Here is a 111,224-nt window from a genome sequence, read left to right as displayed (position 1 = left end):
CCGGACAACGAGATCTACGTCGGCGACATCGGCGACAACGACGGCGTGGAGTGGTCCTTCGTGTGGGTCTACCGGCTGCCCGAGCCCAAGCAGCTCAAGGACCAGACGGTCCAGGCCACGCAGTACGTGGTGAAGTACTCCGACGGACCCCGCGACGCCGAGTCGCTCGTCGTGCACCCCAAGACCGGGCGCGTCTACATCATCGACAAGCAGGAGGACGGCGGGCACCTGTACGACGGCCCGGCCCAGCTCTCCTCCTCCGGCACGAACGTCTTCAAGCCCATCGCCCCCATCGACCTGTGGACCACCGACGCCGCCTTCTCTCCCGACGGCCAACAGCTCGCCGTACGCGGCTACTTCGGCGGCATCGCGTACGAGTGGAACAACGGGAAGCCGAAGCGCCAGGGCCGGCTGAGCGTGCCGCTCCAGGGGCAGGGCGAGTCTGTGACGTATACCCCGGACGGCTCCACGCTGCTGTACGGGACCGAGGGGGAGCAGAGTTCGGTCGAGGCAGGCAGCGTCCCCGGCGCGGAGGACGGCAAATCCCCCTCGGGGGACGGGAGTTCGTCCGCAGACGGGGACGGCGACGGTGACGGTGACGGGTCGAACGACAACCTTAGGAGGGCCGCCCTCGCCCTCGGCGCCGGGGTCGTCGTCCTCTACGGGCTCAAGAGGCTGTTCAGGCGCAGGTCTTGAGAGGCCTTGACGAAGCCCGGTGCCGTACGCGCTCCTTAAGGAGGCCGCAGGCCTCTTAGGGGCGCGGGGCTGTGACATTGGCGGCTCCGCCGCGATGGGGGTCCCCCCGCTCATGGGGGTCCCCCCGCTCGAGCGAAGCCGAGAGTGGGGGAGGAGCCGAGAGTGGGGGAGCGACCAGCCACGACGCACTCGCAGCCGTAAAACTCCGCAACCCACCGAGCTCTCCGACCTGCCCAACCGGCGGAGCCACCCGTCACTGTTCGCCGCGCGAAGCCCCGCCACCACGCCGCGCGACCAGCGCCTCCAGCCCATCCAGAATCCGCTGAAGACCGAACTCGAAGTGATCGAAGTCGGTCCCGAAAGCGTCTTCGCTGAGTGAGGCGAGGACGGGGTACCGGTCGCTGGTCATGGCCTTCTCCAGGACGGGGGCCTGCGCCTCCCAGAACTCCGCATCCGTAAGGCCCGACTTCCGCTCAGCCTCCTTCTGGTACAGCTGCGTACGGGCAGCCCCGATGACGTACCCGTCGATCATGATGATCGCCGAGATCAGCTCGGGGTCGGTCAGCCCCATGGGCTTGATACGGGCGAGCACCATCTCCATGCCGGCGAGAGCGCCCGGCCCGAGCACCGGACGCGTCTGGTTCACCTGCAGCAACCAGGGATGGCGCCGATAGAGGGCAAGGGTCTCGCGCCCCAGAGCCTCCAGAGCGGCGCGCCAGCCCTCGCCGAGCGCGCCCTCGTCCCCGGTCGGCCGCTGTACGCGGTCCAGCATCAGATCGAGCAGCTCGCCCTTGCCGGGGACGTACCGGTACAGGGACATCGTCCCGGTGCCGAGTTCCTTGGAGAGTCGGCGCATCGAGACGGCCTCCAGGCCCTCCGTGTCCGCGATCTGGATGGCCGCTTCCACGATCCGGTCGAGCGTCAGAGCCGGCTTGGGGCCGCGACTGGGGCGCTTACCCGTGTTCCACAACAGTTTGAGGGTGACGGAGATGTCTCCGCTGCCACTGGTCTCCGGACCCGACGTGCTCGTCATGTGCCTCAGGATAATCCCTGGACCGAAAACTGGGTACGGTGTACTCTCAAATGAGTACGGCGTACTCAGTTTATGGCTGAAGCGGGATCTCAGGACTCACGGGAGGGGTGCACATGACCGGTTACGCGGTCCGGGCCGAGGGGCTCGAGAAGAGGTACGGGGAGAAGCGCGCACTGGACGGCTTCGACCTGGCGGTGCGGGAGGGAACCGTTCACGGCCTGCTCGGTCCGAACGGCGCGGGCAAGACCACCGCCGTCCGCATCCTGTCGACGCTCATCAAGCTCAACGGCGGCCAGGCTCTGGTGGCCGGCCTGGACGTGGCACGGCAGCCGCGGGAGGTACGGGCCCGGATCGGCCTCACCGGCCAGTACGCGGCGGTGGACGAGGTGCTGACGGGACGGCAGAACCTGGAGATGTTCGGCCGGCTCTTCCACCTGGGCGGACGCAGGGCGCGCCTGCGGGCCGGTGAACTGCTGGAACAGTTCGACCTGGTGGACGCGGCCGACAAGGGAGTCGGCAAGTACAGCGGAGGCATGCGGCGGCGCCTGGACCTCGCCGCATCGATGATCCTCACCCCGGCCGTGCTGTTCCTCGACGAACCGACCACCGGGCTCGACCCCCGCGGCCGAGGCGAAGTCTGGGAATCCGTACGGGCATTGGTGGCAGGCGGCACGACCGTACTGCTGACCACCCAGTACTTGGACGAGGCCGACAAGCTCGCCTCGCACATCACCGTGATCGACCAGGGACGCGCCATCGCCGACGACACCCCGGACGGGCTGAAGAACACGGTCGGCGGCGACCGCCTCGAGGTCGTCCTCGCCGACCGCGCCGACATCCCGCGCACCGTGAAGGTCCTCGCCAAGGTCTCCGATGCCGAACCGGAGACGGACGAGACCGAGTTGAAGGTGCACGCACCGGTGACCGACCGGGTCTCGGCGCTCACCGAGGTCGCACGGACCCTCCAGGACGAGGGGGTCCAGGTGGAGGACATGGGGCTGCGCAGGCCGAGCCTCGACGACGTCTTCATGCGCCTGACGGGACACCGCACGGACGTTTCCGAGAACCCGCAGGACCCCCAGGACCCTCAGAACCCCCAGGACTCCAAGGAAGGGGCGGCGGCATGAGCGCACTCGACCTGACGACCGGACAGAGCAGCAGCCACGGCCGCGCCTACTGGGCCCTCGCCGACTGCTGGAACATCGTGCGCCGCGGCCTCACCCACTACCAGCGCCAACCGGTCAACATCGCCTGGATGCTGGGCTTCCCGATCCTCTCCGTCCTCCTCTACGGGTACGTCTTCGGCAGCGCGATGAAGGTGCCCGGCGGCGGGGACTACAAGGACTTCCTGATGCCCGGCATGTTCGTGATGACGATGGCCTTCGGCTTCATCAACACCGCGACGCTCGTCGTGTACGACTCCACGAACGGCGTCATCGACCGCTTCCGCTCCATGCCCATGGCGCCGTCGGCGGTCGTCGCCGGACGCGGTGCCACCGATCTGATCATGGCCTGCGCGGAATTGACGATCCTGATGCTCACCGCGGTCGCCATGGGCTGGCGGCCGAACGGCGGTTTGGACTTCCTGCTCGCCTTCGGCCTGCTGCTGTGGCTACGCCTCTCACTGATCTGGCTCGGCGTGTGGCTCGGCCTCCTGGTCCCCAACCCGGAGGCGGCGGGCGGTCTGTTCGCGGTCGCCTTCCCGCTGACCATGATCTCCAGCATCTTCGTCGCACCCCAACTGATGCCGGACTGGCTGGGCTTCGTCGCGGCCTGGAACCCGATCTCGTCGACGGCCGCTGCCACGCGCGAGCTGTTCGGCACCCCGGTCGGCAGCGGCGACTCGTGGGTCGAGCAGCACGCGCTGCTGATGTCGGGCGTGTGGCCGGTGATCCTGACGGCGATCTTCCTGCCGCTGGCGGTACGGCGCTTCCAGGAGCTCAGCAGGTGATTTCGGCGGTACGGAGATGGGGGCGCCCGGCACGGGAAAGTGCCGGGCGCTTCACGTGCGAGCGCCAGTACGTGGCGAGCCGCCCCGATCTGGATCTCCGGAACCTCCGCCGCAGCTCGGTTGATCCACCAGACTTGCTCCTGATTCCCAACGGAGAAGGGACGGCAAGCATGGCGAACAGTGCACTTCTGGTGATGGACGTCCAACGGGACATCGTGGCCATCGCCGACGACGGCTCCGGATATCTGCCGCGTTTGCGCAGGGCGATCGACGGTGCTCGGGCTGCCGGCATCCCAGTGATCTACGTGGTGTTCGCGTTACGGCCGGGTGATCCAGAAGTCAGCCCTCGCAACAAGGTGATCACCAACGCCGTGCGGGCCGGCCTGTTCCGCGAGGGGGCCCCTGGCACCGAGATCCATGACGACGTCGCGCCCCAGGAGGGCGAGGTCGTGGTTACCAAGAGGCGGGGGAGCGCGTTCTCGGGCAGCGACCTCGACTTGGTACTCAGGGCTCGCGATATCGACAGCCTCGTTCTGACCGGCATCGCCACCAGCGCTGTAGTGCTGTCCACCCTGTGGCACGCCATCGACCTGGACTTCGGCCTCACCGTCCTGGCGGATGCCTGCCTCGACACCGACCCCGAGGTGCACACGATGCTCACCGAAAAGCTGTTCCCGCAGTGGGCAGATGTCCTTGCCGTCGAGGACTGGCTCAAAGCCATCGCACATGGCTCAGTAGGAGCGGCGAGAGTGAGCGACGGATCGCGGTAGCCGTACGACGCCCGAAGGAGCGGCCCGGTGACGGTCGATGAGTCGTGGGAGAAGATCGAGCGGTGGCTGGTGCGGTATGCGCCTGAAGACAAGCTGCCGGGGCCGGCCAGTCCGGACGACATCGCGAGACTTTCCGATCAGATCGGCGTCCGGCTTCCTCCGGATGTCGAGCAGTCGCTGCTGCGGCACAACGGATCGGGGTTCGTCACGATCGTTCCGCCTGGCGTTGTCCTGTATGGCGTAGACGAGATCGCGCGCGAGATGGCGCGCGAGATGGCGCGCTCCCAGGGCCGCTTCACCAAGGGTGAAGAGAGCGTGTACGTGCCCATCGGCAACATTGGCTCGTGGGAGGAGATCGTCGACACCAGGACGGGGCGGATCGGGGGCTACGACCCCGAGCAGGGGTGTTTCTGGGAGGACGATCCGCTCTGGGAGTCATTCTCAACTGTGCTGGCGTTCGTAGCAGATGTCCTGGACTCCCCGCCGCCGTGGATCGCGATGCTGCCGGGTGAGGAAGAGTGGGAGGCGACGTATCAGGATGCTGTCTTCCCGGGCACCCTCTCGTGGACCGAGGAACTCGACGGACCCGTTGAGTGGGACATGGACAGTCTTGCCCGCCAGTTCGGGCCCCTCGGCGGCAACCACGGCAACGGCAACGGCTCCTGACGCGCGGCCCCGCATCACTCGAGCCCGCACGACAAGGGCGCCCGGTGGTGGTCACCGGGCGCCCTTCAGGGTCGTACATGCGTGGGTCGTACGTGCGTGATCAGAGACGCTCGATGACGTAGTCGATGCACTTCGTCAGGGCCTCGATGTCCGCCGGGTCGATCGCCGGGAACATCGCGACGCGGAGCTGGTTGCGGCCGAGCTTGCGGTACGGCTCGGTGTCGACGATGCCGTTGGCGCGGAGGGTCTTGGCTACGGCGGCGGCGTCGATCTCGTCCGAGAAGTCGATCGTGCCGATGACCTGGGAGCGCTTGGCGGGGTCGGTGACGAAGGGGTTCGCGTACTTGAGGTCCTCGGCCCAGCCGTAGAGGGTGCGGGCGGAGGAGGCGGTGCGGCGGACCGACCAGTCGAGGCCGCCCTGGCCGTTCAGCCACTCCAGCTGGTCGTTGAGGAGGAAGAGGGTGGCGAGGGCGGGGGTGTTGTACGTCTGGTTCTTGCGGGAGTTGTCGATCGCCGTCGGGAGCGAGAAGAACTCCGGGACGTGGCGGCCGCTCGCGTGGATGCGCTCGGCGCGCTCGATGGCGGCCGGGGAGAAGATGCCGATCCACAGGCCGCCGTCGGCGGCGAAGGACTTCTGCGGGGCGAAGTAGTAGACGTCCGTCTCGGCGATGTCGACGGGGAGGCCGCCGGCGCCGCTCGTCGCGTCCACGAGGACGAGGGAGCCCTCGTCCGCGCCCGCGACTCGCTTGAGGGGGGCCGCGACGCCGGTCGAGGTCTCGTTGTGAGTGAACGCGTACACGTCCACGCCCGCCTCGGCCTGCGGGTCCGGGTGCGTGCCCGGGTCGCTCGCGATGACCGTCGGCTCGGCCAGCCAGGGAGCGAGCTTCGCGGCCTTCGCGAACTTGGAGGAGAACTCGCCGAAGCTCAGGTGCTGCGACTTGGTCTCGATCAGTCCGTGGGTCGCGATGTCCCAGAACGCGGTGGAGCCGCCGTTGCCGAGGATGACCTCGTACCCCTCGGGGAGGGAGAAGAGGTCGCGTACGCCTTCGCGGACCTTGCCGACGAGGTTCTTGACCGGGGCCTGGCGGTGGGAGGTGCCCATGAGGGACGTACCGGTGGCGGCCAGCGCGTCCAGCGCCTCCGTCCGCACCTTGGAGGGGCCCGAGCCGAATCGTCCGTCGGCGGGCTTGATGTCAGCGGGAATCTGGATCTCAGCCACGCTGGGAGCCTATCCGCTCCCGGAAACCTGGGCGAAACGTCGTCCGTCGGATGAGACGGCGGTGGGTGGCGCAGGGTGAGTTCGCCCCCGCCGCCCCTACCCGTCCCATCCCGGGGCCAGCCCCCTGTGCCCCGCTGGGCGGCGCCCCGGAACCCCGCGGGGTGCGCACAGGGCTCCGTTCCCAGGGGCAGCCCCTGGAAACGGAGCCCACAGCCGGGCTTCGGCGACAGGCCCAGAGGGGCTCGTACAGGCCCAGACAGGCCCGTACAGACCAGACCGGCTCAGTAACGCGTGGGGAACAGCTGAAGCCTGGCCTTGCTGCCGGAGACCGACTTCACCCAGATCTTGAGGTTGTTGAACTGGACGACGCCGCCGGGGCTGGTGCTGCCGGTGAGTGCCCCGCCGGCGGCCGACATCCGTACGGACCGGGAGCTGATGGACGTGATCTTCAGCTTCCCGAACCCGAACTTGCTGCTGTTGACCTTGATGGTCTTGGGCGCCGACACGGTGCCCTGGCAACGCCCGTCGTAGCAGGGCCCGTTGGCAGCCGACGCGGACGGCGTCATCAGGCCGAAGCCCAGTGCGCCCGCCGTGGTCAGCGTCAGGGCAGTCTTCGCGGCTCGCCGGCTCATGCGCGTACTCATCAGTGGACCTCCTGCTTTCAAGTGGGGGAATCCGTACGGCATTTGTAGACCGCCGGCCCGGGGACCCCTCCCGAGGAGGCGACCGACAGACCGACGCGGGCAACACCGCTCGACGCGCACTCGACGCCTCACGCCGACGGCGCCGTATGTATGAGATCGGCTGGACAGGGCATGCGATCGCCCCGTCGACAGCGGCTCCCACGCGGTGAGTCGGCCGCCCATCAACGAGCCGCATCACCGGTGCGGAAGATCCGGTCCAGGCGGTGGTCCAGGACGGCGATGGCAGACTCCGGGCTGCGCTGGCCGACGAGGATGCTGGTGCCGAGTCCCGCAGACATGGCAAGCAGGCCGGCTGCCTCCAACTGTGCGTCCACACCGGGCTCAAGCAGAGCTGCCTCTTGTGCCTGCCGGAGGAGCTGGGTTACCGCCTCTTCTGCGGCATCCGGGTTCTTGATGAAGGGTTGGGCGGCGAGTGCCTGGTCGGTCACGGCCAGAACGGCGTAGGAGGTGTAGACAAAGTGGAAGGTGCGGCTGTCCTCGTCGGTCGGCAGCGCCGCCATCAGCAGCGCCTCGATCATTTCCCGCGGACCGGGACTGCCCCCGGCGGCCTGCACACGGGCGGAGGCCCGTTCCCCGAACCTCTCTGTCAGGTGCTCCAGTCCGAAAAGCAGCAGCTTCTCCTTGGTCTGGAAGTAGTACTGCACCAGCCGCAGTGATACGCCCGCCTCTGCTGCCACATCGCGCATCCCCACGGCATGCAGCCCGCGTCGCCCGGCGACGCGGACCAGTGCCTCGGCGATCTCGGTGCGCCGTTCTGCGTGGTCCACGCGCTTGGGCATTGGCCGTTTCTCCGCTCGTCGTTCCACTGTTGTGGCCCCAGTGGGACCTTGATGATACAGCCGTACCAACGTTGTGGTACGTTCGTATCACGAAAATGAGATCCGGAGGTGACCGTGTCCGAGACTGCTGTCCGTGCCCGAGCCGACATAGGCCGCTACGTGAGCGATGCCTGGCGCGACCGCTACTTCGCGGCCTGCGACGCGGTCTATGCACTGGGCGCACCCGCGCTCGCGGAAGAGGACGTGGAGACCTCCTTCGGCACCACGCACGTCTACCGCTACGGCCCCGCGAACGAGGCCGCTCGATCCCGCACCCCCGTCGTCCTGGTACACGGAGCGGGCTCCTGCTCCGCCATGTGGTACCCGAACACCCCCGCCCTCAGCGCCGACCGCCCGGTCTACGCGATCGACACCCCGGGTGATCCCGGCCGCAGCGTGCAGCGCGAATCGATCCACCAGCCCGAGCGCGCCGCACAGTGGCTGGACGAGACCCTCGCCGGACTCGGCCTTGACCGCGTGCACCTCGTCGGCACCTCCTACGGCGGATGGCTCGCCCTGAACCAGGCGCACCGCAGGCCCGGTCGCCTCGCCTCGGTCACGCTGCTCGACCCCGGCGGCCTTGAGAAAGTGGGGCTGCGCTTCTTCGTCTGGATCTTCGCCGGCCTCTTCGCGACCTTCGCGCCCAAGGCACTGCGCCCGCGGCTGGCGGCCTGGCTGGAACAGCCGGTCCTCGTCATGCCGGAACTGCGCACGATGATCAGAACGGCCGTTCGCGCCTACCGCATACGCCGCCCTGCCCCGCTTCCCCTGTCCGAGGAGGAGCTGTCCACCATCCGCACTCCGCTCTATCTGGTACTCGGCAAGCGAAGCCTCCTCGTGCACCCGCAGCGGCAGGCGGAGCGCGTGCCGCGCCTGGTCCCCGGCGCCCGAGCCGAGATCATCTCCAACACGGGCCACGGGCCGCAGATCGACCACGCGGAGGAGATCAACCACAGGATGCTGAACTTCATGGCATCCGTCGACTGACAACCGCCCACGCCGACGGCGCCAGGACAGCGCCGAGGGATGGCCGGGCCAGAGCCTGGGCCGGTAGCGCCCGGACTGCACAGAATCAAGACGATCAAACGGCAGATGTACGGCCGAGCCTCCTTCACCCTGCTCAGAGCCCGAACCCTCCTGCAGCCGTAGCCATAACGGAAGAGCGGTCACAGCCAACTAGCACGCTCGCGGACACCGCCGATATCCGCTTGCACGCCCTCGCCGCGCGGGCCAACGTCGCCTGACACCCCGACGAAGGCAGAGACAGACGATGACCACGCAGACCCACCCCGTAGACCACGAACTCATAGAAGCCGCAGCGCACATCGCTCGCACACGCTGCCGGGGCGACAACCACACCATGGCGGCCGCGGCCCGTGCCCGGGGCGGCCGGATCGTCACCGCCGTGAACGCCTACCACTTCACCGGAGGCCCCTGCGCCGAGCTGGTCCTCATCGGCACGGCGGCGGCCCAGGGCGCCTACGACCTGGACACGATCGTCGCCGTGGGCGACCGCGACCGAGGGGTCGTTCCTCCGTGCGGCCGGTGCCGTCAGGTCCTGCTCGATTACTTCCCCGACCTCAAGGTCATCGTCGGCGCGGGCGACCGCCTCCGAACCGTCCTCATCACCGACTTGCTGCCCGAAAGCTACGTCTGGGCAGACCACCAGCTCGACGCCGAGAACGCCGAGAACACCGAGCCACTCAGCACGGGCTGACACCACCAGCGGCGCTACGGGTCAGGCATTGATGGCCGACCGGATGGGCAGGTCGGCGAGTTCTTCGGCCCTGCGTGCCAGGAGGTAGGCGGGGTGTCCGTGGCGTTCGGTGGCGTGGACGAGTTCGAAGCCCTGAACGTCGCGGTAGTAGCGGACCAGGCCCGGGTGCCCGCAGCCGCGCCGTACCCACTCTTTGCCGTTGAGTGCCGCGTGTCCGAGTGCCCACGAGGCGATCAGGGCGCCGGGGCGTTCGGCCCGACGGGCCGGGTCGGTGAAGGTGGTTGCGAGGAAGAGCGCGGGTTCGGCACGTTCGGCGTCGGTCCAGCCCCAGTGCGGGGTCTCCTCGTACAGGCTGGTGCAGCCGATCAGGCGTCCCTCGACATCGGTCATGGCCCAGACCGGAGTGTCGTCGTCGGCGGCTTGGGCGGCGATCTGGTCGGCACGGTCCGGCAGTTCCTCGCCGCCCTCCAGGCCGCGCCGGACCATCCAGGCGGCACGGTCGCGGATCAGCGCGGCGTAGGCGGGAACGTCGGCTGCTGTGGCCGGTCGCATGACATACACGGTGTCTCTCCGGGGCGAGTCACGAGCGGGCGTTGCGGGCTGCGAGGTCGGCGGCGATGACGTCGGGAAGCCCTCAGCCCCCCAATCGCACCGGCAGCTCGAACAAATCGTTCTGCGTCACGACCGGCTTGTTGCGGAGCTTCCTCGCCGGGACCGCCAACTCCAGCTCAGGGAAGCGTTCGTACAGTGCGGGCAGTGCGACCGCTGCCTCCAGGCGGGACAGGGCCGCGCCGGGGCAGACGTGAGGGCCGTGGCCGAAGGAGATGTGGCGGTTCTCCGGGACGCGCGTGATGTCGAAGTCGCCGGCCGTCGGGCCGTGGGCCTTCTCGTCGCGGCCGATCGCGGCGTACGAGACGATCAGGGCGCCGCCCGCCGGGAGGACTTTGTCGCCGACCCGGACGTCCTCCGTCGCGAACCGGATCAGGACGTGAGACGTGGGCGTCGACCAGCGCAGGGTCTCCTCGATCACCGACGACCAGTCGGCCGCCCCGGCCAGCACCAGCTCGCGCTGCTCGGGATGCGTGGACAGGTTCACGACGGCGTTGACGATGAGGGAGATCGTCGTCTCGTGACCGGCCGCCACCATCAACTGGAGCGTCGAAACGATCTCCTCGTCGGTGAGATGGTCACCGTCCTCGGAGGCGAGGATCAGTGCGCTCGTGAGGTCGTCGCCGGGAGCGGAGCGTTTCGTCGCGACCGTCTCCGCCATGATTCCCGCCAGCTCGGTCAGCGTGGCGATGACTTCCTCGGGCGGCGTCTGGGTCGAGAAGAATTTCTCGAACAGCTCCTTCAGACGGGGGAGTTGGGCCTCGTCGATGCCCATGAGGTCCGCGATGACGTACATGGGCAGCGGATACGCGAACGCCGCCTTCAGGTCGACGACTTCGGGGGCGCCCGCACCCTGGGGCAGCGCGTCGAGGAGATCGGCCGTCAGCTTGGTGATCCGCTCCCGCATCTGCTCCACCCGCCGCTGCGTCAGCGCCTGCGCGACGAGCGTACGCATCCGGCGATGCTCCGCACCGTCCACAGTGAGCATCGAACGGCCAGGGTTCGCCAGCCCGATCAGCGGCCAGTCCGGCGGGATCTCGCCGCGCCGCCAGGCGCCCCAGACGTTGATGTCCTTCACCAGCCGGGGATCGATCAGCAGCTGCCTGGCCTCGGCGTGCTGCGTGACCGCCCACACCGGCACCCCACCCGGCAACTCCACGGCGGCGAGCGGCCCCGCGGCACGCAACCGGGCACTCTCGCCGTCGAGGTCGGCGACGAAGGGATCGAGGGCGATACGGGCCGGGGCGGCCGGGCTCGTCTCGGTGGTCATGGGCAGGGGCCTCCAAGGTCGGGTCGTACGGCGCTTGCGTGGCGGTCGGACGTAGTACACGTACGGCGCTTCTGTGACGGTCGGTCGTCATACGGCATACGGCGCTTGCGTGGCCATCAGGGGTACGGCGCGCTCGCCGCTGGACTGCGGTGGTCAGAGCGCGCCGCCGCCCAATGCCGGACTCGGCGTGAACCTCACCGGCAGCTCCATCAGCCCCCGCAGCCACGGCGACGGACGGCGCGTCAGCGAGTCGGCCGGTACGGCAAGGTCCAGGTCCGGCAGCCGGTCGAGGATCACCTCGATGCCCGTACGCGCGATGACCTCCGCGACTTCCCGGGCCGGGAACGGGCAGCGGTGCTCGCCGTGGCCGAAGGAGAAGTGGGCGCTGTTGCCGCCGGTGAGGACGGAGCCGTCGAGCCGTACCTGCGGATCGCTGTTGGCGGCCTGGAGGCCGAGCAGCAGCAGATCGCCCGCGCGGATACGGCGGCCGCCGAGCTGGGTGTCGCGGGAGGCCCAGCGACCGGCCACGTTCTGCGTGGGCGTGTCCTCCCACAGCACCTCGTTCATGGCCTCGGCGACACTATGCCGGCCGCCGAACAGCGAGGCCGCGAAACGCTCGTCCGTCAGCATCAGCCGCAACGAGTTGCCGATCCAGTCCGCCGTCGGCTGATGACCCGCGGCCATCATCACCATCAGGTCCTGGGTGATCTCCTCGTACGTGAAGCCGGAGGCTTCTTTTGCATGTCCCGTGGCGAGCATGCGGCTCACCACGTCGTCCGCGGGCCGCGCCGCCCGGTCCGCGACCAGTCGCGCCATGGACGTGGCGAGATGCCGCTGCCCCGCGAGGGCGTTCTCGCGCCCGTTGATCATGTCGTTGAGGGCGGTGACCAGAGCCGGCCCCTGCTCCTCGGCGAACCCGTACAGCGTCGCCAGTACGCGCACGGGCAGCAGCATCGCGTAGTCCGCGACGATGTCCGTCTCGCCCTTGGCGCAGATCGCGTCGATCAGCTCGTCGGCGAACTTCTCGGCGTGGCCCCGGAGTTCGAAGGCGTCGACGGCTTCGAGCGCGTCGCTGATCATCGCGGCGCGCTCGCGGTGCCGCTCGCCGACCGTGTAGAGGATCGACGGCTGCCCACGCCCGATCATCGGCAGCAGCGGCCAGTCATCGGGGATGCGCGGCCACTGGCTCCACAGGCCGGAGTCCCGGCTGAACAGCACGGGATCGCCGGTGACCTGATGCAGCTCGCGATAACCGAGGACGAGCCACGCCGGTACGTCCCCGTCGAGGACCACCGGCGCCACGGCACCGTGCTCGCGCCGCAACTCCCGGTACAGCGCGGCGGGTTCGGCCTGGAACCGCTCCCCGCCGAGGGCAACGGGTCGCGTCGTAGCCGTAGCCGTTGCCGTTTCAGTCGTCTCAGAGATTTCGGAGGCCAACGAGCACCTGCTCCAGTACGTCGGGATCGGGGGCGTCGCCCGTATCGCCCCGGCGCGGATGACGGGCCCGGACGCGGCCCGCGGCGAGGAGGTCGGAGAGCAGGATCCGGGTGATGCTCACCGGCAGCCGCAGCAGGGCGGCGAGCTCCACGACCGCCGTCGGCCGCTCGCACAGCCGCAGGATCGCCGCGTGCTCGGACTGCATACCCGGCACCGGATCGCACTCGGCGACGATCAGCGTGACCAGGTCGAAGGGGGTGTCGGGCGCGGACCGGCTGCGTCCACCGGTGAGCGTGTAGAGCCGGTCGGGCGCGTCGTCCCTGCCCGGGCGGCTCATGACGTACGCGGCAGCGCGTTCAGGTGTCCGCCGAGCTGTTCCACGAACTCGCTCATGTTGTGCCCGACGGCCCCGGCGTCCGCCTCCTCGTCGGTGACCACGGCGAGGTGTACGCCCGCGCCCGCCTCGACGATGAACAGGACCCCGCCGTAGAACTCGGCCATCGCCGACCGGATGCCCCCGCTGCCGTCCCCGAACTCCACGGACGCCCCATGGGTCAGCGACTGGATCCCGGCGGCGATCGCGGCGAGTTGATCGGCCTGGTCCGAGGTGAGCCCTCCCGTACGGCACAGCTTCAGCCCGTCACGGGAGAGCACGAGCGCGTGCCGGGCACCCGAAGTGCGTTCCAGCAGGCCCTCGATGAGCCAACTGAGCTTCTCGTCGCCGTTCACGGTCGCGGTGGTGCCGGTCATGGGGTGGGGTCGCCTTCCGGGTGGGGGGTCGCGCGGGCGGGGGGTTGCGGGGTGGCGGTCGGCTCGGTGTCGGGCGCGGTGTCCCGTACGACGCGATCGGCGCCGTCGGCTCGTACGGCCTCGCTCGCCGTCGCGCCCCGTACCGCCTGACGGAAGCTGCCGAAGCGGGCGGCGCGGATGCGGGCGTTTTCGGCGGGGGTGGGGCGGGGCGAGGAGGCTGCGGGGCGGGTGCGTTCGGTTTGGGCAGCGGCTGCGGCTTGGGCCTCGGCTTCGGCGAGGGTGCGACCCCGGCGGCGCTTGGGGAGCCCGCTGACGGTGTCGGGCTCGCTGTCGCTGATGCTCCCGGTCCCGGTCCCGGTCCCGGTCGTGCTCGCGCTCTCGCCGGTGCGGTCCGGGGATTCGTGGGTCGGGACGGGTTCCGGGTCCAGGTCGGGGAGGGCGCGGGCGGTGGCGTACGACTCCGGGGTGTGGGTCGGGATCGGGACCGGTAGCCGTGGTGTGGTCTGCCGCGAGCCGGGTGCGGATTCCGGCGCGGCCGGTCCGGTGAGGCCGTACGCCCCTGCGGTGCGCGCCTGGGACTGAGTTTGGCCCTCGGGCTTGGTCTGCGGCCAGGCGGGTGCGGGTTCCGGGGCAACCGGTCCGGTGAGGCCGTACGCCCCTGAGGTCCGGGCCTGGATCTCGACGCCGGGCTTGGCCCGCGGCGGGGTGGGTGCGGATTCCGACGCGGAGGGTCCGGTGAGACCGTACGCCCCTGAGGCTTGGGCCTGCACCTCGACGCCGGGCTTGGCCCGCGGCGCGGTGGGTGTGGATTCCGGTGCGGCGGGTCCGGTGGGGCCGTACGCCCCTGGGGTCCGGGCCTCGACCTCGACGCCCGGCTCGGTCCGCAGCGCGTCGGGCGCGGATTCCGACGCGGCCGGTCCGGTGAGGCCGTACGCCCCTGAGGCCCGGATCTGGACCTCGACGCCAGACCTGGCCCGCGGCAGCGCGGCAGGCGCCGGCTCCGTAGCCCCCGGCCCCGCGAGGATGTCCTGGGGGATCAGGACGAGGACGCCCGTGCCGCCGCGGGCGGAGGGGCGGAAGGAGACCTTCAGCCCGTACTTGCGGGCGAGGCGGCCCACGACGGCGAGGCCGAGGCGGGTGCCGGTGAGGCCGCCGATCTCGGTGGTTTCTCCAGCGACGGCGCGTTCGGCGCGGCGTAGCTGTACGTCGCCCATGACCAGGCCGGCGTCCTCGACGGAGACGATGACGCCGGCCGGTACTTCCTCTACGTAGACGTGCACTTCGGAGGTGGGCGGCGAGAAGTTCGCGGCGTTGTCGAGGAGTTCGGCGAGTGCGTGCATGACGCCTTCGGCGGCGTGCCCGGCGACCGCGGCCTCGCTGGCCGAGTGGAGGCGGACGCGCTGGTAGCCGCCGATCCGGCCCATCGCGCCGCGCAGGATCGACTCCATGACGATGGGCCGCGCCCAGCGGCGTCCCGAACGCGCGCCCGCGAGAACGGCGACGGAGTCGGCGAGCCGGCCCGCCTGCGCGGTGCGGTGGTCGAGGTGGAGGAGGTCGGCGAGTACGTCCTCGTCGGAGTGCTTCTCCTCCATGGCCCGCAGATCGGCGAGCATGCTGGTGGCCTGGGCCTGCATCCGCCCGGCGGCGTTGGCGGCGGCGGAGATGGCGGCGCCGCCCTCGGTCCTGGTCCGGCGCAACTCCTCGGCCAGGCGGGCGTTCTCCGCACCGAGCCGGGCGCGTTCCTGCGCGAGTTCGGCACTCAGGCGCGTCTTCTCCTGAGCGAACTGATCAGCCTCGTGTACGCGTACCCGCTCGAACTCCTTGGTGAGCCGGGCCTGTTCGCGGGCAGATACTTCGGCGATCCGCGCCCGCTCCTGAAGCAGCCGCCCCGCATCGTCGGTGACCGCTTCGAGCCGACGCCGTAACAGGCGCGCCTTCTGCGTGGCATGGCTCGCAAAGGCGACGACGGCGCATAACAGCAGAGCAGCGGCTCCAGCACCGAACCCGAGAGGCACGCGGAACGACTCCGGGGCCGCGACAACCGCCCCGACAACGGCCAACGCGGTCGGCACAGCGGCGATCAACGGCGCGGGCGCTACGGCACGCAGGCTGGGACGCTCGCCCCTGGAGTGCGCGAGGGACGGCCGATCAGTACTGGGGCGCGCTGGAGGGATGGGCGCGGTCATGAATCGTGTCCTCGGTCGTGTCCTGGGCGGGAAGCGACACCTGGTGCTCAACTGGCCGTCACTATATGGGAGTTCGTGATCGTAATGGGAAGGTTCGGGAGTGGCCTTCACAACTCGGGCACGAATGTCGTTGCCGCCGCGCTCAGTTCAAGTGGTTCAACCGTCGACCGCGACTTTCGGCGACGCGGAGCGCGTCGCGAAGGGCCTCGGTCAGCCGCTCGGCGAGGAAACGGAGGTCGCCTGGCGGGGTGCCCGGGAGCATGTCGTGGGCGTGGGCGAGGAGTTGTGTGCCCATATCGAGCTGGATGGACTCCGTGGCGTCGGCCAGGCGGGACACGGGTCCGCCGCAATCGTCGGTGAGCAGGTAGCAGGGCTTGCCCTCGGCCCCGGGCCAGGGCAGCAGGCGCCCCTCCCGTGGCGGCTGCGGTTGCGGCGATTCCGGTCTCATCAGGCGACCTCCGTCCCGTGGATCCAGTACGGGCCGGGCGCGTCCAACCCCAGGGTGGCCAGGGCCAGTTCGCGGCGCCGCGACCGTTGCTCGTGGGCGATCACGTACGGGCGTACGGGTCTTGTCGCGGTGGCGTCGAGCGGGGTGTCCAGCCCGTAGGGGCTGCGGTGGGCCGGGAGCCGCATCTCGAGCGGCTGCGGCGGGGCGGTGCTGGGCGCCAGGTGGGGTGGGCGTACGCGATGCGTGCCGCGAGGGGTAGGCAGGAGGCCCAGCCGGGCGGCGAGACGGCGGATCAGGTCGGTCATGGCCTCACCGTACTCCAAGCAATCTAGGCATGCTAGGTGTTCTACGTATTCCCTGTATCGCGTAGAAGCCTAAGCATGCGCATGCTGGAGCGGTGATCGAATTTGTTCCCGACATCCCCCGCTGGCGCCAAGTGGCCGAGGTGGTGCGCGGCCGGATCGCCGACGGCACCTATCCGCCGCGCACGCGTGTCCCGTCCGTTGTTCAGCTCACCTCGGAGTTCGGGATCGCCAACGCGACCGCGCACAAGGTTCTCAGTGCGCTGCGCGAGGAAGGGCTGACGTATACGGAGCCGGGCCTCGGCTCCTTCGTCGCCGAGCAGCCCGCGAAGCCCTCCGAAGAGGCCGGGGCGTAGGTGCGGGGTCGGCGGCCGAGGCTGCTTCCCTGGGTGATTGGAAGCTTTGGGACACGTACGGGCCCGAAAAACTGTCCCAAAGCCTCCAATCGCCGACTGCGGTGCCCTGGTGGGCGTCCCGCCAGCCCCTGTTTGAACTCGTTCGTAAGCCGCTAAGTGGCTTTACGCTCCTTGCGTAGACCACTATTCTGCACCTCGAAGTGCAGCATGCTGAACAGAGTCGAACCTCCTGGATGGCCCTCGTGAACCTCCCCCGCGCAGCCCGCTCCCCGTCGCCCGACGCGACCGCGGCCGTGGGCGCCGCCACGCAGCCGGAGGCTGTCGCGGCGCCCGGAGGCGGACCGGGCCCGAGGAGGCGACGGGGCTCCCTCGGCCCCGTCGGGCTGGTGCTCGCCGGATGCGTGTCCGTTCAGTTCGGTGGGGCGCTGGCCGTGAGTCTGATGTCGCGGGCGGGGGCGCTCGGGGTGGTGAGCCTGCGGCTTGTGGTCGCCGCCGTCGTGCTGGTCGTCGTCTGCCGGCCGCGGCTGCGGGGGCATTCGCGGGCCGACTGGGGAACCGTCATCCTCTTCGGCATCACCATGGCCGCCATGAACGGGCTCTTCTACCAGGCGGCCGCCCGCATCCCGCTCGGCCCCGCCGTCACCCTCGAAGTGCTCGGGCCCCTCGCGCTCTCCGTCCTGGCCTCCCGTCGCGCCATCAACTTCGTCTGGGCCGGCCTCGCCCTCGCGGGCGTCTTCCTGCTCGGTGGCGGAGGCTTCGGCTCGCTCGATCCGGTCGGCGTCGCGTTCGCCCTGTCCGCGGGGGCGATGTGGGCGGCGTACATCATCTTCAGTGCGCGTACGGGCCGCCGATTCCCCCAGGCCGACGGGCTCGCGCTGGCCATGGTGATCGGGGCGGTGCTGTTTCTCCCGCTGGGCATCGTCGAGTCGGGGGCGAAGCTCCTGAACCCGACCACGATCGCCCTGGGCGCCGCGGTCGCCGTTCTCTCCTCCGTCCTCCCGTACACCCTCGAACTCCTCGCCCTGCGCCACCTCCCCGCCTCCACCTTCGCGATCATGATGAGCCTCGAACCGGCCATCGCCGCCATCGCCGGTTTCCTCATCCTCAGCCAGACCCTCACACTGACGGAGTCCCTCGCGATCGGCCTGGTCATCGCGGCGAGCATGGGTGCGGTACGGACGCAGGTGGGGCGGGGAAAGGCCCGGAACGTCAGCTGAGTCGTCGCACGGCACCGGCGCCCCGAGGGGCCGCAGGCCCCTTAAGGGGCGCGGGGCTGTATCAATTTGCGGCTCCGCCGCGCGGGCGACCAGCCACGACGAACCCGCAGCTTCGAACCACCCCTCCCGCGGAGCGCCCCGCTGGGAAAATTTCCAAGCATGCTTGCTTGTTTTTCCGGCGGCTGCCATGCTCCAGGCACACCACGCCACACCCGCCGTCCCCGGAGGGCCCTGTGTCCGACCCCACGCCCGTACTCGACGACCTGCGCGACGAGAGCGACGAACTCGACCGGCTCGTAAGGGAGTTGACCGAGGGCGAGTGGGCGCGTGCGACGCCCGCGCCCGGCTGGAGCGTCGCCCACCAGATCGCGCACCTCGCCTGGACCGACCGGGCCGCGCTGCTCGCCGTGCACGACCCGGAGGCCTTCGCGAGGCAGGTGCAGAAGGCCTTCGGGTCCTCGGACACCTTCGTGGACGAGGGCGCCGAGGAAGGCGCCGGACTCCCGCCCGCCGAGCTCCTCGCGCGGTGGCGTAAGAGCCGGGCGCTCCTGCAGGTCGCGCTGCGAGCGGCACCGCCCTGCGCGCGCTTCGCCTGGTTCGGGCCGCCGATGTCCACCGCCTCCATGGCCACCGGCCGGATCATGGAAACCTGGGCCCACGGGCAGGACATCGCCGACGCGCTCGGCCTCGTGCGCACCCCCACCAACCGCCTCCGCCACGTCGTACGCATCGGCGTCCGCGCCCGCGACTTCGCCTTCTCCGTACGGGGGTTGAGCGCGCCGGAAGAGGAGTTCCGCGTCGAGCTCGTGGCGCCGTCGGGGGACGACGTGTGGGCGTACGGCCCTGAAGACGCACCCCAGCGCGTCACCGGACCCGCGCTCGACTTCTGCCTGCTGGTCACCCGGCGCGCCCACCGCGCCGACCTCGCAGTGCAGGCCGAAGGTCCGGACGCCGACCGGTGGCTGGACATCGCCCAGGCCTTCGCGGGACCTCCGGGCGCGGGACGCGAGCCTAAAGGGCCCAAGGGAGCCACCGGGTGAGCCCGGAAACGATCCCGGAGACGCGCCCGGAGACGCGCCCGGAACAGACCCCACCCCTCCGCATCGGCAACGCCTCCGGCTTCTACGGCGACCGCTTCGACGCGATGCGCGAAATGCTCACCGGCGGCCCCCTGGACGTCCTCACCGGCGACTACCTCGCCGAACTCACCATGCTCATCCTGGGACGGGATCGGCAAAAAGACCCCGCCGCCGGATACGCCCGCACCTTCCTGCGCCAGCTGGAGGAGTGCCTCGGGCTCGCGCACGAGCGAGGCGTACGCATCGTCGCCAACGCCGGTGGCCTCAGCCCGGCCGGACTCGCCGACGCCGTAAGGGAGTTGGCGGACCGCCTCGGCATCCCGGTCCGCGTCGCCCACGTCGAAGGCGACGACCTCACCGCCCGGTACTCCGGCAGCCTCGCCGCGCACGCCTACCTCGGCGGCTTCGGTATCGCCGCCTGTCTGCGCGCGGGCGCGGACATCGTCGTCACCGGCCGTGTCACCGATGCCGCGCTGGTCACCGGGCCCGCCGTCGCCCACTTCGGCTGGCGGCAGGACGACCACGACCGGCTTGCGGGCGCCGTCGTCGCCGGGCACATCCTGGAGTGCGGCACCCAGGCCACCGGCGGCAACTACGCCCGCTTCACCGACCACCCCCGGAGCACCTTCCTCCACCCCGGCTTCCCGCTCGCCGAAGTCCACGCGGATGGTTCGAGCGTCATCACCAAGCACGACGGCACCGGCGGCGTCGTGGACATCGGCACGGTCACCGCGCAGCTCCTGTACGAGACGGGCGCCGTCCGGTACGCGGGCCCCGATGTCACCGCCCGCCTCGACTCCGTACGGCTCACCCAGGAGGGCCCGGATCGCGTACGCATCGACGGCGTACGCGGCGAGCCCCCACCGCCCACCCTCAAAGTCGGCCTCAACCGGCTCGGCGGCTTCCGCAACCAAGTCGTCTTCGTTCTCACGGGACTTGAGGTCGAGCAGAAGGCGGCCCTCGTACGGGACCAGATGGAAGCCGCACTGGCGAATGCCAAGGCCCGCCCCAATGAGGTGAGTTGGGAGCTGGCCCGCACCGACCGGGCCGACGCCCCGACCGAGGAGACCGCGAGCGCGCTGCTGCGGCTCGTGGTGCGGGACGCCGATCCCGAGGTGGTGGGGCGCGCGCTGAGCGGGGCCGCGGTCGAGCTGGCGCTGGCCAGTTACCCGGGATTCCATGTCACGGCGCCACCCGGGAAGGGCAGCCCGTATGGAGTCTTCGAGGCCGCGTACGTCGAGCAGGGCGCCGTCCCGCACACGGCCGTGCTGCCCGACGGCAGCCGCGTACGCATCGATCCGCCGACCCGGACGCGCCCGCTCGCGAACATGGACGAAGAGCTGGTGCTGCCCGGGCCGTTGCCCGACGGCCGGGTGCGGCGGGCGCCGCTCGGGCGAGTCGCCGGCGCCCGCAGCGGCGACAAGGGCGGCGACGCGAACGTCGGCCTCTGGGCCCCCACGCACGATGCCTGGCGCTGGCTCGCGCACGCCCTCACCGTCGACCGCTTCCGCGAACTCCTCCCGGAGACCGCCGACTTGACGGTCGTACGACACGTGCTGCCCAATCTCCGCGCCCTGAACTTCGTCGTCGAGGGACTCCTCGGCGAGGGCGTCGCCTCGCAGGCCCGCTTCGACCCGCAGGCCAAGGCCCTCGGCGAATGGCTCCGCTCCCGTCACCTGGACATCCCGGAGGCGCTCCTATGACCGTCCTGGCGACCGCGCTCGACACCACAGGCCCCGACTACACGGCCCACCGCGAAGCCATGCTCGGCAAGCTCGCCGAACTCGACGCCGAGCACGCGAAGGCCCTCGCGGGCGGCGGCGAGAAGTACGTCACCCGGCACCGCGAACGCGGCAAGCTGCTCGCCCGCGAACGCATCGAGCTGTTGCTGGATCCCGACACGCCGTTCCTCGAACTCTCGCCGCTCGCCGCCTGGGGGAGCGAGTACTCCGTCGGCGCCTCGCTCGTCACCGGGATCGGCGTCGTCGAGGGCGTGGAGTGCCTGATCACCGCGAACGACCCGACCGTACGCGGCGGAGCCAGCAACCCCTGGAGCCTGAAAAAGGCGCTGCGGGCCAATGACATCGCCCTCGCCAACCGGCTGCCGTGCATCAGCCTGGTGGAGTCCGGTGGCGCCGATCTGCCCTCCCAGAAGGAAATCTTCATCCCTGGGGGCGCGATTTTCCGCGACCTCACCAGGCTGTCCGCCGCCGGGATCCCGACCGTGGCGGTCGTCTTCGGGAACTCGACCGCCGGAGGCGCGTACATCCCCGGGATGTCCGACCACGTGATCATGGTCAAGGAGAGGGCGAAAGTGTTCCTCGGCGGGCCGCCCTTGGTGAAGATGGCCACCGGCGAGGAGAGCGACGACGAGTCCCTGGGCGGCGCCGAGATGCACGCGCGCGTGTCGGGCCTCGCGGACCACTTCGCGGTCGACGAACCGGACGCCCTCCGCCAGGCCCGCCGGGTGATCGCCCGCCTCAACCACCGCAAGGCGTACGACGATCCGGGGCCGGCCGCGCCCCCCAAGTACGACGAGGACGAGCTCCTGGGCATCGTCCCCGGCGACCTGAAGGTGCCCTTCGACCCGCGCGAGGTCATCGCCCGTATCGTCGACGGCTCCGACTTCGACGAGTTCAAGTCGCTCTACGGGACGAGCCTCACCACCGGGTGGGCCACACTCCACGGCTATCCGGTGGGCGTGCTGGCCAACGCCCAAGGGGTGCTGTTCAGCGAGGAGTCCCAGAAGGCGGCCCAGTTCATCCAGCTCGCCAACCAGCGCGACATCCCGCTGCTGTTCCTGCACAACACCACCGGCTACATGGTCGGCAAGGAGTACGAGCAGGGCGGCATCATCAAGCACGGCGCGATGATGATCAACGCGGTGTCCAACTCGACGGTCCCGCACCTGTCCGTGCTCATGGGGGCCTCCTACGGGGCCGGTCACTACGGGATGTGCGGGCGGGCGTACGACCCGCGTTTCCTGTTCGCCTGGCCCAGCGCCAAGTCGGCCGTCATGGGGCCTCAACAGCTCGCCGGAGTCCTGTCGATCGTGGCCCGGCAGTCCGCGGCGGCCAAGGGGCAGCCGTACGACGAGGACGGCGACGCGGCGCTGCGCGCCATGGTGGAGCAGCAGATCGAAGCCGAGTCGCTGCCGATGTTCCTGTCCGGGCGGCTGTACGACGACGGGGTCATCGACCCGCGCGACACCCGCACCGTCCTCGGCCTGTGCCTGTCCGCGATCCACACGGCGCCCTATGAGGGCGTACGCGGTGGCTTCGGCGTCTTCCGGATGTGAGGAGAGGGAGCCCGTGATTTCCCGTGTGCTGGTCGCCAACCGGGGCGAGATCGCCTGCCGTGTCTTCCGCACCTGCGGTGAGTTGGGAATCCGAACGGTCGCCGTGTACTCGGACGCCGACGAAAACGCCCTCCACGCGCGCGTGACCGACGCGGCGGTACGGCTGCCGGGCGCGGCGCCATCGGATACGTACCTCCGCGGCGAACTGATTGTGAAGGCGGCCCTGAATGCGGGCGCGGACGCCGTGCACCCCGGCTACGGCTTCCTCTCCGAGAACGCCGACTTCGCGCGCGCCGTCCTCGACGCGGGCCTCGTCTGGATCGGCCCGCCGCCCGAGGCGATCGAGGCGATGGCCTCCAAGACACGCGCCAAGGAGCTGATGGGGCTCGCCTCGCTGACCGACGCCAAGGACGTCACCGAGGACGACCTGCCCGTCCTGGTGAAGGCCGCCGCGGGCGGAGGCGGGCGCGGTATGCGTGTCGTACGCCGACTCGGCGACCTGGAAGGCGAGTTGGCGGCAGCGCGGGCCGAGGCCCAGAGCGCCTTCGGAGACGGCCAAGTCTTCATCGAGCCCTACGTGGAGGGCGGTCGGCATGTCGAGGTGCAGATCCTGGCCGACACGCACGGCACGGTGTGGCCGCTCGGCACCCGCGACTGCTCCCTCCAGCGCCGCCACCAGAAGGTGATCGAGGAGGCCCCGGCACCGGGTTTGACATCCGAACTGACCGACTCCTTGTACGCGATGGCGGTACGAGCGGCCCGTACGGTCGGCTACGTGGGCGCGGGCACGGTCGAGTTCCTCGTAGCCGACGGCAAGGCGCACTTCCTGGAGATGAACACCCGGCTCCAGGTCGAACACCCCGTCACGGAGGCGGTGTTCGGCATCGACCTCGTGGCCCTCCAGATCCGGATCGCCGAGGGCGCCGCCCTGGACGGCAGCCCACCGCTCCCCTCCGGCCACGCGATCGAGGCCCGCCTCTACGCGGAAGACCCGGCGAACGGCTGGACCCCACAGACCGGCACCCTGCACCGCCTCACCGTCCCCGGAATCCGCCTCGACACGGGCTACGAGGACGGCGACACGATCGGCGTCCACTACGACCCGATGCTCGCCAAGGCCGTCGCCCACGCCCCCACACGCGCGGAGGCCCTGCGCAAGCTGGCAGGCGCCCTGGAGAGGGCGACGATCCACGGCCCGGTCACCAACCGAGACCTCCTCGTACGCTCGCTCCGGCACCCGGAGTTCACGTCGGGCCGCATGGACACGGGCTTCTACGACCGGCACCTGGGCGAGCTGACGACGCCTGCGCCGGACCCGTACGGACCCCTGGCCGCCGCCCTCGCCGATGCGCAAGGCCGCTCCCGCTTCGGCGGCTGGCGCAACCTGCCGTCACAGCCGCAGACCAAGCGCTACCTGATGGACGGCACCGAGCACGAGGTCCGCTACCACCACACCCGCCTCGGTCTGACCGCCGACGGGGTACGCGTCCTGCACACGGCCGCCGACCGGGTCGTACTCGAAGTGGACGGCGTACGAAGGAACTTCGACGTGGCCCGCTACGGCGACGAGGTGTACGTGAACACCACCGCCCTCAAGGCCCTCCCCCGCTTCCCCGACCCCACGGCCCAGCAAGAGCCCGGCTCCCTGCTGGCACCGATGCCGGGCACGGTCGTACGGGTCGCTGAGGGGCTGGCCGAGGGGTCCGTTGTGCGGGCAGGGGAGCCCCTCATCTGGCTGGAGGCAATGAAGATGGAACACAAGATCTCGGCGCCGGTCTCGGGCACGCTGAGCGCCCTGCACGCGACTCCAGGCCAGCAGGTAGAGCCCGGCACCTTGCTAGCGGTGGTCCAGGACAACGAACCCCCTTCCCCCTGAGGAGCCCCATGTCCCCCGTCGTGGAAACCGAAGAACACGCAGCCCTCCGATCAGCAGTCGCAGCCCTGGGCAAACGCCACGGCCGCAACCACACCCCCGAAGATCTCTGGTCCGAGACAGCCAAACTCGGCTACCTAGGAGTCAACCTCCCCGAGGAATACGGCGGCGGAGGCGGCGGCATATCCGAACTCTCCATAGTCCTGGAGGAGTTGGGAGCCGCAGGCTGCCCCCTCCTCATGATGATCGTGTCGCCGGCGATCTGCGGCACGGTAATCGCCCGCTTCGGCACAACAGAGCAGAAGCAGGAGTGGCTGCCCGGCCTCGCAGACGGCACCCGCCTCATGGCCTTCGGCATCACCGAACCGGACGCCGGCTCCAACAGCCACCGCCTCACCACCACAGCCCGCCGCGACGGCAATGGCACCGACTGGCTCCTCACCGGCCGTAAGGTCTTCATCTCCGGCGTGGACAAGGCCGACGCCACCCTCATCGTCGGCCGCACGGAAGACGCACGTACGGGCAGGCTCAAGCCCTGCCTGTTCATCGTCCCGCGCGACACGGCCGGCTTCGAGCACCGCCGCATCGACATGGAACTCCACACCACGGAGTACCAGTTCGAGCTCACCCTCGACGACGTACGACTGCCCGCCGACGCACTGGTCGGCGACGAAGACGCCGGCCTGCTCCAGCTCTTCGCCGGGCTCAATCCGGAGCGCATCATGACGGCCGCGTTCGCGATCGGCATGGGCCGCTACGCGCTCTCCAGGGCGGTCGAATACGCCCGCGAGCGCACCGTATGGAAGGAACCCATCGGCGCCCACCAGGCCATCGCGCACCCCCTCGCGCAGGCCCACATCGACCTCGAACTCGCCCGCCTGATGATGCAGAAGGCCGCCGCCCTGTACGACGCGGGCGACGACACCGCCGCAGGAGAGGCCGCCAACATGGCGAAGTACGCGGCGGGCGAGGCCTGCGTGAAAGCCGTCGACCAGGCCGTACACACCCTCGGCGGCAACGGCCTGACCAGCGAGTTCGGCCTCGCCTCGCTCATCACGGCGTCCCGTGTGGCCCGAATCGCCCCCGTCAGCCGGGAGATGATTCTCAACTACGTCTCCCACCAGACCCTGGGCCTGCCCAAGTCGTACTGACCGGCACCCGCTGTGACAGGCACGCGAGGAGGAACCATGTTCCGCAGCGAATACGCAGTCCCGCGACGGGAACAGAGGGAGCGCGCATGACCCTGGTCCGCCGGTCGCACGAGCGCGGCATCACCACCCTCACCCTCGACTCACCGGCCAACCGCAACGCCCTGTCCATCGCCCTCGTGGCCGAACTGGCGGACGCGCTGAAACAGAGCGGCAAGGACGGCGACGTACGCGCCGTCGTCCTCACCCACACCGGGAACACGTTCTGCGCGGGCGCCGACCTGCGCTACACCCCGCAGCCGACGGCGATCGTCCGGCTGCTGAGGCAGATCATCGAGCTGCGCAAACCCGTCGTGGCCCGGATCACCGGGCACGTACGGGCGGGCGGCCTCGGCCTGCTCGGCGCCTCCGACATCGCGGTCGCGGGCGCCGAGGCCACCTTCGCCTTCACGGAGGTACGCATCGGCGTCGCGCCCGCCGTCATCTCGTTGCCGCTCCTGCACCGCACCGACCCACGCGCCCTCAGCCGCTACTACCTCACCGGCGAGGACTTCGGATCGGCCGAAGCGGCACGCATCGGCCTGCTGACGGCGGCCGGCAGCGACGTAGACGAAGTGCTCGAACCCATCCTCGACGGCCTGCGCCGAGCCTCCCCCCAAGGCCTGCGGGAGACGAAGCGGCTGCTCACGGCTAAGGTGCTGGAATCCTTCCACCAGGACGCCGGCGAACTGGCCGGGCTCTCGGCCCGCCTGTTCGCCTCCGCCGACGCCCGCGAGGGCATAACGTCCCTCCTCGAACGACGGGATCCCGAATGGGTGCTGTGAACGCCGGGCTTGTGGACCCCAAGCAGGACCGCGCCCCCAAGCAGGACCGCGCCCCCAAGCAGGACCGCAGCCGCGCCACCCGCAAGCGACTCCTGGAGGCCGCCGTCGCCTGCCTCGCCGAACACGGCTGGGCGGGCTCCACGGTCTCCGTCGTCGCCGAACGCGCCGGGGTCTCCCGCGGCGCCGCCCAGCACCACTTCCCGACCCGCGAGGACCTCTTCACGGCAGCGGTCGAGTACGTCGCCGAACAGCGCTCCACCGCCCTGCGCGACCTCTTCCCCGACGGCCCCGCGGACCGCCGCGCCGTCGTACGCGCCCTGGTCGACCTCTACACGGGCCCACTGTTCCGCGCCGCCCTCCACCTCTGGGTCGCCGCCTCCAACGAGGACCAACTCCGCCCCCGCGTCACGGAGTTGGAGGCCCGAGTAGGCCGCGAAACCCACCACATAGCCGTGGACCTCCTCGGCGCGGACGAATCCCGCCCCGGCGTCCGCGAAACCGTCCAGGGCCTCCTGGACATGGCCCGAGGCCTCGGCCTCGCCAACCTCCTCACGGACGACGGCGCGAGGCGAGAGCGGGTCGTCGCGCAATGGGGAGAGATCTTGGACGGGGTGCTCGACTGACACCCCACGGACCCCGAATCGCGCACGGACTCCGGCCCAACACGGACCCCCGGCCGCTCAGGGACTGAGCCGCTCCACCCGCCACCCACCGCCCGGCGTCGCCACATACCGCAGCCGGTCGTGGAGCCGGTTCTCCCGCCCCTGCCAGAACTCGACCGTCTGCGGCTCGACACGGAAACCACCCCAGTTCGGCGGCACCGGAACCTGCTCGCCCTCCGGGTAACGCGCGGCCAACTCCGCGTACGCCGCGTCGAGTTCGGCCCGCGAGGACACGACAGCGGACTGCGTGCTGGCCCAGGCGCCGAGCTGGGAGCCATGCGGACGGGTCCGGAAGTACGCGGCCGTCTCATCACGCCCCGTACGCCGCGCGACACCGCTGACGACGACCTGGCGGGCCAGTGCGTGCCAGGGGAACAGCAGCGAGACGTACGCGTTCTCCGCCAGATCGCGCGCCTTACGGGACGCGTAGTTCGTGTAGAAGACGAAACCCCGCTCGTCGAACTGCTTCAGCAGCACCGTCCGCGAACTCGGCAGCCCCGCCGCGTCCACCGTGGACACCACCATGGCGTTCGGCTCGTACACCGCGCCCTGCGCCGCGGCCTTCGCCGCCTGCCGGAACCAGTGCGCGAACTGCTCCATCGGGTGGTCGGCCAGCTCGGTCTCGTCGAGTCCCTCGGCCCGGTACTGCTTACGCATCAGGGCCGGGTCGAGGACGGGGTCATGGTCGGTCACGCGGTCATCTTGCCGCATCCCGATCGCCCCACACCGAGGGGTCCCCGCCGGGCGTGTGCTTCCTCACACATGGCACTGAGTGCCGCGAACTCTCCCCAAAGGTGGCACCAAGGGATATCGTCCTGTGGCCGAAACGGGTGACCGCCCGCCGCAGCGGGCATCACCGGGGTACGCACGCACGTACGGACCGCGAGTCCAGCAACGACCGCGGAACCGCACGTCGGCAACCCGCCCATGACTGACGTACGCACAACCGGCAACCCCGAACGCAACCCCAAAAACCCAATCCCGAAAACGCAACCCCGCACCGCACCATCCGTCGCCCACATCATGAGGAGCCGCCTGATGTCCGACTTCGTACCCGGACTCGAGGGAGTCGTCGCTTTCGAGACGGAGATCGCCGAACCGGACAAGGAGGGCGGCGCCCTGCGATACCGGGGCGTCGACATCGAGGATCTGGTCGGCCATGTCTCCTTCGGCAACGTCTGGGGGCTCCTCGTCGACGGCGCCTTCAACCCCGGCCTGCCGCCCGCCGAGCCCTTCCCGATCCCCGTCCACTCCGGCGACATCCGCGTGGACGTCCAGTCGGCCCTCGCCATGCTGGCACCCGTCTGGGGCCTCAAACCCCTGCTGGACATCGACGAACAGCAAGCCCGCGAAGACCTCGCCCGCGCCGCCGTCATGGCCCTCTCCTACGTCGCCCAGTCCGCCCGCGGCCAGGGCCTGCCCATGGTCCCCCAGCGCGAGATCGACAAAGCCCAGTCCGTCGTCGAACGCTTCATGATCCGCTGGCGCGGCGAACCCGACCCCAAGCACGTAGCAGCAGTCGACGCCTACTGGACGTCCGCCGCCGAACACGGCATGAACGCCTCCACCTTCACGGCGCGCGTCATCGCGTCGACCGGCGCAGACGTGGCGGCGGCCCTCTCCGGCGCGGTCGGCGCCATGTCCGGCCCCCTCCACGGCGGCGCCCCCTCCCGCGTACTCGGCATGATCGAGGAGATCGAACGCACCGGGAACGCCGAAGCCTACGTACGCCAGGCCCTCGACAAGGGCGAACGCCTCATGGGCTTCGGCCACCGCGTCTACCGCGCCGAAGACCCCCGAGCCCGAGTCCTCCGCCGCACCGCCCGCGAACTCGGCGCCCCCCGCTTCGAAATCGCCGAAGCCCTCGAAAAAGCGGCCCTCGCGGAACTCCACGCCCGCCGCCCCGACCGAGTCCTGGCGACGAACGTCGAGTTCTGGGCCGCCATCATCCTCGACTTTGCCGAGGTCCCCGCCCACATGTTCACCTCGATGTTCACCTGCGCCCGCACAGCAGGCTGGTCAGCCCACATCCTGGAACAAAAGCGCACGGGCCGCCTCGTACGGCCGTCCGCGCGCTACGTGGGCCCCGGCACGCGCGACCCGCGCGAGATCGAGGGCTACGGGGACATCGCGCACTGAGCGCACCGAGTCCTCGCGTACCTGGAGCGCTGGAACGCAGACGACCCGCGAGCTCTGGTCCCCTCCGAGGAGGGAGCCGGCCGGACTTACCGGCGAGCTCGCGGGTCGGGTGACTGCTTGAGATTGGGCCGGCTGCGCGTGTCTAACCCGCGCTGGTCCGGCACCGCACTGGATGTGGTGACGGGCCGCTAGCCCGCAGCCACCTCGCTCGTCCGGGTTTCATACATGTACCGGATCACCTCCTTTCACAGCGTGGGTCCCACCCTAGGAACCGATCGCCCACCGCTCAACCGGTTTTTGTCCGTGAGCCGTTTCGTCCCTGCTCCCAGGGGTGTCTGCTCCCACGGATTCCAGAGCCCGGCGCTGAGGAAGCACGCTGGGGTGGGTCTGCTCGCCTGCAGAAAACGTAGTCATCGAGGGCACCTCGCTGATCTTGCGGATCGTGATGACTTGGGCTGGTCACTCGGCCTGTCCGTCACACGGCAAAGGCTGCGGCTTGCGGCCGAGGAGCGAGTGACCTCCCCTCTCGAGTGCATCCATCACGCTAGCGATCAAGCGGCCACAGGAAGCCAATCTCCCCCGAAGGCGCCCATATGTGCGAATCACTCCCATTCCCTGAACATGCAACGGATCTTGCTGCTAGAGCCGCATCAGACGCCGTTCGCTTCATGCCGCGGTTATCTGACGCGCTCGCTGAGGATCTTCCGTGCGCGTACCCCGCTGTCCAATGGACGCATCGGTGCTGATCAGACTCGGGCGACGCCGTGAGGCACCGCGAGGTGCGGCTGGATTCCGGCTGGCCTCGCTCCCGCTCCGGAGCCCGGCTCTCGGACAGTTCGACAGACGCCGGGTCAGGTCAGTCGGCGGCGGATCCACCAGGCGCAGAACCCGGTCAGGGCCAGGGCGAGGCCGAGGTAGAGCCCGGTCTCGGCCCATTGCAGGGTCCAGAAGTTGCCGGCGGGCTGGTAGGTCACCTGCTGCTGGTAGCCCTGGGCGCCGAGGTCGGCGAGGCAGCCGTCGAATTGCTGCGCGGTGGGCGGGCCCGATTCGGTGTGCAGGCAGTCGGCGAAGGACGACGGTACCGGGACCGGCTGACCGGCGGCGTTCAGCGTCTGCTGGGAGGTGAGCCAGGCGCCGGGCACTTCGGGGTGCGTGACGATCTGCTTGGCGCCCTCCTGGATGCTGATGGGGGCGCCGCCGGGCTCGATCGGCACGGTGGTCCGGTCCGTGGCGGCCAGGTGGGGCCGGATCCACATCGGCACGGTGATCTGGACGGTGGCGTAGACGACGAGCGTGGTGGCCATCGCGGGCAGGGTGCGGCGGATGACGAGGCCGAGGGCGACGCCCAGGACGAAGGCGAAGGCGGCATGGGCCATGGGGGCGACGCCTCGTGCGGCGAAGGCCACGGGGTCGAGCCGCGGGAAGTACGTGTCCGTCGCGCCGCCGCCGTTGATGGCCCGGTCGATGGGGCTGCTCCACCAGCTCACGGCGAGTGCGGCCAGTCCGGCGGCGGTCATGGCGGCCGCCGCGCCGAGGCCCAGCTTGGTTGCCAGCCAGCGGGTGCGGGTGACGCCCTGGTTCCATGCGAGGTAGTGGGTGCCGGTCTCCAGTTCACGGGAGATCAGCGGTGCGCCCCAGAACATCCCGATGACGGCCGGTACGGCGAGTACACCCAGCAGTCCGGCGTAGTAGAGGGTCTGGTCCGCGCTGGAGACCCGGTCCACCAGGCTGCTGCCGGCGGTTCGGTAGAGGTCGGCCAGTTGCGGGCCGGTGGCCGCGAGGGTGGCGGCGAGGGCGGTCACCGCGGCGAAGATCACGGCGGCCTGGGTGCGGAACTGGCGCCAGGTCAGCCAGATCATCGGAGGACCTCCAGTGCGGGTCGGGTGTCACGTACCGCATCGGCGGGCCGGGTCATGTAGGCCAGGACGATGTCTTCCAGGTCGAGCGGGCTGACGGTCCAGACGGGATCGTGGACCGCGGTGTCGGTGCGCACCAGGAGGGTGGTCTGCCGGTCGGTGTGGCTGGCGGTGATGACGTGCTGACCGGCCGGGAGCGTGTCCGGGGCTCGGCGCGGTCCGGTGAGGCGGTGGTGGCAGGCGACCAGGTCGTCGATGTCGCCGGCCACCTGGACCCGGGAGTCGACCAGGACGATGACGTAGTCGCAGGTCCGTTCCACGTCGGAGACCAGGTGGGAGGAGAGCACGACGCTCAGCTCGTGTTCGGCGACGGCCTCCATCAGGTCCTGCATGAACTCCCTGCGGGCGAGGGGGTCGAGTGCGGCGACCGGCTCGTCCAGGATCAGCAGCTCGGGCCGCTTGGCGAGGCCCAGGGTGAGGGCGAGCTGCGCACGCTGACCGCCGGACAGCCTCCCGGCCTTCTGTTTGAGGTCCAGGCCGAGCTGACGGATGCGGTCGCGGGCCAGGGCGTCGTCCCAGCCGGGGTTGAGGCGGGCACCGAGCCGCAGGTGATCGGCGATGCTCAGGGCGGCGTAGGTGGGGGTGTCCTGGGCGACGAAGCCGACCTTGGCCAGCTGCGCGGGGCCGCTGGCGGGACGGCCGCCGCACACCTCGATCGTGCCCGCGGTCGGGGTCAGCATCCCGGAGGCAAGGTTCAACAGGGTGGACTTTCCTGCCCCGTTGGGGCCGACCAGGCCGACGACCCGCCCGGCGGGCACGTCCAGGTCGCAGTTCTGCAGCGCCCAGCGCTGCTTGTATCTCTTGCCCAGGTCCTGGGCTCGTAAGACGGCGCTCACGCTATGTCCTCTCCAGCGGCGGTCCGAAAGGTGTTCATGAACAGGGCCTCGATGGACTCGTCGTCGAGCCCGGCCAGGCGGGCTTTGGCCAGCCAGCGCCGCAGGTCCTTCTGGAGCGGTCCGTGCGCGGCGAGCGAGGCGTCGGCCAGCGTCCGGGTCACGAATGTCCCCACCCCTGGCCGGGCGGCCACCAGCCCCTCGTGCTCAAGCTCCCGGTACGCCTTGAGCACGGTGTTCGGGTTGACCGCCATCTGCCGGGCCACCTCCTTGACCGTGGGGAGCCTGTCCCCTTCCTTGAGCAGGCCGAGCCGCAGCGCGTGGCGCACCTGCTGGACCAGCTGCTGGTACGGAGACAGGCCAGAACGGCCGTTCAGGTGGAACTCAATCACCAGTTCCTCCATTTATCTAGTTGTCTAGCACTTTAAGCTTCTAGTGCGAAGGTCTGTCAAGACAAGGTCATCGTGAGGATGATGGCGACGCGGCGCCTGGCCGCGGACAGTTCGCAAGTCGTACACGCCCGTGATCTCGGGAAGGCAGGGCGCGCATGCGCGTAGTGACGTGGAACCTCTGGTGGCGGTTCGGGCCTTGGGAGGAGCGGCGGAAGGCGGTTCTGGCCGTGTTGCGGGATTTGCGGCCGGATGTGGTGGGGCTGCAGGAGGTGTGGGCCTGTGGTGGGGAGAACCTGGCGGGGTGGCTGGCGGATGAGTTGGGGCTGTACTGGACTTGGGCCGCTTCGGAGGCGCCCGAGTGGTGGCAGCAGAGGCTCGGGGACTCGACGGTAGATCTCGGCAACGCCGTGCTCAGTCGGTGGCCCATCGTGGACCGGGCGGTGGTGCGCTTGCCGAAGCCTGAGGGGGAGGACGACGGGCGGCTGGCGCTGTATACGCGGCTGGACGCGCCGGGCCATCCGGTGCCGTTCTTCACGACCCACCTGACCTCCCTCACTCACGCTTCGGCGGTGCGGTGCGAACAGGTCCGCGTTCTCGCCGGGTTTGTCGCGGATCATCGCGGCGGGACGGCGTTTCCGCCGGTCGTCACCGGGGATTTCAACGCCTGGCCCGACTCGGACGAGATCCGGCTGTTCGGCGGCTACAAAACGGCACCGGCCGTCCCCGGGCAGGTGTTCCTCGACGCCTGGGAGTACGCGGATCCAGGGACCCCGGCGGCCACCTGGGCCGCGGCCAATCCCTACATCAAGCCCGGCAATCCCGACGTCCGCCTGGACTACATCCACGTCGGACCGCCGGGCCCGGACGCGCTCGGCCACGTGCGCTCGGTGCACCGCGCGGGCGACGGTCCCGTCGACGGCGTATGGCCGTCCGACCATGCGGCGGTCGTCGCGGACTTGGCGTCGGTACCGTCCGACTGACTGGCATGGGGGCCGCGGGACGTGTGAGGTGCATTTCCGGGGTGCAACGATTTTCTTCAATCTTGTGGGAACCCGGTGTGTGCTGCGTCACGTTCGAGTTGAATGATTACTAGTGAGTGATTCGCAGTGAGGGAACGGGCGCGCGGGCGAACCGCGCAGGACACGCCGACACGGCCTGCAGGGGGTGCCAGGTGAGTGCTTCCCGGCGTAGTGGGACCACGGACGAGCTCGGGCCGCAGGAGCCCGAGCGGGACGGGGCCGATCTGCTTGCCGCTTTGCTGGATGGGATGGACGCGGCGTTGTGCGCGTTCGACGCCGACGGTGTCGTGACCCATTGGAACCGTGAGGCGGAGCGGATTCTCGGGTGGAGCGCGGAGGAAGCGGTCGGCCGGCGCGGGTTCGCCGGGTGGGCCGTGCGGACCGCGGACGCCGAGGAGGTCGAGAGCCGGCTGATGTCGGCGATGCACGCTCCGGGCCGGCAGGTGCACGAGTTCGCGCTGCTCACCAAGGACGGTGGACGGGTCCTCGTACGAACGCAGTCCGCGGCCGTGCGGGGGCCCAACGGGAAGCCCGCGGGGGTCTACTGCGCCTTCAGTGAGGTGCACGCGCAGATCGATCTGGAGCGGTCGATCGCCCTGAGCGAGGCGCTGCTCGAGGACGCGTCATGGGGCGTCGTACTCGTCGACGCCGATCTGCGGCCCGCCGTGGTCAACGCGCACGCGGCTCGGGCGCTCGGCATAGGGCGTACGGCCGTACTGGGGCGCCCGCTGGGTGAGTTGCTCGCGCAGGGTGTCGAGGAGCTGGAGAGTGCGCTGACGCATGTGCTCGCCGAGGGGGCGCCGCCCGCGCCCGCCGAGATGTGGGTGACCGTGCGCACGCCGGAGGGCGAGAAGCGGCGGTGCTGGCGGAGTGGCTTCCTGCGTCTGTCCTCGCCGCTCGCGGAGGAGCCCGTACCGCTCGGTGTCGGCTGGCTCTTCCAGGACGTGACCGAGAGCAAGCAGAGCGAGCAGGAGGCCTCGCAGCTGCGGTTCCGGGCCAACCAGCTGCACCGCGCCGCGCGCGCGGCGGCCGAGTGCGAGGACCCGGCCGAGGCCGCGGTCGTCCACCTGGACTTCTCGCTGGCCGGGTTCGCCGATCACGCGCTGATCGACCGGGTCGCGGGCGGCTCCGTACGGGACGGCGAGGAGACGGTTCGCCTCGTACGGGCCGCCGCCACGCCCTCGGGCGCTCCCGGCCCCAGCCTGCCCGCTGACGGACGTGCCGGGCTGCCCGCGCGGTACGCCGAAGGGCATCCCGCCTTCCAGTGTGTGGAGCGGATCGGTTCCGTACGCGCCAGTGCGGGCGCGTCGGATCCCGAGCAGATCCGCGAGTGGGCCGTCGCCCGGCAGTGGCCGGCCGACGCGGTGCACGCCCTGTGCGCGGTGCTGCGCAGCCGGGGCCGGACCCTGGGCGTCGTGACGTTCCTGAGGGGCGCCAGCCGTACGCAGTTCGAGCGGACCGACGCGATGTACGCCGAGGACGTCGCCGTACGGATCGCCGCGCTGCTGGACCTGGCGGATGAGCGTCTTGCGGAGGGACGGGAGCGGGGCTGAGCCGCGCCACCGGCACCCTCACCGCCGGTACCGGTTCACCGCAGAGAGAAGATCCGGTTCACCGGAGATAGAAGATCCGGTCCGCGTACTCCTCGAAGACGCGAGCGTTCCATTCATGGCCCCCGTCCACGTTCCCCGAGCGCAGGAGCGGGGGCTCGATGCCGCGGTCCGCGAGGGCGCCCGCCGCGGTGGCCATGACCGCCTGGAGGAGCGCCGAGGTGACGACGCCGGAGGCGGGGGCGAAGGGGGCGGGGACGGTGTCGAGGGTGAGTTCCGCGTCGCCGATCGCGATCTTCGAGTCGAGGACGAGGTCGCAGTGGTCCTTGAGGTACGTACCCGAGGCGTGCCGGGACTTCGTCTCGGAGGCGTACGCGACCGATGTGACCCCGATGACCTTGAGGCCCAGGGCGCGGGCGTGCATGGCCATCTCGATGGGCAGGGCGTTGCGTCCGGAGAGGGAGATGATCACGAGGAGGTCTCCCGCGCGCGCGGGGCTGGAGTCGAGGACGGCGGCGGCGAGGCCTTCGACGCGTTCCAGGGCGGAGCCGAGTGTGGCCGGTACGACGTCCACGCCGACGGCGCCCGGTACGGCGAGCAGGTTCATGAGCGCGAGGCCGCCCGCCCGGTAGACGATCTCCTGCGCGGCCAGCGAGGAGTGTCCGGCGCCGAAGGCGAACAGCCGTCCCTCGGCGGCGACCGTGTCGGCGATCAGCGTCCCGGCGGCCGCGATGCCCTCGGCCTCCTCGTCCCGCACCCGCTCCAGGAGCCCGATCGCGGCATCGAAGAACCGCCCGCCCAACTCGCTCCCACTGTTCGTCACCGGCGAAGCCCCTTCGAAGTCGCGTCGCTGAGCGCGCGCCGGGGAAGCCACTGAACCGCCGCCCCGCCACGGCCGTACTCCCGGTCGTGCCGCGGATCACGTTGCGGTCTGGACCAGTGCGCTGTCAATACGGCGACTGGGCGGGCGCGGAGGCAGTCTTCTACCCGCAGCGCAGACATTCGTAACCCTCTGCTTTCGCCCGCACGACACGGTTGTCAGCGGGATGCGTCAGAATTGACGTCAGGGCCAGCGCACACGCCGGTGAGCCACTCAGCCTCCGGCAGATCACATCGAGGGGCACGTATGTCCGGACTGATCGACACCACGGAGATGTATCTCCGCACCATCCTCGAGCTGGAGGAGGAAGGTGTGGTCCCCATGCGCGCCCGTATCGCCGAGCGGCTCGACCAGAGCGGGCCGACCGTCAGCCAGACGGTGGCGCGGATGGAGCGCGACGGCCTGGTGGCGGTCGCCAGCGACCGGCATCTGGAGCTCACGGACGAGGGCCGCCGGCTGGCCACGCGCGTGATGCGCAAGCACCGTCTCGCGGAGTGCCTGCTCGTCGACGTGATCGGTCTGGAGTGGGAGCAGGTGCACGCCGAGGCCTGCCGCTGGGAGCACGTGATGAGTGAGGCGGTCGAGCGCCGCGTACTGGAGCTGCTGCGCCACCCGACCGAGTCGCCGTACGGGAATCCGATCCCGGGCCTGGAGGAGCTGGGCGAGAAGGACGGCGCCGACCCGTTCCTGGACGAGGGCATGGTCTCGCTGGCCGACCTGGACCCCGGGACCGACGGCAAGACGGTCGTCGTACGCCGCATCGGCGAGCCCATCCAGACGGACGCCCAGCTGATGTACACGCTGCGGCGGGCCGGCGTGCAGCCCGGCTCGGTGGTCAGCGTGACGGAGTCGGCGGGTGGCGTCCTGGTGGGCAGCGGCGGCGAGGCGGCTGAGCTGGAGGCGGACACCGCTTCACATGTTTTCGTAGCGAAGCGCTGACGCCGAGTGATCGGTCGGGTTAGGGTTCCCATCTCCTCGCAGGGTCGGCCGAAGGGGCGGCTCTGGCGTGGAGAGGTTGCCCCGGGCGCCGATCAGTGGGGGTGGTGCCCGGTCGGTTCACCCCTGCCACAGGGGTGGCCGAACGCACCACGTTCATCGAAGCCATCGATGACCCGGCCTGACACGTACGCCAACTGGCCTTTCTTTGCGGGTAGTTGACCGTTCCTGAGCGCAGCGCATTCACGGGTTGCGTGTAAGTCTGTCTCTGGGAGGAGGGGGGAGACATATGCGCCACAGAACGTTCGAGGGCCCCGGCGCCCTGCGGCGCCGGGGCCTGTCCTCCCCTGTGCTGACCCGGAGCCCCGAGCTCCCAGGGTCATCCCCTGCGGACCGATTTCCCCGAGCGGCCCGCCTCCCGCAGAAGATCTCCCCTCGGCGGCGACGGTCAATCCCGGAACGAGGTCACTCGAACGAGGGGTGTTACCGTGCATGGAGCGCACTTTCGAACATGTTTTCGATAGCGTGGTGACGGAACCAGCGCACGGAACGCAGGAACAAGCAACGGGCACAACCAGCGAGCACAGGCACCAGGAGCAGCGGAACGACGAGCCAGTACGGGAGCGGCGGCCGACTCGTGTGGGACGAGGAAGCCGAGTGGATCAAGGGGGGTGCCAACGTATGGTGCGGCGCATCGACGTGACCGGAGCAGGCGGCGTAAGCCTCGCCGCCTGGGAGTTCGCCGATCCTCCCAAGACCGGGGAGGTCGACCGGACGCCGGGCGTGCTGTTACTGCACGGCCTGATGGGCCGCGCCTCGCACTGGGCGTCCACCGCCCGCTGGCTCTCCGAGCGGCATCGGGCCGTCGCCCTCGACCAGCGCGGCCACGGCCAGAGCGACAAACCCCCCGAGGGCCCGTACACACGCGAGGCGTATGTCGACGACGCCGAGGCCGCGCTCGAACAGCTCGGTCTCGCGCCGGCCGTACTGATCGGCCACTCCATGGGCGCGCTGACCGCCTGGCAGCTCGCCGCGAAGCGCCCCGACCTCGTCCGCGGCCTGATCATCTGCGATATGCGGGCCTCCGCACTCGGCGCGGCGTCACAGCGCGAATGGGAGGCGTGGTTCAAGTCCTGGCCCGTCCCCTTCGCCACCCTCGCCGACGTCCGCAAGTGGTTCGGCGAGGACGACCCCTGGGTGGAGCGCCCGAACCCCTCCCGCGGCGAGTTCTACGCGGAAGTCATGGCCGAGTCCGACGACGGCTGGCGCCCCGTCTTCGACCCCGGCCAGATGCTCAAGTCCCGCGAGACCTGGGTCTACGACGCGCACTGGGAGGAACTGGCCCAGGTCCGCTGCCCCGCCCTCGTCGTCCGCGGCCTCGACGGCGAACTCGGCCGGGCCGAGTCCCAGGAGATGGTCCGCGTCCTCCCTCACGGCCAGTACGCGGAGGTCGCCGACGCAGGCCACCTCGTGCATTACGACCAGCCGGAGGCGTGGCGCTCCGCGATTGAACCGTTTCTGGAGGGGCTCGCGCCGCCGTGAGGCTCCGCGATGGGGTTCCGCTAGGGGCACCCTGAAAGCGAGCGCCGTTGAACCGCGCCGTCCTTCGGCTGCGGACCGCCCGTGGCTGGTCGCTCCCCCACTCTCGGATGCTCCCCCAGTGCCTTAAGGGCCTGGGGGGACCCCCAGAGCGGGGGGGGGACCCCATCGCGGCGGAGCCGCAATTGACACAGCCCCGCGCCCCTTACGGGGCGCCCCCTGCGCATCTTTCGGGGCGCAGGGGGCGGCTCAGCCCTTGCTCACCGCCGTCAGAATCTCTGGCAGCCGCGCCGCCGTCCGCGGTGCGGAGATTCGCAGTCCCAGCAGCGTGAGCCCCGCGCCGTAGGCGGTCCCCAGCGGCAGCAGCAGCCATGTCCAGTCGTCGCCGCCCGCCGACCCATGCAGCCAGATCGTGAAGGCGATGACCGGTGCGCACAGCAGGGCCGCCGCGAGCATGCCGCCGAAGATGGAGATCCAGGCGAGGCCCGCCTGACCGGGGGCCGCGTTCTTGTAGCCCTCCTGCGGGATCGAGTACGGGTAGCGCGCGGAGGACCAGGCGCCGGTGGCCAGCATCGCGCCGAGCAGTGCGAAGGACAGGCCCAGGGCTTCGGGCAGGGCGGGCCAGTCGCCGAGCATCGCCGTGGTCAGGACGGTCACGAACGTCGCGTACGGGAGCGTGATCACCAGGAGCGCCAACGCCCGGCCCCGCAGCTCGACATACGCGTCCCGCGTGGAGGAAATGGTCAGCGCGACCATCCAGAACGCGGACGTGTCCTGCCCGAACTGGTTGTACATCAGGACCCCGAGCATCCCGGCGGCGAAGCAGGCGAGGTAGATCGATCCGGTGCCCTGCAGCGCGTTGAACACCGGCACGATCAGCCCGATCGCGAGGTAGGTCACCCACGCGGCCTTCGTCTTCGGATCGCGCCACACATACCGCAGGCTGCGCTCCATGACCGTGCCCGTGCGCCCGGCGGGCAGCAGCCGGGACAGGCCGGAGGAGCGGCCCGCCGTGTCCCGCGCGGGCTCGGCGGCCTGCAGCGTGGAGCCGTCCGGCGAGGTCATCAGCCGGGTCAGACTCCGCTGCCAGAGTGCCAGCAGGCCCACCAACGCTCCGGCGCTCAGGGCGAGTTGGGCGACTCCAGTGGCGTACGAACCCTCGCTCACCGAGTCCACCGCGCCGATCGCCGAGGCGGGCGGCACCCAGCGCAGCACCTCGGCCGCCGGATCCAGCGTCGACAGGCCCGAGGAACCGAGCTTCTGCGCCCCGAAGTTGACGAACTGCGCGCCCACGGCGATGACCAGGCCGCTCAGTACGGCGAGATCGCGGCCCTTACGGCTGCTCAGCAGTCGGATGTTGGCCGCCGCGACGGCACGCGCCAGGGCCACGCAGACCAGCAGCGCGAGGACGATCGCGACGACCCCGGTGACGTACGCGGCCATGCCGTGCGCCATCGCGATCACCGAACCGGCGAACATGCACAGCGTGAACAGCGGCCCGATCCCGACCAGCGAGGCCACCAGCAGGGCCCGCACGAGAGGGCGCGGCTGCAGCGGCAGCATCACCAGGCGGGTGGGGTCGAGCGTCTCGTCGCCGCTGGGGAAGAACAGGGGCATCGTGGCCCAGCCGAGCGCCAGGATGGCGGTGAGCAGCACGGTGACGCTCGCCGCGTGCGCGTTGCCGCGCAGCACGATCAAGCCGATGAGCTGGAGCGCGGCGAAGAGCAGAGTGAAGACGATCGACGCGACGTAGGCGGCCCGCCGCCCGGCCGACTGCCGCAGACCGTTGCGCAGCAGGGACAGCTTCAGCCGTACGAAGACGGGGGTGATCGAACCGACGGAGGTGGCCGTGGTCATCGGGCGCCGCCGCCCAGCCAGTCGAGGTCGGAGGCGGTGTCGCGGCCGTTCGCCCCGACGAGTTCGAGGAACGCCTGCTGGAGGGAGCGTTCCGTGCCGCGCACTTCGGCGAGCGTGCCGTGGGCGCGGATGCGGCCCGCGGCCATCACGGCGACCCAGTCGCACAGCGACTCGACCAGCTCCATGACATGGGAGGAGAAGACAACGGTGGCGCCGGAGGCGGTGTAGCGCTCCAGGACGCCGCGGATCGTCTGCGCGGAGACGGGGTCGACCCCCTCGAACGGCTCGTCCAGGAAGAGGACTTCGGGGTTGTGGAGCAGCGCGGAGGCGAGGGCGATCTTCTTCCGCATGCCCGTCGAGTAGTCGACGACCAGCTTGTGCTGGGCACCGGCCAGGTCCAGTACGTCCAGGAGCTGGGTGGCCCGCTTGTCGACCTCGGCACCGGGCAGCCCCCGCAGCCGCCCGGTGTACGCGAGGAGTTCCCGCCCCGACAGCCGCTCGAACAGCCGCAGCCCCTCGGGCAACACCCCGATACGCGCCTTGACCTGAGCCGGATCCCGCCACACGTCATGCCCGACGACCTCGACGGACCCCTGGTCGGGCCGCAACAGCCCGGTCACCATCGACAACGTCGTGGTCTTCCCGGCCCCATTCGGCCCGACCAGCCCGATGAACCGCCCAGCGGGCAACTCCAGATCAACCCCCGCAACAGCAATCTGCTCCCCGAACCGCTTCCACAACCCCTGCACGCGTACGGCGACTTGAACCGCCGTTGTTCCCTCGGTCATGGGGGCACGATACGGGGGAGCGCCCTGTCAGGGGCCCCGTAGGGGCGGGGAACTGCGCGCTCAGCCAGGTACAACCCGCAGGCAGCCATGCACCCGACGGGGCAGGACCCCTTGGAGGCGCGGGGCTGTGTCGATTTGCGGCTCCGCCGCGATGAGGGTCCCCCCGCTCTGGGGGTCCCCCCAGGCCCTTAAGGCACTGGGGGAGCATCCGAGAGTGGGGGAGCGACCAGCCCCATCCGGCCCGCAGATGACGAACTGCCTACCCGCGGAGCGACCGCCGCACATCCCGCCCACACGCATAAGCGATCGGCGAGATCAACTCCTCCGCATCCGGCAGCCAACGATTCTCGGGCGTGGGCCGACAGGCCCACTGAACCCTCCCGTGCGCCCCGAACCGCGTAGGCGGCGCAGCCACATACGCCCCCTCCCCGAGCACATCCAGATCCAGCGACGCAAGCGGCCACCCCAACTTCCGTACAAGATCGGGCACCTTCACGTTCGCCCCCGGCAGCACGAAGAACTGCACCCGCCGATCCGGCGTCCAGGTCACCGGCCCCAGCGACAGCTCCATCCGCTTCATCCGGGCCAGCGCGAGGAACCCCGCCGTCTCCGGAACGGAAATCGCGTCGAACGTACGGCCCGTGGGCAGCAGAATCGACGCGGTCGGCTGCTTCGCCCACAGCCGGCGCGCAACGGTCGCACTGCCCGTCGCCTGCGTCGGCCAGTCCTCCCGCGCCGGATGCGCCCCGGGCGCGACGCAGGAGGGCTCGCCGCACGAGCAGTGCTGCACCCCGTCGACGGCTTCCAGCCAAGTGCCGGGAAACACGTCCCAGTGGCGCTCTTCGGCGTAGCGCACGGCGATGTCCTGCAGAGTCTCCCCGCGCTGCTTGGGGATCCGCGCGGTTTCGGTGCTCGTGATCGTCTCTTCCATGCTCAGCTCAACTGCGTCACCCATTTGGCGTTACGGCCCCGGCGTGCGCGGTGGGGGAGCACCGTTTTCGCATGTGGGGCGCATGGATGCATGGATGGGGGCGCGCACGGGCAACGGCAGCGGGGGCTGGGTAGCCAGGTGTGGGGGACGGCACCAGCCATTACCCCGGCAATCCTCATATGTCCCGCATCTTCGGTATGTCGGCGGGGCATTGATCTTCGAGGCCGGAACTTTTCGCTCCTTTCATGGACCGGAGGTTCGGCCGCTGAGGACACGTCAACTCGGTGCGTGGGCAGGCACCGCAGCCACAGGGGGTACGCCATGGCCGCAAGGCCGCTCGTCGCAAGGCAGCCGAACGAACGACTGCAGGCGCTCATCCAGGAAGCGGGCTGCTCGAACGCCGGGCTGGCCCGCCGGGTCAACATGTGCGGCGCGGAACACGGTCTCGATCTGCGCTACGACAAAACGTCCGTGGCGCGCTGGCTGCGCGGACAGCAGCCGCGCGGGCGGGCGCCGGCCATCATCGCCGAGGCGCTCGGCCGCAAGCTGGGCCGGACGGTCACGGTCGACGAGATCGGGATGGCGAACGGCAAGAACCTCGCCTCCGGGGTGGGCTTGCAGTTCTCGCCGACCGTCGTCGGCGCCATAGAGCAGGTCTGCGAGCTGTGGCGCAGCGACGTGGGGCGGCGGGACTTCCTCTCCGGCTCGTCCGTCGCCGCCTCCGCGCTCGTCGAGCCGAGCCGCGACTGGCTGATCTCCTCGCCGGACGCACAGGTGGCGCGCTCGGCGGGGCCTCGGGTGGGGTCGGCGGACGTGGCGGCCGTGAAGGCGATGACGCAGGCGCTGGTGGACCTGGACCACCAGCATGGCAGCGGGCATGTACGTCCGGTGGTCGTGCACTACCTGAACAGCGTGGTCTCCGGGCTGCTGGCGGGCTCGTACCGGGAAACGGTGGGGCGTGAACTGTTCGCGGCGGTCGCGCGGTTGACGGAGCTGGCGGGCTATATGGCCGTCGACACCGGGCAGCCGGGGCTCGCGCAGCGCTACTACATCCAGGCGCTGCGGCTCGCCCAGGCGGCGGGGGACCGAGGGTACGGCGGCTACGTTCTTGCCGCGTCCATGAGCCACCTGGCCACGCAGCTCGGGAATCCGCGGGAGATCGCGCAGTTGGCGCGCGCGGCGCAGGAGGGGGCGCGTGGGCGGGTGACCCCGCGTGCGGAGGCGATGTTCCACGCCGCGGAGGCGCGCGGGCACGCGCTCATGGGTGACGCGCGGGCGGCCCAGGTGGCGTCGGGGCGGGCGGTCAACGCCATGGAGGCGGTCGATGACGCCTCCGGGGACGATCCGCGGTGGATCGCGCACTTCGACGAGGCATATCTGGCCGATGAGTTGGCGCATTGTCATCGGGACCTCGGGCAGGCGCAGGCGGCCGCGCGGTGCGCGGAGGAGTCCCTCGCCGGGCACCCGGAGTCGCGCGCCCGGCGGCGGGCGATCGGGTTCGTCCTGCTGGCCACCGCGCAGGTGCAGCAGCGTGAGGTGGAACAGGCCTGCCATACGGGGATGAAGGCGGTCGAACTCCTCGACACGCTCCGCTCCAACCGTGGCGCCGAGTACCTGGAAGACTTCCAGCAGCGGCTGACGCCGTACCAGGACGAGCCTGCGGTACGGGAGTTCGGGGCGCGGCTGGATCTGCAGGCCGCCGCGTAACGGGGCCATTAACAGCGTCCCGCGCGGCGATTCCGTTACGCGTGCGCGGTGGGGCGAGGGTCACGTCCTGAGCTGCGTGGCATCGGGTTGTGGGGACCCGGTAGCGTGAACCGACGATTCCGTAGATCCCCCATTCGTAGGAGTCCCGGTGACGCAGAACGGACAGGGCGAGGAGCCCTCGCCGCGACCAGCGCGCGAAGGCATCGTGCTGCCGTCCGACGGCAGCGCCCCCCTCCTGCCGGGCGCCGCACCGGACCACACGACCCCGGCAGGCGGCCAGTCCTGGGACCAGCCCTGGGGCCCCGGACGACCGCCACAGACTCCGCCGGGTCCGGAGCACGGCGGCCAGGCCGAGGGTTGGCCGGACCCGGCACAGAACGGGCAGGCCTCCGCACCGTCGTGGGGCGCGCTGTCCGACTCCACGTCTGGGTGGGACGGCGATCAGGGCGCGGGGTCGGGGTATGGGGTGCAGGGCTCCGCGCAGGGGGCGGGGTACGGAGCCCAGGGGCACGATCAGGCGTCGCAGTACGGTGCGCAGGGCTCGGCCCCGGCGCCGCAGTACGGGACGCAGGGTTCCGCCTCGGCGCCGCAGTACGGGACGCAGAACGCCGACGCCTTGCGCCAGTGGGGCACCGCCCCGTCTGCGCCGGGTGCTGGGGGCCACCAGCACCCTCCGGCCAACGCATCGGCTCCCCAGGTGGGGCAGTCGGCTGACGCGGGAGGGCTCCCGCCGGAGGGGCAGACCTCGCCGCCGCAGGGGGCGGCGGGGTACGGGGCGCCGCAGCGGACGGACGGATTCGGGGCACCGCAGGCTGTCCATGGCCAGGCGGCGCCATTGCCTCCGGCGGGGAACCCGGCACCGCAGATGCCGGGCGGCTCCGTTGGGCAGCAGCCCCAGATCGGATACGGCGATTCGCAGGCGGCTGCCGGCCCTGCCGGTTCGCAGGCGTCGGATGCGTACGGCATGTCGCAGGCTGCCGATGGCCAGAATGCGCGGCTGCCTCCGGCGGAGAACCTGGCGGGGCAGATGCCGGGTGGCCCGGCTGGGGCGCAGGCGTCGGGTGGCTCTGCAGGGCAGCAGCCGCAGGTCGGATATGGCGCTTCGCAGACGTCTACTGGTCCCGCCGGTTCGCAGACGACGGATGCGCACGGCGCGCCGCAGGCTGCCCATGGCCAGGCGGCGTCACTGCCTCCGGCCGGGAACCCGGCCTCGCAGATGCCAGGTGGCCCGGCTGAGGCGCAGGCGCCGGGCAGTTACGTAGCCTCGCCGGATTTCGCCGGGCAGTCGGCGCCGCGCGGATCCGGCAGGCACGGCGCCCCGCAAGGGCCTGCTGAGCCTGCCGCCTCGCAGGCGCCCGATGGCTACGGCGCCTCCCAGCCACCGTCGGGTCAGGCGTCGCCGCTTCCCTCGGCTCAGCATCCGGCACCGCAGGGGTCCGCCGGCTCCACCGCTCAGCAGGCTCCCGCCGGGCCCGCAGCATCCCCGACATCAGCCGCGTACGACCCCTCGCAGACCTCAGCCGGTCAAGCGGCGACGCCCCTTCCTCCCGCCGAGCTTCCGGCGCAAGCGCAGGGCAGGCACTCGGCGCCCCTGCCGCCCGCAGCCGGTGCTGACGAAGGCGCCACCCAGTACCTGCCGCCGGTTCCGGCCGGGGCGCCCGGTGATGAGGGGGCCACCCAGTACATCCCTCCGGTGGGTCCGGGGGCTCTGCCGCCGGAGGCGTCGGCGGGTTCCGAGGCCGAGGCGACGCGGTTCCTCGGCCGGGTTCGGCAGGGCGGTCCGGGGTCGATGCCCGCCGCAGGAGCTGCCGCCGCAGGGGCGGGTGCCGGCCCCATGCCTCCCGCCGCCGACGGCGACCCGGACGCCCAGGCCACGCAGTACATCCCGCCGGTTCCCGCGCAGCCCGGAGGGGGCGGCGCGGCGTACGGGATACGGCCGGGTGCGCCGGGTGACCGGCAGCCACCGGCCGAGTTCGACAACCTCTTCCGGGAGGCATCGGACGGTCCGGACGCCACGCAGCAGTTGCCGCAGGTCGACCTGCCGGGGGCGCCCGGCGGACGGGCCGCAGCCCGGCGCGAGCGCGGATCGGCGGACAGCAGCCGTGGCAACGGCAACGGCGGCAGGAGCCGGGGCCGTATCCCCCTCATCGCCGCCGTGGGCGTCGGCATCGCCGTGCTCGGTATCGGCGCGGGCGCCATGCTCAGCGACAGCGGAGGCGACGACGGCGGCGACGAGAACAAGACCGTGGCAGCCACCGCCCCCACCGCGGAGGAGTCGCCGTCCGCCTCCGCCGACCCGGCCAAGGCACAGGCCGTGGCCCTCGACAAGCTCCTGGCGGACAGCAACGACAGCCGTGACGCGGTGATCAGGGCCGTATCCAACGTACGGACGTGCACCAACCTCGGTCAGGCCGCCACCGACCTGCGTAACGCCGCCACTCAGCGCAACGAACTGGTCACCCGTCTCGCGGGCCTCTCCGTCGACAAGCTGCCGAACCACGCCCAACTGACCGCCGCCCTCAACAGCGCCTGGAAGGCCTCCGCCGCGGCGGACAACCACTACGCGGCCTGGGCCGACCAGGTCGCCGCCAAGAAGGGCTGCCCCAAGGGCAAGGCCCGCACCACGCCCCAAACCCGGGCGGGCAACCGCGAATCCGGCACCGCAACCACCCAGAAGGCGAAGGCCGCTCCGCTGTGGAACGCCATCGCCCAGACGTACGGCTTGACGGAACGCCAGCCCACGCAGCTCTGACCTTCGCCGGTCTGGCGCGGGGCGCCCACGGGGGTGGTGGGTTCGGTTTCATGGGCGACTGCAGGCCCGTCGTGGCTGGTCGCTCCCCCACTCTCGGCTCCTCCCCCACTCTCGGCTTCGCTCGAGCGGGGGGACCCCCATGAGCGGGGGGACCCCCATCGCGGCGGAGCCGCTAATGTCACAGCCCCGCGCCCCTTAGGTGCGTGGTGGGCCAGGGCAGTGGGCAAGTGCGGGCACTTGGTGGCTGGCGGCTCCAGTGACGCGCCCTTTAGGGGCGCGGGGAACTGCGTGAGCAACCACCACGCACCCGCACCAAAAACGAACCCACCCGCTCAACCAGCGGAGCTAACCGGCGTTCTCGAGGATCCGGGACACGTTAGTGAAGCCCTTCCGAGCCGCCACCAGTTGCCCGTCCCGCACCACCTGGAAGGTCACGTTCGAGTTGATCAACCGGGGGAAGCCGCTCGCCGCGATCAGGTCCGAGAAGGCCCAGCTCAGCGTGGGCGTCAGCCCGGCCGTCTCGATCTTCAGGCCGTCGTCCAGCGTGCGCCGCACCGTGCGGGCGGACACCTCGCCGTCGCCCAGCGACTCGACGGTCTTCTTCAGGACCTCGTAGGCGATCCACGTGGTCTGCACGCCCGCGTCCGAGGCGTCGATCCGGTTGTCGCCGAAGGCTTCCTTCTGGATCACGTCGCGCATCGCTTTCCACCGCGAGTCGCTCGACGCGGGGTACCAGCCGGTGACGTACGACCCCTCGTACGTACGGCCCGTGGCGTTGATCACCGACTGGTCGACGCTGCCGAGCACGGTCGCGGTCCGCACCGACGGATAGTCGTCGGCGATGCGCCGGAAGGAGTCCATGAAGGTGCTGGTGCGGTCGCCGAGCGCGGGCACCACGCACCCCTTCTTGCCCACGGGGTCGGAGGTGGCCCGCTCGATCGCCTGCTCGGCATGCCGCGAGTACTCCGTGGCGTCGTCGGCGGCCCGCAGATCGGCGGCCTCCGCGTGCTTCTCGGCGGAGAGCCCGGAGTCGAGCAGTACCGGCAGTTCGTCGCCGGCGATCGTGTCGGGGCGTACGAGGGCGACGGGGCCGCAGTTCGTGGCGAGCTCCCGGCCGAGTCCGGCCAGCAGCGCGGGCTGGCCGCCGTTGACGGGATAGGAGAGCGGGCTGGTGAACTCGTCGTCGGTGAGGCCGTATCCGCCTATGTACGGGATGCCGGCCGCCTCCAGCGGGGAGAGGAGGGAACGGCCGTACTGGCTGTACGAGCCCACGACCGCGGCGACGTCCTCCTTGACCGCGCGCCGAGCGCACTCGGCGGCGCGCACGGAGTCGTTCTGCTCGTTGCAGGTGATCACGTTCAACTTGCGGCCGTTGATGCCGCCGCCCTTGTTGATCCAGCGGGCATAGGCCTTCGCCATGGCGGGCATACCGGGCTTGTTCGTCGCCTTGGTCTTTTCCGGCGCCATGGTCATGACGGTGACGGTGTCGCCTCCGGAGCCCCCCGTGACCCCGGAGACCACCCCGCATCCAGCGGCCAGGGAGGCACAGGCCACCAGGGCGCCCGCGGACAGCATGCTGGCCTTGATGCGTCGAGGGCTGAGACGGTGGGGGGTGCTACGCCTGCCGGTCATGGACACGCACGATTCCGCCACATTCCAAATGCCCGAGTGATCTTGCTTCAACATTCGGTTACGCGAAGGTGAATAGCGGGGGTCCACGAGGACGGTTTCGGGCGGGAACGTACGATCGGTGACCGTGCAAGGTTCGGAGAAGTCTTCCCGTCATGGCCGCCGCTCATCCACCATGGGCGGCATGGCACTCAACGACATGCCGTGGTGGCGCTGGCGCAGCAATGTGCGCTCCGCGCTGCACATGCTCTCCGACCCCGGCTTCCAGCAGAACGTCTGGCTCGCGGGCGTGGACGGGTACGGCGACGTCACCGACGCCGTGTACCGCCTCGTCGAGGACACCTGGCTGGACAACTGGTCCGCCGAGAAATACGTCGGCACGATCTTCCGGGACTCGCAGGAGGCGGCGCTCGTCGACAGCGCTGTACTGCGCGTACTGCGGATCATGCACCAGGTGGGTCCGGACGCGCCCGTCTCCGCGTATCTCGACCACCAGGCGTGGCCGGAGGCTGTACGGGCCGCCCGGGACGCGCATGTGCGGATGGCGGCGAGCGACGGGGAGGACCCGGACGTACCGCCGCGCACACTCGAGGTCCTCCGGATCATGACCCGGTCCGCCTGACCGTACGTACGCAGCACGTACGTGGATACGCCCGCACCTTCGGCCGTATCTCCGCACCCCTGGGCCGTACGTCCGTGAAGTGGGACGAGTGCCCATCGTGTCGTACCGATATGGGACCCTGGCAGGCATGACCGAGCAGTCCGTGCGCGGGGCCGAGCCCGCCGCCTACCAGGCCGACCAGTACGTGCTGACCCTCTCCTGCCCGGACAAGAAGGGGATCGTGCACGCCGTGTCGAGCTACCTCTTCATGACCGGGTGCAACATCGAGGACAGCCAGCAGTTCGGCGATCACGACACGGGACTGTTCTTCATGCGGGTCCACTTCTCCGCGGAGCCTCCGGTCAGCCTGGACAAGCTGCGGGCCAGCTTCGCCGCGATCGGTGACTCCTTCCAGATGGACTGGCAGCTGGGTCGCGCCGAGGAGAAGATGCGCGTCGTCCTCATGGTCAGCAAGTTCGGCCACTGTCTGAACGACCTGCTGTTCCGCGCCCGGATCGGCGCGCTGCCCGTCGAGATCGCCGCCGTGGTGTCCAACCACACCGACTTCGCCGAACTCGTCGCCTCGTACGACATCCCCTTCCATCACACGCCAGTCACCAAGGACACGAAGGCGCAGGCCGAGGCGCGGCTGTTGGAGCTCGTGCGCGAGGAGAAGGTCGAGCTTGTCGTCCTCGCCCGCTATATGCAGGTGCTTTCCGACGACCTGTGCAAGCAGTTGAGCGGCCGGATCATCAACATCCACCACTCCTTCCTGCCGAGCTTCAAGGGCGCGAAGCCGTACCACCAGGCGCACGCGCGCGGTGTGAAGCTGATCGGCGCCACCGCGCACTATGTGACGGCCGACCTGGACGAGGGCCCGATCATCGAGCAGGAGGTCGAGCGCGTGGGCCACGAGGTCACGCCGGAGCAACTCGTCGCCGTAGGTCGCGATGTGGAGTGCCAGGCGCTGGCCCGCGCGGTCAAGTGGCACGCGGAGCGCCGGATCCTGCTGAACGGACGGCGCACGGTCGTTTTCGCGTAGGCGCTCCGCTGGGAGCGCGGTTCGAAGCTGCGGGTTCGTTGTCGCTGGTCGCTCCCCCACTCTCGGCTGCGCCCCCAGTGCCTTAAGGGCCTGGGGGATCCCCAGAGCGGGGGGACCCCCATCGCGGCGGAGCCGCACATGTCACAGCCCCGCGCCCCTGACGGGGCGCCGTATCGCGCCGGACTTCGGCAAGTCGGCTCAGCACGCTTCAGAAGCGCCCTGAGGCCTGGCGCGTGGGCGTACGCACCCTGCATCCGGCTCAGCTACATCCGGCTCATTGAAGCCGCCGCGAACAGTACGTCCCTGATCGCCTCCCGGTCGCCCTTCTGCCCGGCCGCCGCCTCCAGGGGCGAGATATGACCGGCCGCCAGTCGGCAGAACTCGACGCCGTCGAGCGCCACATGGGCCACTTCGAGGTCGGCGGACGCCAGCGCGCCGGGGGAGTCGAGCGGGATGAGCCATTCGCCGCCACCGGAGCCCTCGATCTCCAGGCGCAGGGTGCGGCCCGGCGTACCGGCCGGCACGAGATGCCGCGCGCTGCCGGGCCCGGCGAGCCCCGCCTGGCGGCGGGCGGCCAGCACTCGGGGCAGCATGCGGGCGGCGAGTTCGAGAATCCGGTGCAGCTGCCGCGGGGCGGGCGGTTCGTACGGATAGTCCACGGCGTCCGCGATATCCCCGGCGTGCACCCAGCACTCGAAGGCCCGGTCCAGCATCGCGTCCTGCAACGACAGCTCGAAGTCGCCGTACGGCACGGACAGTTCCCCGGAGCCTCCGCCCGCGAACGACGCCGTACGCACGAGGTTGTGGCTCTGCTCGCGCCACGGTCCGCGTACGGACCGGGTGTGCGGGAAGTGCGCCGCGCGCCAGAAGGCCTCGGTGCGGCCCGCCGGGGTCTGCGCGGGAGCGGTGATGTCGCCGAGCGGGTCGTCGAGGCCGAGGGCGACGGCGACGAAGCCGTCGACGGCCAGCAGGTGGGCGATGACCTTGGCGACGGTCGTACGCCGGCTCGTGGGCTTGTCGCCCTCGAACCAGTGCAGCCGTACGGGCGCGTGCCACTCGGCGTCGCCGAAGTCCTGGAGCAGCGCGTCGAGCCGGGCGGCCTCCGCGTCGTACGGGACCGCCCAGTCCGGCACCGGGATACGGGGCGGGCGTCGCTCGAGAGCCCCCTCGAGGACCTGGCAGCGCAGCCGCGGATCCAGGTCGAGGCTCTCCGGCTTGTGCAGCAGCCCGACGGCCTCGCGCAGCCGCAGCGCCTCGTCAGCGCAGGCCCCGCAGAGGCCGAGGTGCTCCTCCACGGCTGCCGTCTCCTCGGGCGAGCACGCGGCCAGCGCCCAGGCGCCGAGCAGCGACTGCAGCACCCGGTGCTCGAGCAGCAACGGCGCCGGCGGCGGATCGGGCAGCGGCAGCCCGGTGTCCTCCACGGAGGAACGCGGCATGGGGATGGGCAGCGGGCCTCCGGCCTCTTGGCCGCTGCCGGGGCCCTTGGCGTCGCCCGGCCCCTGCGGTCCGTCGCTGCTGTCCCAGCCGGGTGGTCCAACGCCGCCGTCCCGGTCGGCTGTTCCGTCCCCGCCGACCCGGCCCGGTGGCCCGTTGCCCTGGGCACCCACAGGGCCGTGGTGCTCCTCCTCCGATTTCGCGTGCTCCCCCTGCTCCCCCTGCTCTCCCTGTGCGTCGTTCTTCTCTTCTCTGTCGTACGCCCCGAAATGGTCCGCGTCGCTCACCGTCCACCCCCGTCTTCGGGCAGGGCCCCGGACGGTCCGCTGTCGTGGGCGGTGGCCAGCAGTTGGAGGCCGAGGCGGAGCCGGCGGCGGGCCTCGTCCTCGGTGACGTCCAGGTCGGCGGCGGCCTGGCGGTAGTCGCGGCGCTGTACGTACGCCAGGTCCAGGGCCGCGCGCAGCGGGGCGGGCATCGCCGTGACGATGTAGTCGGCGCGGGCGGCCACCGAGGCGCGACGCACCCTGCGCTCCAGTTCCTCCGCGCTGCCCGGGCCGCCCTCGGCGAGCGCGGCCGCCTCGGTCTCCCGCAGGCGCCGCACGGCGAGCCGGTGGGTCAGCGTGGCGATCCAGGAGCGGAGGGGGCCCTGCCTGGGGTCGTACGCGTCCGGGTTCTCCCAGGCGTGGGCGAACACCTCGCGGGTGATGCTGTCGGCGGCGCGTTCGTCACTGAGCACGCGATAGGCAAGAGCATGCACAAGTGAAGAGAAACGGTCGTAAAGCTCACCGAGTGCGGCAGCCTCACCCCGTGCGAGCCGCTGCTGCATCTTGCGGTCCCAGCGGGGCGGCGCGTCCCTGTCGGCCATGCGGCCCCCTCACCCCCGGTCGTGCCCGGCACCTGTCCCTTGTTCACCGGATTCTCCTCGGACCTCGTCGGATCCGCGTCCCCGGCATCTTCCCGAATGTAGTCGTCGGCCCTGACGGCGCACGTCCCTTTACGGCAATGCGCGCCCCTGAGAGGGCCGCGGATGGTAGTGCTCTCCTCACGCTGTGCATGCGCCTACCCTTTCTGCTTCTGATCAGACAGGATCGAAGTAGACCGCGTACGACCGAATCGAGGGGCGCCCGGGACGCAATTCAATTCGGGATTCGGGTGTTTCACGGAGCGAAGGTGGGGCAGCCGCGCACCCAGGGAAGTGTAGGAATCACTTCCGCTTCCGTCCCCTGGCCTCTGAGGGCCTTTCGGGATCTACGGGGTCTACAGGGACCTTTCGGGGCTCGGTGCAGGGGTGCCCGGTTCAAGGTCAGCATCGTCGAGGGAGAGGCAGGCGCGTGACGCTCAGGGTGACCGACGGCGAGCAGGGCGGCTGGGCCGTGCTCCAGGTATCGGGCGAGATGGATCTGGTGACGTCACCGGTACTGCGACAGCGGGTGCACGACGCCGTGGCCGACGGCCGCCGCAGCATCGTGGTCGACCTCTCCGAAGTGCTGTTCTGCGATTCCAGCGGCGTCGGCGTACTGATAGCCACCCGCCGGCTGATCCGCTCCTGTCAGGGCGAGCTCCGTCTCATCCTCCCCGCCCAGGGAGCCGTGGACGGTTCGCATGTCAACCGCGTCCTGGGCGCCCTCGGCGTACGCCGCCTCTTCGACGTCTACCCGGACGTCGACGCGGCCGTGGACGACGAGTCGAGCCCCCTGTCGGCCTGAGCACCTTCGGACCGATCGCCCGAGGACCGTTTCTGTCGGCGTGACCTTCGTCACGCGCAAACGTCGATTGCCCCTGAAATATCGCCCTTGAGACTTCGCCACGGCGTTGTCGCGGAATTCCCCCGTCCTTGGCACAAGCGTCGTTTTCCGCTCCCCAGGAGCGCCCGGCGTCGTACGCTCCCTGCCAGACGCACCCCATCTGATGTGTAAGGCGGCCTGAAAAGACATGGTCAGCACCGAGTACGAGCGACGGATCGCCGCCCGGTTCGCCACCTTCGACCAGGACGGCAACGGCTATATCGACCGCGAGGACTTCAGCGGCGCGGCCAAGAAGCTGCTCGCCGAGTTCGATACGACGGCCCGGTCCGACAGAGGGCAGGCCCTCTACATCGGCGCGGAGGCCTTCTGGCAGGGCATGGCAGGGATAGCCGACCGGGACGGCGACCAGCGGATCACCCGCGAGGAGTTCGTGAACGGCGCCGTCAAGCGGCTCCGAGACAACCCGGACCGGTTCGCCGACATCGCCCGCCCGTTCCTGGACGCGGCCCTCGCCGTGGCCGACAGCGACCGGGACGGCGCGGTGACGATCGATGAGGCCGCGCGCGTCCTCAAGGTCCTCGGCGTACCCGACGACCTCGCCACCACCGCGGCCGGCGCCCTCGACGCAGACGCCGACGGCCGCATCACCGAGCCGGAGATCGTAACCGCCTTCGCCCGCTATTTCACGGTGCCCGAGTAGTTTTCGCCCCCTACTTCGTCCCCTACGTAGAGGCCGCATTCTTTGATGCGGCCCCTGTAGACCCCGAAAAACGCTCCCTCAGCTTGTACTTGAGGACCTTCCGCAGCGTCTCGTTGCGCGGAAGGGCGTCCACCACCTCCAACTGCTCCGGCAGCTTGTGCACGGACAGCCCTTCCGCACGGAGATACGAAGTCACCGCCTCCAGTGTCAACGCCGAAGCCCCAGGCGGCTGTTCGACCACCGCGCAGACCCGCTCCCCACGCTCGGCGTCCGGCAGCCCGATCACCGCGGCGTCCCCGACGTCCGGATGCCGATGCAACAGATCCTCGATCTCCTTGGCCGAGATGTTCTCGCCCTTGCGGATGATGACGTCCTTCAGGCGCCCGGTGAGCACCAGATGGCCGCTCTCCGTGAGCCGCCCAAGGTCCCCGGTGATGAGAAAACCGTCCTCGTCGAAGGCCTCGGCGGTCTGCGCCGGGTCCAGATAGCCCTGGCACACGGCCTCCCCGCGCAGCCGCACCTCCCCGTCCACGATCCGTATCTCCATGCCCTCCGGAGGCCGCCCCTCGGTCGTCGCGAGGTCCTCAGGGCTGTCGTCCGGCGACCCCATCGTGATCATCGGCACCTCGGTCATGCCGTACCCATGCGTGAGCTGGACCCCCATCTCCCGTACGACGGCATGGTGCAGCTCCGGCGGCTTCGGCGCCCCTCCGCCCGCGAGCAGCCGCAGCGTCGGGATGACCGGAGTGCCGGGCTGCTTCCGCTGCTCGGCGAGGAACATCGAGTAGAACGCCGTCGACCCGCCCGCCACCGTCACCCCGTGCTTGCGATACCCCTCCAGGGACTCCGGCAGCGCGAACTTCTCGAAGAGCACCGCCGGGAACCCGTACAGCAGCAGCATCACCAGATAGTCCGGGCCCCCTATGTGCGCGAAGGGGAACGCGATCGAGCCGACGTCGTCCGCCGACAGATGCAGCGCGTGCGCGAGACACGACCCGCCCGCGATCAGCGACCGGTCCGTGTGCAGCACGCCCTTGGGGTCGGAGGTGGTGCCCGAGGTCCAGTAGATCCAGCGCACCTCGGTGCCGTCGGAGGGCGGCGGGGGCAGTACGTCCGGATCGCCGTCGGGCAGCGAGTCGTACGCCTCGAAGACGCCCCGCGCCCCGATGCGGTGCGCCATCTCCGTGTGGTCGAAGCCGCGCCACTGGCCCGGCACGGCGAAGTACGCGGCCTCGGACTCCCGTAGCGCGAAGGCGACTTCACGGTCCCGGTAGAAGGGGATGACCGGAGTCTGCACGGCCCCGAGCCGCGCCAGGGCCATCGCCAGCAGCACCGTCTCGATCCGCGTGGGCAGCTGCCAGGCGACGACCGAGCCGGGGCGCACCCCCATTCCGTACAGGCCCGCAGCCGCCCGCTCAGCTCCCGAACGCAGCTCCTCGAAGGTGAGGGTGCGGTCGTCCTGGAGGAGGACGGGACGGCGGGGCGTGAGCTCGGCACGGCGTTCGACGAGCTCCCAGAAGGTGCGCGAGGTACCGAGGGCGTGCGCGGTATCAGCAGTCACGACGGATCCCCCAAGAGGCCTAAAACTGACGGCTAGTCAGATCGTAGCCAGGAGCGTAGGCCGCGCCGCCTTGTCGGTCCAGGGGTGCGGAGCTAGCCTTCTTTCTGACGGTCCATCAGATACGGGCCCTCGCACCCGCCCGCCGGAGGGGACTGAACCCATGACCGAACTGCCTCGGATCATCAGCGTCGACGACCACGTCATCGAGCCCGCACACCTCTTCGAGACCTGGCTGCCGAAGAAGTACCAGGACCGCGGGCCCAAGCCGCTGACCGCCGGCATCGGGGAACTCGCGTACGTGGGCGGCAAGTACCAGATCACGATGGACCCGGACGGACCGCCGACCGACTGGTGGATCTACGAGGACCTCAAGTTCCCGTACAAGCGCAATATCGCCGCCGTCGGCTTCGACCGCGACGAGATGACGCTGGAGGGCATCACGCGCGCGGAGATGCGGCCGGGCTGCTGGGACCCGGTCGAGCGCCTCAAGGACATGGAGGCCAACCACGTCGAGGCCAGCCTGTGCTTCCCGACCTTTCCGCGCTTCTGCGGGCAGACCTTCGCCGAGGCGCACGACAAGGAAGTGGCGCTGGCCTGTGTGCGCGCGTACAACGACTTCATGGTCGAGGAGTGGTGCGGCGACAGCGGCGGCCGGCTCATCCCGCTGTGCATCATCCCCCTGTGGGACATCGACCTCGCGGTCGCCGAGATCAAGCGGAACGCGGCGCGCGGCGTCAAGGCTGTGACCTTCTCCGAGATCCCCACCTACCTGGGGCTGCCGTCCATCCACTCCGGCTACTGGGACCCGTTCTTCGCGATCTGCCAGGAGACCGGAACGGTCGTCAACATGCACATCGGCTCCAGCTCCCAGATGCCCGCCGCCTCCCCGGACGCGCCCCCGGCGGTCCAGGCCTCGCTCAGCTTCAACAACGCGATGGCCTCGATGATGGACTTCCTGTTCAGCGGCGTCCTGGTGAAGTTCCCGCAGCTCAAGCTCGCCTACTCCGAAGGCCAGATGGGCTGGATTCCGTACGCCCTGGAGCGCGCCGACGACGTCTGGGAGGAACACCGCGCCTGGGGCGGGGTGCGCGACCTGATCCCCGAGCCTCCGTCGACGTACTACTACCGGCAGATCTTCTGCTGCTTCTTCCGCGACAAGCACGGCGTCGCCTCGCTGGACGTGGTCGGTCGCGACAACGCGACCTTCGAGACCGACTACCCGCACGTCGACTCGACCTTCCCGCACACCAAGGAGGTCGCCCTCGATCATGTGAAGGGCCTCGACGACGAGACGGTCTACAAGCTGATGCGCGGCAACGCGATCCGCATGCTGGACCTGGACTTCGACAAGTAGCCGGACAGGACGAGCGGACGCGTCATGGACCTCGCGTACACGCCCGAAGAGGAGGAGTTCCGCGCCCGGCTGCGCGAGTGGCTGGGCAAGGTGCTCCCCACACTCCCCCCGAAGCCATCCCCCGACGACTGGCCCGCCCGGCGCGCGTACGACCTCGGCTGGCAGCGCATGCTGTACGACGCCGGGTACGCGGGCCTGCACTGGCCCGTCGACGCGGGCGGGCGCAGGGCGACCCCGACGCAGCATCTGATCTTCCTGGAGGAGACGGAAAAGGCGGGCGCCCCCTACGTAGGGGCCAATTTCGTCGGCCTGCTGCACGCCGGGCCGACGATCGCCGCCGAGGGCACCGCCGAGCAGCGGGCGCGCTGGCTGCCGCCCGTGCTCCGCGGCGAGGAGGTGTGGTGCCAGGGGTTCAGCGAGCCGGACGCCGGCTCGGACCTCGCGGCGTTGCGCACGCGCGCGTGGCGTGACGGCGACGACTACGTAGTGAGTGGGTCCAAAATCTGGACTTCCCATGCAGAAGTCGCCGACTGGTGTGAGCTGTTGGTGCGTACGGATCCCCGGGCGCCCAAACACCGCGGCATCTCCTGGCTCGCGATGCCGATGGACGCCCCAGGGATCACGGTCCGCCCCTTGCGCACCCTCGCGGGCTCCACCGAGTTCGCGGAGGTCTTCCTCGACGAGGTGCGGGTCCCTGTGGCCAACCGGGTCGGCCCGGAGAACGACGGCTGGCGCGTGACCATGGTGACCCTCTCCTTCGAGCGCGGCACGGCCTTCGTAGGCGAGGTCGTGGCCTGCCGCCGCGTACTGGGCGAACTGGCCCGTGAGGCACGGAAGAACGGCCGGTGGGACGACCCGGTGCTACGACGCCGGCTGGGCAGACTGAACGCCGAGTTCCGCGCCCTGTGGCGGCTCACGCAGTGGAACGTAGGCGAATCCGAACGCACCGGCGGCGTCCCCGGTATCGGGGGTTCGGTTTTCAAACTGAGGTACTCACACGCGCGGCAAGAGCTGTACGACACCGCCGCCGATGTCCTCGGCCCCGAGTCGCTCGACCTGTCCGCCGACTGGACCCTGGACCGGCTGTCGTCCCTCTCGTACACCATCGCGGCCGGCACCTCGCAGATCCAGCGGAACATCGTGGCCGAGCGAATCCTGGGCCTCCCGAAGGGCAGGTGACCTCCCGACATGCGTTTCCAACTCACGGAGGACCAGCGGGCGTTGCAAGCAGGAGTACGTGAACTCCTCACGCGCCGCTTCGGACGCGAACAGCTCCGGGCCGCCGTGGACGCCCCGAACCTCGATCGCGCCCTGTGGCGCGAACTCGGCGAGGCGGGCTTCTTCGCGCTGCGGCTCCCCGAGGCGGACGGCGGTGTCGGGCTCGGGCTCCCCGAGGCGGTCCTGGCCTTCGAGGAAGCGGGCCGCGCCCTGCTCCCCGGCCCGCTGGTGGCCACCCACCTGGCGGCCGGCGAGGTTCCCGGAGCCGCCACCGGCGAATGTGTCGTCGCAGCCGTGGACGGCACCCTCGTGGAGTGGCTGGACGAGGCCGACACCGTACGTGGGGATGTGACGGGAGCGGTCGCGATGCGCTCGGCGGACCCGCTGACACCCCTCCACCGCGTCCCGCGCGGCGCCTCCGCCGACCCCGTTGCCGCCCTGCTCACCGCCGCCGAGCAACTCGGATCGGCAGCCCGTACCTGCGAAGCGGCCGTGCAACACGCCCGGGCGCGCGAGCAGTTCGGGCAACCGATCGGGGCCTTCCAGGCGGTCAAGCACCTGTGCGCGGAGATGCTGGTGCGCGTGGAGGTGGCCCGTGTCGCGGTGTACGCGGCCGCCGTCACGGCCGACCCGCTCGACATCGCCGCGGCCGGACTGCTCGCCGACGAGGCTGCCGAACGGGGCGCCCGCGACTGCCTTCAGGTGCACGGCGGCATGGGCTTCACATGGGAGTCCGACGTGCACCTTCATCTCAAACGCGCCTGGGTGCGGGCCAGGCGGGGCCACGGCGCGGCGGACGCCGAGGAGGCACTCGCGGAGCATCTGCTGTCCCCGGCGGCACGGTAGGCGAGCCCCTTGAACGCCCGCCGCGCGAGCCCTTTGTCGCCGATCGTGGCACCCCGAAACGGACGGATGTCGCGGAATGTGGCATACCGGAATTACCGTGCGTCGATATCGGGTTGTGTCCGAGGTGTGACTCGTCACGGCCTGGAGTCAGCGGTGAGCTCCGGTACCTTGTGTGGGATGCGAGTGGTTCTGAGGCCGAGCCATCCCGGTGTTGCCCTTGAGGTGGCTCCGGACCCGGCGATGCGCCGCCCTCGCAGGGCGGGATCAAGCCCCGGTCCAGCCCGTTCGACTTCCCGTGACGAGCGTCGCACAGTATGCCGTACGCATACTCCTTCGCGCTGGAATATGCCCGAAGCGCTTGTTGGGGTGACTGTACGTCAACCATGCTGTCACGCAAGGGAATCACAGTCCGTGATCCCTGTTCTGCCCATGATTGTGGCCCTCGGTCACGAGGCGATGTGTCCGCCGGTTCGGATGGTGTGAACGGTGCAGGTGCTTCAAGTGCAGCTGGAGATCCGGCCCGACCCCGCAGAGGTGGGGCGAGCCCGGAGATGGGTCCGTTCGCGGATTGCCGGCTCGGCCATAAGAGTCGATGAGCCACTGGCCGAGACGCTGATCCTCCTCGTCTCCGAACTGGTCACCAACGCCGTGGTCCACACCGGAAGTCCAGCCGTACTGCGCCTGTCCCTGCCGGGCACGGCGCCCGACGCGGGTGCGGGGGACGGCACTGCGGGCCAGGCCCCCGCCACAGTCCGCCTGGAGGTGGCCGACACCAGCGCCCGCCCACCACGCCCCCGCTGCGTCGACAACGACGAAACAGGCGGCCGCGGCCTGGCCCTGGTGGACGGCCTGGCCGACCGCTGGGGCTGGAGCCCAGAGGGCGCAGGCAAACGCATCTGGTGCGAGGTGGACCGCAGTTCGCCCCACAGCACGACCACGACAACATGCGAGACGGCTCCTGCGACGTTCGAGGGCGGCGCGGGGGCGTACTGCGCCGGCAAGTCGGCGTACGAGGACTTGGCGTACGAGGCGGTCTGAGAAAGCCGCGCCTGAGGGGGGCCGCAGACCCCTTCAGGGGCGCGGGGAACTGCGCGACCAGCCACGACGCACCCGCAGTGTCGAGCGCGCATCCAGCGCTGGGCAAGGCGCACCCAGGGCGCGCCATCCGAAGCAGCGGCGCGGTCCAGCGCCCCTTTAGGGGCGCGGGGAATTGCGCGACAAGCCGCAGCGGACCCGCGGCGTCGAAACGCACCTCCAACGGCGGGCAACGCGCACGCAGGGCGCGCCATCCATAGCACGGTGCGGAATCGCGCCCTTCAGGGGCGCGGGGCTGTGACATTTGCGGCTCCGCCGCGATGGGGGCCCCCGCTCATGGGGGTCCCCCCGCTCGAGCGAAGCCGAGAGTGGGGGAGCAGCCGAGAGTGGGGGAGCGAACAACCACAACGAACCCGCAGGCTCAAACGCGCACCCAGCGGAGGGTCAGCGCAGCCGAGTGCGCCGGTGAGTGCTTCCAGAACCACCGGCCAGGTGTTGACGTGACGTGTCCGTTTGATCACGCTTGTGGTCAGCGATTCGCCGTGAGGGGACGACGAGGGTTCCGGTGACGGGGAACCCTCGACGAGTGCGAGTCGCAATTCGGCGTCGGCTCCTACAGGGCCACGGGGTGTCCTCGCACGAGCGGGGTTCGTCCGAGGGGCAGGGCGGGTACGCCGGAGCCGGATGGCGGCGCGCAGTGCCGTGCTCGGGGCAGCGGAGCGCGCCGCCAGCCGATCAGTACGACACCGGATCGGTGCGAACTCAGAGGAGTGGGAGCTCGGAGGATCGGGAGCTCAGAGGATGGCGACCGGCGCCACAGGGGTCCCCGTACCGCCGACGAACGGTTCAGGCATCGCCGACAGTAGAAACGTATAGCTGGATTCTTGTCCACAGGCTGTGGACAACTCTTCGAGATTCCAGTTCTGCCCCTGAAGCATCCCCATCTCGACGAGATCGAGGGCATGGACAGGCAACCACAACCCCTCTATTTCCGGAGGAAACACCTCAAAGGTGAGGGTGTCATTCGCGACCGCCGCGACGTCACGCGTGTGAAACCACTCCGGAGTACGGACGGACAGCCCGGGCGAGGGATACGCGTACGCATGCTTGTCGCCCGCCAGATAGAGCTGGACCTGCCCGGTACGTACGAGAACGATGTCACCGGAGCGGACCCGCGTGCCCGCCAGTTCCTCGGCCGCCTCCAGGTCTTCCGGCGTCACCGCGTGATCGCCCGCCAGGCGATCCGTCCCCCGCGCGCGGGCCACATCCAGCAGGACGCCGCGCGAGACGATGTGCCGAGGCTTGTCGATACCGCTGAACTCCGCGCCCGCGTGCGCCGTGACGGTGTCGGCCGGACGACCGTTGTAGATCTTCCCCGAGTGTGAGACATGGCTGAGCGCATCCCAGTGGGTCGCCGCCTGCAGCCCCATCGTCACGGCGTCATCGCTGCAGGCGACCGTGCCGGGACCGAAGATCTCCTGGTTGATCTGCACCATGGTGTGCAGCGGGTTGACGCGCCCAGGGATCATCCCGGTCTGCACGCCGTCCTGCTGGAGGGGGAGCGTGAGCGGGACGCGACGGCCGGTGCGGACGGTCGCGGCGGCTTCGCGTACGACCTCGTCGGTGATCAGGTTCAGCGTGCCGATCTCGTCGTCGGCGCCCCAGCGCCCCCAGTTGTTCACGCGCTTGGCGATGTCATGGAACTCGGCCGGCAGTGACATCGGGGCCTCCCGGGGCTTGTCGCCAGGTATCTGACGGGTCGTAGAATCGCACTGGAATCCAAATCTAACGGTCCGTCAGAAACTGCGGGACGGGAAGGGGCCGGTGTGGGGAACTTCTTGGCAGACAAGGTCGTCGCCGTGACCGGAGCGGGGCGGGGCATCGGACGCGCCGTCGCGCTCGCGGCAGCCGCCGAGGGAGCGCGGGTCGTCGTCAACGACTACGGCGTCTCCGTGGACGGCGGTTCACCGACCAGCGACATCGCGGACTCCGTGGTGAAGGAGATCCTGACGGCCGGGGGCGACGCGGTCGCCGTCGCCGACGACATCTCCACGATGGCGGGCGGACAGCGGGTCGTCGACACCGCGCTGTCGTCGTACGGGCGGCTCGACGGCGTCGTCTGCGTGGCAGGGATCCTGCGCGAACGGATGCTGTTCAACATGTCCGAGGAGGAATGGGACCCCGTCCTCGCCACCCACCTGAAGGGCACCTTCACGGTCTTCCGTGCCGCCTCCGCGGTGATGCGGAAACAGGGCGCGGGCACGCTGATCGGCTTCACCAGCGGCAACCACCAGGGATCCGTCTCCCAGGCCAACTACAGCGCCGCGAAGGGCGGCATCATCTCGCTGGTACGGAGCGCCGCGCTCGGCCTGCACAAATACGGGGTGACCGCCAACGCCGTGGCACCCGTCGCCCGTACGCGCATGGCGGCGAACGTCCCCATGGAGCTCAAGGAAATCGGCGAACCCGAGGACGTGGCCGCGCTGGTCGTCTACCTGCTGTCGGCCCGCGCCCGCGACGAGGGCATCACGGGGCAGGTCTACACGATCGCCGGACCCAAGATCGCGGTGTGGGCGCAGCCGAGGGAGCTGAGGGCGGCGTATGCGGAGGGCACGCCCTGGACTCCGGAGCGGATCGCGGACTTCCTGCCCGGGACGGTGGGCGTGGACCCGATGCCGATGCTGGAGCAGTTGGAGGCGATGGCCAAAGCTGCTTCGGAGAAGACACGGCCGAACGCATAACAACGCACAAAGGGGTTGCGGACGTATGGAGTTCGGGTTCAGCGCCGAGGACGAGGCCTTCCGAAGTGAGGTACGAGCCTGGCTGCGTACGCACCTTGTCGGCGACCCGGCCCGGCGCGAGTGGGAGCGGGAGCTCGGCCGGGCCGGCTGGATCGGGCTCGGTTGGGAGGCCGGCGGATACGGCAACCGCACCGCGAGTCTCATCCAACAGGTCGTCTGGGCCGAGGAGTACGCCCGCTCCCGCGCCCCCGCCCGGTCCGGTCACATCGGGGAGAACCTGCTGGCCCCGACGCTCCTCGCGCACGGCTCCGAGGAACAAAAGAGCCGCTTCCTGCCGCCGATCGCCCGTGGTGAGGAGCTGTGGTGCCAGGGCTACAGCGAGCCGGGGGCGGGGTCGGACCTAGCCGGGGTGCGCACCGCTGCCGTACGCGACGGGGATTCGTACCTGGTGACCGGCCAGAAGATCTGGACCTCCCTCGCCCATGAGGCGGACTGGTGCTTCGTGCTGGCCCGTACCGATCCGGAGTCGCGGCGGCACCATGGGCTGAGCTTTCTGCTGGTTCCGATGGATCAGCCGGGGCGGATCGAGGTGCGGCCGATCCGGCAGATGACGGGGACCAGTGAGTTCAACGAGGTCTTCTTCGACGGGGCGCACGCGCGCGTGGAGCACGTTGTCGGCGGCGAGGGGCAGGGCTGGCGGGTCGCGATGGGGCTGCTCGGCTTCGAGCGGGGCGTCTCCACGCTGGCCCAGCAGGTGGGCTTCGCGCAGGAGTTGGGGCGGGTCCTGAAGACGGCTGTCTCGACGGGTGCTGCGGACGATCCCGTCGTACGCGATCGCCTGGTGCGGCAGTGGGCCGAGCTGCGGACCATGCGGTGGAACGCGTTGCGAACGCTGGGCAGTTGGGGACCAGGGGCTACTGCGGACGCCGGGGCTCCCAGTGTCGCCAAGCTGTTGTGGGGTCGCTGGCATCAGCGGCTCGGGGAGCTGGCGATGCAGGTACGGGGCGCCGAGGCGACGGTCGGTCCAGCGGACTGGACGCCTTCAGAACCGTACGAACTGGACCCCCTGCAACACCTGTTCCTGTTCAGCCGGGCCGACACCATCTACGGCGGCTCGGACGAGATCCAGCGCACCATCATCGCCGAGCGGGTGCTCGGCCTGCCGAGGGAACCGAAGGGCTGAGGTGGCCATATGCGGGGCGTGATCTTCGACGGGAAGCAGGCTCAGGTCGTCGACGACCTGGAGATACGGGACGTGGGGCCGGGCGAGGTGCAGGTGGCGATCTCGGCGGCGGGGCTGTGCCACAGCGATCTCTCGGTGGTGGACGGGACCATTCCGTTCCCCGTTCCCGTGGTGCTCGGGCATGAGGGCGCGGGGGTGGTCGAGGCGGTGGGCGCGGGTGTCACGCATGTACGGCCCGGAGACCATGTGTCGCTCTCCACGCTCGCGAACTGCGGTGCCTGCGCGGAGTGCGACCGGGGGCGGCCGACGATGTGCCGCAAGGCGATCGGGCGGCCGGGGCAGCCGTTCACACGGGACGGCCGGCCGGTGTACCAGTTCGCGTCCAACTCGGCCTTCGCGGAACGCACCTTGGTGAAGGCCGTCCAGGCGGTCCGTATCCCCGAGGACATCCCGCTGCCCTCCGCCGCGCTGATCGGCTGCGGCGTGCTCACGGGCGTGGGCGCGGTGCTGAACCGCGCGCGCGTGGACCACGGCGACAGCGTGATCGTCATCGGTACGGGCGGGATCGGGCTGAACGTCCTCCAGGGCGCCCGTATCGCGGGCGCGTCCACGATCGTCGCCGTGGACGCGAACCCGGCGAAGGAGGCGACGGCGAGGCAGTTCGGCGCGACACACTTCCTCACGTCGACGGAGGGGGTGCGGGACATCCTCCCGACGGGCGCGGACCACGCCTTCGAGTGCGTGGGCCGAGTCGAACTCATCCGCCAGGCCATCGACCTGCTCGACCGCCACGGCCAGGCGATCCTGCTCGGCGTCCCGCCCGCCACCGCGGAAGCGACCTTCCTCGTCTCCTCGATGTACCTGGACAAGTCGATCCTGGGCTGCCGCTACGGCTCCTCCCGCCCCCAACGCGACATCGCCCTGTACGCCCAGCTGTACCGCGAAGGCCGCCTGCTGCTGGACGAGCTGGTGACGGCGACGTACCCGGTCGAGGACTTCGAGAAGGCGAAGGCAGACGCGGAGGCGGGGCGGGTGGCGAGAGGGGTACTGACCTTCTGAGGTCCGAGGTCCGAGGCCCGGGAGCTGCCTCAACTCCCGCTGCTCACACGGAGGTTGTCCGACCGGAACGTACGCCGGTACGCGCTCGGCGTGACCCCCAGCGCCGCCTGGAGATGCTGCCGCATCGACTGAGCCGTGCCGAAGCCGGCGTCGCGGGCCACCTGGTCGATGGACAGGTCGGTGGACTCCAGGAGGTGGCGGGCGCGTTCGACGCGCTGCTGGGTGAGCCACTGGCCTGGGCTGATGCCTGCCTCCTCGCGGAAGCGGCGCGTGAAGGTGCGTACGGACATGGACTCCTGCTCGGCCATGTCGCGTAGCTGGAGCGGTTCGTGGAGGCGGGCCAGCGCCCAGGCGCGGGCGGCGGTCGTGGTCGCCACCTGCGGCTCGGGCACCGGCCGCTGGATGTACTGCGCCTGGCCGCCGTCACGGTGCGGTGGTACGACGGTGCGGCGGGCCACGTCGTTGGCGACGGCGGTGCCGTGGTCGCGGCGTACGAGATGGATGCACAGGTCGATCCCGGCCGCGACCCCGGCGGAGGTGAGCACGTCCCCGTCGTCGACGAAGAGCACGTCCGCGTCGACCTTGACCTTCGGGAAGAGCCGCTGGAAGTGCTCGGCGTGGAACCAGTGCGTGGTCGCCGGGCGGCCGTCGAGGCAGCCGGCGGCGGCGAGGACGTATCCGCCGGTGCAGATGGAGACGAGGCGGGTGCCGGGCCGGATGTGACCGAGGGCGGCGGCCAGTTCGTCGGTGAGCACACCCTCCTCGAAGACCGGGCCGAGCTCGTACGTGGAGGGCACGACGACGGTGTCCGCCGTGGCCAGCGCCTCGGGGCCGTTCTCGACGAGCAAGGCGAAGTCGGCGTCGGTCTCGACCGGGCCGGGCGGCCGGATCGAGCAGGTGACGACCTCGTACAGCGGCCGTCCCTCGGCGGTCCTCGCGCGGCCGAAGATCCGCTGCGGGATGCCCAGTTCGAAGGGGAGGAGCCCGTCCAGGGCGAGGACGACGACGCGATGCCGAGCCGGAAGACCACTCATGGCCCGATCCTAGCGAATGCTGTCCCTCGGGCCACTCGATCGCGGTCGTCGCAGCACAGAAGCTCTATGACGTGACGCAGACTCCCGAAGCCTCAGATGTTCAGGACGCCTCAGCAGTCCAGGACCAGGAACCCGAGAGCGAGAGAAAGCGGCGCCGGACCGTGCGCGTGCACCGTGCGTGGTTCGTCGCCGCCGTCACCTTCGTGACGATCCTCGGCGCCGCGGCCTTCCGCTCCCTGCCGGGCCTGCTCATCGATCCGTTGCACCAGGAGTTCCACTGGTCGCGCGGCACGATCGGGCTCGCGGTGTCCGTCAATCTCGCGCTGTACGGGCTCACCGCGCCGTTCGCCGCCGCGCTGATGGACCGCTTCGGGATCCGCCGGGTGGTCGCGGTCGCTCTGCTCGTGATCGCGATCGGCTCGGGCACGACCGTGTGGATGACGGCGGCCTGGCAGCTGATCCTGTGCTGGGGACTGCTGGTCGGGCTGGGCTCGGGCTCGATGGCGCTGGCGTTCGCGGCGACGGTCACCAACCGGTGGTTCACCGAGCGGCGCGGACTGGTGACGGGAATCCTCACGGCGGCCTCGGCCTCAGGACAGTTGATCTTTCTGCCGCTGCTGTCGTGGATTGTCTCCGAGCATGACTGGCGTCCCGCCGCCGTAACGGTGGCGCTGGCGGCCCTCGCCGTCGTCCCCTTCGTATGGCTGCTGCTGCGGGACCATCCGGCGGACGTGGGGCTGAAGCCGTACGGTTCACCGGAGTTCGTGGAGAAGCCGCCGCCCGTGCCCGGCGCCGCCCGCCGCACGGTGAACGTCCTCTTCTCGGCAGTCCGTACGGGCCCCTTCTGGCTGCTGGCCGGCACCTTCGCGATCTGCGGCGCGTCGACGAACGGCCTGATCCAGACGCACTTCGTGCCCGCCGCCCACGACCATGGCATGCCGATCACGGCGGCGGCTTCGCTGCTCGCGGTCATCGGGGTCTTCGACGTCGTCGGCACGATCGCCTCCGGCTGGTTCACGGACCGCTTCGAGCCGCGGCGGCTGCTGGCCGTCTACTACGCCCTGCGCGGCATATCGCTGCTCTTCCTGCCGATGCTGCTGGCGCCCTCGGTGCAGCTCCCGATGGTCTTCTTCATCGTCTTCTACGGCCTCGACTGGGTGGCCACCGTCCCGCCGACCCTCGCCCTGTGCCGCGAGCAGTACGGCGACGACAGCGCGATCGTCTTCGGCTGGGTTCTGGCCTCCCACCAGGTGGGCGCGGCCCTCGTAGCCTTCCTCGGCGGCTTCGCCCGCGACACCTTCGGCTCGTACGACGTGGTCTGGTACGCCTCGGGGGCGCTGTGCGCGGTGGCGGCGCTGATGGCGTTGGTGATCCGGAGGAGGCCGGCGGTGGGGGCGACCGGCCTCGCGGTCACACCCGGATGACCTGGACGCCGGGGAAGGCGGTGAAGCCGGCGTCTTGGGTGATGACGGGGAGGTCGTGCATGCGAGCGGTGGCCGCGATCCAGGCGTCGTTGACGCGGGATTTGGGCATCGATCGGCCTGCCTTCGCGATTTCGGTCATCATCTGTGACCACACGGAGGCGACGATGCGATCAGGGGCGAGCACCGTATATCTCGACGCGACCGTGAGGGTGGACAGGCGGCGGGCTCGCGTCGCGTCGTCGCGCGAGGCCAGGACGCCCAGGGACAGCTATGCCAGCGTGACCGGCGAGATGAAGACATTGCGCGGGAGGGGAGAGGCCATGCTGCGGCCGGTCTCGCGGGCCACGAAGACCGACGTGTCCGCGAGTGCGTAGGTGGCGCTCATGAGGCGGCTTCGTCTCCGCTCTCGGTGTACTCGTCCGAGCCGGAGAACAAGGCGTCGATCTCGTCCAGCATCTCCCGGTCGATGCCTCCGCCCGATTCCCAGAACTCAATGAGCTCCTCGGCGCGCATCGGGCGGTCATACCGCTCGAGTACGTGGATGACCTCGCCGTGGTCGGTGACCTCGATGGGGCCGGGCCCCGCGACGAGGCGGGTCATCGCGCCGGGCTCATTGAGCTCGGACATATCGATCCGTGTTGGTTCGTTCATGCCTAGACGGTAAGCCGACCCACACGCACAGTGACAGCCCTGATCCTACGAATCACTCGCACTGATGAACGGCTTCCGGGAAATCCCCACTTCAGTCGCTCAAGCGTCCGAACCGCCCCCGATGAAACAGCAAAGGCGCGCCATCACCGTCGGTCGCCCCCAGCGCCTGCACCCGCCCCACCACGATCAGATGGTCCCCGCCGGTGTGCACCGCATGGATCGCGCAGTCGATCCACGCGAGCGCCCCCTCCAGCCGCGGCGACCCCGACACCGGGGCCGCGTCATAGACGACCCCCGCGAACTTGTCCGCCCCGGTCACCGCGAACCCGCGGCACAACTCGCCCTGGTGCGCCGCCAGTACGTTCACACAGAACACGCCCGCGCGAGCGATCCGCGGCCACGTCGTCGACGTACGCGCGACCATGAACACGACCAGCGGCGGATCGAGGGAGAGGGAGGAGAAGGACTGGCAGGCGAAACCGGCGGGGCCGCCCTCGCCGTCGGCGGCGGGTGCGGTGACGACGGTCACCCCGGTCGCGAAGTTCCCCAGTACGCGCCGGAATTCGCCCTGATCGACCGGCGCCCGCTCGTCGTCCCCGACAGCCCGCAGATCTGGCCGCGGCAAGGCCTCGACCGGTCCCGCGACGGTGGAGACCCCGGCCGACCTGAGGTAACGGACGGCTGCGGCGGCCATCCCTGCGTGTCCCATCACGCCCTCCATTGAACCTGACGCACCGTCAGATAGGAAGCCTTCAGGCCATCCAGAAGCCCCTCCAGGACCCTCCAAACCCCCTCAGCGCCCGCTGAACTCGGCCCCGCGCCGCTCCACGAACGCCGCCACCCCTTCCTTCGCATCCGCCGTCGTCATATTGATCTCCTGCGCGGCGGCCTCGGCGGCGAACGCGGTGGCACGTTCGGAGTCCAGGGAGGCGTTGACGAGCTGCTTCGTGAGGGCGAGGGCCCGGGTAGGCCCGGCGGCGAGGCGCTCGGCCCACTCGCGGGCCGTCTTCTCCAGCTCCTCGGCCGGTACGACGCGATTGACGAGCCCGAGGCGTTCGGCGTCGGCGGCACTCAGCGCGTCGCCGAAGAACATCAGCTCCTTGGCCCGCTGCGGTCCGACCAGCCGGGGGAGGAGGTAGGCACCGCCCCCGTCGGGCACCAGACCGCGCCGTACGAACACCTCCACGAACCGGGCAGGCTCGGCGGCGATCACCAGGTCGCAGGCGAACGCGAGGTGCGCGCCGATTCCCGCCGCGGTGCCGTTCACCGCGGCGATCACCGGTTTCTCGCAGTCGAGAACCGCGGCGATGAGGCGCTGGGCGCCGAGACGGATGACCCGGGCCACATCGCCGGCGACCCGTTCCGCGGCGACCGGCCCTCCCCCACTCTCGGCTTCGCTCGAGCGGGGGGACCCCCACCGCAGGTCGGCGCCCGCACAGAAACCGCGGCCCGTCGCGGTGAGGACGACGGCCCGTACGTCCGGGTCGGCGGAGGCCTCGGAAAAAATTTGGATCAGGCGTTCTCGCTGGTCAGAGGTGATGGCGTTCATCGCCTCGGGCCGGTTGAGGGTGATCCACGCGACCTGATTGTCAGTGGCGTGCCGTACCAATGACTCGAGGGAAATTTCGGGGCCGGAGCGCTGGTCGGGACCGGCGCTCCGGGACGAGTGGGATGAGTCAGGGGATTCGTGGGGTTCACGGGATTCACGGGATTCACGGGATTCACGGGGGGAGTCGGACATGGGGGTGCTCCGTTTCGTACGGGGGGTGAAGGTTGCCGTGCGCGGAACGTGCGGTGCTGTGCGCGGGGCCGTCGGCGCTGTACGCGAAACCGTCGGGGCCGTGCGCGGGATCGTCGGCGCCCTTGGCGGGATCGCCGGCGCCCTTCGCGGGACCGTCGGAGCCGCACGCGGTATTGCGGGAGCCGTTCGCGCTGCTGCGTGGCGGTGGGGATGGAGGTGGCGGTGGCGAGGACCGCTCGCCTCAGCGGCACACCGCCATCGCGTCCAGCGCGACGGCCCCTTGCCCCCTGGGCAGCACCATCAGCGGGTTGATGTCGAGCTCAGCCAGCTCGCCGTCGAGTTCGAGCGCCATGCGCTGCACCCGGAGGACGACCTCGACCAGCGCGTCGAGGTCGGACGGGGGGCGCCCGCGGACCCCGTCGAGCAGCGCGCGCCCGCGCAGCTCGTCGAGCATGGCCCGCGCCTGCTCCTCGCCGAACGGCGGCACGCGCACGGCCGTGTCCCGCAGCACCTCCACGAGAACGCCGCCGAGCCCGACCGTCACGGTCGGCCCGAAGAGCTCGTCCTGTGTGACGCCCACGACCATCTCGACTCCGGGATCGACCATCTGGCACACCAGGACCCCGTCGAGCGAGACGCCTTCGTAGCGGGCGATGTCGGTCAGCTCCCGGTAGGCGTCGCGGACCTGACTGGCGGAGGTCAACCCGACCTTCACCAGGCCGAGTTCGGTCTTGTGGGCGAGCTGCGCGCCGGAGGCCTTCATCACGACGGGGTAGCCGACGAGCCCGGCCGCCCGCACGGCCGCCGCCGCGCTGGTCACCAACTGCTCGCGCGGTACGCGGATTCCGTACGCCCGCAGAAGCTGCTTCGCCGCGTGCTCGCTCAGCTGCTGTCCTGGCCGCATCAGCGCCTGGGCCTTGCGGTAGGAGGGCGAATGCGTGCGGGGCGCCTCGTCGAAGGGGGAGCGGTACGAGGCGGTGAAGCGGGCGTGGTCGAGGTGGGCGCGGACGGCCGTGATGCAGTTCGCGAAGGTGCGAAAGGTGGCGACGCGGGAGGAGCCGAGCAGGGTGTCGCGGTACGCGGACTCGGTGCCGACCGGCGATCCCCACACCACGCACACCAGCTTGTCCGTCTGCTCCGCCGCGTCCACCAGGTCCTGCGCCAGCTGATCGCTCATCGGCGGGAAGGGCCCGGTGATCGGGCAGATCAGCACGCCCACCGCCGGGTCGTCGAGGATCGCGTCGATGATTTTGCGGCCACGCCAGTCGCCCACGGGGTGCCCGCCGTTGTCGACCGGGTTGGCGACATCGAGGTACTCCGGTATCCACTGGTGCAGCTCGGCCTGCTTGGCGTCCGACAGCCGCGGCAGAGGCAGCCCCGCCTCTGTCGCCAGGTCCGAGAAGTGCGCGCCCGTGCCGCCCGAGATCGAATACACGACGACGCCGTCGGGGCTCAGGGGGCGGGCGCGGGCCAACAGGGCCGCGGTGTCCTGGAGTTCGTCGAGCCCGTCGACGCGGATCACGCCGTACTGCCGCATCGCCGCGTCCACCACCGCGTCGGCGCCGGTCAGCTTGCCGGTGTGTGAGGCGGCCGTGCGGGCGCCGGTCTCCGTGCGGCCGACCTTGACCGCGACGACGGGGACACCGCGCCGGGCGGCCCGGTCGGCGGCGAGCATGAAGGCGCGGCCGTCCTTCAGTCCCTCGACGTAGCAGGCGATGGCGCCGACCTCCGGCTGCTCGGCGAAGTAGGAGATGAAGTCGGCGGTCTCCAGGTCGGCCTCGTTGCCGGTGGGCGCCCAGTGCGAGAGCCGTACGCCCAGCTCCTGCATCGTGAAGACGGGACGCCCCTGGTGCCCGGACTGGGTGATCAGCGCGATCGCCGGACCGTCCAGGTCGTCGCGGAACCTCTCGAAGGCGTTGAGGTTGGTGTTCGGCCCGAGCAGCCGCAGCCCGGAGCGCTCCACGGCGGCGGCGAGGCGGGCCTGCGCGGCGGCGCCCTCCGCTCCGGTCTCGGCGAACCCGGAGGCGAAGGCGACCGCGAACTTCACCTTGGCCTCGGCGAGTTCCTCGACCACAGGAAGGGGATCGGAGACCAGCAGCACGGCCAGGTCGACCTGTTCGGGCAGGTCCGCGACAGAAGGGACGCAGGATATGCCGAAGACGGACTGACGGGTGGGGTGCACCGGGTGCAGCCGGGCGCCGACCCGCTCGGCCCAGGAGAGCAACTGCCTGGTGATGCCGGTGTTCGGCCGCCCCTCGGCATCCGAGGCGCCGATGACGGCCACGGACTCGGGGCGGAAGAAGCGGTCGAGGTCGGGTACGCCGGCGTACAGCGGCCGGCCGCTGACGTCGAGGTCGTCGGTGGCGGCAGGCCTGCCGTGTACGGCAGGTGCCGGTTGCTCGCCGCAGGCGATGACCCGGGCCCGGCGGGAGTCGGTGGTGAGGGTGCCGTGGGTTGATCCAAGCATCGGTCCGCCCGCTCCTGTGTGACTGCCAATAACTGACGTAGTGTCAGATTACTGAACTGACGCCTCGTCAGGAACCGGCCTGCACGCAAAGAAGTTGTGGCGGACACGTGTGTAGGGTCTCAACGCTGACGCCCAGTTCTCGGCTGAGGCGCCCAGTGTCTACCCACCGTCTCAGGTGTACCCGTGGGAGTGATGCCCTTATCCTCCGGCGTGCGCTGAGATGGACGCCTGCCCTTCCCGACGTTTGAGGGGGCGTGAGGCGGATGGCGCGGCTCGGTGATGCTGAGTTTCCGTGAAACGAGTGGAAGAACGCGCGAGGACCTCGACTGGTTCAGTGTCCAGGCGGATGCGCTGAGAGCAGCTGTGCCATGGCGAACCTTCCGTTAGATCCCGCCGGTGAGGCTCACGGCAAGCGCCAGAACGCCGATGTTCCAGCCGGAGTTTCCGTGCGGGTGCCGGTGCACAGCCACACTCCGAGGGGGAGAAGCGGCGCGGCGATCAGGACGCGGAAGACGGCCGGTCCAGGGAGGGCGAAGACGCGGATGACCGCGCCGACGACTACGCCGGGCACCCAAGGATTAGATGTCGGGCGAGTGGTCCGCGCAGTGCGCCGTTCTTCCGATACCGCCACAGCGCTCCGGGCCTGGCCGCGACGTTGAAGAGCGGATTGGTCGGCGTCACGGAGGGGTTGGGGACGGCGAAGACGTGCCCCCGAGACGCCGACCGGCGCGGTCGCCACCGAGATGAGCAGTCCGGCGGTCAGACCGCCGAGCCCTGTCCGCCAGTCCATACCGGCAGCCTCCCGAACTCGCCGGGCCGTATCGCCATGTGGCCGGGGTGCGGTCAGCGCGTGACCGAGGCCGGTGGGGCGGGTGCCGCCTGGAGTGCCATGAGACAGGCTGCTGCGGACACGAGCGCGAGGCCAACGAACATGGTCGGTAGCCGTCGGCGATCATGCCCCAGGCGATGGATCCGGCGATGAAGATGCCGCCGTAGGCGGCGAGGACGCGGCCGAAATCGGCGTCGTGCTGCAGGGTGGCGACGAACCCGTACGCGCCGAGGGCGATGACGCCGGCACCGGCCCAGATCCAGCCCTTGTTCTCCCGCACGCCTTGCCACACCAGCCAGGCGCCGCCGATCTCGAACAGCGCGGCGACGACGAACAGGGCAACGGAACGTGCGACGGTCACGCGCGCGACTCCAACCAGGTCACGGGCGCCCGCCCGCCGCCGGGGCGGCCTTGCCCGGGCACCCACACGCGCTCCCGGCCGCCGACCGCGCGCAGGAGCAGCCTTTCCTCTCGCGCCGCCTACCGAGCCACCATGTCCCGACCGCCGCCACGGCCAACGCCAGGGCCAGGGCGGGCAGCCAGCCGACCACCGCAGCGGCACCGCCACCCAGCACGCCGACCGCGACCAGCAGGGGCAACAGGCAGCACGCCACGCAGGCGAGACTTGCCAGGGCACCCAGGGCACCCAGGGCACCCAGGGCACCCAGGGCACCCAGGGCACCCAGGGCACCCAGGGCACCCAGGACGCCCGGCGCCCGCCCAGCACGTTGAGCATCAGCAGCACGGTCCGCCATGGCGATCCTCCTCAGCGAGGTCGGCGAACGGCAGCGGACAGCTGGGGCTTGTCGCGCACAGGGTCAGGTCGTCGCAGCCCGCCGCGACGGCCTCAGCGAGGAAGGCGCGGATGACGGTCAGGTCGGCAATCTTCGAGTCGATCTCGGCGATCTTCTGCTGGGCCTGCTGCTGCAGACCGGCGTCGCGGCGGCCGTGCCGGTGTACCCCGGTCTCCAGCAGCTCGGCCACCTCCTTCCAGGGTGAAGCCAAGGCGCTGCGCGGCCTTGATCACCCGCAGCACGATGACCGCATGCGGCGGATACATCCGGTGGCCACCGTTGGACCGCTGCGGCTCGGGCAGCAGCCCGCGTCGCTCGTAGTAGCGCAGTGTCTGCGGGTTCACCCCGGCGGCCTCGGCGACCTGCCCGCTGCGCAGCGTCCCTGCACTCATGACGCCGTCCGCGTGGCCTCGGCCCGCACCGCGAGCGCCTCGACGACCGCGGCGTACTGAGCAGGGCCCTGATATCCATCAGCAGCCAGCCTTGCTCATCGCCGTGGAAGGTGAAGGAGAGGAAGGAGCAGCAGCCGGTCTCCCGCTGCGCGAGTTCCCGGGCCCGTTCCTCCACCGTCTGGTGCAGCACCAGGCGCACCCGGCCGGGCTGTTGCCTGCTGAGGCCGATCAGCGCGTAAGCGAACAGCGCGTCGAACTCCGCGATCCGCAGCGGCTGCTCGACGGTCGGCAGCTTGCATGCCTCCGGCACCCACGACGTCATCGCGCACCCCATCTCGGTCATCGCCATCTCAGGCTGAAGTGGCCTGGAACCTGAAGGCAAACCTGTACCTGGGTACCGGATGCAACCCCGGCCCACCGGCCAATATGCCGAGGGGCGGCGTCCGCTTTGGCCGGCCGGTGTTAGCGCATCTGGTCCGCGATCTGGCGTGCCGCCTCGCGGGCGGGTCGGCCGACGCCGATGAGCGTGGCCTGAAGATCCAGCCGCCCCTCCTCCGGCTGGAACAGGTAGCCGCGTGGGCGCGTCAAGATCACTTCTCGGGCGCCCGGCCGGTGCAGTACCTGTCTCAGCCGGACGATGTGAGCCTGCACCAACTTCGCGGCGGACGCCGGCGGATCGTCTCCCCACATGGCGTCGACCAGCCGGTCGACCGACACCAGTTTCCCCGCGTCCACGAGCCCAGCAGTCAGCAGCGCCGTCGGCTTCTGCGGGAACGGCCCCAGCCTCTGCCCCCGCGACCAGACCTCGACCGGTCCAAGCACACGGAACTCCACCTGCCCCCCAAGGCTCCCGTCCCCACGGCCCGCCGGTGGGGCGCGTCGTCGCTCTAAGCCCTCGGTGTCCACAATGACGCGCACTACTCACCTGTTGCCAGACACACACCGGCCGCATGTGCCCGGGATGGCCGAACGCCGCTGAACCGTGACTGAACCGGACCGCACCGCATCGCGCCGGTCGGCGTTCGCGTTCACCCCGTCCCCTCAAGACCTGGCGACTGCTGCGGAAGCGGCGGTGCAGCACCACTCGCATCACCGACTTCGTCCAAGCCGTCTTGCACGCCAACGAGCCCCACACGCACCGGCTAAGCCGCGGGCTGCCGTACGCCCTGAATGATCACCTCGGCGGCCTCCCAGAGGCGCTGCTCCAGGTCGAAAGGCGTCGACGCCAATGTCCAGCGCAGGACAAGGCCGTCTATGACGGAGGCCAGGGCGAGTGCCGCGGCGTCGGCCCGCGGCAGGGCTTCCTCCGGGGGCTCGGGGGCTGTCACGCATGCCTCGATGAGCAGCGCGCGTACGCGCACGACGTAGTGCTCGTGGTGAGTGCTGAAGCAGTCCCTGATGTCAGGAATGCTCCGCGCCAGCGAGAGCAATTCCAAGGCAAGGGGGGCGCGTTCGGGCTCCTTTCCGGTTACCGCTGGCTCGGCCTCCTCGCTCTCACCTCAGGGCTGCTGATCATCGGACTGGATGCCGTCTGCAGAGGGGACTTGCGCTGTGACCGGGGCTTGAGGCTCGTGGGACGCCGCCGGGCGACGGCGTCCCACGGTCGGCGTCATTGCCTGGGCGCGGCGCCACGTTCCCTGAGCATGTCGGTCATGAGCTGAATCTCCGACTGCTGGGCCTCGGCCATGCCCTGGGCGAGCTTTTTCTCTGGCTTCACCTCGGACTGTTGGGTGCAGGCGCGGGCCATGTCCACTCCGCCCATATGGTGGTTGATCATGAGCTGTCGCTTGGTATGCGGTTCCGGTCCGGGAGCCCAACCCGGCCGCACGGCCGCTGATCGACCGTGCGAGGCTCTTGTGCACGCATCGTGCCGCGCACGGAGGACGGCACGATGATGGCTGCGCGCCTGCGCCTATGAGGTGAGCTCCGGCTCGGTGACGACCCTCCCCAGCCGGGCCCGGGCGCGTAACGGCCTCTGTGACGGCCCCTTCAACTCGCCCCGGACGCAAGGAGACTGAGTGATGCCTCTGGCCGCCGGACTCGACGCCGCCGTCGTCAGCGGCTCACTGCTGCTGGCGCTGCCGATCGCTGCGCTCGCCGGGGCTGTCTCCTTCTTCTCCCCGTGCGTACTGCCGCTTGTACCCGGTTACCTGTCGTACGTCACGGGGGTCAGCGGCGCGGATCTGGCCGAGGCCCGGCGCGGGCGCATCATGGCGGGCACGCTGCTGTTCCTGGCCGGGTTCACGGCGGTGTTCGTGTCGTTCGGGGCCGCGTTCGGCTACGCGGGCAACACGCTGATGGAGTACCAAGAACCACTCATCCGGATCCTCGGTGCGCTGACCATCGTGATGGGCCTGTCGTTCATGGACGTACTACCGGGAATCCGACGCGAGTGGCGACTGCACCGGCGCCCGACTGCCGGCCTCGCCGGTGCCCCGATGCTGGGGATGCTGTTCGGCCTGGGCTGGACCCCGTGCATCGGCCCAACCCTTGCCGCTGTGCAGGCGCTGGCGTTCAGCGAGGCGAGTGCCGGCCGCGGGGCCGTGCTGACCGTCGCGTACTGCGCGGGTCTCGGACTGCCCTTCCTGGCCGCGGGCCTGGCCTTCCGCAAGGCGCTCGGTGTCTTCGCCTGGGTCAAGGGCCACTACCAGTGGGTGATGCGCGTCGGCGGCGGCATGATGATCGCGATGGGGCTGCTGATGGTGACCGGAGTTTGGAGCGACCTCATCAGCCGGATGCAGTCCTGGTCCGCGGGTTTCACCGTGGGCATCTGACGTTCAAGTCACCCGCCGCGAGGGATGCATTCGTCCCCGACGCGCCATCCGGCTCCCTCGTCCTCCGCTGTTGAGCGGAACCGGCCGCCCCGCCCCTGCCCTGTGCATGGGCGGCCCGCCCGTCGACCGAGCCATCGCTGTCCTGCACCGCCTCACCGCCGTCTGTGGACAGCGGTGCAGTGCCGCCCGTTCCTCACGGGCTCCCTACACCCGGCAAGCTCCTCCGAACCGGGCAATTGCTCTTGCAACGAGCGTGCCGGTGTTGCTCATGTCACCTTTCCTACCCGGGAGTTCAGCATGTTCGAGGGAAGCGGGCCGGTAACGTTCCGGTGTCGGTACGAGGAAGACATCCGGGGGTCCGGTGGTGATGCGGCGCATGGCGGCGGCAGCCGTGCTGCTGGCTGCTGCCGTCCTGCTGCACTTCGGACTGCCCCACCACTCCTCGGCCACTCCGGGCGCGGTGTCCGCCGTGGCACCCGCAATCGAATCAGAATCCAGGACAGCGCAGGGTTCCGTGTCCGCCGCGGCTCACGCCGGTACCGGGTCGCAGTACCACGAGGCCGCCGACGACGTTCTTGCCATGCCGCCCCGGGCAGTTCACCTCGTCGAGCCGCCGTCGCTCGCCGAGGACGCGAGCGCGAGCGCGACGATTGCGTCCCTCGTCATCGTGTCCGGCATGGCGCATCCCCGGGCGGCGAGAGACGTCTGGAACCCCGGCGGCGGACTTACGCCCGACCTCGCCACCCTGCAGACCTTCCGCTGCTGATCGGCAGCGTGCTCCGCGCGACCTCCCCGCCACCGGTACGCACCACCGTCGCCGACCGAGCGTTCAACCGACGGCTCGGCACGGCTCGTTGACGCGTACCCGGACGGCGCGCAGCAGATCGACGACTCCGGTGCGGGCGTGGTGCCCACACCGTTCAACCGAGCGCACCCGCGCCTCGGCGTAAAGACCGGTCCTGGGCGGCTCGCCTACCGCCCTACGGACTTTCCGTGACATATGGGGTGAACGGTAACCAGCATTCACCCGTACCGCTTGTCGTGTTCCTGGCCGCCGACCGCGGACGGGAACAGCCCGGAAACGGAGAGGCACGTGCCACACCATCCCGAACAGTCAGAGCAGTCGGACCAATCAGAGCGAGGACGCACCGGCCGCACCCTGCCCACCGCCCGCCTGATACGCGGTGCCGCGCTGGCCGTGAGCCTGGCCCTCCTTCCTCTGGCCACGGCCTGCAGCGGGGGCGAGGACGGTGCCGCGGTGGACCGCAAGCCCTCGACCAGCCCTGTGGCCGCCGTGGCCCCTGCGAAGGTCGAGGTGATCGCCAACCTGACCGGCTGCAAGCCCAAGATCCGCATCGAGGCGGACCAACTGCGCCAGGGCCTCTGCCACACGAAGAAGGTCGACTACCTCATCACCACCTTCCCCGAGGAGAAGTACAAGCAGACCTGGCTGGACTCCGCCGCCATCTACGGGGGCAAGTACCTGGTCGGCACGCGCTGGATCCTCAGCGCGAAAGAGCCAGAGATGCTGGAGCAGTTCCGTACCAAGCTCGGCGGGACCATTCAGCAACTGCAAGGCATCGGCCCGACACCGGCGCCGAGCACGTCGTAGCGGCAGCTCCGCCCCCGACCACCGCAGCCCGCACGGGCCGGGCCACGACCGCACCGTACGACCCACCCACCCGGAGGCTCCTTCATGCCCACGGCATCGCGCCGGACCAGGACACCGCTGACCGCCCTCCTCCTGGTCGGCGCCGTGCTCGCCCTCCTTTTCGGCGGCGCCGGACCGGCCTCCGCCCACGCCACCCTGACCCGGTCCGCACCGGCCGACACCTCCGTCCTCAAGACGGCCCCGCAACACATCACGCTCGCCTTCACCGAGAACGTCAGCCTCTCCGACGGCTCCCTGCGCGTACTGTCCCCGAAGAACGAGCGGGTCGACCGCGGCGCGATCACGCACGCGGGCGGGAAGGGGAGCACCGCCCGGGTGCTGCTGCGCGGGAAGCTGGCCGAGGGTACGTACATTGTGTCCTGGCGGGTCGTCTCCGCGGACAGCCATCCAGTCTCGGGCGCGTTCACCTTCTCCATCGGCACACCATCCGCCGCCACCGCCGCAGTGCCGGACGAGTCCCCGGACGACAGCGCCGCCTCCCGCCTCTACGGCTTCTTCCGCTACGTCGCGTACGGCGGCCTCGCCCTGCTCATCGGTGTCGCCGTCTTCGCCCTCGTCTGCTGGCCCGCCGCGGCCGGGCTGCGCCCGCTGCGCAAGCTGCTGATCGGCGGCTGGACGACGCTGGCCGCCTCCACCGTCGTCCTGCTGCTGCTCCGCGGCCCTTACGAGACCGGACAAGGTCTCAGCGCGGTGGCCGACCTCTCGCTCCTGGGCCGGACCATCACCGGCAGGACCGGGGCGGCCCTGGGCACACGGCTGTTGCTGCTGGCCGGCGCAGGCGCCCTCGCGGCGCTGTTCACCGCCCGACACCGCCGCACGGCCGAGCAGACACGGCACGAGTCCGCCGCCGACGCAGCCGATGGTACGGACACGCCGTCCACCGTGGGCGCCACCGCTCTGCCCGCCGACAATTCGCAGTTCGGTACCGGGGCACGTGCGGCGGGCGCGCTGTTCGCCCTGGGCCTGGCCCTCACGTGGGCCGCGGCCGAGCACGCCTCCACCGGTATCCAAGTGCCGCTGGCGATCCCGGGGTCCGTGCTGCATCTGTTGGCCATGGCGGTGTGGCTGGGCGGTCTGGTCGCGCTGACCCTCGCCCTGTTCCGGGCACCCGCCGGCACGGTGATCCCGGCAGCGGCAGTCGCGCGCTTCTCCCGGCTGGCATTCACCGCGGTCGCCGTCCTGGTTGTCACCGGGGTCTACCAGTCCTGGCGGCAGCTCGGCTCCTTGGACGCGCTCACCACCACCGAGTACGGCAATCTCCTCAGGCTCAAGGTCGCCGCCGTGTTCCTGGTGCTGACCGCGGCTGCGTTCTCCCGCCGGTGGACCGCGCAACTCGGCCACGAACCGCAGACGACGGAAGCCCACTCGGCGGCAGAGCCGCAACGCGTACGGGTGGCGGAGCGCGTGGGCGTCAGCGCCTCCTCGGGCAGCGGCACAACCGGGGGCGGGGACAATGCCGGGCCACCCGGCCCGGGCGATCCCACCGACAGCCCCGACCCGTCCGACTGCAACCTGTCCGACCCCGACCCGTCCGGCTCCTCCCCGTCCGCGTCCGGCTCCTCTGGCCCTCCGTCCCCCTCCGACCGGTACCGGCGCGGGCTGCGCCGGTCGGTCGCCGCCGAAGCCGTCCTCGGTGTCGTCGTCCTGGCGATCACCACCGTGCTAACCGGAACCCAGCCCAGCCGCGCCGCCGAGGAGAGCGCCGCAGCTGCCACCGCGTCCCGGCGGCCCCCGGCGGCGGTGGCGACGGTCCCGTTCGACGTCGGTACGCCGAACGGGCAAGGCAAGGTGCAGATCACCTTCGACCCGGGGCAGGTCGGCGACAACACGGTGCAGGCCCTGGTGTTCGGACCCGACACCGGTGTCTCCACCGTTCCCGAACTCCGTCTCACCCTCACCCATCGCGCCCAGCGGATCGGCCCGCTGGACGCGAAGCTCGTGGACAGGAAGGGCTATTGGTGGACGGAGAGCCTGCGGCTTCCGCTGCCCGGCACCTGGACCATGCGCCTTACCGTGCGCACCACCGACATCGACCAGGTCACCGTCTCGAAGGACGTCACCATCAGGCCACTACCGGACTACTGACCGGCCACTCAAGCCTGCGCACGGGCCGCGATCCCGTCGATGCAGACGTCCAGGGAGAACTCGAAGAGCGTGTCGGGCGAGTCGGGATCCAACTCGCTGACCCGCTTCAGGTAAGGCAGTTTCTCTTCCGTCTCGGAGCGCAGCCACGGCGGCGGCAGTTGTTGCAGATCCGCGAGTTCCAGATGGGCGGGCGCGGCCACCAGCGGCTGGACCGGCCGCGCCGGCGGTCACGCCCTGATCGGCGCGGTCCTGGTGTGGGGACTGCCCCTGACAGGCTTCGGCGCCACCTCGTACCTCCCACTCGCCCTCACCCTGCTGGCCCTCGCCGGGCTGGGCGACCCATCTCCGGGACCCTGTGCTCGGCCCTGCTCCAGCACGGCACACCGGACGAACTGCGCGGACCGGTCAGCAGCCTGTGGATGGTCCAGGCCGGCGTCTCGCCGGCCCTGGGCAACGCCGCCGTCGGCTTCCTCGTCGAACTGACCAGCGCCCGCACCGCCGTGGTCACCGGCGGCCTGGTCTGCGTCGTGGCCACACTGGCGGTCGCCGCGGCCTCCCCGGCCCTGCGCCGCGCCCGGCTCACCGCGCCGCCCGCCGAAGTTCCGCGCAACGCGTCCGATGCCCGTCACGCCGGTACTGAGGTCACGGACGGGTCGATGCCCTAGCCGCAACAACTGTGGCTACGCCGACCAGGCCGACGCGCACAAGGCCGACTTCGTGGCCTGCACGAGCTACGAGGCGGACGACGTGCGCGAGGCCGGCGTCCGCTCCAACGCTCACGACGACGGCTTCACGGACAGGCCGACCAGCAGCCGCGTGAACGGATTCCATATCCGCACCGTCGTACTCATGAGGCCGGACACGTCTTCGGACTGAAAGGCCCTACCGGGCGCACGAGAACCTCACCACGTACGGAAGCTCGTTCAGGTGCACGACCAAGGCCAGGACGCTGGCAGGGGTGATGTCCTCGGCCTGCGCGGTATCTACTGAGCCGGAGCTGATGCTCCGCGAGGAGGCACATTCGATGAAAGCCGTACTCCCGGTCGGCCGGAGCGGATCCATTGGCACACTGCTGGCGGCAGCCACCTTTGCGGTGTCCGTCGCCTGTACGTCGTCGAGCGACGACGATGGCGGCGAGTCCGCGTCGTCCTGTGCGTTCCTGGTCGACTACAAGAACCGTACGTACTCGGATGTGGCGAACATCGATTTCACGGTTGAGGACAAGCTCGGTCCCGCCACCCTCCCGCCATGCGACGACACACCGAACGACGATGACGACGGTCGGACAACGCCGACCTCGACGACCGCCTATGCGGTCGAGGGGCTGGATCCCAGCATCGCCATCGCGGTGGGAGAAGAACCCGGTGACGCTCGCTTCGTCGCCGTCCACTCCGGCAACGAGATTCCTTCCGAGGTCAGAAAACTGATCAACCGCTCTTGATGCCGAGTGCGGGGCTCCGCCGCGTAGATGGCGCCCGGCACTGGTCCCGGTCCACGTCGGCTGCTGAGTGGCACCACAACCTCGCTGGGCTGCCGCACCATCTCGTGGCCGCGAACCAGGCAGTGGGCGTGCACTGACTCAGGCTCACCTCGCTGAACGGTCCGCCGTCACGGCCTAGCTCATGGCTGGTTCGTAGGCGCTGATGACGTACAGGGCTTCGTCGTCGATCGTGTTCTCGTTCCCGTCCAGGGTGATCCGTACCGGGTGCCCGTCGCCGGCGTACTCCGCCTCCGCCGTATTCACTTTGTCGCGCCGGGCCTGTTCAAGCCTCTCCAACAGGTCGCCGATCGTGGGTACTTGACCAGGTACCTGCTGCAGCGCCTGTCGGCCGTTGTCGTCAAGGCCGACGGCCTTTGCCGCTTTGCCGTCTCGGACCGTCACCCGGAAGGTCCCATGCAGGGCCTGTTCACTCGACGTCAGCGTGTACGCGTACGAGGCGGGCTCCTCCCAGGTGATCTCACTCTGTCCGATGGCGCTCTTCGGCTCAGTCCCCTCGGCGGATCCAGAGGACGTCGACGCCTCGGTGCCACAGGCAGCAGTGGCGCACATCAGCGCCCCGATCAGTACGGCAGCGGACATGAAACGGGGACCGAAGCGTACGGCAGTCATGGGCATGGTGGATCCCTCCGAGACGGCTACCGCTATGACGGTGGCCATCCCGAGAGCGTTCGGCCGGATCGCGGCCCCTGCGTCCTCGAGCAGCTGCTGCCGTGTGCCTCGTATCGCGGTCGTTCGTATTGCCTGATCGGCCGAACTCGTCTGTGGGGCGGAAGGGGTCCCGCCCCACAGACGCGGCAGGCAGTGGGTCAATTGTGCGACGACGCGGTGCGCCGCTTGGCCAGCCACCATGCTCCGCCACCGAGCACCAGCAGGGCCACGACCACCCCGCCGATGATCACGCCGGCCGAGCTTCCCTCGTCCTCCTCGGCGGCTGTGTTCTCGGTTTCGGCGCCTGCGGCCGTGGTGGCCGACTCGGTGACCGAGGGGGTAGGGGTCGGGGTGGGCGTCTCACTTGCGGTGGGGCTCGGGCTGAGGGGGGTGGCGCCCGGTGCCGCCGCCTTCAACGTCAGGACCGGCGCGGGCTGTTCGGGTTCCTCGCCGCCGCTGGGCAGCTCGATCCAGCGGGAGACTTCGCCGTCGCTGTAGGTCTCGACGGTCTTGAATGCGAGCTCCTTCGCGTCCGGCAGCTGCCGGATCTTGATCTTGTGCTCGGCGTCGACGCCGGTCTTCAGGGCGGGGCCGCCGACGGTGTACCCGTCGTCGGCGGCCTTCAGCTTCCAGCCCTTGGGAGCCTCGTCGAGCGTGACGTCACCGGGAGCGATGCCCTCGGGCAGTACGACGCGCAGTTCGGTGAAGCCGGCGGTGTCGGACTCGGCCTCGGAGACAAAGCTGAGGGTGGCCTTCTCGGCCAGGGCCTGGGGCTTGTCGGCCTCGACCTCCGCGTGCGCGGCGACCGGTGTGGCCAGGGTGAGCGTGGCAGTCAGCGCGGCGGCACCGGCGAGAGCGATGCGGCGACCGGCATGGGCCACCAGATGGGTGGACATGGACACAGGGGAACTCCTTGCTGATACGGGAAAGACCGGTCCCGCGGATGCCGGGACCGGTGACGGAGCGGAAGTGCTCCCGCCGCGGTGGTCCCCTGCGCACCACCGCGTGCTCCAGTACGTCGTCCCATGCTTGTGGCACTAGCTCGAAGGAGGTGCCCGGTCGGCGGCCGGGCAGCGTGAACAACACCCGGCCGGTGTCGTACACCGGTCGCGGCAGCACCTGGGCCAGAGCGGTCGCGGCCGCTCTGGCGAGCGTGCGGAGTGTGCCGAGCGCGGCCGTCATCCGCGCGTCCGCCCGGTGCAGCAGCCAGGCCACGACCAGCGCGGCGGCCGCATGCACGGTCGTCATCGCCGCTCCGGCGTGATGCCAGGCGTGACCGTCCCCCGCGGCGGCAGCGAGATGCCCGGCGTGCCCCGGCACCGCCGCCTGCGTGTCGCCGTCCGCGAAGGACAGCGCCAGATGGAGCACACCCTGCACCGCCAGCGTGACCACCACGGTCGCGGCCGGCCCGTAGCGGCGACGTGCCAGCGGCCAGACCACCACGAACTGGGCCACGATCGCCGCGCCCACCAGCCGCCAGGGCACCGTGCCTTCGGCGATCGCGTGGTGACCGAAGGTCGCGAGCACGGTGCCGAGCACGGCGAACAGACCGGCCCGTGTGCATGCTCCCGCGCGGCTGGCCCGGCCTGTTCCGGCACGTCCCTCATGCCCGGTCACCTGATCACGCGGCACGGTCGCTCATCTTTCCCTACCGGGTGGCGTCCGTACTGGCAACAGTGGTACGACGCCGCACGGTCAGGCCCGCTCACCGATCGCCTTGGCGAGCCGGTCCGGCGTCCGGGTGGAGAGGTAGAGGTACGGGGTGGGGTCGTCGGGGTCGAGGACCTCGACGCGCACCGCGGTGGGGATGAAGCTGCGCATCACCATGAACGCGCGCATGTCCGCCTTGTACGTCCGCCAGGCCCGCGCTTCCTCGCCGTCGAGGACCTCCGGCTGCCCCAACGCGGTCAGCGGGATGCGAGCGTCCATTACGAACAACGTGTCGCCGGTGACCCGGATGCGTGTCGATCCCTGTGCGCTGACGTACATCCCGGCCAGACAGGTGCCGATGGCCATGGCGATGAGCGCGGCGATCAGCCCGTAGGGAAGGAAGACCAGGGCCAGGGAGAGGCCGAAGAGGACGGCGATGGCCCACCAGATTCTCGGGGCGGCCAGGCGTTCGTCGTAGGCGAGTCGGCTGGGGGCGGTCACGGGCGTTCACCTTGTCGTATACGTCGGGTCGGGTGGGGCTGTTCACAGGGGCAGGAAGGCACTGGCGCGGGCGTGGTGGGCCAGGGTCGTGCCGGTGTCGATGTCGTGGAACCAGGCGTGCAGCTGCAACGACCGGTCGGCCAGCCGGGGCGCGACGCACGGGTAGTTGCTGAGCGCGTCGAGCTGCGTCAGGACGTGCCAGTGCCCGGTGGCGGTGAGGTCTCCGATCAGCGGGGCGGAGTCGTCGTCGGACTCCGTGATGCCGGAGGTCGCCAGGCTGTTGTGCATCGCCGCGGTGACGACGTCGCAGTGCGAGTGGCCGCAGACGATGATGTCCGAGACGTGCAGCTCGCTGACCGCGTACTCCATCGTCCGGCCTTCGCCGGTCGGCGTCTTCGCGTCGTATGGAGGTATCACCCCTCCGTATGTGCGCAGTTCGAAGAGGTCTCCTGGCTGAGCGGCGGTGATCAGGGCGGGTACGACGCGGGCGTCGGAGCAGGAGATGAACATCGCCCGCGGCCGGTGGCGCCGGGCGACGTCGGCCAGGTCCACGGTGTGGGCCGCCGCGCGGGCGCGGAAGACACGTGCCTGGTCGATCAGGTACTGCATGGTGCTGCCTCCCCGCTTGCGTCAGTCGGACAGTCGGTTGTCGATGAGTGCCTTGAACGCCTCGTATGAACCGGGGGTTTGGATCATGGTTCCGTCGACAAAGAAGGTCGGAGTGCCCTGCACGCCCAGTCCGAGGCCGTCACGCTGGTCGGCCTGGACGCGTCCGGCGGTCTCCGGATCGGCGAGGTCGGCGTCGAACTTCTTCATGTCCAGGCCGAGTTGCTTCGCGTAGCCGCGGAAGACGGATTCCTTCCACTCCTGTGACTCGCCCCACTCCTTCTGGGTGGTGAAGAGCTTGGTGTACATCTCCTCGAACTTGCTCTGCCGGGCGGCGGCTTCGGCGGCGCGTGCGGCCGGCTCGGCGTTGCGGTGGCCGGGCATGGGGAAGTAGCGGGCGACGAAGGTGACCCGGTCGCCGTACTCCTCGCGCAGCTTCTCCACCACCGGGTACATCGCCCCGCATGCCTCGCACTCGAAGTCCAGGAACTCCACGATGGTGAGTTCGCTCTTCTTCGGCTCGGTGAGGCGGTGGCTGCTGGCGCGCACCGGCAGGGCCTCGGCGGCGGGCTGCACGTTCACGCCGCCGGCGTCGCGGTCGTCGGGGGAGAACAGCAGGAAGGCGCCGAGGGCGGCGGCGAACGCGGCGACGAGCGCCGCGGCGACGATGAGGTGCTTCTTGATCTTCTTCACGATTCCTCGGTGGGTGCGGAGTTGGTGGTGCGGGCGGGCTGCCGGTCGCGGGCGTGCAGGCTCGCCAGGTAGGCGTTGTAGGCGGCCAGCGGGTCGTTCTCGTCGCCGCGGTCGATCTTCCGGTCGATACGGCGGGCCTCGCGCTGGTCGGAGCGGACCCACTGGATGGCCAGGATGATCGTGGTGATCAGGACGGGGATGTCGCCGGTGGCCCAGGCGATGGCCCCGGCGTCGTACTGGTCGTCCAGCGGATACTCGACCCAGGGCCGGTCGAGCGCGGACCACCAGCCCTCGCCGATCAGCGCGGTCGAGCTCATCAGCGAGATGCTGAACCAGGAGTGGAACGGCATCGTCAGGATCAGCGCGAACAGACGGCCCAGATGGGGCGGTCGGTGCGGTCCGGGGTCGATGCCGATGACGACCCAGAAGAACAGCAGTCCGACGGCCAGGAAATGCACCAGCATGAACATGTGGCCCAGATGACTGCGCATCAGGGTCTCGAAGAGCGAGCTGTAGTAGACGACGAAGGCGCTGCCGATGAACAGCACGCTCGCCACCACCGGATGCGAGATGACCTTCACGTAGCGGCTGTGCAGCAGCTTGAGGAGCATCTCCCGCGGCCCGTCCGGCTCGCCCTTGGGGGCGCGGGGCAGGGCGCGCAGGGCGAGGGTGGCGGGCGCGCCCAGGACGAGCAGGATCGGCACCGTCATCGCGAGGATCATGTGCTGGCCCATGTGCACGCTGAACAGCACCTTGCCGTAGACGGCCAGCCCGCTCATGGTCGCCAGCACGGTCACCGCCAGGCCCAGCAGCCACGAAAGGGTGCGCCCGACCGGCCACTTGTCGCCCCGGGCGCGCAACTTCAGTACGCCCGCCACGTACAGCAGGGCGGCCGCCGCGGTGCCGAACGCGAACAGCGGGTCGAAGTGCCACCGGGTGAACAGCGGCGTCCACGGGAAGTCGCCGAGCGGCGGCGGCATGGGGAAGCCCAGCAACTCCTCGGCGGAGGAGAGCGACGCGTCCTCGGCACCGGGCGCCGGGGTACGTGACAGGCCCACCGCGAGGCCCATCGCGGCGGCCATGAGCAGCAGTTCGCCGGCCGCGAGCCGGACGAACGCCCGTCGGCTGCCGTCCGCGAGAGCGGGCAGCGTGCGGCGGCGGTGCCACCAGCCGACGGCACCGAGCAGGGCGAGCGCGACCGCCTTGCCGATGACCATCAGCCCGTACCGGCTGGTGAACACGTCGCCCAGGGACGGGAGCCGGACCGCGGCATTGACGATGCCGCTGGCCGCGACCGCGAGCAGCGCCCAGCCGGCGAGGGGACTGAAGCGGCGGGCTGCGGCCGCCGTGTCCGGCTCCCGCCGGGCCGCGACGACCAGCACGAAGACCAGCCCGCCGACCCACAGGGCCACACCGGCCAAGTGCAGCGCGAGGCTGGTGACCGCCGCGTCATGGTTGCCGGAAGCCGAGGAGTGGCCGGTGAAGGCGGGCGGCAGCAGTCCGGCGAGGGCCACCAGGAGCGCCAGGCGGGCCCAGCGCGCCGTACCGATGCCCACGCAGAGCGTCCCGATGACGCCTCCGGCGGCCACCATCAGGGCATACGACCGCCCTTGGGCATCCGTGGATACGAAGTCGGCCAGCACAGCGGGGGACACGACGTCGCCGACCGGCCGGGCGAACAGGTCCGAGAGCGTGAACACCAGGGTGGCGGCCGAGGCGGCAGCCCACAACGCCCCTGCCGCCACAGCCCAGTTGAGGTAACGCAGCTGCGTGGGGCCGAGCCTCTTGCCGCCCGGCAGCAGGACGACGACCAGGAGCAGCGAGCCGACGGTGGCCACCGCGGCGGCATTCGTGACGGTGCGGGCCACGGGCAGCCCCCAGGCGGTCACGACCCCCGCGTCCGGGATCCCGGGGATCTCGGACGTCGCGCCGCCACCGGCGCGCACGGCGGCCACTGTCACGGCTACGGCGAGGCCGACCGATGCGACCAGCACGAGGGACAGAGGCGGTAGCCGCCGGGTCTTGGTGGTGTCAGTGGCCACGACCGGCTCGCCTCCGCCGCGCCATAATCCCGCCCGCGGCCGCCACGGCGACGGCCAGCACACCGGCACCGATCAGCATGGTGCCGCCCGCGTCCGAAGACTCGCCACCGGCCTGGTCCGACTCGGGCTGCCGAGCCGGCGCATTGGCCGATTCCGCCGCACGCGGAGACGGGCTGGGACTGTCCGTCTGCTTGACGGTGAAGGTGTACGAGCCCGAGACGGGATGGCCGTCGGCGGAGACGACCCGATAGCCCACGGTGTAGCGGCCGGCTGGGGAGCCGGTGTCGAGGGGAAGGCTGACGGCCCTGCCCTCGACCTGCGGGTCGCCCGCGGCGGCCGAGGCGCCGCCTGGGCCGGTGACGGCGACCTTGGAGTACTTCTGAGTCATCGCGTCGCTGAAGGACAGCGCGATGCGCGGGGGCAGTCCGGCGAGTGTGGCGCCCGTGCCCGGACTGGTGGTATCGAGTTCGGTGTGGGCTGCGGCCTGCGGGGCGGTAGTGGCCAGGACCGCCAGGGCGGCGGGTGCGACGAGGGTGCGTGCCGCCGTGCGGACGGCACGCCGGTCGGTGACGTTCATGACGCGGGACTCTCTGTGGCCCCGGCGACGTGGCCACCGGGGTGGAGGGACCGGCCCGCCGGGCGGCCCTCGCGTCAGACCCGTCAGGGCATGCAGGGGGCGCCGATCGGCGTCGGCCGGAGAAGGGCGAATGGGCCGTGCCCGGCGGACGGCGGAGCCCTGCCCTCGTTCAACCGCACGAGCAGCACCGACATCAGCGGCGAGGTGCTGTCGGGGAGCGCGATCTGCGGACCGGTGCTGTGACGGCCGTTCAGCAGCGGCCAGACGAACACGAGCAGGCGTCGTAGGGCGGCCAGCAGCGGCCTGCTCTGCCACAGCAACCGCTCCGTGACGCCCATCAGACGGGCGGCGAGCAGCAAGGTGATCAGGTGCCCGGCGAGCAGCACACCGGGCGGCGGCCCGGACGCCGCGTCGTGCTCGACCAGCCAGGACGAGCCGCCGAAGGTGCCGTCCTGTCCCGTCACCGCCACGCAGGCACCCGGCAACGAGTAGGCGAGGTGGTAGGCGAGTTGCGCGAGGGCGAGTACGCCCAGCAGCTGGGTGTCCGTCAGCCGATGCCGCGTCAGAACCGCCGCGCCCGGCCCGGCCACCGCCGCCATCCCGACCACGATGACCCACCGCGGCGCATGCCCCTGCGACAGGACATGTCCGGCCAGCGGCAGCAGCACACACAGCACTGCCAGCAGCCCGGCCCGTAGTGCGCGCAGCGCACCGGACGTCGGCGAGCCGGCTTGTGTCGGGTGGGGCGGTCGCATCAGGTCGCGGCTTTCGGGAGTCCGTCGCTGGTTCGGACGGGGAGCGGATGGCGGCCTACGGGACTGCAGAACCCGTACGCCCTGGAAGCGTACCGACCGACTCGCCGACCCGTTCACGACAGGGTGGGGCTCGTGACGCCGCCACTTGGGAACGATCACTGGTTGGCAAATTTCCGCAGGTCAGAGGCCTGCTAACGGACATGACAACGGTCACCGATGCAGCCTTTGGTGATTCGCGAACCCATGCGTTTCACTGCATGCGAGGCATCCGTCGCGAGGGGGAAGGCGTACAGCATGAGTGACCACAGTCATGAGCACGGCCCGGCGCACGAGCGCGGAGCGGGCGGGCACGCCGGGCACTCCCACGGCGTCTCCGCGGACGCCGATCGCCGCTGGTTGGGGATCGCGCTCACGCTGATCACGGCGTTCATGGCGATCGAGGTCGTCATCGGCATCATCGCCCAGTCCCTCGCCCTCATCTCCGACGCGGCCCACATGCTGACCGACGCCGTGTCCATCGTCCTCGCACTGATCGCCATGCGGCTGTCCGCACGCCCCGCCCGCGGCGGCTTCACCTACGGCCTCAAGCGAGCCGAGATCCTGTCCGCCCAGGCCAACGGCCTGACCCTGCTCCTGCTCGGCGCCTGGCTGGCGTACGAGGCCGTGCACCGCCTGATCGATCCGCCGGAGGTGGAGGGCGGGCTGGTGTTCGGCACAGCACTCGCCGGGATCGTGGTGAACATCGCAGCCGCCTGGTGCATCTCCAAGGCCAACCGCTCCTCGCTCAATGTCGAGGGCGCCTACCAGCACATCCTCAACGACCTGTTCGCCTTCGTCGGCACCGCGGTGGCTGGTCTGATCGTGCTGCTCACCGGGTTCGCCCGCGCCGACGGCATCGCCACGCTCGTGGTCGTCGCGCTGATGGTGAAGGCCGGGTACGGGCTGCTGCGCGAGTCGGGCCGGATATTCCTGGAGGCCGCCCCGGCTGATGTCGACCCCGACACGCTCGGTGACAAGCTCGTCGCCCAGACGGCCGTCGTCGAGGTCCACGACCTGCACGTCTGGCAGATCACCTCCGGCCAGTCCGCCCTGTCCGCACACGTCCTGGTCGAGCCCGGCGGCGACTGCCACGCCGTCCGCCGAGACCTGGAGGAACTGCTGCGGCACGACTACGGCATCACTCACAGCACCCTTCAGGTGGACCACGCTCCGGAGAAGATGTTGCAGTTGGCCCTGCCCGGTGACTCTGCGGGCGACGCATCGCACTGCGAGGCTCCGCACGGCCCGGTCCACAGAGGAGAGCCGCACAAGCACTGATCGCCTCTGCACCCGACCCGAGGCAGCGCTGCGACCAGACACGCGGTTCGCGACGAGGAAAGGTCACTTCCGACGACGCAGCCAGGCCGGGGCCCGCCGCTTCCACGGCAGATGCCGAGGCCACACCCACAGAGACGGTTGCGCCCAGCGTTTCGACCGCGGCGGTTGCCGCGCGGATGAGGATGCCGTAGCTACGCGTCGTCGAAGAGCGCTACCTCCGGGCGACCCACGGCACCGCCTACGTCGAGTACGGGGCTTCATCCGGCTCTGGCCCGATCACGCAGGAGAGCCTCGTCGGATTGGCCGAGCCCTGGAGAATCAGTGGTCGGCGGAGGTGCGGCGGCTGCTGTGCGGCACCTGTCCGCCGCCAGGCCAGCGAAGGGCCGGATCGCCGGGGAGAACGCGCTCGGCGGCAACCGCCGCGCGGTTCATCCTGCTCGCACCATCTGGTGCGGCGAGAATCGAATTGCCAGGCCAACAAAGAGCCTGGCTCCGGTGGGTGTGAGGCTGAGACAAATAGCGCGGCCTGCCTTTGAGACAGTCAGAAGAACCGCAGGTCAAGGCAATCCGACTGGGCGGACGGGTTGAGAACCTACAACGTGTTTGGTACCCGCGACGGTCGTCACGGGAACATGGGCGGACGGCATCCGGATGCGTCAGGCTGCCCCGAATGCCGGATACCTCAGGCGGCCCCGGATGCCGGAGACGTCAGGCGGCCCCGGATACCGGATGCGCCGGGCGACCCCGGATGCCGTGTGCACCTCCGTGCCCACTACCTCCGCCTGTCCGCCCTCGCGATCGCCTTCGCGATCTTCTGGGCGTCCAGGGCGAGTTCGCGGAGCATGCCGCTGATGGGGTTGGTGAAGCCGGTGAAGTAGAGGCCGGGGGCGTTGTTCGGGGTGCGGGGGCCGTGGACGACTGGGCGGCCGCGTTCGTCCAGGACGCCGAGGTGGCCGACGAGGTCTTCCAGGGCGCGGCGGTAGCCGGTCGCGGCGATGACGACGTCCGGGCCGATCCGGTCGCCGTTCGCGAGGACGACCTTGCCGTCCTCGAAACCGTCGACGGCGGACACGATCTCGACCTGCCCCTTGCGCACGGCGTCGATCAGGCCGACGTCCTGCACCGGGATCGAGCCCTCGTTCACGCGGGAGTAGAGCCCGGTGTCGGGCCGGGGAAGGCCGTGGGCCGACAGGTCCGGCACGCTGATCTTCCCCACCGGCCCGGCCAGCCGGTCCACCAAGGAGACCGGCAGCCGCCGTACGAGAATCCCGGTGCGCTGGGCGGGCCACCCGGCCGTGGACCGGCGCAGGATGTGCGGCGCGGTACGCACCGAGAGCCGTACGCGCGAGGCCCCGCCCTCGACGAGGTCGACGGCGATCTCGGCGCCCGTGTTGCCGATGCCGACGACGAGGACGTCGCGGCCGGCGTAGGGGGCGGCGTTGCGGTACTGGCCCGCGTGCAGGAGCTCGCCGCTGTACGCGTCGCGGCCCGGCCAGTCGGGCACGTGGGGCGTGTGGTTGTAGCCGGTGGCGATCACGACCGCGCTACCGGTCAGCTCGCGCCCGCCGGTGGCCCGCAACAGCCAGCCGGTGCCGTCCGCGGCGGGCTCCACGCGGGAGACCTCCACCCCGGTGACCACCTCGAGCTCGTGGTATTCCGCGTACTTCTCCAGATACCGCACCACGTTGTCCCGCGAGACCCAGCGCCCGAACGAGCGCGGCATCGCCAGGCCAGGCAGGGACGACAACCTCCGGGTCGTATGCAGATGCAGCCGGTCGTAATGCCGCCGCCAGGACGCCCCGACATGCTCGGATCGCTCGAGTACGACGGCTCGTACGCCCTGGGCGCGCAGGGCGTACGCCGCGGAGAGTCCGCCCGGGCCGCCGCCGATGACGTACACGGGTCGGTCTTCGTGGGACGGCACCGCGTGGTGCGTTTCAGGACGCGTCGCGTCGGAAGAGTCGGCCATGCGCCAGAGCGTATTCACCACGTCACTTGATGGGTATCGGTCAAGCCCGGAATCGATTGCGAATCGATCACGGCTGTGGGGAGAGTGGGTGGGATTCGTGGCGCTCCTGCTGCGGCACCGCGTATCCGGGAACGGACGGCCACCGCACGGTCAGCACCACCGACTCCTCCTCCGCGACCCAGGAGTGGTCCACTCCGTGGCCCCATATGACGTAGTCGCCCTGGCGTTCCAGCAGGACGCTGCGGCCGGGGAGTTCGACCCGGAAGCGGCCGCTGATGAGAACCAGCAGGGCCGTGCGTTCCTCGCCCCGCACCCATTGCGCTCGCTCGTCACCGCTGGGGTGGATGCCCCACTTGATCTCCACCGCGTCGCTCTGCCGAGGGTCACCCTCGTCCTTGAAGTGCCCGAGCAGCCATCCGCGGTCCAGCGCCGCGTCCTTGCCCGCGTTGCCCACGTACACGCCGTCGTCCATCACGCCGTCGTCCATGCGGTCGAACGCTAACACCGGCCGACTGGGCTCTGTCGCGGCCGGCTACGGGAAGAGTCTCGCCTCCGCCCGGTCTTGCGTGACCGCCGCGCATCCGCTGAACTGACGTATCGTCAGATTCCTTCGACCGCAGGGAAATCCATGGACACGATCTGGCTCACCGGTGCGGAATGGGGCGCCGTGCTGCGTATCGGGCTCGGGCTGTGGTGGCTGGAGAGCTGGCGGCACAAGGACAAGAAGGCGTGGTTCGAGCGGGGAACGGGGATCGCTTGGGCGGCGGATGTCGCGGCGAAGCACCGCTGGACCGCCGTGCGCAGCGGCTTCGACGTCGTCGTCGCGCCTCGGCCGAGGGCCATGGCGTACGTCGTCGTGTATGCGGAACTCGCCCTGGGACTAGGCCTGATCGTCGGCTTCCTGACTCCGATCGCCCTGGTCGGCGGCCTGCTCCTCAACCTCCTCTACCTCGTCCTCATGATCCACGACTGGGCCGAGCAGGGGCAGAACTCGATGATGGCGCTGATTTCCCTGGTGGCGTTGTTCGGGATGTCCTGGCAGACGTGGTCGCTGGACAGCGCACTGGGGCTGTTCTGATGGCGGCGGCGCGATTCGATGTGCCGGAGGGGGATGCCTTCACGCGGGCGTACTGGGAGGCGGCCGGCCGGGGGGAGCTGCTCCTGCGGCGGTGCGGGGCGTGCGGGCGGGCCCATCACTACCCGCGCGAGTTCTGCCCGTACTGCTGGAGCGAGGACGTGGCCTGGGAGCGGGCGAGCGGGCGCGCCGCGCTCTACACCTGGTCGGTGGTCCACCGTAACGATCTCCCGCCCTTCGGGAGTCGTACGCCGTACGTGGCTGCCGTCGTCGATCTCGCCGAGGGGCCGCGGATGATGACCGAGGTGGTGGACTGCGAGGAGGGCGCGCTGCGGGCCGGGATGGGGCTTGAGGTGACGTTCCGGGAGGCGGGGGAGGGGGCGGGGGAGGACGCGGCGGATGTCGTGGTGCCGGTGTTCCGGCCCCGGATGTGAGGCGTGAAGACGTACGGGTTTCAATGGGGCGATGGCCCATGTCCAAGCGCGGTTCCTCGTCCGTCCGTTCCCCGAACTGCACGGCCACGGACTGCGGTTGTGTTCCTGGGACCCGGAGTCCGACCGTGATGTGGAGGCGTGGCTGCGCGGCAGGACCGACCCGGAGTTCCAGCGCTGGAACACGCCGCTCAAGACGGTCACCGACGTCGACGGCGCCCGGGACGCGCTCCGCTCGCGGGCCGAGAACGCGGCCGACGGTAGCGCCGCCTCCTTCCGCGTCACGGACGAGACCACCGGCGCGACGCTCGGCGATATCGGCGTCCACACGATCCACACCGCCACACGCTGCGCCCGCGTCGGCTACTGGGTCCTTCCAGAGGCCCGTGGTCACCGGGTCGCGACGCGTGCGCTGGCGCTCGTCTCCCGCTGGGCCCTCACCGAACTCGGCCTCCACCGCCTGGAGTTGGGCCACGCCCTCGGGCACGACGCCTCCTGCCACATCGCGAACCGCTGCGGCTTTCTCCTCGAGGGCACCCTGCGCGACGCGATGTTCGAGGCGGGCCGCCGCGACGCGTTCCGGGACGTCCACCTGCACGCCCGGCTCGCCACGGATCCGGAGCCGGCCGCTCCGCGATGAGCTGCGAGTCACCCCTCCGTCCTCACGGCCACAGCAACTGCCTGGTCCAACCGCCGTCCGTACGGCGATAGTCGAGGCGTACGTGACGTCGCTGGGCGTGCCCCTGGAAGAACTCCACCTCGTTCGGCTGGACGCGGTACAGGGTCCAGGAGGGGGCCTGGGCGTCGGGCTCCCGTTGCGCCTGCTCCCAGGCGGACTCCGACGCGCGCGTCAACTCCCCGACAGAATCCAGTACTTCGCTCTGGTGGCCGACAAGAGCCGCTGCCAGGGCGCCGGTCGAGCGGGCGTGCAGGTCTGCTTGGGATTCCTCCGGTGAGGCGAGTGCGACAGGGCCGCGTACGCGTACCTGGCGGCCCTGTGTCGGCCAGTAGAAGCCGAGGGCCGCGTAGGGGCGGGTGGCCAGGTGGCGGCCTTTGCGGCTGGTGGCGTGGGTGGCGAAGGACCAGCCTTTTGCGTCGGCGCCGTGCAGCATCACCGTGCGGACGTCGGGCAGGCCGTTCTCGTCCGATGTCGCGAGCGACATGGTGTGCGGCTCGGTCTGACCGGCCGCCGCCGCCTCCGCGAGCCAGCGCGCGAAGAGGGGCAGCGGCTCGTCGGGCGCCTCGGCCGGGTCGAAGCCGGGCAACTCGGTGTCCCACACGCGCAGGGAGCGCAGCAGCTCGTGAAGATCCGTTTCCATGGGGCGAGTATCGCCCGACAGGGCATCCCGCCGGTCGCGGGCGGCCTCGCGGGCGGCCGAAAACCCGAGCCCCAAACCAGGCCGCATCCCAGGGCCCCACCAGACGAGCGGCGACTCGAGCCCGGCGTAAATCGCGAGCGTGGCGGGCGCGGTCCACGGGATCATTGCGCATGGCTTCCGTTGCGTCCGACTGGCACCTCACCCGTGACCTCGAGGTCTTCCTCGACCGCGCCGGGGGCTTCCTGCGCTCGGAACCCGCCCTGCACACCGTGCAGTTGACGGTCACGGACGCGCTGGGCAGCCGGGGACCGGCCGCTTACGGGCCGGAGCCGCCGCACTTCGCGTGGCTCACGGACCGGGACGGTGCCGTGCGGGCCACCGCCCTGCGGACACCGCCGTACGAACTCAATCTCACCCCCACCACCCCCGAAGCCGCCGATGCCCTCGCCGCGCGCCTCTCGGAGGCAGGTTCCGCACTCCCCGGTGTCAACGGCCCCGCGGACACGGCCGCCGCCGTCGCGACCGCCTGGGAACGCCGTACCGGAACCACCGCCCAGCTCACGACGAACCAGCGGCTCTACCGGCTCGGTACGCTCGCACCCCCCGCCCCGGCCCCGCCCGGCAGAGCGAGGCTCGCCACCGGGGACGACCGCGCGCTGGCCGCGCGGTGGCACGCCGAGTTCGCTGCGGCGGCCGGCGGGCCGGCCATGCGCGACTCGGACCGCTGGGCCGAGGGCCGGATCGCCCACGGCGGCATCACTTTCTGGGTGACCCCGGACGGTACGCCCGTCTCGATGGCGGGCGCCCTGCCGAAGGTCGCCGGGCAGATCCGTATCGCGCCCGTCTACACCCCGCCCGCTCTGCGGGGGCACGGTTACGCCACTGCCGTCACCGCCGCGGTCAGCCGCGCCGCGCAGGCCGCGGGCGCCGACGAGGTGCTGCTCTTCACCGACCTCGCCAATCCGACCAGCAACGCGCTGTATCAGCGGATCGGCTATCGGCCGGTACGGGACTTCGCCGTCCACACGTTCCGTATGTGACGTCCCGTACGTGACGTCCCGTACGGGGCGCGCCTCAGACCTGCCCGAGGTCCGACGACAGCCAGTGCTCGGGGCGCATGCGGACGACCACCTGCTCGCCGTGTTCCTTCCAGGCGAAGTCGACGTAGCCGTCGACCTTCTCGGGCGGGAGGTAGCGGGTGGCGAGTTCCCGGAGGTGTTCGATGGTGGCGGGGATCGTGTCGATGACCGGGCCCTCGACCGATACGTACCGGATGGTGGGCTCGAGCCGGTCGACCAGCAGGGAGAATCGGCCCGCCGCGCCGATCAGCCGGTTCTTGCGGGAATCGAGCCCGGTCAGGATCCATACGGTGCCGTCGGACGCGTACTGGTACCAGACCGGCACGGTGACCGGACCCCGCCCCTCCCCGGCATCCACCGCGAACGCGGCGATATGCGGCTCAGCCAGGAACTGCTCACGCTCTTCGCGACTCAGCGCCATCTCGGTCTCCTCCACTCTTCAGGATGCGGACAGTACGGACGGTTCTCCTCAAATTCAGCGTGCCCCGTACTGCCCGGTATTCCGAGCCGGCTGCGTGCCGCGACGGCCGGCTCACGCCTGCCGCTGCGTGCCGCGACGGCCGGCTCACGCCTGCAGATAGGCGAGTACGGCCAGCACCCGCCGGTGATGTTCCAGATCCGGCTCCATGCCCAGCTTCATGAAGATGCTGCGCACATGTGTCTCGACGGTCTTGCCGCCGATGCGCAGGCAGCGGCTGATCGACTCGTTGGAGCGGCCCTCCGCCATCAGCGCCAGCACTTCGCCCTCGCGCCGGGTGAGCGTTTCGAGTGCGCCGTCCACGCGGCGGCGGCCCAGGAGGCGGCGGACGATCTCCGGGTCGATGAAGGGTTCGCCGGCCGCCACACGCTTGATTCCCTCGGTGAGTTCCGAGGGGTCGGCGATGCGGTCCTTGAGGAGGTAGCCGAAGCCGCCCGGGGCGCGGGAGAGTTCCTGGACCGCGGTGCCGGTCTCGACGTACTGGGAGAGCAACAGGACGCCGGTCTCCGGGAAGCGGTCCCGTATCCGAGCGGCTGCCCGTACGCCCTCGTCCGTGTGGGTCGGGGGCATGCGGATGTCGACCAGCGCCACGTCGGGGCGCAGCTCGGCGACCAGGCGGAGGAGCGTGTCCGCGCAGCCGGCCTGGCCGACGACGGTGAGTCCCGCGTCCCGCAGCAGCCGTACGAGGCCCTCGCGCAGCAGTACGGAGTCCTCGGCCACGATCAGTCGCACGGCAGCTCCATTCGTACTCGCGTCCCGCCCCCGGTTGGGCTGTCCACGTGCAGTGTGCCGCCGGAGGCGGTGACCCGGTCGGTGAGGCCGCGCAGCCCGGTGCCGAGTGCCGGGTCGGCTCCGCCGACGCCGTCGTCGGCCACCTCGATCACCAGCCGGTCGCCCTCGCGTCGCCCGGAGACGCTGACCGCCTCGGCCTTGGCGTGCTTCGCCGCGTTCGCCAGCGCCTCGGAGACGACGAAGTACGCGGTGGTCTCCGTCAGCGGCGCGAACCGTCCGGGCTCGACCATGACGACGACCGGCACCTGTGCCTGTTCCGCGAGGGCGGTGACGGCCGGCGCGAGACCGTCCCGGGTGAGTACGGCCGGGTGGATGCCGTGGGCGAGGTCCCGCAGCTCGTCCAGCGCCTGGCGCAGGCACCGTTCGGCCTCGGCGACCGTGAGCCGCAGCGCGGGGTCGGGGCCCCGGGACAGCCCGGCGTCCAGGCGGCGCAGCGTCATCAGGGCGAAGACCAGCCTTGTCTGGGCCCCGTCGTGCAGATCCCGTTCCAGCCGCCGCCGTTCCTCGTCCACGGCCCGCAACAGCCGCGAACCGAAGTCGGCCGCCTCCCGAGTGCGCGTGGCGACCTCCGCCCGCAGCCGGCTGGTCCGCAGACACAGCCGGACCGCCCCGCACACGGCCGACATCAACTCCTTGTCCTCGTCGAGCGCGACGTCATGCACCAGCACCGCCATGGGTGTCCCGGAGTCGGCCGGGTCCTCCACGGCCGTGGCACCCAGCCCACTGCCGGGCCGGGGGAGCGGGAGGGGCCGCCCGTCGGGGTCGACGTAGGCGGAGGTGCCCTCCGTAGTGCCCTCCTCGGCCCGCAGGCCGAGCCGCAGGGAAGGATCCCCGAGCACCCGCACCAGTACGTTCTGCACCTGCCGCGGTGTCGGATCCGCGCCGACCTCGATGACCAGGTTGCCCACCGAGGCCCGGTGCAGCCGCATACGCAGCAGGCCGGCCAGGAAGGCGAACGGTACGGCGATCTGGCTCGCGTCCGACGGCCAGGTCAGCAGCGCGTTCGCGGCATCGAGGGCGCCCGGGGCCAGCACGTAGAGGACCTCCCACCCCACGAAGGCCACAGCGACGGCGATCGCCACCGAGGCCGGCATCAGCACACGCCGCCGTGCCGGGCAGGCGAGCCGCCAGCGCCGTACGAGCGCCACCAGGCATACGACGGTGAGGAGCGCCCCCGCCCAGCGGTAGACCAGGTCGACCGCGTCGAACAGCGCCGGATCGGACCACAGGAGCAGGGCGTTCGCGTCCGGGCCGCAGTCACCGCAGGACAGGTAGCTGGCCTCGGAGCTGACCGCCGGGTCGTACAGGGTCACCCGCAGCAGTCCGCCGACGGCCACCAGACCGTAGCCGACCGCCACCACGCCCCGGTCCAGGGTCGTGGCGAGCCGTCCGTCGGGAAATGCGAGCAGCAGATGCGCCAGCACGGCCAGGTTCAGCGCCTCGCCCCAGGCGCCGAGGGCGAACAGCAGCGGTACGCCGGTGCCTTGCAGGTTTCCGATGAACCAGGTGATCCCTTCGGCCAGCATCAGCCGGCCGGTGCGATTGGCGGGCCGCCGCCACCAGGCGACCAGCCCGGCAGCCGCGTACGACCAGCCCACCGCCACATCGCGTACGAGATCCGCCCGGGACGCCCCCGCGCGGCCGTAGGCCCATGCCCCGCAGACCCCGGCCGCGAGCGCGACGACGGCCCAAGGCAGCAGCTGTGAGCGGAAGTTGGTTCTCCCCCCGGTCCCTTCCACGGCATGACGATAAGAGCGCCGCCGGTCGGCACGGTCCGCCGCAGCACGGAACCGGCCGGGCGCGCGGGGGCGGACCGCCGTGCCCCGGTGGCTTGTTTGTGACTCAGGGCCAGCCCCGATGTGCCCCGGGCCACAGGTACGTACGTTGTGGTCGTCGCGGCGCACCGGGACTCCACCGAGCGGGAGGGGGGTTCGGTGGATCTCCCGGGCGCCGCCTCCCCGCGGCGGCAATTGTCCCAAGTCGCGGTGGTCTCAAAGGAGTCCGAATCCTTCAGTTCCCTGCAGTGCGCACATGAACGGCAGGCGAGCTCACGTCAAAGGCACGTTGGCAGAGAGGGAAGACAGCCATGTCCAAGCGCATACGCGCGGGAGCGGTCGCCGCTGGAGCCATGCTCGCCCTGACGGGCGCCGCGACGAACGCGCACGGCGCGGCCGACGCCTATCCGGAGACGAGTTACTACGTCTCGAACCGCTACAACGAGGTCGTGTCGGGCAACCTGGTCTGGTACAACCAGTCGGTCCGGGTGGGCGGCAAGCTCACGGTCCCCACCGGCTGTGCCTCCGTGAAGTACAGCACGTGGACGGAGGGCGGCAGGAAGCTCGACGAACAGGTCCGCGAGGTCTGCAACGGCAGCCGGGGGCACGGCTTCACGTTGGACGCCGACGTGGCGGGCGGAGCACACCACGTGTGGGTCGACCTGCGGTCCGCGGGCATCGTCAACAAGGACCTCTGCACGCGTAGCGGCTGCGAGTCGAGGTAATTCCGACGGACGTCCCGGGCCCTGCTGAGGCCCCGGCCCGAACCGCGGCCGGGGCCTCACCCTCACTCCTCGGATTCGCGGCGCAGCGCGCCGGCTCAGCCAACCGTGTAAGCAGCGCCCCCGAAGTCCGCCACCACCCTGAGCTCGCCACCCAAGGCGCGTACGTAGGCGCGCAGGGTGGCCACCTCCGTACGGTCGATCTCGCCGTGCTCGATCGCCGAGATCCGTGGCGTTGAGACCCCCATCGAGTCGGCGATGTCCCGCTGGGTGAGGTCCTGCTCGCGACGGATCTCCGCCAGCTTGTAGGCCCGCACCTCGGCGAGAAGCCGTTCCATGTGGGCCCGCTTCTCCTGGGGCGACCGGACCGGGATCCCCGCAGCCCTCTGCTGCGCGTGGACCCGGCGCTTGACTTCCTCCCAGCGGACGGTGCTCATCCGTACTCCTTCGTTGCCGGCTCACCGATGTGGGCCAGAGCGCTTCTCGGCGATCGGGATGCTGGTGTCGTACCAGCCGCTCCAGTTTCCGGCCTTCGGAGGGTGGGTCACGTCCGGTTCACCCGAACGAGGAGCCTGCCCCGTTCCTCACTCCCGCCCCAACACCACCGTCCCCGACGAGCAGAACCACCCACCCGTACCGGACGCGACAGCCAACTGGGGCAATTCCCCGTGCCTCCGGCGCACTTGACGCGCACCCGCCTCCCCCCGCAACTGCCGCACCGCCTCCACGAGGAGGAACAACCCCCGCATGCCCGGGTGTTGGGCTGACAGGCCGCCTCCGTCCGTGTTCACCGGCAGGTCCCCGCCCACCAGGAGCCGGCCCTTCTCGACGAACGCGCCGCCCTCGCCCTTCTGGCAGAAGCCGAGGTCCTCCAGGGTTACGAGCGTCATGTAGGTGAAGGCGTCGTAGATCTCTGCGAAGTCGATCTCGTCCGGTCGTACGCCCGCTCGCTCGAAGGCGAGCCGGCCGCTCACCGCCGCCGGGGACACCGTGAAGTCCGGCCACTCGGACATGGTCGTGTGGGAGACGTGTTCGCCGGTGCCGAGGATCCAGATCGGGGGTGTGCGGCAGTCTCGTACGTACTCCTCGGCTGCCAGGAGGACCGCCGCGCCGCCGTCGGAGCGTAGGCAGCAGTGCAGTTTGGTGAAGGGGTCCGCGATCATCGGGCCCGACAGGACGTCGTCGATCGTGATCGGGTCGCGGAACATGGCGTCCGGGTTCAGCGCCGCGTTGGCGCGCGCCTGGACGGCGACGGAGGCCAGCTGCTCGATCGTGGTGCCGTATTCGATCATGTGGCGGCGGGCGGCCATGGCGTACTTGGCGATCAGGGTGTGCCCGTACGGAACCTCGAACTGCAGCGGGCCGCGTGCGCCGAACGACAGGTTCCCGGTACGACGGCCCGCCTTGATGTCCGCGCGGGCCGTGGACCCGTACACCAGCAGGACCGCGTTCGCGTGCCCGGCGGCGATCGCGTCCGCCGCGTGGGCCGCCATGACCTCCCAGGTCGAGCCGCCCACCGACGTCGAGTCGACCCACGTCGGCCGCAGGCCCAGATACTCCGCCACCTCGACGGGCGCGAGCGTGCCGAGGCCCGCCGAGGCCAAGCCGTCGACGACCTCGCGGCCGAGTCCCGAGTCGGCCAGGGCCCGGCGGGCCGCCTGTGCGTGCAGGGCGTACGGGGTTGCCTCGTCCACCCGGCCGCAGTCGGAGAGGGAGACGCCGACCACCGCCACCTTCCGTGCCTTACTCGCCTTCCGCTGAGCCCGAGATCGAGACCGAGGCTGGGGCTGAGACCGAGACTGAGTCATGAATCTGACGGTACATCAGATATTGCCGACTCCGGGAGAGCGTCGCAGCTTGCGCACACCCCTGTGCATCTCGCGGCCCCCGCTCTACCATGACGCGCCGTCAGATTCCCAGGAGGAGGGGCCCATGGACGCCCGCTTCACCGCCGAACAGGACGAGATCCGCCGCACCCTGCGCGAACTGCTCCTCAAACGCTGCGGCCCGGAGGAGGTCAGGGCCGCCGTGGAAACCGCGGATGGCTATGACCCCACGCTCTGGGAAGCCCTCGCCGGACAGCTCGGGTTGCCGGGGCTCGCGCTCCCCGAGACGTACGGCGGGGTCGGCTGCTCGACCACCGAACTCGCCCTCGCGAATGAGGAGTTGGGCCGCGTCCTGGCCCCCTCGCCTCTCCTGTCCACCGCCGTACTGAGCGGCCCTCTGCTCCGCGCCCTCGGCACCGAGGAGCAGCGAAGCAAGCTCCTGCCGCGCATCGCCTCCGGCGAGCTGACCGCCGCCCTCGCCGTACCCGGCACGTGTCTCGCCACCGCCCTCGGTCTGACCGGCGGCAACCACGGCGACTGGGCGGGCGGCGGCCGAGCGGGCGGCGTACAGGCCAAGCGCTCGGAAGGCGGTGACTGGCGGCTCTACGGGCAGGTCGATCAGGTGCTGGACGGGCACAGTGCGGGGCTGCTGCTCGTGGCCGCGCACACCGGTGGGTTCTCCCGCTCCCGCACGCTGCTGTTCCTCGTACGGGAGGGGGCCCACGGGCTCGTACGCGTACGGCAGACGTCGCTCGACCAGACCCGTCCGCAGGCGCGTATCCAACTCCGGGACGTACAGGCGGAGTTGCTCGGCGAGGACGAGTCCGCCGATGTCGTCGGCACGCTCTCCGCCGTCGGGGACACCGCGGCCGCCGCCCTCGCCGCCGAAGCGGTCGGTGCCGCCGATCGCGTACTGGAGCGGACCGTCGAGTACGTCAAGCAGCGGGAGCAGTTCGGGAGGGCGATCGGGTCGTTCCAGGCGGTCAAGCACCGGCTGGCCGACCTGTATGTGCAGGTCCAGGCGGCGCGCTCGGCCGCCTACTACGCGGCCTGGGCGGCGGCTGCGACTGCCACGAACCCCGCGACCACCGAGGCGACTGCCGCGAGCGACGAGCGCGTCGGCGGGCTGGCGCTCGCCCAGGCCCTGGAAGCCTTGCGCGCCACCGCCTCCGAAGGTGTGCAGCTACACGGCGGGATCGGGTTCACCTGGGAACACGAGGCGCACCTGTACTTCAAGCGGGCGGCCGGCGACGAGCTGCTGTTCGGGCCGGTGCACCGGCTGCGGGCCTACGCTGCCGAGGAAGCGCACCTCTTCGACGGCGGCGAGGTGGCGGTCTGATGCCCAACGGAGCACAGGGAGCACAGGGAGCACAGGGAGCACACGGACCTCAGGGAGGACACCACGTGCCGAACGCCCGGCGCGTACCCGAAGCGGTGCGGAAGGCAGTGCAGCGCGTCTCCTCGACCCGGACCTTCGCCCGCGTCGCCCCGCGCCTCATCCCCGCGATGGACCGTGCCGTACACCGGCTCACCCGTGGAAAAGTCCTGCTCAGCGCCCAACTGCTGCCCGGCGTCATCCTCACGGCGCGCGGGGCGCGGAGTGGGCTCCCCCGGCGTACGCCGCTCGCCTGCATGCCGGAAGAAGGCGGGACCTGGATTCTCATCGGGTCCAACTTCGGGCGTACGGACCACCCCGCCTGGACCGCCAACCTCCTCGCGCACCCCGACGCGGAGATCAACTGGAAGGGCCGGGACATCCCCGTCACCGCCCAGCCCCTGCAGGGCGAGGACCGGGACACGGTATGGAAGGCGCTGCTGGACTTCTGGCCGCCGTACGCGACATACCAGGCACGGGTCACTCGAGAGATACGGATCTTCAGGCTCGTACGACGTGGAGAGGGCCCGTAAACGAGCCCCGTAATGCGAGCCGCAGTGAGAGGCCCGCAACGCGACAAACGGCAGTTCACCGGAGCGGACTCCGAAGTGAACTGCCGTCTGCCTGACAGGATTTGGGCCTACGAAGCGTGGGGGAGTGTGGGGGGTACCAAACCGTACTAACAATGACTGGGATTGAACTATCTCGTCGGTTTCCTGCCGGTCACGCCCATATGCACCAACAGGGCCAGATTCGGCTTGAGTTCGGCCTGCTTCACGCCCCAGGACTGGAAGCCCTTCTGGTGCGAGGCGACCGCCGCGAGCATCGCGACGAGTGAGCCGGCCATCGCCGCCGGGTTCACGTCCTTGTCGACCTTGCCCTTGGCTTGCAGCTCCTTGACCGTGTTCGTAAGGGAGTTGTTCACGGAGTTCAGGATCTTCATGCGGATCTTGTAGAACCGTTTGTCCCCCTCCGCTGCTCCCAGGTCGACGACGCGCAGGATGGCATCGTTTTTGCGCCAGAAGTCGAGGAACCCGTCGACGAGGTCCTGAGAGGTCTGCCAGCCGGCCTTACCGACCCAGGACCGCCCCTCGAGGAGTTCGGTCAACCCCGCGCCCTCCGCGGCCATTTGCTCGGCGATCTCCAGGACGGCGCCCTCGACGTCCGGGAAGTACTGGTAGAAAGTCGCCGGTGACGTGCCCGCCTTCCGCGCGACGTCGATGACTTTGACGTCCCGGTAGGGCGACGAGCTGAGCATTTCACTGAGGCAGTCGAGCAGCTTCTGCCGAGTCGCCTGCCCACGCCGTCCGGCCACTCGGCCGTCGACGGTACGCACTTGTCCTGTCATGCCGTCAGCTTACCGAGGGGTGATCGGGGCGCGATTCGGCCGACTGCAAATGGGGTGCGGCCGGCCTGCGAGATGTGGGGGAGGCGCTTAGCTTGGCAGTATGGCCGAATCCCAGTCTTCTGCCACGGGCGCCGGTGACGCCGGTTTCGGGGAGGGCGTCCCCTGCTGGGTCGATGCCCAGCTCCCCGATGTGGAGGCGGGCAAGCGCTTCTACGGCGAGCTCTTCGGGTGGACCTTCGAAGCGGGGTACGGGGCCTCCACCTGGGCCTACGGCGAAGGCCGGGCCGTCGCGGCGCTCACGCCCAAGCGGGACGGGCGGATGCCGACCGTGTGGACGGTGTACTTCGCGACTCCGGACGCCTTCGGCCTGGCCGGGCGGATCCGGGCAGCGGGCGGTCAGGTGATCACGGATCCGGTGCCGGTGGACGCGTACGGCATGGTGGCGCTTGCCGCGGATCCGGAGGGCGCGGTGTTCGGGCTGTGGGAGGGCGGCGAGCACGCCGGTTTTGAGCGGCGGCACGAGCCGGGCAGCTTCGCCTGGGTCGAGCTGTACGCCCGGGACACCAAGGTCGCCGACGACTTCTACGGCGAGCTCTTCCATGACACCCTCCTGGGCCCCGATGCCGCGCCGGACTTCGGCCGCGTAGCGATCGCGGATGTCTTCCCGGCCGAGATGCCGCCGCACTTTCTTGTCCACTTCGGGGTGGCGGACTGTGATGAGGCAATGGGTACGGTGATCCGACTGGGCGGCCGAATCCAGGTGCTTCCCTTCGAAGCGTCGTACGGCAGTGTGGCGGTCGTCACCGACAATCAAGGAGCGTCTTTCGCGGTGCTCCAGCGCTGAAGACAGTCGAGAAGCGCTGAAAAAGTACAGAAAGGTACTGAGCGGCGAGTGAGACGTGACGTAATTGTCCCGGAACGCCCTGAGACATCCAGGTCCGGCCCCGGGTTCGCAACCGGTGGCCGGGCCAGGAAGAATCGGAGTGCGTGCCGCCGGAGCGGTTCGGTGGTGAGACGCTGCGCAGTGGCTGGAAACACAGCCGCGTACGGGGAGGTGGCAGGCAAGTGGTGGATCAGCTGACGCAGCACGATCCGCGACGGATCGGGCCGTTCGAGGTGCTGGGACGGCTGGGTGCCGGCGGCATGGGGCTGGTCTATCTGGCGCGCTCGGCTTCGGGCCGGCGGGTGGCGATCAAGACGGTCCGTACGGAACTCGCCGAGGACCAGCTGTTCCGGGTCCGCTTCGCGCGCGAGGTCGAGGCGGCCCGTGCCGTGTCCGGCTTCTACACGGCGGCTGTGGTCGACGCCGACCCGCGCGCGGCCGTGCCGTGGCTGGCCACCGCGTTCGTGCCCGCGCCCTCGCTCGAGGAGATAGTGACCGAGTGCGGGCCGCTCCCGGCCCAGGCGGTGCGCTGGCTGGCGGCGGGCGTCGCGGAGGCGCTGCAGTCGATCCACGGCGCCGGGCTCGTCCACCGCGACCTGAAGCCCTCGAACGTCCTCGTCGTCGAGGACGGACCGCGCGTGATCGACTTCGGTATCGCGTCCGGTGTCTCCAACACCCGGCTGACGATGACCAACGTCGCCGTCGGCACCCCTGCCTATATGTCACCGGAGCAGGCCAAGGACTCACGCAGCGTGACCGGTGCGAGCGATGTGTTCTCGCTCGGCTCGATGCTCGTGTTCGCCGCCACCGGCCATGCGCCCTTCCACGGCGCGAACCCCGTAGAGACCGTCTTCATGCTGCTGCGGGAAGGTCCGGACCTCGAAGGCCTCCCCGAGGAACTGCGGCCGCTGATCGAGTCCTGTATGCAGATGGAGGCCACGGCCCGCCCCAACCCCGCCGACCTCCAGGCCCAGCTCGCCCCGCATCTGTTCGGCTCGGGCTCCGACGACAGCGGTACGGCGTCCGCGTGGCTGCCCGAGCGGGCGGTGAGCCTGATCGAGACGCGGCGCGGGGGGCGTCCGGCGAAGCCGTCGTCGTCCGGCGGCGGGCGCAGTGGCGGGCGGGGTGCGCCCGATGCCGGGGCCGCCGCCGGGCCCGCGGCGCCTGCGGTGCCGCCTCCGCCGGCGCATGACCCGCCCGTCCCCGTCGGCGCGGGCGCCGGCCGGCACGGTGGCGCTCCCGACAACGGGCCCGTACGACTCGCAGGGGCCCCCGTGCCCATCGGGCCGGGCCCGCGGGTCTCCGACGCCCGCGCCGCCGCCGTGAAGGCGCCTCCTCCGGACGCGGGACTCGCCGCCTCCTGGGCCCGCCCGCGCCCCGGCGTCAACGGCGCCGACCCCGCCGTACCCGCGCCCACGGCGGCCCCCGAGCCCGACTCCGGCTCGTCCTGGCGGCCGTGGCGCTTCCGTATGTCGAACGACGTGTGGGGTACGCCCGCCGTCGCCGGCGATCTCGTCTACGTCACCTCCTTCGAAGTGCACGCCCTCGACGTGGGGACCGGCCGCCGCCGCTTCAAGACGCGGGACGTCGCCTGGTCGATGACCGTCTCGGACGGCCGGATCCACGCCTCGGACGGGCCCACCCTCTTCGCCCTGGACGCCCGCGAGGGCGGCGACCTGTGGCGGCTGCCGACCGACGCCTGGGTGTACTCCCTCAAGGCCGACCGCGGCACCGTCGTCACCGGCACCCGCGGCGGCGGCGTACAGGCCTGGGAGGCTTCCAGCGGCCAGAAGCTCTGGGAACTCACCGGTGCCCAGGCCGACTTCGAGTCCCCCGAGGCCGGGCCCGTCATCCACGACGGAACGGTGTACGTGTGGAAGGACGCCCGGCTGCGTGCCCTCGACGCGCGTACGGGCGACGAGCGCTGGTCCTATCCGATCGGTGACGCGGCCTCCTGCGGCGGCGTTCCGCTCCGGCTCACCCATGGCGACGACGGGTACGTGTACGTGTCCGCCGGCACCCGTGTCCTCGCCATCGATGTCGCCGGCGGACACGTCCGCTGGCACTTCGAGGCGCCCGCCGTCTTCCTGAGCCCGCCGACCTTCGCGCCCGGGCCCGCCGTCACGGGTGGCGGGGTCTACCTCGCCGACTACCTCGGTACGGTGTACGCGCTCGACGCCACGGATGGCCGTGACCGCTGGCGTATCGCCACCGAGTCCCGGGCCTCGATCGACCCCGTGCTCGTCGAGGCCGGGCACGTCCACGTGGGCAGCGGCAAGGGCCTCTACACCCTGAACGCCGTCACCGGCACCCCTCAGTGGCGCTTCCAGGCTGGCGGCGACCTCGTCGGCTCCCCTGCGGTGGCCGACGGCCGCATCCACTTCGGCTCCACGGACCACCTTCTGTACACCCTGAAGGCCGACGACGGCCGCCTGCGCTGGAAGCTCGCCACGGGCGGCGAGATCACGGGTGCGCCGGTCGTCAAGGACGGGGTGGTGTACGCGTGCAGCAAGGACCGGTGCGTGTACGCGTTGGACGCGGAGAAGGGGACGGGGACGGCACGGACGTCGTGACGGGGGCTTGTTTCGCCCCCGCCGCCCCTACCCGTCCCATCCCGGGGCCGGCCCCGGGCCCCGCTGGGGGCTACGCCCCCAGACCCCCTTCGGGGCATAGCCCCTAGCCCTGCTCGGGGCTATGCCCCGGAACCCCTTGGGGCTGCGCCCCGGACCCCCTCGGGGTTCCGCCCCCCGGTTCCGCTTGGGGCTGCGCCCCGGACTCCCCTTGGGGCTGCGCCCCGGTCCCGCTGGAGGCTCCGCGCCCAGACCCTCTTAGGGCGGCGCCCCCGGGCCCTGCTCGGGGATGCGTCTCCGGCCCTGCTCGGGGCTGCGCCCCGGCCCGCCCTTAGAGTTCCGCCCCCGGTCCCGCTCGGGGCTCTGCCCTGGACCCCCGTTGGGGTTGCGCCCTTGGCCCCCGCTCGGGGCTCTGTCCCTGGCCCTCTTCCAGGGTTGCGCCCTTGGCCCCCGCTCGGGGTTCTGCCCCGGACCCCCTTCGGGCTCTGCCCCGGGCCCTGCTCGGGGATGCGTCTCCGGCCCTGCTCGGGGCTGCGCCCCGGCCCGCCCTTAGAGTTCCGCGCCCCGGTCCCGCTCGGGGCTCTGCCCTGGACCCCCGTTGGGGTTGCGCCCTTGGCCCCCGCTCGGGGTTCTGCCCCGGACCCCCTTCGGGCTCTGCCCTGGGCCCTGCTCGGGGATGCGTCTCCGGCCCTGCTCGGGGCTGCGCCCCGGCCCGCCCTTAGAGTTCCGCGCCCCGGTCCCGCTCGGGGCTCTGCCCTGGACCCCCGTTGGGGTTGCGCCCTTGGCCCCCGCTCGGGGCTCTGTCCCTGGCCCTCTTCCAGGGTTGCGCCCTTGGCCCCCGCTCGGGGTTCTGCCCCGGACCCCCTTCGGGCTCTGCCCCAGGCCCTGCTCAGGCTGCGCCCCGGACCCACTTAAACGGCGACGGTACAAGTGGACCTGTCCAGCCAGGGCGTTGCGACGCGGGTCGACCCCTGCGTGGCCGACCGGCTTGCACCCGCGAGCTGACTGACACACCGCCTCCTCATCGGACGCGATAACCGCCCGCTCGCCGGGCAGCGAACAGTTCCGCCTGGCGGGCCGCGGGCAGGTTCCCCAGCGAGATGAGATGTGGGGCCTGCGCGAACCCCTGCGCCAGGCCGGCCTCCTTCGCTGCCCACAGTGCGCGGACAGTGCCCTGTACGCCCTCCGTCGGATACCCGGCGATGACACCGGCGCAGGCGGCCGCGGCGTTCAACGCCCCGCCCGCCTCGGTGAGTTCGGACACCAGTCCGACCTCATACGCCCGCCGCGCCGAGATCCGCTCCGCCGTCCCCATCAGCATCATCCGCGCGACCTCCCCGTACGGCATCCGCTGTGCCATCAGCACCGACTCGTACGCGCTGACCATGCCGTACGTGGTGTGCGGGTCGAAGAAGGTGGCGTCGGCACCGGCGATGAGGAAGTCGCTCTCGCCGAGCAGGTAGAAGGCCCCGCCACAGGCCATCCCCTCCACGGCGGCGACGACCGGCTTCCACAGGTCGTTCGTCTTCGGCCCGATGCGCAGCAGCGGATCGTCCTGCATGTACGGCGAGTTCGGCTGCGGGACGACGGCGTCCCGGTCGAGGCCGGTGCAGAAGGCCCGCTCCCCGGCTCCCGTGAGCACGACGGCCCGTACGGAGTCGTCGAACCGCAACTCACGCCATACCTGAGTGAGTTCGTCGGCCATGGCGACATCGATCGCGTTCAGCCGCTCGGGCCGGTCGAGGGTGACGACGGCGACGCCGGTGCCCTTGTCCGTGGTGAGGCGTATGGTCACGGGCGCTCCAGGGTCCACTGGGGGAGGTGGGCCGTTCCCTCGAACACCACCTGCACCTTCGCGCCGATCCGAATCCGTTCCGGCGGAAGGGAGTTGAGGGCGGCGCCGGCGCCGCTGACGAGATTCCCGACGAGCCGGATGTGCGGCGCCTCGGCGAGTTCGACGACGATCACGTTGTACGGCGCCAGCTCCGCGTACGCCGGAAGCAGCGGCGGATGCGGGACGACGTACGACCAGATCCGCCCCTTCCCGCTCATCAGCCGCCACTTGTTCGCGAAGGACTGGCAGTGGGGGCAGCAGGGCCGCGGCGGGAACCGGAGTTCGCCGCAGTCGGCGCAGGCCTGGACGCGGAGTTCGCCTCGGGCGGCGTACTCCCAGAAGGGGGCGCCGTCGTCGTCGAGGACGGGGGACAGGAGGGACGGAGAATCTCCCGGCGCTGGCATCGTCAACTCCTCATGCTCCTCATAGTCCACGTACTCCTCATGTTCCTCAGCTCGTCAGTTCCGTAGGAGGATCGCGGAGGTCGGAACCCCCTCGCCCGCCGTGACCAGGCACGTCGAAGCGTCCGGGACCTGGGCGGTGCTCGTCCCGCGCAACTGCTTCACGCCCTCGTTGATGAGGTTGAAGCCATGGACGTACGCCTCGGAGAGTCCTCCGCCGCTGGTGTTGATCGGCAGCCGCCCTCCCATCTCGAGAGCGCCCCCTTCCGTGAACGCCCCGCCCTCGCCGCGATCGCAGAAGCCGTAGCCCTCGAGGGAGAGCGGGATGAGTGCCGTGAAGGCGTCGTAGATCTGCGCGACATCCACGTCATGTGGGCCGAAGTCCGCCTGCTTCCACAGGTGTCGGGCGGCGGTCCACGCCGGGCCGGTCAGCGGGTCGTCGTTCCAGTAGTTGACCATGCCGTGGTGCTGGGCGGGCAGGCCCTGGGCGGCGGAGTGGACGTACACGGGTGTGTGCCGGCAGTCGCGGGCCCGTTCCTTCGACACGATCACGCAGGCCAACGCCCCGTCCGTCTCGAGGCAGTTGTCGAAGAGGCAGAGGGGTTCGCTGATCCAGCGGGAGGTCATGTACATCTCGCGGGTCAGCGGGCGCTCGTACATCATCGCGGCGGGGTTCTGGTTGGCGCGGTTGCGGCAGGCGAGGGCGACGTTGAAGAGGTGGTCGCGGGTCGCGCCGTACTCGTGCATATAGCGGCGCGCGAGCATGGCGATCTC

111 protein-coding genes and 3 pseudogenes (2 of these 114 cut by a window edge) are annotated in these 111,224 nt (G+C 70.5%); 54 read left to right on the top strand and 60 right to left on the bottom strand.

Translation table 11 applies throughout. The features are described 5' to 3' along the window. A protein-coding gene (locus OHT21_RS19935) for a WD40 repeat domain-containing protein (protein ID WP_328769703.1) crosses the window boundary here: on the top strand, positions 1-696 show its 3' portion. 300 nt of this gene lie to the left of the window's left edge; the window shows 696 of its 996 coding nt (coding positions 301-996); the start codon falls outside the window, past its left edge; its stop codon occupies positions 694-696. Between the two features lie 253 nt (positions 697-949). Here the strand turns inward: OHT21_RS19935 and OHT21_RS19930 are convergent, their stop codons facing one another. Next, a complete protein-coding gene (locus OHT21_RS19930; protein WP_328769702.1) occupies positions 950-1,729 on the bottom strand; it encodes a TetR/AcrR family transcriptional regulator in 780 nt (259 codons plus the stop codon). A gap of 113 nt (positions 1,730-1,842) precedes the next feature. Between OHT21_RS19930 and OHT21_RS19925 the strand changes: the two genes are divergently transcribed. From OHT21_RS19925 to OHT21_RS19910, 4 genes are all read left to right on the top strand, one after another. Further along, entirely contained in the window at positions 1,843-2,856 is a 1,014-nt protein-coding gene (locus tag OHT21_RS19925) for an ATP-binding cassette domain-containing protein (protein WP_328769701.1), read from the top strand. Beyond that, on the top strand, positions 2,853-3,680 hold the full coding sequence (locus tag OHT21_RS19920) for an ABC transporter permease (RefSeq protein WP_328769700.1): 828 nt from the start codon (positions 2,853-2,855) through the stop codon (positions 3,678-3,680). Before OHT21_RS19925 ends, OHT21_RS19920 begins: the two co-directional genes overlap by 4 nt. Positions 3,681-3,850: 170 nt before the next feature. After that, positions 3,851-4,450: a cysteine hydrolase family protein gene (locus OHT21_RS19915; protein ID WP_328769699.1), complete on the top strand. Its 600-nt coding sequence runs from the start codon at positions 3,851-3,853 to the stop codon at positions 4,448-4,450. A gap of 27 nt (positions 4,451-4,477) precedes the next feature. Next, the gene (locus OHT21_RS19910) at positions 4,478-5,116 is read left to right on the top strand and encodes an SMI1/KNR4 family protein (RefSeq protein WP_328769698.1); all 639 of its coding nucleotides are present in this window, start codon (positions 4,478-4,480) and stop codon (positions 5,114-5,116) included. Positions 5,117-5,216: 100 nt separating this feature from the next. On the opposite strand, the gene serC is transcribed toward OHT21_RS19910, so the two are convergent. The 3 genes from serC to OHT21_RS19895 all read right to left on the bottom strand — a co-directional run bounded on the left by serC (position 5,217) and on the right by OHT21_RS19895 (position 7,818). Then, positions 5,217-6,335 carry a phosphoserine transaminase gene (gene serC / locus OHT21_RS19905; RefSeq protein WP_328769697.1) on the bottom strand — a complete coding sequence of 373 codons (1,119 nt, stop codon included), beginning with the start codon at positions 6,333-6,335 and terminating at the stop codon, positions 5,217-5,219. Between the two features lie 281 nt (positions 6,336-6,616). Further along, a complete protein-coding gene (locus OHT21_RS19900; protein WP_328769696.1) occupies positions 6,617-6,979 on the bottom strand; it encodes a hypothetical protein in 363 nt (120 codons plus the stop codon). A 221-nt stretch (positions 6,980-7,200) separates the two neighbouring features. After that, positions 7,201-7,818 carry a TetR/AcrR family transcriptional regulator gene (locus OHT21_RS19895; protein ID WP_328769695.1) on the bottom strand — a complete coding sequence of 206 codons (618 nt, stop codon included), beginning with the start codon at positions 7,816-7,818 and terminating at the stop codon, positions 7,201-7,203. Positions 7,819-7,932: 114 nt separating this feature from the next. Between OHT21_RS19895 and OHT21_RS19890 the strand changes: the two genes are divergently transcribed. Beyond that, complete coding sequence (locus OHT21_RS19890) at positions 7,933-8,844, top strand: alpha/beta fold hydrolase (protein WP_443050400.1); 912 nt, start codon at positions 7,933-7,935, stop codon at positions 8,842-8,844. A gap of 283 nt (positions 8,845-9,127) precedes the next feature. Beyond that, positions 9,128-9,574, top strand: a complete 447-nt coding sequence (locus OHT21_RS19885) for a cytidine deaminase (RefSeq protein WP_328769693.1) — start codon at positions 9,128-9,130, stop codon at positions 9,572-9,574. Positions 9,575-9,595: 21 nt separating this feature from the next. Here the strand turns inward: OHT21_RS19885 and OHT21_RS19880 are convergent, their stop codons facing one another. The 8 genes from OHT21_RS19880 to OHT21_RS19845 form a co-directional block, all read right to left on the bottom strand. Next, positions 9,596-10,126, bottom strand: a complete 531-nt coding sequence (locus OHT21_RS19880; protein ID WP_328769692.1) for a GNAT family N-acetyltransferase — start codon at positions 10,124-10,126, stop codon at positions 9,596-9,598. An 82-nt stretch (positions 10,127-10,208) separates the two neighbouring features. Continuing rightward, on the bottom strand, positions 10,209-11,453 hold the full coding sequence (locus OHT21_RS19875) for a cytochrome P450 family protein (protein ID WP_328769691.1): 1,245 nt from the start codon (positions 11,451-11,453) through the stop codon (positions 10,209-10,211). A gap of 153 nt (positions 11,454-11,606) precedes the next feature. Continuing rightward, positions 11,607-12,890 carry a cytochrome P450 gene (locus OHT21_RS19870; RefSeq protein ID WP_443050399.1) on the bottom strand — a complete coding sequence of 428 codons (1,284 nt, stop codon included), beginning with the start codon at positions 12,888-12,890 and terminating at the stop codon, positions 11,607-11,609. After that, positions 12,871-13,227 carry a DUF742 domain-containing protein gene (locus OHT21_RS19865; protein ID WP_328769689.1) on the bottom strand — a complete coding sequence of 119 codons (357 nt, stop codon included), beginning with the start codon at positions 13,225-13,227 and terminating at the stop codon, positions 12,871-12,873. Before OHT21_RS19865 ends, OHT21_RS19870 begins: the two co-directional genes overlap by 20 nt. Then, positions 13,224-13,640 (bottom strand): roadblock/LC7 domain-containing protein, encoded by a 417-nt coding sequence (locus tag OHT21_RS19860; protein WP_328769687.1) that lies wholly within the window; start codon positions 13,638-13,640, stop codon positions 13,224-13,226. Before OHT21_RS19860 ends, OHT21_RS19865 begins: the two co-directional genes overlap by 4 nt. Continuing rightward, entirely contained in the window at positions 13,637-15,826 is a 2,190-nt protein-coding gene (locus tag OHT21_RS19855) for a sensor histidine kinase (RefSeq protein ID WP_328769686.1), read from the bottom strand. Before OHT21_RS19855 ends, OHT21_RS19860 begins: the two co-directional genes overlap by 4 nt. A 142-nt stretch (positions 15,827-15,968) precedes the next feature. Then, complete coding sequence (locus OHT21_RS19850; protein ID WP_328769685.1) at positions 15,969-16,274, bottom strand: hypothetical protein; 306 nt, start codon at positions 16,272-16,274, stop codon at positions 15,969-15,971. Next, the gene (locus OHT21_RS19845; RefSeq protein WP_328769684.1) at positions 16,274-16,579 is read right to left on the bottom strand and encodes a hypothetical protein; all 306 of its coding nucleotides are present in this window, start codon (positions 16,577-16,579) and stop codon (positions 16,274-16,276) included. The genes OHT21_RS19850 and OHT21_RS19845 overlap by 1 nt, the downstream gene beginning before the upstream one ends. Positions 16,580-16,671: 92 nt before the next feature. Between OHT21_RS19845 and OHT21_RS19840 the strand changes: the two genes are divergently transcribed. From OHT21_RS19840 to OHT21_RS19800, 9 genes are all read left to right on the top strand, one after another. Then, positions 16,672-16,932 (top strand): GntR family transcriptional regulator, encoded by a 261-nt coding sequence (locus OHT21_RS19840; protein WP_328769683.1) that lies wholly within the window; start codon positions 16,672-16,674, stop codon positions 16,930-16,932. Between the two features lie 242 nt (positions 16,933-17,174). Next, positions 17,175-18,149, top strand: coding sequence for an EamA family transporter (locus OHT21_RS19835; protein WP_443050398.1), 975 nt, complete (start codon positions 17,175-17,177; stop codon positions 18,147-18,149). Between the two features lie 233 nt (positions 18,150-18,382). Next, a complete protein-coding gene (locus tag OHT21_RS19830; RefSeq protein ID WP_328769681.1) occupies positions 18,383-19,189 on the top strand; it encodes a TIGR03084 family metal-binding protein in 807 nt (268 codons plus the stop codon). Continuing rightward, positions 19,186-20,931, top strand: a complete 1,746-nt coding sequence (locus OHT21_RS19825) for an acyclic terpene utilization AtuA family protein (RefSeq protein WP_328769680.1) — start codon at positions 19,186-19,188, stop codon at positions 20,929-20,931. The genes OHT21_RS19830 and OHT21_RS19825 overlap by 4 nt, the downstream gene beginning before the upstream one ends. Beyond that, the gene (locus tag OHT21_RS19820; RefSeq protein ID WP_328769679.1) at positions 20,928-22,526 is read left to right on the top strand and encodes an acyl-CoA carboxylase subunit beta; all 1,599 of its coding nucleotides are present in this window, start codon (positions 20,928-20,930) and stop codon (positions 22,524-22,526) included. The genes OHT21_RS19825 and OHT21_RS19820 overlap by 4 nt, the downstream gene beginning before the upstream one ends. A gap of 13 nt (positions 22,527-22,539) precedes the next feature. Beyond that, on the top strand, positions 22,540-24,402 hold the full coding sequence (locus OHT21_RS19815) for an acetyl/propionyl/methylcrotonyl-CoA carboxylase subunit alpha (protein ID WP_328769678.1): 1,863 nt from the start codon (positions 22,540-22,542) through the stop codon (positions 24,400-24,402). An 8-nt stretch (positions 24,403-24,410) separates the two neighbouring features. Then, complete coding sequence (locus OHT21_RS19810) at positions 24,411-25,550, top strand: acyl-CoA dehydrogenase family protein (RefSeq protein ID WP_328769677.1); 1,140 nt, start codon at positions 24,411-24,413, stop codon at positions 25,548-25,550. 86 nt (positions 25,551-25,636) lie between these two features. Beyond that, positions 25,637-26,371: an enoyl-CoA hydratase family protein gene (locus tag OHT21_RS19805; RefSeq protein WP_328769676.1), complete on the top strand. Its 735-nt coding sequence runs from the start codon at positions 25,637-25,639 to the stop codon at positions 26,369-26,371. After that, entirely contained in the window at positions 26,359-26,994 is a 636-nt protein-coding gene (locus OHT21_RS19800; RefSeq protein ID WP_328769675.1) for a TetR/AcrR family transcriptional regulator, read from the top strand. Before OHT21_RS19805 ends, OHT21_RS19800 begins: the two co-directional genes overlap by 13 nt. A gap of 57 nt (positions 26,995-27,051) precedes the next feature. Here the strand turns inward: OHT21_RS19800 and pdxH are convergent, their stop codons facing one another. Next, positions 27,052-27,744 carry a pyridoxamine 5'-phosphate oxidase gene (pdxH, locus tag OHT21_RS19795; protein ID WP_328769674.1) on the bottom strand — a complete coding sequence of 231 codons (693 nt, stop codon included), beginning with the start codon at positions 27,742-27,744 and terminating at the stop codon, positions 27,052-27,054. 327 nt (positions 27,745-28,071) lie between these two features. Between pdxH and OHT21_RS19790 the strand changes: the two genes are divergently transcribed. Next, positions 28,072-29,172: a citrate synthase 2 gene (locus OHT21_RS19790; protein ID WP_328769673.1), complete on the top strand. Its 1,101-nt coding sequence runs from the start codon at positions 28,072-28,074 to the stop codon at positions 29,170-29,172. Between the two features lie 851 nt (positions 29,173-30,023). Here the strand turns inward: OHT21_RS19790 and OHT21_RS19785 are convergent. From OHT21_RS19785 to OHT21_RS19775, 3 genes are read right to left on the bottom strand one after another with little or no spacing between them, the layout of a single operon-like run. Further along, positions 30,024-31,031, bottom strand: coding sequence for a transporter (locus tag OHT21_RS19785; protein WP_328769672.1), 1,008 nt, complete (start codon positions 31,029-31,031; stop codon positions 30,024-30,026). After that, positions 31,028-31,924 (bottom strand): ABC transporter ATP-binding protein, encoded by an 897-nt coding sequence (locus OHT21_RS19780; RefSeq protein WP_328769671.1) that lies wholly within the window; start codon positions 31,922-31,924, stop codon positions 31,028-31,030. Before OHT21_RS19780 ends, OHT21_RS19785 begins: the two co-directional genes overlap by 4 nt. Then, positions 31,921-32,325 (bottom strand): GntR family transcriptional regulator, encoded by a 405-nt coding sequence (locus OHT21_RS19775; protein WP_328769670.1) that lies wholly within the window; start codon positions 32,323-32,325, stop codon positions 31,921-31,923. Before OHT21_RS19775 ends, OHT21_RS19780 begins: the two co-directional genes overlap by 4 nt. A 143-nt stretch (positions 32,326-32,468) precedes the next feature. Here OHT21_RS19775 and OHT21_RS19770 point away from each other — a divergent pair, with 143 nt between their 5' ends. Both OHT21_RS19770 and OHT21_RS19765 read left to right on the top strand, forming a co-directional pair. Further along, positions 32,469-33,293, top strand: coding sequence for an endonuclease/exonuclease/phosphatase family protein (locus OHT21_RS19770; RefSeq protein WP_328769669.1), 825 nt, complete (start codon positions 32,469-32,471; stop codon positions 33,291-33,293). Between the two features lie 191 nt (positions 33,294-33,484). After that, positions 33,485-34,885 (top strand): PAS domain-containing protein, encoded by a 1,401-nt coding sequence (locus OHT21_RS19765; RefSeq protein ID WP_328769668.1) that lies wholly within the window; start codon positions 33,485-33,487, stop codon positions 34,883-34,885. Positions 34,886-34,943: 58 nt separating this feature from the next. Here the strand turns inward: OHT21_RS19765 and OHT21_RS19760 are convergent, their stop codons facing one another. After that, on the bottom strand, positions 34,944-35,684 hold the full coding sequence (locus OHT21_RS19760; protein WP_328774159.1) for an SIS domain-containing protein: 741 nt from the start codon (positions 35,682-35,684) through the stop codon (positions 34,944-34,946). 324 nt (positions 35,685-36,008) lie between these two features. On the opposite strand from OHT21_RS19760, the gene OHT21_RS19755 reads away from it, so the two are divergent. Together OHT21_RS19755 and OHT21_RS19750 are read left to right on the top strand one after the other, a co-directional pair. Beyond that, the gene (locus OHT21_RS19755; RefSeq protein WP_328769667.1) at positions 36,009-36,701 is read left to right on the top strand and encodes a metal-dependent transcriptional regulator; all 693 of its coding nucleotides are present in this window, start codon (positions 36,009-36,011) and stop codon (positions 36,699-36,701) included. 678 nt (positions 36,702-37,379) lie between these two features. Next, entirely contained in the window at positions 37,380-38,240 is an 861-nt protein-coding gene (locus OHT21_RS19750) for an alpha/beta fold hydrolase (RefSeq protein ID WP_328769666.1), read from the top strand. A gap of 246 nt (positions 38,241-38,486) precedes the next feature. On the opposite strand, the gene OHT21_RS19745 is transcribed toward OHT21_RS19750, so the two are convergent. The 3 genes from OHT21_RS19745 to OHT21_RS19735 all read right to left on the bottom strand — a co-directional run bounded on the left by OHT21_RS19745 (position 38,487) and on the right by OHT21_RS19735 (position 41,813). After that, on the bottom strand, positions 38,487-40,094 hold the full coding sequence (locus OHT21_RS19745) for a transporter (protein WP_328769665.1): 1,608 nt from the start codon (positions 40,092-40,094) through the stop codon (positions 38,487-38,489). Then, positions 40,091-40,882 (bottom strand): ABC transporter ATP-binding protein, encoded by a 792-nt coding sequence (locus OHT21_RS19740; RefSeq protein WP_328769664.1) that lies wholly within the window; start codon positions 40,880-40,882, stop codon positions 40,091-40,093. Before OHT21_RS19740 ends, OHT21_RS19745 begins: the two co-directional genes overlap by 4 nt. Before the next feature lie 259 nt (positions 40,883-41,141). Next, positions 41,142-41,813 carry a bifunctional DNA primase/polymerase gene (locus OHT21_RS19735; RefSeq protein ID WP_328769663.1) on the bottom strand — a complete coding sequence of 224 codons (672 nt, stop codon included), beginning with the start codon at positions 41,811-41,813 and terminating at the stop codon, positions 41,142-41,144. Positions 41,814-42,134: 321 nt separating this feature from the next. On the opposite strand from OHT21_RS19735, the gene OHT21_RS19730 reads away from it, so the two are divergent. Next, positions 42,135-43,520 carry a transcriptional regulator gene (locus tag OHT21_RS19730; protein WP_328769662.1) on the top strand — a complete coding sequence of 462 codons (1,386 nt, stop codon included), beginning with the start codon at positions 42,135-42,137 and terminating at the stop codon, positions 43,518-43,520. A gap of 964 nt (positions 43,521-44,484) precedes the next feature. Beyond that, positions 44,485-46,272, top strand: coding sequence for a hypothetical protein (locus tag OHT21_RS19725; RefSeq protein WP_443050646.1), 1,788 nt, complete (start codon positions 44,485-44,487; stop codon positions 46,270-46,272). Positions 46,273-46,617: 345 nt separating this feature from the next. Here OHT21_RS19725 and OHT21_RS19720 read toward each other — a convergent pair whose 3' ends face one another. Beyond that, the gene (locus OHT21_RS19720) at positions 46,618-47,904 is read right to left on the bottom strand and encodes an ABC transporter substrate-binding protein (RefSeq protein ID WP_328769659.1); all 1,287 of its coding nucleotides are present in this window, start codon (positions 47,902-47,904) and stop codon (positions 46,618-46,620) included. 118 nt (positions 47,905-48,022) lie between these two features. On the opposite strand from OHT21_RS19720, the gene OHT21_RS19715 reads away from it, so the two are divergent. Continuing rightward, positions 48,023-48,523, top strand: coding sequence for an SCO4402 family protein (locus tag OHT21_RS19715; RefSeq protein WP_328769658.1), 501 nt, complete (start codon positions 48,023-48,025; stop codon positions 48,521-48,523). 127 nt (positions 48,524-48,650) lie between these two features. After that, positions 48,651-49,544, top strand: a complete 894-nt coding sequence (gene purU / locus OHT21_RS19710; RefSeq protein WP_328769657.1) for a formyltetrahydrofolate deformylase — start codon at positions 48,651-48,653, stop codon at positions 49,542-49,544. Between the two features lie 263 nt (positions 49,545-49,807). On the opposite strand, the gene OHT21_RS19705 is transcribed toward purU, so the two are convergent. After that, a complete protein-coding gene (locus tag OHT21_RS19705) occupies positions 49,808-51,265 on the bottom strand; it encodes a zf-HC2 domain-containing protein (RefSeq protein ID WP_328769656.1) in 1,458 nt (485 codons plus the stop codon). After that, on the bottom strand, positions 51,262-51,843 hold the full coding sequence (locus tag OHT21_RS19700; protein WP_328769655.1) for an RNA polymerase sigma factor: 582 nt from the start codon (positions 51,841-51,843) through the stop codon (positions 51,262-51,264). Before OHT21_RS19700 ends, OHT21_RS19705 begins: the two co-directional genes overlap by 4 nt. A gap of 466 nt (positions 51,844-52,309) precedes the next feature. On the opposite strand from OHT21_RS19700, the gene OHT21_RS19695 reads away from it, so the two are divergent. After that, complete coding sequence (locus OHT21_RS19695; RefSeq protein ID WP_328769654.1) at positions 52,310-52,684, top strand: STAS domain-containing protein; 375 nt, start codon at positions 52,310-52,312, stop codon at positions 52,682-52,684. Positions 52,685-52,910: 226 nt separating this feature from the next. Then, positions 52,911-53,423 (top strand): EF-hand domain-containing protein, encoded by a 513-nt coding sequence (locus tag OHT21_RS19690; RefSeq protein WP_328769653.1) that lies wholly within the window; start codon positions 52,911-52,913, stop codon positions 53,421-53,423. Positions 53,424-53,445: 22 nt separating this feature from the next. Here OHT21_RS19690 and OHT21_RS19685 read toward each other — a convergent pair whose 3' ends face one another. Next, on the bottom strand, positions 53,446-54,984 hold the full coding sequence (locus tag OHT21_RS19685; RefSeq protein WP_328769652.1) for a class I adenylate-forming enzyme family protein: 1,539 nt from the start codon (positions 54,982-54,984) through the stop codon (positions 53,446-53,448). A gap of 160 nt (positions 54,985-55,144) precedes the next feature. On the opposite strand from OHT21_RS19685, the gene OHT21_RS19680 reads away from it, so the two are divergent. From OHT21_RS19680 to OHT21_RS19665, 4 genes are all read left to right on the top strand, one after another. Then, positions 55,145-56,338: an amidohydrolase family protein gene (locus OHT21_RS19680; RefSeq protein ID WP_328769651.1), complete on the top strand. Its 1,194-nt coding sequence runs from the start codon at positions 55,145-55,147 to the stop codon at positions 56,336-56,338. A 24-nt stretch (positions 56,339-56,362) separates the two neighbouring features. Next, on the top strand, positions 56,363-57,517 hold the full coding sequence (locus OHT21_RS19675; protein WP_328769650.1) for an acyl-CoA dehydrogenase: 1,155 nt from the start codon (positions 56,363-56,365) through the stop codon (positions 57,515-57,517). 9 nt (positions 57,518-57,526) lie between these two features. After that, on the top strand, positions 57,527-58,402 hold the full coding sequence (locus tag OHT21_RS19670) for an acyl-CoA dehydrogenase family protein (protein ID WP_328769649.1): 876 nt from the start codon (positions 57,527-57,529) through the stop codon (positions 58,400-58,402). Positions 58,403-58,903: 501 nt separating this feature from the next. Beyond that, a complete protein-coding gene (locus tag OHT21_RS19665) occupies positions 58,904-59,440 on the top strand; it encodes an ATP-binding protein (protein ID WP_328769648.1) in 537 nt (178 codons plus the stop codon). A gap of 791 nt (positions 59,441-60,231) precedes the next feature. On the opposite strand, the gene OHT21_RS19660 is transcribed toward OHT21_RS19665, so the two are convergent. Further along, positions 60,232-61,158, bottom strand: a complete 927-nt coding sequence (locus OHT21_RS19660; RefSeq protein ID WP_328769646.1) for a cyclase family protein — start codon at positions 61,156-61,158, stop codon at positions 60,232-60,234. Positions 61,159-61,263: 105 nt separating this feature from the next. Between OHT21_RS19660 and OHT21_RS19655 the strand changes: the two genes are divergently transcribed. Genes OHT21_RS19655 through OHT21_RS19645 form a run of 3 tightly spaced genes read left to right on the top strand, consistent with a single transcriptional unit; the run spans position 61,264 to position 64,420 of the window. Next, on the top strand, positions 61,264-62,178 hold the full coding sequence (locus OHT21_RS19655; RefSeq protein WP_328769645.1) for an SDR family oxidoreductase: 915 nt from the start codon (positions 61,264-61,266) through the stop codon (positions 62,176-62,178). A 25-nt stretch (positions 62,179-62,203) separates the two neighbouring features. Next, positions 62,204-63,361, top strand: a complete 1,158-nt coding sequence (locus OHT21_RS19650; RefSeq protein ID WP_328769643.1) for an acyl-CoA dehydrogenase family protein — start codon at positions 62,204-62,206, stop codon at positions 63,359-63,361. A gap of 9 nt (positions 63,362-63,370) precedes the next feature. Then, positions 63,371-64,420, top strand: coding sequence for a Zn-dependent alcohol dehydrogenase (locus OHT21_RS19645; RefSeq protein WP_328769642.1), 1,050 nt, complete (start codon positions 63,371-63,373; stop codon positions 64,418-64,420). 29 nt (positions 64,421-64,449) lie between these two features. Here OHT21_RS19645 and OHT21_RS19640 read toward each other — a convergent pair whose 3' ends face one another. Continuing rightward, positions 64,450-65,454: a GlxA family transcriptional regulator gene (locus tag OHT21_RS19640; protein WP_328769641.1), complete on the bottom strand. Its 1,005-nt coding sequence runs from the start codon at positions 65,452-65,454 to the stop codon at positions 64,450-64,452. Between the two features lie 71 nt (positions 65,455-65,525). Between OHT21_RS19640 and OHT21_RS19635 the strand changes: the two genes are divergently transcribed. Beyond that, positions 65,526-66,878 (top strand): MFS transporter, encoded by a 1,353-nt coding sequence (locus OHT21_RS19635; protein WP_443050397.1) that lies wholly within the window; start codon positions 65,526-65,528, stop codon positions 66,876-66,878. Here OHT21_RS19635 and OHT21_RS19630 read toward each other — a convergent pair. The 10 genes and pseudogenes from OHT21_RS19630 to OHT21_RS19585 form a co-directional block, all read right to left on the bottom strand. Further along, a complete protein-coding gene (locus tag OHT21_RS19630; protein ID WP_328774157.1) occupies positions 66,865-67,131 on the bottom strand; it encodes a PIN domain-containing protein in 267 nt (88 codons plus the stop codon). The genes OHT21_RS19635 and OHT21_RS19630 overlap by 14 nt on opposite strands. A 128-nt stretch (positions 67,132-67,259) precedes the next feature. After that, the gene (locus OHT21_RS19625; RefSeq protein ID WP_165258188.1) at positions 67,260-67,529 is read right to left on the bottom strand and encodes a hypothetical protein; all 270 of its coding nucleotides are present in this window, start codon (positions 67,527-67,529) and stop codon (positions 67,260-67,262) included. A gap of 91 nt (positions 67,530-67,620) precedes the next feature. Next, on the bottom strand, positions 67,621-68,238 hold the full coding sequence (locus OHT21_RS19620) for a flavin reductase family protein (protein WP_328769640.1): 618 nt from the start codon (positions 68,236-68,238) through the stop codon (positions 67,621-67,623). A gap of 84 nt (positions 68,239-68,322) precedes the next feature. Next, entirely contained in the window at positions 68,323-69,138 is an 816-nt protein-coding gene (locus tag OHT21_RS19615) for an enoyl-CoA hydratase/isomerase family protein (RefSeq protein ID WP_443050396.1), read from the bottom strand. 373 nt (positions 69,139-69,511) lie between these two features. Then, positions 69,512-71,737: an acetate--CoA ligase family protein gene (locus tag OHT21_RS19610; protein WP_328769639.1), complete on the bottom strand. Its 2,226-nt coding sequence runs from the start codon at positions 71,735-71,737 to the stop codon at positions 69,512-69,514. Positions 71,738-72,188: 451 nt separating this feature from the next. Continuing rightward, positions 72,189-72,527 (bottom strand): annotated as a pseudogene (locus OHT21_RS19605) (sulfite exporter TauE/SafE family protein); the annotation flags it as partial. A gap of 142 nt (positions 72,528-72,669) precedes the next feature. Beyond that, positions 72,670-72,927, bottom strand: a pseudogene (locus tag OHT21_RS19600) (YnfA family protein); the annotation flags it as partial. Positions 72,928-72,946: 19 nt separating this feature from the next. Further along, positions 72,947-73,321: a hypothetical protein gene (locus OHT21_RS19595; protein ID WP_328769638.1), complete on the bottom strand. Its 375-nt coding sequence runs from the start codon at positions 73,319-73,321 to the stop codon at positions 72,947-72,949. Further along, positions 73,302-73,496, bottom strand: a complete 195-nt coding sequence (locus tag OHT21_RS19590; protein WP_328774155.1) for a hypothetical protein — start codon at positions 73,494-73,496, stop codon at positions 73,302-73,304. Before OHT21_RS19590 ends, OHT21_RS19595 begins: the two co-directional genes overlap by 20 nt. After that, a complete protein-coding gene (locus tag OHT21_RS19585; RefSeq protein ID WP_328774154.1) occupies positions 73,414-73,704 on the bottom strand; it encodes a MerR family transcriptional regulator in 291 nt (96 codons plus the stop codon). The genes OHT21_RS19590 and OHT21_RS19585 overlap by 83 nt, the downstream gene beginning before the upstream one ends. Between OHT21_RS19585 and OHT21_RS19580 the strand changes: the two genes are divergently transcribed. Continuing rightward, entirely contained in the window at positions 73,612-73,812 is a 201-nt protein-coding gene (locus OHT21_RS19580) for a hypothetical protein (RefSeq protein ID WP_328774465.1), read from the top strand. The two genes, OHT21_RS19585 and OHT21_RS19580, sit on opposite strands and share 93 nt — an antisense overlap. Positions 73,813-74,214: 402 nt before the next feature. On the opposite strand, the gene OHT21_RS19575 is transcribed toward OHT21_RS19580, so the two are convergent. From OHT21_RS19575 to OHT21_RS19565, 3 genes and pseudogenes are all read right to left on the bottom strand, one after another. Next, entirely contained in the window at positions 74,215-74,574 is a 360-nt protein-coding gene (locus OHT21_RS19575) for an AfsR/SARP family transcriptional regulator (RefSeq protein ID WP_328769637.1), read from the bottom strand. 320 nt (positions 74,575-74,894) lie between these two features. Next, positions 74,895-75,203, bottom strand: a pseudogene (locus tag OHT21_RS19570) (TetR family transcriptional regulator C-terminal domain-containing protein); the annotation flags it as partial. 158 nt (positions 75,204-75,361) lie between these two features. After that, positions 75,362-75,529 carry a DUF305 domain-containing protein gene (locus OHT21_RS19565; protein ID WP_443050395.1) on the bottom strand — a complete coding sequence of 56 codons (168 nt, stop codon included), beginning with the start codon at positions 75,527-75,529 and terminating at the stop codon, positions 75,362-75,364. 244 nt (positions 75,530-75,773) lie between these two features. On the opposite strand from OHT21_RS19565, the gene OHT21_RS19560 reads away from it, so the two are divergent. The 4 genes from OHT21_RS19560 to OHT21_RS19545 all read left to right on the top strand — a co-directional run bounded on the left by OHT21_RS19560 (position 75,774) and on the right by OHT21_RS19545 (position 80,283). Further along, the gene (locus OHT21_RS19560) at positions 75,774-76,526 is read left to right on the top strand and encodes a cytochrome c biogenesis CcdA family protein (RefSeq protein WP_328769636.1); all 753 of its coding nucleotides are present in this window, start codon (positions 75,774-75,776) and stop codon (positions 76,524-76,526) included. A gap of 376 nt (positions 76,527-76,902) precedes the next feature. Continuing rightward, complete coding sequence (locus OHT21_RS19555; RefSeq protein WP_328769635.1) at positions 76,903-77,292, top strand: hypothetical protein; 390 nt, start codon at positions 76,903-76,905, stop codon at positions 77,290-77,292. 327 nt (positions 77,293-77,619) lie between these two features. After that, positions 77,620-78,138, top strand: coding sequence for a hypothetical protein (locus OHT21_RS19550; RefSeq protein WP_443050394.1), 519 nt, complete (start codon positions 77,620-77,622; stop codon positions 78,136-78,138). Between the two features lie 84 nt (positions 78,139-78,222). Continuing rightward, positions 78,223-80,283 carry a copper resistance CopC/CopD family protein gene (locus tag OHT21_RS19545; RefSeq protein ID WP_328769634.1) on the top strand — a complete coding sequence of 687 codons (2,061 nt, stop codon included), beginning with the start codon at positions 78,223-78,225 and terminating at the stop codon, positions 80,281-80,283. A gap of 8 nt (positions 80,284-80,291) precedes the next feature. Here OHT21_RS19545 and OHT21_RS19540 read toward each other — a convergent pair whose 3' ends face one another. Then, positions 80,292-80,483 carry a hypothetical protein gene (locus tag OHT21_RS19540; RefSeq protein WP_328769633.1) on the bottom strand — a complete coding sequence of 64 codons (192 nt, stop codon included), beginning with the start codon at positions 80,481-80,483 and terminating at the stop codon, positions 80,292-80,294. A 219-nt stretch (positions 80,484-80,702) separates the two neighbouring features. Here OHT21_RS19540 and OHT21_RS19535 point away from each other — a divergent pair, with 219 nt between their 5' ends. The 3 genes from OHT21_RS19535 (at position 80,703) to OHT21_RS19525 (ending at position 81,724) form a co-directional block, all read left to right on the top strand. Then, a complete protein-coding gene (locus tag OHT21_RS19535) occupies positions 80,703-80,948 on the top strand; it encodes a hypothetical protein (RefSeq protein WP_328769632.1) in 246 nt (81 codons plus the stop codon). Between the two features lie 52 nt (positions 80,949-81,000). Further along, a complete protein-coding gene (locus tag OHT21_RS19530) occupies positions 81,001-81,159 on the top strand; it encodes a hypothetical protein (protein WP_328769631.1) in 159 nt (52 codons plus the stop codon). Between the two features lie 148 nt (positions 81,160-81,307). Then, positions 81,308-81,724, top strand: a complete 417-nt coding sequence (locus tag OHT21_RS19525) for a DUF6281 family protein (protein WP_328769630.1) — start codon at positions 81,308-81,310, stop codon at positions 81,722-81,724. Between the two features lie 174 nt (positions 81,725-81,898). On the opposite strand, the gene OHT21_RS19520 is transcribed toward OHT21_RS19525, so the two are convergent. Continuing rightward, entirely contained in the window at positions 81,899-82,393 is a 495-nt protein-coding gene (locus OHT21_RS19520; RefSeq protein ID WP_328769629.1) for a DUF6174 domain-containing protein, read from the bottom strand. Positions 82,394-82,590: 197 nt separating this feature from the next. Beyond that, complete coding sequence (locus OHT21_RS19515; RefSeq protein ID WP_328769628.1) at positions 82,591-83,328, bottom strand: DUF1775 domain-containing protein; 738 nt, start codon at positions 83,326-83,328, stop codon at positions 82,591-82,593. A gap of 155 nt (positions 83,329-83,483) precedes the next feature. Between OHT21_RS19515 and OHT21_RS19510 the strand changes: the two genes are divergently transcribed. Beyond that, a complete protein-coding gene (locus OHT21_RS19510) occupies positions 83,484-83,696 on the top strand; it encodes a hypothetical protein (protein ID WP_328769627.1) in 213 nt (70 codons plus the stop codon). A 431-nt stretch (positions 83,697-84,127) separates the two neighbouring features. On the opposite strand, the gene OHT21_RS19505 is transcribed toward OHT21_RS19510, so the two are convergent. The 6 genes from OHT21_RS19505 to OHT21_RS19480 all read right to left on the bottom strand — a co-directional run bounded on the left by OHT21_RS19505 (position 84,128) and on the right by OHT21_RS19480 (position 89,256). Further along, the gene (locus OHT21_RS19505; protein WP_328769626.1) at positions 84,128-84,583 is read right to left on the bottom strand and encodes a DUF3093 domain-containing protein; all 456 of its coding nucleotides are present in this window, start codon (positions 84,581-84,583) and stop codon (positions 84,128-84,130) included. 42 nt (positions 84,584-84,625) lie between these two features. Then, the gene (locus OHT21_RS19500) at positions 84,626-85,192 is read right to left on the bottom strand and encodes a carbonic anhydrase (RefSeq protein ID WP_328769625.1); all 567 of its coding nucleotides are present in this window, start codon (positions 85,190-85,192) and stop codon (positions 84,626-84,628) included. Between the two features lie 21 nt (positions 85,193-85,213). Continuing rightward, the gene (locus tag OHT21_RS19495) at positions 85,214-85,882 is read right to left on the bottom strand and encodes a DsbA family protein (RefSeq protein WP_328769624.1); all 669 of its coding nucleotides are present in this window, start codon (positions 85,880-85,882) and stop codon (positions 85,214-85,216) included. Next, entirely contained in the window at positions 85,879-87,924 is a 2,046-nt protein-coding gene (locus tag OHT21_RS19490; RefSeq protein WP_328769623.1) for a cytochrome c oxidase assembly protein, read from the bottom strand. The genes OHT21_RS19495 and OHT21_RS19490 overlap by 4 nt, the downstream gene beginning before the upstream one ends. Beyond that, entirely contained in the window at positions 87,914-88,501 is a 588-nt protein-coding gene (locus OHT21_RS19485) for a copper resistance CopC family protein (RefSeq protein ID WP_328769622.1), read from the bottom strand. The genes OHT21_RS19490 and OHT21_RS19485 overlap by 11 nt, the downstream gene beginning before the upstream one ends. 83 nt (positions 88,502-88,584) lie before the next feature. Beyond that, the gene (locus tag OHT21_RS19480; RefSeq protein ID WP_328769621.1) at positions 88,585-89,256 is read right to left on the bottom strand and encodes a hypothetical protein; all 672 of its coding nucleotides are present in this window, start codon (positions 89,254-89,256) and stop codon (positions 88,585-88,587) included. 294 nt (positions 89,257-89,550) lie between these two features. Between OHT21_RS19480 and OHT21_RS19475 the strand changes: the two genes are divergently transcribed. After that, complete coding sequence (locus OHT21_RS19475; protein WP_328769620.1) at positions 89,551-90,573, top strand: cation diffusion facilitator family transporter; 1,023 nt, start codon at positions 89,551-89,553, stop codon at positions 90,571-90,573. Positions 90,574-91,345: 772 nt separating this feature from the next. Here the strand turns inward: OHT21_RS19475 and OHT21_RS19470 are convergent. Both OHT21_RS19470 and OHT21_RS19465 read right to left on the bottom strand, forming a co-directional pair. After that, positions 91,346-92,542, bottom strand: a complete 1,197-nt coding sequence (locus OHT21_RS19470) for a flavin-containing monooxygenase (protein WP_328769619.1) — start codon at positions 92,540-92,542, stop codon at positions 91,346-91,348. 67 nt (positions 92,543-92,609) lie between these two features. Next, positions 92,610-93,014 carry a signal peptidase I gene (locus tag OHT21_RS19465; RefSeq protein WP_328774152.1) on the bottom strand — a complete coding sequence of 135 codons (405 nt, stop codon included), beginning with the start codon at positions 93,012-93,014 and terminating at the stop codon, positions 92,610-92,612. 156 nt (positions 93,015-93,170) lie between these two features. Between OHT21_RS19465 and OHT21_RS19460 the strand changes: the two genes are divergently transcribed. Genes OHT21_RS19460 through OHT21_RS19450 form a run of 3 tightly spaced genes read left to right on the top strand, consistent with a single transcriptional unit; the run spans position 93,171 to position 94,688 of the window. Beyond that, complete coding sequence (locus OHT21_RS19460; protein ID WP_328769618.1) at positions 93,171-93,620, top strand: DoxX family protein; 450 nt, start codon at positions 93,171-93,173, stop codon at positions 93,618-93,620. Next, positions 93,620-94,051, top strand: a complete 432-nt coding sequence (locus tag OHT21_RS19455; RefSeq protein ID WP_328769617.1) for a Zn-ribbon domain-containing OB-fold protein — start codon at positions 93,620-93,622, stop codon at positions 94,049-94,051. The genes OHT21_RS19460 and OHT21_RS19455 overlap by 1 nt, the downstream gene beginning before the upstream one ends. Positions 94,052-94,082: 31 nt before the next feature. Next, positions 94,083-94,688 carry a GNAT family N-acetyltransferase gene (locus OHT21_RS19450; RefSeq protein WP_328769616.1) on the top strand — a complete coding sequence of 202 codons (606 nt, stop codon included), beginning with the start codon at positions 94,083-94,085 and terminating at the stop codon, positions 94,686-94,688. Between the two features lie 22 nt (positions 94,689-94,710). Here the strand turns inward: OHT21_RS19450 and OHT21_RS19445 are convergent, their stop codons facing one another. Next, positions 94,711-95,367, bottom strand: coding sequence for a pyridoxine/pyridoxamine 5'-phosphate oxidase (locus tag OHT21_RS19445; protein ID WP_328769615.1), 657 nt, complete (start codon positions 95,365-95,367; stop codon positions 94,711-94,713). Between the two features lie 170 nt (positions 95,368-95,537). Here OHT21_RS19445 and OHT21_RS19440 point away from each other — a divergent pair, with 170 nt between their 5' ends. Next, positions 95,538-96,407 carry a GNAT family N-acetyltransferase gene (locus tag OHT21_RS19440; protein ID WP_328769614.1) on the top strand — a complete coding sequence of 290 codons (870 nt, stop codon included), beginning with the start codon at positions 95,538-95,540 and terminating at the stop codon, positions 96,405-96,407. Between the two features lie 34 nt (positions 96,408-96,441). Here OHT21_RS19440 and OHT21_RS19435 read toward each other — a convergent pair whose 3' ends face one another. The 3 genes from OHT21_RS19435 to OHT21_RS19425 form a co-directional block, all read right to left on the bottom strand. Continuing rightward, entirely contained in the window at positions 96,442-96,867 is a 426-nt protein-coding gene (locus OHT21_RS19435; RefSeq protein ID WP_328769613.1) for a pyridoxamine 5'-phosphate oxidase family protein, read from the bottom strand. A gap of 144 nt (positions 96,868-97,011) precedes the next feature. After that, entirely contained in the window at positions 97,012-97,650 is a 639-nt protein-coding gene (locus OHT21_RS19430) for a response regulator transcription factor (RefSeq protein ID WP_328774151.1), read from the bottom strand. Continuing rightward, positions 97,647-99,455 (bottom strand): sensor histidine kinase, encoded by a 1,809-nt coding sequence (locus OHT21_RS19425; protein ID WP_328769612.1) that lies wholly within the window; start codon positions 99,453-99,455, stop codon positions 97,647-97,649. Before OHT21_RS19425 ends, OHT21_RS19430 begins: the two co-directional genes overlap by 4 nt. A 347-nt stretch (positions 99,456-99,802) precedes the next feature. Here OHT21_RS19425 and OHT21_RS19420 point away from each other — a divergent pair, with 347 nt between their 5' ends. Continuing rightward, a complete protein-coding gene (locus tag OHT21_RS19420; RefSeq protein WP_328769611.1) occupies positions 99,803-100,216 on the top strand; it encodes a hypothetical protein in 414 nt (137 codons plus the stop codon). Positions 100,217-100,311: 95 nt separating this feature from the next. Here the strand turns inward: OHT21_RS19420 and OHT21_RS19415 are convergent, their stop codons facing one another. Both OHT21_RS19415 and OHT21_RS19410 read right to left on the bottom strand, forming a co-directional pair. Then, positions 100,312-100,650 (bottom strand): XRE family transcriptional regulator, encoded by a 339-nt coding sequence (locus OHT21_RS19415; RefSeq protein WP_328769610.1) that lies wholly within the window; start codon positions 100,648-100,650, stop codon positions 100,312-100,314. Between the two features lie 147 nt (positions 100,651-100,797). Then, positions 100,798-101,940, bottom strand: a complete 1,143-nt coding sequence (locus OHT21_RS19410; protein ID WP_328774150.1) for a thiolase C-terminal domain-containing protein — start codon at positions 101,938-101,940, stop codon at positions 100,798-100,800. A 205-nt stretch (positions 101,941-102,145) separates the two neighbouring features. Between OHT21_RS19410 and OHT21_RS19405 the strand changes: the two genes are divergently transcribed. Together OHT21_RS19405 and OHT21_RS19400 are read left to right on the top strand one after the other, a co-directional pair. Continuing rightward, positions 102,146-103,378, top strand: coding sequence for an acyl-CoA dehydrogenase family protein (locus OHT21_RS19405; protein WP_328769609.1), 1,233 nt, complete (start codon positions 102,146-102,148; stop codon positions 103,376-103,378). Positions 103,379-103,443: 65 nt separating this feature from the next. Further along, positions 103,444-103,947, top strand: a complete 504-nt coding sequence (locus OHT21_RS19400) for a nitroreductase family deazaflavin-dependent oxidoreductase (RefSeq protein ID WP_328769608.1) — start codon at positions 103,444-103,446, stop codon at positions 103,945-103,947. A 167-nt stretch (positions 103,948-104,114) separates the two neighbouring features. Here the strand turns inward: OHT21_RS19400 and OHT21_RS19395 are convergent, their stop codons facing one another. Then, the gene (locus OHT21_RS19395) at positions 104,115-104,762 is read right to left on the bottom strand and encodes a TetR family transcriptional regulator (protein ID WP_328769607.1); all 648 of its coding nucleotides are present in this window, start codon (positions 104,760-104,762) and stop codon (positions 104,115-104,117) included. A 100-nt stretch (positions 104,763-104,862) separates the two neighbouring features. On the opposite strand from OHT21_RS19395, the gene OHT21_RS19390 reads away from it, so the two are divergent. Then, positions 104,863-105,606, top strand: a complete 744-nt coding sequence (locus OHT21_RS19390; protein ID WP_328769606.1) for a VOC family protein — start codon at positions 104,863-104,865, stop codon at positions 105,604-105,606. 221 nt (positions 105,607-105,827) lie between these two features. Beyond that, complete coding sequence (locus OHT21_RS19385) at positions 105,828-108,218, top strand: serine/threonine-protein kinase (protein WP_328769605.1); 2,391 nt, start codon at positions 105,828-105,830, stop codon at positions 108,216-108,218. 1,018 nt (positions 108,219-109,236) lie between these two features. Here the strand turns inward: OHT21_RS19385 and OHT21_RS19380 are convergent. The 3 genes in view from OHT21_RS19380 to OHT21_RS19370 are tightly spaced (at most 54 nt apart) and all read right to left on the bottom strand, a layout consistent with a single transcriptional unit that may run on beyond the window. Then, positions 109,237-110,010 carry an enoyl-CoA hydratase/isomerase family protein gene (locus tag OHT21_RS19380; RefSeq protein WP_328769604.1) on the bottom strand — a complete coding sequence of 258 codons (774 nt, stop codon included), beginning with the start codon at positions 110,008-110,010 and terminating at the stop codon, positions 109,237-109,239. Further along, entirely contained in the window at positions 110,007-110,453 is a 447-nt protein-coding gene (locus OHT21_RS19375; protein ID WP_328769603.1) for a Zn-ribbon domain-containing OB-fold protein, read from the bottom strand. Before OHT21_RS19375 ends, OHT21_RS19380 begins: the two co-directional genes overlap by 4 nt. A gap of 54 nt (positions 110,454-110,507) precedes the next feature. Then, positions 110,508-111,224 carry the 3' portion of a lipid-transfer protein gene (locus OHT21_RS19370; RefSeq protein ID WP_328769602.1) on the bottom strand. It continues 432 nt past the right edge of the window, so the window shows 717 of its 1,149 coding nt (coding positions 433-1,149); its start codon lies beyond the right edge, outside the window — the gene reads right to left on this strand; the stop codon is at positions 110,508-110,510.

Source organism: Streptomyces sp. NBC_00286 (assembly GCF_036173125.1).
In the GTDB taxonomy this organism is placed as follows: Bacteria; Actinomycetota; Actinomycetes; order Streptomycetales; family Streptomycetaceae; genus Streptomyces.
Note: the sequence above shows the minus strand (reverse complement) of the source record. Positions and strands in the feature narration are given on the sequence as shown.

What these genes read in the sequence shown, in the direction of transcription:
- OHT21_RS19930 (WP_328769702.1), bottom strand. Translation starts at nt 1,729, where the DNA reads ATGACGAGCACGTCGGGTCCGGAGACCAGTGGCAGCGGAGACATCTCC.
- OHT21_RS19925 (WP_328769701.1), top strand. Translation starts at nt 1,843, where the DNA reads ATGACCGGTTACGCGGTCCGGGCCGAGGGGCTCGAGAAGAGGTACGGG.
- OHT21_RS19920 (WP_328769700.1), top strand. Translation starts at nt 2,853, where the DNA reads ATGAGCGCACTCGACCTGACGACCGGACAGAGCAGCAGCCACGGCCGC.
- OHT21_RS19915 (WP_328769699.1), top strand. Translation starts at nt 3,851, where the DNA reads ATGGCGAACAGTGCACTTCTGGTGATGGACGTCCAACGGGACATCGTG.
- OHT21_RS19900 (WP_328769696.1), bottom strand. Translation starts at nt 6,979, where the DNA reads ATGAGTACGCGCATGAGCCGGCGAGCCGCGAAGACTGCCCTGACGCTG.
- OHT21_RS19895 (WP_328769695.1), bottom strand. Translation starts at nt 7,818, where the DNA reads ATGCCCAAGCGCGTGGACCACGCAGAACGGCGCACCGAGATCGCCGAG.
- OHT21_RS19885 (WP_328769693.1), top strand. Translation starts at nt 9,128, where the DNA reads ATGACCACGCAGACCCACCCCGTAGACCACGAACTCATAGAAGCCGCA.
- OHT21_RS19880 (WP_328769692.1), bottom strand. Translation starts at nt 10,126, where the DNA reads ATGCGACCGGCCACAGCAGCCGACGTTCCCGCCTACGCCGCGCTGATC.
- OHT21_RS19875 (WP_328769691.1), bottom strand. Translation starts at nt 11,453, where the DNA reads ATGACCACCGAGACGAGCCCGGCCGCCCCGGCCCGTATCGCCCTCGAT.
- OHT21_RS19865 (WP_328769689.1), bottom strand. Translation starts at nt 13,227, where the DNA reads ATGAGCCGCCCGGGCAGGGACGACGCGCCCGACCGGCTCTACACGCTC.
- OHT21_RS19860 (WP_328769687.1), bottom strand. Translation starts at nt 13,640, where the DNA reads ATGACCGGCACCACCGCGACCGTGAACGGCGACGAGAAGCTCAGTTGG.
- OHT21_RS19855 (WP_328769686.1), bottom strand. Translation starts at nt 15,826, where the DNA reads ATGACCGCGCCCATCCCTCCAGCGCGCCCCAGTACTGATCGGCCGTCC.
- OHT21_RS19850 (WP_328769685.1), bottom strand. Translation starts at nt 16,274, where the DNA reads ATGAGACCGGAATCGCCGCAACCGCAGCCGCCACGGGAGGGGCGCCTG.
- OHT21_RS19845 (WP_328769684.1), bottom strand. Translation starts at nt 16,579, where the DNA reads ATGACCGACCTGATCCGCCGTCTCGCCGCCCGGCTGGGCCTCCTGCCT.
- OHT21_RS19820 (WP_328769679.1), top strand. Translation starts at nt 20,928, where the DNA reads ATGACCGTCCTGGCGACCGCGCTCGACACCACAGGCCCCGACTACACG.
- OHT21_RS19810 (WP_328769677.1), top strand. Translation starts at nt 24,411, where the DNA reads ATGTCCCCCGTCGTGGAAACCGAAGAACACGCAGCCCTCCGATCAGCA.
- OHT21_RS19805 (WP_328769676.1), top strand. Translation starts at nt 25,637, where the DNA reads ATGACCCTGGTCCGCCGGTCGCACGAGCGCGGCATCACCACCCTCACC.
- OHT21_RS19800 (WP_328769675.1), top strand. Translation starts at nt 26,359, where the DNA reads ATGGGTGCTGTGAACGCCGGGCTTGTGGACCCCAAGCAGGACCGCGCC.
- pdxH (WP_328769674.1), bottom strand. Translation starts at nt 27,744, where the DNA reads ATGCGGCAAGATGACCGCGTGACCGACCATGACCCCGTCCTCGACCCG.
- OHT21_RS19790 (WP_328769673.1), top strand. Translation starts at nt 28,072, where the DNA reads ATGTCCGACTTCGTACCCGGACTCGAGGGAGTCGTCGCTTTCGAGACG.
- OHT21_RS19785 (WP_328769672.1), bottom strand. Translation starts at nt 31,031, where the DNA reads ATGATCTGGCTGACCTGGCGCCAGTTCCGCACCCAGGCCGCCGTGATC.
- OHT21_RS19775 (WP_328769670.1), bottom strand. Translation starts at nt 32,325, where the DNA reads ATGGAGGAACTGGTGATTGAGTTCCACCTGAACGGCCGTTCTGGCCTG.
- OHT21_RS19770 (WP_328769669.1), top strand. Translation starts at nt 32,469, where the DNA reads ATGCGCGTAGTGACGTGGAACCTCTGGTGGCGGTTCGGGCCTTGGGAG.
- OHT21_RS19755 (WP_328769667.1), top strand. Translation starts at nt 36,009, where the DNA reads ATGTCCGGACTGATCGACACCACGGAGATGTATCTCCGCACCATCCTC.
- OHT21_RS19750 (WP_328769666.1), top strand. Translation starts at nt 37,380, where the DNA reads ATGGTGCGGCGCATCGACGTGACCGGAGCAGGCGGCGTAAGCCTCGCC.
- OHT21_RS19745 (WP_328769665.1), bottom strand. Translation starts at nt 40,094, where the DNA reads ATGACCACGGCCACCTCCGTCGGTTCGATCACCCCCGTCTTCGTACGG.
- OHT21_RS19740 (WP_328769664.1), bottom strand. Translation starts at nt 40,882, where the DNA reads ATGACCGAGGGAACAACGGCGGTTCAAGTCGCCGTACGCGTGCAGGGG.
- OHT21_RS19735 (WP_328769663.1), bottom strand. Translation starts at nt 41,813, where the DNA reads ATGGAAGAGACGATCACGAGCACCGAAACCGCGCGGATCCCCAAGCAG.
- OHT21_RS19730 (WP_328769662.1), top strand. Translation starts at nt 42,135, where the DNA reads ATGGCCGCAAGGCCGCTCGTCGCAAGGCAGCCGAACGAACGACTGCAG.
- OHT21_RS19725 (WP_443050646.1), top strand. Translation starts at nt 44,485, where the DNA reads ATGTCGCAGGCTGCCGATGGCCAGAATGCGCGGCTGCCTCCGGCGGAG.
- OHT21_RS19720 (WP_328769659.1), bottom strand. Translation starts at nt 47,904, where the DNA reads ATGACCGGCAGGCGTAGCACCCCCCACCGTCTCAGCCCTCGACGCATC.
- purU (WP_328769657.1), top strand. Translation starts at nt 48,651, where the DNA reads ATGACCGAGCAGTCCGTGCGCGGGGCCGAGCCCGCCGCCTACCAGGCC.
- OHT21_RS19700 (WP_328769655.1), bottom strand. Translation starts at nt 51,843, where the DNA reads ATGGCCGACAGGGACGCGCCGCCCCGCTGGGACCGCAAGATGCAGCAG.
- OHT21_RS19690 (WP_328769653.1), top strand. Translation starts at nt 52,911, where the DNA reads ATGGTCAGCACCGAGTACGAGCGACGGATCGCCGCCCGGTTCGCCACC.
- OHT21_RS19680 (WP_328769651.1), top strand. Translation starts at nt 55,145, where the DNA reads ATGACCGAACTGCCTCGGATCATCAGCGTCGACGACCACGTCATCGAG.
- OHT21_RS19675 (WP_328769650.1), top strand. Translation starts at nt 56,363, where the DNA reads ATGGACCTCGCGTACACGCCCGAAGAGGAGGAGTTCCGCGCCCGGCTG.
- OHT21_RS19670 (WP_328769649.1), top strand. Translation starts at nt 57,527, where the DNA reads ATGCGTTTCCAACTCACGGAGGACCAGCGGGCGTTGCAAGCAGGAGTA.
- OHT21_RS19660 (WP_328769646.1), bottom strand. Translation starts at nt 61,158, where the DNA reads ATGTCACTGCCGGCCGAGTTCCATGACATCGCCAAGCGCGTGAACAAC.
- OHT21_RS19650 (WP_328769643.1), top strand. Translation starts at nt 62,204, where the DNA reads ATGGAGTTCGGGTTCAGCGCCGAGGACGAGGCCTTCCGAAGTGAGGTA.
- OHT21_RS19645 (WP_328769642.1), top strand. Translation starts at nt 63,371, where the DNA reads ATGCGGGGCGTGATCTTCGACGGGAAGCAGGCTCAGGTCGTCGACGAC.
- OHT21_RS19640 (WP_328769641.1), bottom strand. Translation starts at nt 65,454, where the DNA reads ATGAGTGGTCTTCCGGCTCGGCATCGCGTCGTCGTCCTCGCCCTGGAC.
- OHT21_RS19625 (WP_165258188.1), bottom strand. Translation starts at nt 67,529, where the DNA reads ATGAACGAACCAACACGGATCGATATGTCCGAGCTCAATGAGCCCGGC.
- OHT21_RS19620 (WP_328769640.1), bottom strand. Translation starts at nt 68,238, where the DNA reads ATGGGACACGCAGGGATGGCCGCCGCAGCCGTCCGTTACCTCAGGTCG.
- OHT21_RS19610 (WP_328769639.1), bottom strand. Translation starts at nt 71,737, where the DNA reads ATGCTTGGATCAACCCACGGCACCCTCACCACCGACTCCCGCCGGGCC.
- OHT21_RS19595 (WP_328769638.1), bottom strand. Translation starts at nt 73,321, where the DNA reads ATGGCGGACCGTGCTGCTGATGCTCAACGTGCTGGGCGGGCGCCGGGC.
- OHT21_RS19580 (WP_328774465.1), top strand. Translation starts at nt 73,612, where the DNA reads ATGCGGCGGATACATCCGGTGGCCACCGTTGGACCGCTGCGGCTCGGG.
- OHT21_RS19565 (WP_443050395.1), bottom strand. Translation starts at nt 75,529, where the DNA reads ATGATCAACCACCATATGGGCGGAGTGGACATGGCCCGCGCCTGCACC.
- OHT21_RS19560 (WP_328769636.1), top strand. Translation starts at nt 75,774, where the DNA reads ATGCCTCTGGCCGCCGGACTCGACGCCGCCGTCGTCAGCGGCTCACTG.
- OHT21_RS19555 (WP_328769635.1), top strand. Translation starts at nt 76,903, where the DNA reads ATGGCGGCGGCAGCCGTGCTGCTGGCTGCTGCCGTCCTGCTGCACTTC.
- OHT21_RS19545 (WP_328769634.1), top strand. Translation starts at nt 78,223, where the DNA reads ATGCCCACGGCATCGCGCCGGACCAGGACACCGCTGACCGCCCTCCTC.
- OHT21_RS19535 (WP_328769632.1), top strand. Translation starts at nt 80,703, where the DNA reads ATGGTCCAGGCCGGCGTCTCGCCGGCCCTGGGCAACGCCGCCGTCGGC.
- OHT21_RS19525 (WP_328769630.1), top strand. Translation starts at nt 81,308, where the DNA reads ATGAAAGCCGTACTCCCGGTCGGCCGGAGCGGATCCATTGGCACACTG.
- OHT21_RS19520 (WP_328769629.1), bottom strand. Translation starts at nt 82,393, where the DNA reads ATGACTGCCGTACGCTTCGGTCCCCGTTTCATGTCCGCTGCCGTACTG.
- OHT21_RS19515 (WP_328769628.1), bottom strand. Translation starts at nt 83,328, where the DNA reads ATGTCCACCCATCTGGTGGCCCATGCCGGTCGCCGCATCGCTCTCGCC.
- OHT21_RS19500 (WP_328769625.1), bottom strand. Translation starts at nt 85,192, where the DNA reads ATGCAGTACCTGATCGACCAGGCACGTGTCTTCCGCGCCCGCGCGGCG.
- OHT21_RS19485 (WP_328769622.1), bottom strand. Translation starts at nt 88,501, where the DNA reads ATGAACGTCACCGACCGGCGTGCCGTCCGCACGGCGGCACGCACCCTC.
- OHT21_RS19480 (WP_328769621.1), bottom strand. Translation starts at nt 89,256, where the DNA reads ATGCGACCGCCCCACCCGACACAAGCCGGCTCGCCGACGTCCGGTGCG.
- OHT21_RS19475 (WP_328769620.1), top strand. Translation starts at nt 89,551, where the DNA reads ATGAGTGACCACAGTCATGAGCACGGCCCGGCGCACGAGCGCGGAGCG.
- OHT21_RS19470 (WP_328769619.1), bottom strand. Translation starts at nt 92,542, where the DNA reads ATGGCCGACTCTTCCGACGCGACGCGTCCTGAAACGCACCACGCGGTG.
- OHT21_RS19465 (WP_328774152.1), bottom strand. Translation starts at nt 93,014, where the DNA reads ATGGACGACGGCGTGTACGTGGGCAACGCGGGCAAGGACGCGGCGCTG.
- OHT21_RS19460 (WP_328769618.1), top strand. Translation starts at nt 93,171, where the DNA reads ATGGACACGATCTGGCTCACCGGTGCGGAATGGGGCGCCGTGCTGCGT.
- OHT21_RS19455 (WP_328769617.1), top strand. Translation starts at nt 93,620, where the DNA reads ATGGCGGCGGCGCGATTCGATGTGCCGGAGGGGGATGCCTTCACGCGG.
- OHT21_RS19450 (WP_328769616.1), top strand. Translation starts at nt 94,083, where the DNA reads ATGGCCCATGTCCAAGCGCGGTTCCTCGTCCGTCCGTTCCCCGAACTG.
- OHT21_RS19445 (WP_328769615.1), bottom strand. Translation starts at nt 95,367, where the DNA reads ATGGAAACGGATCTTCACGAGCTGCTGCGCTCCCTGCGCGTGTGGGAC.
- OHT21_RS19440 (WP_328769614.1), top strand. Translation starts at nt 95,538, where the DNA reads ATGGCTTCCGTTGCGTCCGACTGGCACCTCACCCGTGACCTCGAGGTC.
- OHT21_RS19435 (WP_328769613.1), bottom strand. Translation starts at nt 96,867, where the DNA reads ATGGCGCTGAGTCGCGAAGAGCGTGAGCAGTTCCTGGCTGAGCCGCAT.
- OHT21_RS19420 (WP_328769611.1), top strand. Translation starts at nt 99,803, where the DNA reads ATGTCCAAGCGCATACGCGCGGGAGCGGTCGCCGCTGGAGCCATGCTC.
- OHT21_RS19415 (WP_328769610.1), bottom strand. Translation starts at nt 100,650, where the DNA reads ATGAGCACCGTCCGCTGGGAGGAAGTCAAGCGCCGGGTCCACGCGCAG.
- OHT21_RS19405 (WP_328769609.1), top strand. Translation starts at nt 102,146, where the DNA reads ATGGACGCCCGCTTCACCGCCGAACAGGACGAGATCCGCCGCACCCTG.
- OHT21_RS19395 (WP_328769607.1), bottom strand. Translation starts at nt 104,762, where the DNA reads ATGACAGGACAAGTGCGTACCGTCGACGGCCGAGTGGCCGGACGGCGT.
- OHT21_RS19390 (WP_328769606.1), top strand. Translation starts at nt 104,863, where the DNA reads ATGGCCGAATCCCAGTCTTCTGCCACGGGCGCCGGTGACGCCGGTTTC.
- OHT21_RS19375 (WP_328769603.1), bottom strand. Translation starts at nt 110,453, where the DNA reads ATGCCAGCGCCGGGAGATTCTCCGTCCCTCCTGTCCCCCGTCCTCGAC.